This window comes from Actinoplanes awajinensis subsp. mycoplanecinus (assembly GCF_001509495.1).
Classification (GTDB): Bacteria; Actinomycetota; Actinomycetes; order Mycobacteriales; family Micromonosporaceae; genus Actinoplanes; species Actinoplanes palleronii.
Genome location: NZ_LLZH01000178.1, coordinates 1 through 113,676 on the forward strand (window position 1 = coordinate 1; position 113,676 = coordinate 113,676).

Annotated in this window: 108 protein-coding genes, 1 tRNA gene and 2 riboswitches (1 of these 111 only partly in view); of the genes, 65 read left to right on the forward strand and 44 right to left on the reverse strand. The window is 70.6% G+C overall.

What is annotated here, in order from left to right; all coding sequences use genetic code 11:
* Positions 1-2,352, reverse strand: a 2,352-nt coding sequence (locus tag ADL15_RS19870; RefSeq protein ID WP_067693448.1) for a DEAD/DEAH box helicase, incomplete at its 3' end; no start/stop codon positions are given.
* A 139-nt stretch (positions 2,353-2,491) separates the two neighbouring features.
* On the opposite strand from ADL15_RS19870, the gene ADL15_RS19875 reads away from it, so the two are divergent.
* The 6 genes from ADL15_RS19875 (at position 2,492) to topA (ending at position 10,571) form a co-directional block, all read left to right on the forward strand.
* Positions 2,492-2,848, forward strand: a complete 357-nt coding sequence (locus ADL15_RS19875) for an STAS domain-containing protein (protein ID WP_067693084.1) — start codon at positions 2,492-2,494, stop codon at positions 2,846-2,848.
* Positions 2,845-3,285, forward strand: a complete 441-nt coding sequence (locus ADL15_RS19880) for an ATP-binding protein (RefSeq protein WP_067693086.1) — start codon at positions 2,845-2,847, stop codon at positions 3,283-3,285. Before ADL15_RS19875 ends, ADL15_RS19880 begins: the two co-directional genes overlap by 4 nt.
* 401 nt (positions 3,286-3,686) lie before the next feature.
* Entirely contained in the window at positions 3,687-6,116 is a 2,430-nt protein-coding gene (locus tag ADL15_RS19885) for a sodium-translocating pyrophosphatase (protein ID WP_067693088.1), read from the forward strand.
* Positions 6,117-6,243: 127 nt separating this feature from the next.
* Complete coding sequence (locus ADL15_RS19890; protein ID WP_083971480.1) at positions 6,244-6,774, forward strand: hypothetical protein; 531 nt, start codon at positions 6,244-6,246, stop codon at positions 6,772-6,774.
* Entirely contained in the window at positions 6,771-7,523 is a 753-nt protein-coding gene (locus tag ADL15_RS19895) for a hypothetical protein (RefSeq protein ID WP_157441474.1), read from the forward strand. Before ADL15_RS19890 ends, ADL15_RS19895 begins: the two co-directional genes overlap by 4 nt.
* Before the next feature lie 201 nt (positions 7,524-7,724).
* Positions 7,725-10,571, forward strand: a complete 2,847-nt coding sequence (gene topA, locus ADL15_RS19900) for a type I DNA topoisomerase (protein ID WP_067693094.1) — start codon at positions 7,725-7,727, stop codon at positions 10,569-10,571.
* Here topA and ADL15_RS19905 read toward each other — a convergent pair whose 3' ends face one another.
* Positions 10,572-11,867 carry a D-arabinono-1,4-lactone oxidase gene (locus ADL15_RS19905; protein ID WP_067693097.1) on the reverse strand — a complete coding sequence of 432 codons (1,296 nt, stop codon included), beginning with the start codon at positions 11,865-11,867 and terminating at the stop codon, positions 10,572-10,574. It abuts the gene before it with no gap.
* 165 nt (positions 11,868-12,032) lie between these two features.
* Between ADL15_RS19905 and ADL15_RS19910 the strand changes: the two genes are divergently transcribed.
* Complete coding sequence (locus ADL15_RS19910) at positions 12,033-12,662, forward strand: TetR family transcriptional regulator (protein ID WP_067693100.1); 630 nt, start codon at positions 12,033-12,035, stop codon at positions 12,660-12,662.
* A 25-nt stretch (positions 12,663-12,687) separates the two neighbouring features.
* Here ADL15_RS19910 and ADL15_RS19915 read toward each other — a convergent pair whose 3' ends face one another.
* Positions 12,688-13,893 carry an amino acid deaminase/aldolase gene (locus tag ADL15_RS19915; protein ID WP_067693102.1) on the reverse strand — a complete coding sequence of 402 codons (1,206 nt, stop codon included), beginning with the start codon at positions 13,891-13,893 and terminating at the stop codon, positions 12,688-12,690.
* Between the two features lie 197 nt (positions 13,894-14,090).
* Between ADL15_RS19915 and tmk the strand changes: the two genes are divergently transcribed.
* Positions 14,091-16,112: a dTMP kinase gene (tmk, locus tag ADL15_RS19920; protein WP_232344225.1), complete on the forward strand. Its 2,022-nt coding sequence runs from the start codon at positions 14,091-14,093 to the stop codon at positions 16,110-16,112.
* On the opposite strand, the gene ADL15_RS19925 is transcribed toward tmk, so the two are convergent.
* The gene (locus tag ADL15_RS19925) at positions 16,102-17,346 is read right to left on the reverse strand and encodes an SGNH/GDSL hydrolase family protein (RefSeq protein WP_067693105.1); all 1,245 of its coding nucleotides are present in this window, start codon (positions 17,344-17,346) and stop codon (positions 16,102-16,104) included. The genes tmk and ADL15_RS19925 overlap by 11 nt on opposite strands.
* A gap of 196 nt (positions 17,347-17,542) precedes the next feature.
* On the opposite strand from ADL15_RS19925, the gene ADL15_RS19930 reads away from it, so the two are divergent.
* Complete coding sequence (locus ADL15_RS19930; RefSeq protein WP_067693108.1) at positions 17,543-18,592, forward strand: endo-1,4-beta-xylanase; 1,050 nt, start codon at positions 17,543-17,545, stop codon at positions 18,590-18,592.
* 60 nt (positions 18,593-18,652) lie between these two features.
* On the opposite strand, the gene ADL15_RS19935 is transcribed toward ADL15_RS19930, so the two are convergent.
* Positions 18,653-19,852: a DNA polymerase III subunit delta' gene (locus ADL15_RS19935; RefSeq protein WP_067693111.1), complete on the reverse strand. Its 1,200-nt coding sequence runs from the start codon at positions 19,850-19,852 to the stop codon at positions 18,653-18,655.
* 201 nt (positions 19,853-20,053) lie between these two features.
* On the opposite strand from ADL15_RS19935, the gene ADL15_RS19940 reads away from it, so the two are divergent.
* From ADL15_RS19940 to ADL15_RS19955, 4 genes are read left to right on the forward strand one after another with little or no spacing between them, the layout of a single operon-like run.
* Positions 20,054-20,380 carry a YbaB/EbfC family nucleoid-associated protein gene (locus ADL15_RS19940; protein ID WP_067693115.1) on the forward strand — a complete coding sequence of 109 codons (327 nt, stop codon included), beginning with the start codon at positions 20,054-20,056 and terminating at the stop codon, positions 20,378-20,380.
* A gap of 41 nt (positions 20,381-20,421) precedes the next feature.
* Complete coding sequence (locus ADL15_RS19945) at positions 20,422-20,715, forward strand: type VII secretion target (protein ID WP_067693118.1); 294 nt, start codon at positions 20,422-20,424, stop codon at positions 20,713-20,715.
* On the forward strand, positions 20,715-21,326 hold the full coding sequence (locus ADL15_RS19950) for a hypothetical protein (RefSeq protein WP_067693121.1): 612 nt from the start codon (positions 20,715-20,717) through the stop codon (positions 21,324-21,326). Before ADL15_RS19945 ends, ADL15_RS19950 begins: the two co-directional genes overlap by 1 nt.
* A gap of 57 nt (positions 21,327-21,383) precedes the next feature.
* Positions 21,384-21,911 carry a pyridoxamine 5'-phosphate oxidase family protein gene (locus ADL15_RS19955; RefSeq protein ID WP_067693125.1) on the forward strand — a complete coding sequence of 176 codons (528 nt, stop codon included), beginning with the start codon at positions 21,384-21,386 and terminating at the stop codon, positions 21,909-21,911.
* Positions 21,912-22,197: 286 nt separating this feature from the next.
* On the opposite strand, the gene ADL15_RS19960 is transcribed toward ADL15_RS19955, so the two are convergent.
* Complete coding sequence (locus ADL15_RS19960; RefSeq protein ID WP_067693128.1) at positions 22,198-23,634, reverse strand: hypothetical protein; 1,437 nt, start codon at positions 23,632-23,634, stop codon at positions 22,198-22,200.
* Positions 23,635-23,791: 157 nt separating this feature from the next.
* On the opposite strand from ADL15_RS19960, the gene ADL15_RS19965 reads away from it, so the two are divergent.
* Positions 23,792-24,634 carry a PSP1 domain-containing protein gene (locus ADL15_RS19965; protein WP_067693130.1) on the forward strand — a complete coding sequence of 281 codons (843 nt, stop codon included), beginning with the start codon at positions 23,792-23,794 and terminating at the stop codon, positions 24,632-24,634.
* Positions 24,635-24,766: 132 nt separating this feature from the next.
* On the opposite strand, the gene ADL15_RS19970 is transcribed toward ADL15_RS19965, so the two are convergent.
* The gene (locus ADL15_RS19970; RefSeq protein ID WP_067693456.1) at positions 24,767-26,512 is read right to left on the reverse strand and encodes a metallophosphoesterase; all 1,746 of its coding nucleotides are present in this window, start codon (positions 26,510-26,512) and stop codon (positions 24,767-24,769) included.
* Between the two features lie 116 nt (positions 26,513-26,628).
* Here ADL15_RS19970 and ADL15_RS19975 point away from each other — a divergent pair.
* Positions 26,629-26,705 (forward strand) — tRNA-Thr (locus ADL15_RS19975).
* 173 nt (positions 26,706-26,878) lie between these two features.
* Complete coding sequence (locus tag ADL15_RS19980; protein WP_067693133.1) at positions 26,879-28,018, forward strand: geranylgeranyl reductase family protein; 1,140 nt, start codon at positions 26,879-26,881, stop codon at positions 28,016-28,018.
* 32 nt (positions 28,019-28,050) lie between these two features.
* On the opposite strand, the gene ADL15_RS19985 is transcribed toward ADL15_RS19980, so the two are convergent.
* The 5 genes from ADL15_RS19985 to ADL15_RS20005 form a co-directional block, all read right to left on the reverse strand.
* A complete protein-coding gene (locus tag ADL15_RS19985) occupies positions 28,051-28,569 on the reverse strand; it encodes a DUF6226 family protein (protein ID WP_232344226.1) in 519 nt (172 codons plus the stop codon).
* 56 nt (positions 28,570-28,625) lie between these two features.
* Positions 28,626-28,826 (reverse strand): DUF397 domain-containing protein, encoded by a 201-nt coding sequence (locus ADL15_RS19990; RefSeq protein ID WP_067693139.1) that lies wholly within the window; start codon positions 28,824-28,826, stop codon positions 28,626-28,628.
* A 210-nt stretch (positions 28,827-29,036) separates the two neighbouring features.
* Entirely contained in the window at positions 29,037-29,231 is a 195-nt protein-coding gene (locus tag ADL15_RS19995; protein ID WP_067693143.1) for a DUF397 domain-containing protein, read from the reverse strand.
* A 59-nt stretch (positions 29,232-29,290) separates the two neighbouring features.
* Positions 29,291-30,157, reverse strand: a complete 867-nt coding sequence (locus tag ADL15_RS20000; RefSeq protein ID WP_232344227.1) for a helix-turn-helix domain-containing protein — start codon at positions 30,155-30,157, stop codon at positions 29,291-29,293.
* 231 nt (positions 30,158-30,388) lie between these two features.
* On the reverse strand, positions 30,389-30,835 hold the full coding sequence (locus tag ADL15_RS20005) for a DUF6232 family protein (RefSeq protein ID WP_067693149.1): 447 nt from the start codon (positions 30,833-30,835) through the stop codon (positions 30,389-30,391).
* Positions 30,836-31,234: 399 nt separating this feature from the next.
* Here ADL15_RS20005 and ADL15_RS20010 point away from each other — a divergent pair, with 399 nt between their 5' ends.
* The gene (locus tag ADL15_RS20010) at positions 31,235-31,717 is read left to right on the forward strand and encodes a DUF2231 domain-containing protein (protein WP_067693152.1); all 483 of its coding nucleotides are present in this window, start codon (positions 31,235-31,237) and stop codon (positions 31,715-31,717) included.
* Positions 31,718-31,744: 27 nt separating this feature from the next.
* Here the strand turns inward: ADL15_RS20010 and ADL15_RS20015 are convergent, their stop codons facing one another.
* Together ADL15_RS20015 and ADL15_RS20020 are read right to left on the reverse strand one after the other, a co-directional pair.
* On the reverse strand, positions 31,745-32,629 hold the full coding sequence (locus ADL15_RS20015; RefSeq protein ID WP_067693155.1) for a helix-turn-helix domain-containing protein: 885 nt from the start codon (positions 32,627-32,629) through the stop codon (positions 31,745-31,747).
* 292 nt (positions 32,630-32,921) lie between these two features.
* Positions 32,922-33,818, reverse strand: coding sequence for a LysR family transcriptional regulator (locus tag ADL15_RS20020; RefSeq protein ID WP_067693158.1), 897 nt, complete (start codon positions 33,816-33,818; stop codon positions 32,922-32,924).
* A 102-nt stretch (positions 33,819-33,920) separates the two neighbouring features.
* Here ADL15_RS20020 and ADL15_RS20025 point away from each other — a divergent pair, with 102 nt between their 5' ends.
* Positions 33,921-34,814 (forward strand): NAD(P)H-binding protein, encoded by an 894-nt coding sequence (locus tag ADL15_RS20025; protein WP_067693161.1) that lies wholly within the window; start codon positions 33,921-33,923, stop codon positions 34,812-34,814.
* Positions 34,815-34,821: 7 nt separating this feature from the next.
* Here ADL15_RS20025 and ligD (ADL15_RS20030) read toward each other — a convergent pair whose 3' ends face one another.
* Both ligD (ADL15_RS20030) and ligD (ADL15_RS20035) read right to left on the reverse strand, forming a co-directional pair.
* Positions 34,822-35,727, reverse strand: coding sequence for a non-homologous end-joining DNA ligase (gene ligD / locus ADL15_RS20030; RefSeq protein WP_067693458.1), 906 nt, complete (start codon positions 35,725-35,727; stop codon positions 34,822-34,824).
* Positions 35,720-36,658: a non-homologous end-joining DNA ligase gene (gene ligD / locus ADL15_RS20035; RefSeq protein ID WP_067693164.1), complete on the reverse strand. Its 939-nt coding sequence runs from the start codon at positions 36,656-36,658 to the stop codon at positions 35,720-35,722. Before ligD (ADL15_RS20035) ends, ligD (ADL15_RS20030) begins: the two co-directional genes overlap by 8 nt.
* 93 nt (positions 36,659-36,751) lie before the next feature.
* Between ligD (ADL15_RS20035) and ku the strand changes: the two genes are divergently transcribed.
* Genes ku through ADL15_RS20050 form a run of 3 tightly spaced genes read left to right on the forward strand, consistent with a single transcriptional unit; the run spans position 36,752 to position 39,508 of the window.
* Positions 36,752-37,648 (forward strand): non-homologous end joining protein Ku, encoded by an 897-nt coding sequence (ku, locus tag ADL15_RS20040; protein WP_067693461.1) that lies wholly within the window; start codon positions 36,752-36,754, stop codon positions 37,646-37,648.
* Between the two features lie 14 nt (positions 37,649-37,662).
* Positions 37,663-38,151, forward strand: coding sequence for an NUDIX domain-containing protein (locus ADL15_RS20045; protein WP_067693167.1), 489 nt, complete (start codon positions 37,663-37,665; stop codon positions 38,149-38,151).
* A 58-nt stretch (positions 38,152-38,209) separates the two neighbouring features.
* On the forward strand, positions 38,210-39,508 hold the full coding sequence (locus tag ADL15_RS20050; RefSeq protein WP_067693170.1) for an MFS transporter: 1,299 nt from the start codon (positions 38,210-38,212) through the stop codon (positions 39,506-39,508).
* A 1,241-nt stretch (positions 39,509-40,749) separates the two neighbouring features.
* Here the strand turns inward: ADL15_RS20050 and ADL15_RS20055 are convergent.
* Positions 40,750-41,217 carry a YcxB family protein gene (locus ADL15_RS20055; RefSeq protein ID WP_067693172.1) on the reverse strand — a complete coding sequence of 156 codons (468 nt, stop codon included), beginning with the start codon at positions 41,215-41,217 and terminating at the stop codon, positions 40,750-40,752.
* 62 nt (positions 41,218-41,279) lie between these two features.
* Between ADL15_RS20055 and ADL15_RS20060 the strand changes: the two genes are divergently transcribed.
* Complete coding sequence (locus tag ADL15_RS20060) at positions 41,280-41,624, forward strand: PadR family transcriptional regulator (RefSeq protein ID WP_067693175.1); 345 nt, start codon at positions 41,280-41,282, stop codon at positions 41,622-41,624.
* Positions 41,621-42,094 (forward strand): HAAS signaling domain-containing protein, encoded by a 474-nt coding sequence (locus ADL15_RS20065; RefSeq protein WP_067693177.1) that lies wholly within the window; start codon positions 41,621-41,623, stop codon positions 42,092-42,094. The genes ADL15_RS20060 and ADL15_RS20065 overlap by 4 nt, the downstream gene beginning before the upstream one ends.
* Here ADL15_RS20065 and ADL15_RS20070 read toward each other — a convergent pair.
* Both ADL15_RS20070 and ADL15_RS20075 read right to left on the reverse strand, forming a co-directional pair.
* Complete coding sequence (locus ADL15_RS20070; RefSeq protein ID WP_067693464.1) at positions 42,091-43,752, reverse strand: DNA repair helicase XPB; 1,662 nt, start codon at positions 43,750-43,752, stop codon at positions 42,091-42,093. The two genes, ADL15_RS20065 and ADL15_RS20070, sit on opposite strands and share 4 nt — an antisense overlap.
* Positions 43,753-43,900: 148 nt before the next feature.
* Positions 43,901-46,288, reverse strand: a complete 2,388-nt coding sequence (locus tag ADL15_RS20075) for a helicase-associated domain-containing protein (protein ID WP_067693178.1) — start codon at positions 46,286-46,288, stop codon at positions 43,901-43,903.
* Positions 46,289-46,366: 78 nt separating this feature from the next.
* Here ADL15_RS20075 and ADL15_RS53070 point away from each other — a divergent pair, with 78 nt between their 5' ends.
* Genes ADL15_RS53070 through ADL15_RS20085 form a run of 3 tightly spaced genes read left to right on the forward strand, consistent with a single transcriptional unit; the run spans position 46,367 to position 47,602 of the window.
* Positions 46,367-46,534 carry a hypothetical protein gene (locus tag ADL15_RS53070; protein WP_198170902.1) on the forward strand — a complete coding sequence of 56 codons (168 nt, stop codon included), beginning with the start codon at positions 46,367-46,369 and terminating at the stop codon, positions 46,532-46,534.
* A complete protein-coding gene (locus ADL15_RS20080; protein WP_067693182.1) occupies positions 46,531-47,157 on the forward strand; it encodes an HAD family hydrolase in 627 nt (208 codons plus the stop codon). Before ADL15_RS53070 ends, ADL15_RS20080 begins: the two co-directional genes overlap by 4 nt.
* Positions 47,158-47,203: 46 nt before the next feature.
* Positions 47,204-47,602, forward strand: a complete 399-nt coding sequence (locus ADL15_RS20085) for a cold-shock protein (RefSeq protein ID WP_067693185.1) — start codon at positions 47,204-47,206, stop codon at positions 47,600-47,602.
* Here ADL15_RS20085 and ADL15_RS20090 read toward each other — a convergent pair.
* Entirely contained in the window at positions 47,599-48,414 is an 816-nt protein-coding gene (locus tag ADL15_RS20090; RefSeq protein WP_067693467.1) for a 1,4-dihydroxy-6-naphthoate synthase, read from the reverse strand. The two genes, ADL15_RS20085 and ADL15_RS20090, sit on opposite strands and share 4 nt — an antisense overlap.
* Before the next feature lie 172 nt (positions 48,415-48,586).
* Between ADL15_RS20090 and ADL15_RS20095 the strand changes: the two genes are divergently transcribed.
* From ADL15_RS20095 to ADL15_RS20105, 3 genes are read left to right on the forward strand one after another with little or no spacing between them, the layout of a single operon-like run.
* Positions 48,587-50,614: an amidohydrolase family protein gene (locus ADL15_RS20095; RefSeq protein WP_067693189.1), complete on the forward strand. Its 2,028-nt coding sequence runs from the start codon at positions 48,587-48,589 to the stop codon at positions 50,612-50,614.
* Positions 50,611-51,816 (forward strand): MFS transporter, encoded by a 1,206-nt coding sequence (locus ADL15_RS20100; protein ID WP_232344230.1) that lies wholly within the window; start codon positions 50,611-50,613, stop codon positions 51,814-51,816. Before ADL15_RS20095 ends, ADL15_RS20100 begins: the two co-directional genes overlap by 4 nt.
* A gap of 11 nt (positions 51,817-51,827) precedes the next feature.
* Positions 51,828-53,177, forward strand: coding sequence for a GH1 family beta-glucosidase (locus ADL15_RS20105; RefSeq protein WP_394326941.1), 1,350 nt, complete (start codon positions 51,828-51,830; stop codon positions 53,175-53,177).
* On the opposite strand, the gene ADL15_RS20110 is transcribed toward ADL15_RS20105, so the two are convergent.
* The 4 genes from ADL15_RS20110 to ADL15_RS20125 all read right to left on the reverse strand — a co-directional run bounded on the left by ADL15_RS20110 (position 53,152) and on the right by ADL15_RS20125 (position 57,774).
* A complete protein-coding gene (locus tag ADL15_RS20110; RefSeq protein ID WP_067693195.1) occupies positions 53,152-53,754 on the reverse strand; it encodes a TetR/AcrR family transcriptional regulator in 603 nt (200 codons plus the stop codon). The genes ADL15_RS20105 and ADL15_RS20110 overlap by 26 nt on opposite strands.
* Before the next feature lie 257 nt (positions 53,755-54,011).
* Positions 54,012-55,166 (reverse strand): MFS transporter, encoded by a 1,155-nt coding sequence (locus ADL15_RS20115; RefSeq protein WP_232344231.1) that lies wholly within the window; start codon positions 55,164-55,166, stop codon positions 54,012-54,014.
* Positions 55,167-55,315: 149 nt separating this feature from the next.
* Entirely contained in the window at positions 55,316-55,945 is a 630-nt protein-coding gene (locus tag ADL15_RS20120) for a futalosine hydrolase (RefSeq protein WP_083971483.1), read from the reverse strand.
* Entirely contained in the window at positions 55,942-57,774 is a 1,833-nt protein-coding gene (locus tag ADL15_RS20125) for an MFS transporter (protein ID WP_067693200.1), read from the reverse strand. The genes ADL15_RS20120 and ADL15_RS20125 overlap by 4 nt, the downstream gene beginning before the upstream one ends.
* A gap of 85 nt (positions 57,775-57,859) precedes the next feature.
* On the opposite strand from ADL15_RS20125, the gene ADL15_RS20130 reads away from it, so the two are divergent.
* Positions 57,860-58,699 (forward strand): DUF3027 domain-containing protein, encoded by an 840-nt coding sequence (locus ADL15_RS20130; protein ID WP_067693475.1) that lies wholly within the window; start codon positions 57,860-57,862, stop codon positions 58,697-58,699.
* Here ADL15_RS20130 and ADL15_RS20135 read toward each other — a convergent pair.
* Entirely contained in the window at positions 58,696-58,908 is a 213-nt protein-coding gene (locus ADL15_RS20135; RefSeq protein ID WP_067693478.1) for a DUF2530 domain-containing protein, read from the reverse strand. The two genes, ADL15_RS20130 and ADL15_RS20135, sit on opposite strands and share 4 nt — an antisense overlap.
* Positions 58,909-59,141: 233 nt before the next feature.
* On the opposite strand from ADL15_RS20135, the gene ADL15_RS20140 reads away from it, so the two are divergent.
* From ADL15_RS20140 to ADL15_RS55440, 4 genes are all read left to right on the forward strand, one after another.
* On the forward strand, positions 59,142-60,566 hold the full coding sequence (locus tag ADL15_RS20140) for an NCS2 family permease (protein ID WP_067693203.1): 1,425 nt from the start codon (positions 59,142-59,144) through the stop codon (positions 60,564-60,566).
* A 101-nt stretch (positions 60,567-60,667) separates the two neighbouring features.
* Positions 60,668-61,114 carry a MarR family winged helix-turn-helix transcriptional regulator gene (locus ADL15_RS20145; protein WP_373872989.1) on the forward strand — a complete coding sequence of 149 codons (447 nt, stop codon included), beginning with the start codon at positions 60,668-60,670 and terminating at the stop codon, positions 61,112-61,114.
* A gap of 69 nt (positions 61,115-61,183) precedes the next feature.
* Positions 61,184-62,599, forward strand: a complete 1,416-nt coding sequence (locus ADL15_RS20150; protein WP_083971485.1) for an MFS transporter — start codon at positions 61,184-61,186, stop codon at positions 62,597-62,599.
* Between the two features lie 168 nt (positions 62,600-62,767).
* Positions 62,768-63,313, forward strand: coding sequence for a hypothetical protein (locus ADL15_RS55440; protein WP_394326944.1), 546 nt, complete (start codon positions 62,768-62,770; stop codon positions 63,311-63,313).
* Between the two features lie 202 nt (positions 63,314-63,515).
* Here ADL15_RS55440 and ADL15_RS57095 read toward each other — a convergent pair whose 3' ends face one another.
* The 4 genes from ADL15_RS57095 to ADL15_RS20175 form a co-directional block, all read right to left on the reverse strand.
* Positions 63,516-63,890: a 2'-5' RNA ligase family protein gene (locus ADL15_RS57095; protein WP_067693209.1), complete on the reverse strand. Its 375-nt coding sequence runs from the start codon at positions 63,888-63,890 to the stop codon at positions 63,516-63,518.
* 212 nt (positions 63,891-64,102) lie between these two features.
* On the reverse strand, positions 64,103-65,179 hold the full coding sequence (gene sepH, locus ADL15_RS20165) for a septation protein SepH (protein WP_067693212.1): 1,077 nt from the start codon (positions 65,177-65,179) through the stop codon (positions 64,103-64,105).
* Positions 65,180-65,437: 258 nt separating this feature from the next.
* Entirely contained in the window at positions 65,438-66,559 is a 1,122-nt protein-coding gene (serC, locus tag ADL15_RS20170) for a phosphoserine transaminase (RefSeq protein WP_394326942.1), read from the reverse strand.
* Positions 66,560-66,561: 2 nt separating this feature from the next.
* The gene (locus ADL15_RS20175; protein ID WP_067693218.1) at positions 66,562-67,668 is read right to left on the reverse strand and encodes a citrate synthase 2; all 1,107 of its coding nucleotides are present in this window, start codon (positions 67,666-67,668) and stop codon (positions 66,562-66,564) included.
* Positions 67,669-67,833: 165 nt separating this feature from the next.
* On the opposite strand from ADL15_RS20175, the gene pdxH reads away from it, so the two are divergent.
* The 6 genes from pdxH to ADL15_RS20205 are packed head-to-tail and all read left to right on the forward strand — an operon-like array spanning position 67,834 to position 72,477.
* Complete coding sequence (pdxH, locus tag ADL15_RS20180) at positions 67,834-68,502, forward strand: pyridoxamine 5'-phosphate oxidase (protein WP_394326943.1); 669 nt, start codon at positions 67,834-67,836, stop codon at positions 68,500-68,502.
* A gap of 29 nt (positions 68,503-68,531) precedes the next feature.
* Positions 68,532-69,782, forward strand: a complete 1,251-nt coding sequence (locus ADL15_RS20185) for an MFS transporter (protein ID WP_373872992.1) — start codon at positions 68,532-68,534, stop codon at positions 69,780-69,782.
* 10 nt (positions 69,783-69,792) lie between these two features.
* Entirely contained in the window at positions 69,793-70,710 is a 918-nt protein-coding gene (locus ADL15_RS20190; protein ID WP_067693227.1) for an aldose 1-epimerase family protein, read from the forward strand.
* Entirely contained in the window at positions 70,710-71,327 is a 618-nt protein-coding gene (locus tag ADL15_RS20195; RefSeq protein WP_067693481.1) for a nitroreductase family protein, read from the forward strand. Before ADL15_RS20190 ends, ADL15_RS20195 begins: the two co-directional genes overlap by 1 nt.
* 56 nt (positions 71,328-71,383) lie before the next feature.
* A complete protein-coding gene (locus ADL15_RS20200) occupies positions 71,384-71,674 on the forward strand; it encodes a type II toxin-antitoxin system VapB family antitoxin (RefSeq protein ID WP_067693230.1) in 291 nt (96 codons plus the stop codon).
* A 59-nt stretch (positions 71,675-71,733) separates the two neighbouring features.
* The gene (locus tag ADL15_RS20205; RefSeq protein WP_067693233.1) at positions 71,734-72,477 is read left to right on the forward strand and encodes a DUF4230 domain-containing protein; all 744 of its coding nucleotides are present in this window, start codon (positions 71,734-71,736) and stop codon (positions 72,475-72,477) included.
* Positions 72,478-72,586: 109 nt separating this feature from the next.
* Here the strand turns inward: ADL15_RS20205 and ADL15_RS20210 are convergent, their stop codons facing one another.
* Entirely contained in the window at positions 72,587-72,790 is a 204-nt protein-coding gene (locus ADL15_RS20210; RefSeq protein ID WP_157441475.1) for a PspC domain-containing protein, read from the reverse strand.
* Between the two features lie 184 nt (positions 72,791-72,974).
* Between ADL15_RS20210 and ADL15_RS20215 the strand changes: the two genes are divergently transcribed.
* The 5 genes from ADL15_RS20215 (at position 72,975) to ADL15_RS20235 (ending at position 80,201) form a co-directional block, all read left to right on the forward strand.
* Positions 72,975-74,816 carry a DUF5941 domain-containing protein gene (locus ADL15_RS20215; RefSeq protein ID WP_067693239.1) on the forward strand — a complete coding sequence of 614 codons (1,842 nt, stop codon included), beginning with the start codon at positions 72,975-72,977 and terminating at the stop codon, positions 74,814-74,816.
* A 268-nt stretch (positions 74,817-75,084) separates the two neighbouring features.
* Complete coding sequence (locus ADL15_RS20220) at positions 75,085-76,377, forward strand: ABC transporter ATP-binding protein (RefSeq protein ID WP_067693242.1); 1,293 nt, start codon at positions 75,085-75,087, stop codon at positions 76,375-76,377.
* A gap of 85 nt (positions 76,378-76,462) precedes the next feature.
* Positions 76,463-76,948: an ATP-binding protein gene (locus ADL15_RS20225; RefSeq protein WP_067693245.1), complete on the forward strand. Its 486-nt coding sequence runs from the start codon at positions 76,463-76,465 to the stop codon at positions 76,946-76,948.
* A 103-nt stretch (positions 76,949-77,051) separates the two neighbouring features.
* Positions 77,052-77,792 carry a beta-phosphoglucomutase family hydrolase gene (locus ADL15_RS20230; RefSeq protein WP_067693248.1) on the forward strand — a complete coding sequence of 247 codons (741 nt, stop codon included), beginning with the start codon at positions 77,052-77,054 and terminating at the stop codon, positions 77,790-77,792.
* 42 nt (positions 77,793-77,834) lie between these two features.
* On the forward strand, positions 77,835-80,201 hold the full coding sequence (locus ADL15_RS20235; RefSeq protein WP_067693251.1) for a glycoside hydrolase family 65 protein: 2,367 nt from the start codon (positions 77,835-77,837) through the stop codon (positions 80,199-80,201).
* A gap of 73 nt (positions 80,202-80,274) precedes the next feature.
* On the opposite strand, the gene ADL15_RS20240 is transcribed toward ADL15_RS20235, so the two are convergent.
* Entirely contained in the window at positions 80,275-81,309 is a 1,035-nt protein-coding gene (locus tag ADL15_RS20240) for a coiled-coil domain-containing protein (RefSeq protein ID WP_067693254.1), read from the reverse strand.
* Positions 81,310-81,314: 5 nt separating this feature from the next.
* Positions 81,315-81,446: riboswitch (cyclic di-AMP (ydaO/yuaA leader) on the reverse strand.
* Between the two features lie 208 nt (positions 81,447-81,654).
* Positions 81,655-81,792: riboswitch (cyclic di-AMP (ydaO/yuaA leader) on the forward strand.
* Positions 81,793-81,797: 5 nt separating this feature from the next.
* Between ADL15_RS20240 and ADL15_RS20245 the strand changes: the two genes are divergently transcribed.
* Positions 81,798-82,826 carry a coiled-coil domain-containing protein gene (locus tag ADL15_RS20245; protein ID WP_067693257.1) on the forward strand — a complete coding sequence of 343 codons (1,029 nt, stop codon included), beginning with the start codon at positions 81,798-81,800 and terminating at the stop codon, positions 82,824-82,826.
* Positions 82,827-82,883: 57 nt separating this feature from the next.
* Here ADL15_RS20245 and ADL15_RS20250 read toward each other — a convergent pair whose 3' ends face one another.
* Both ADL15_RS20250 and ADL15_RS20255 read right to left on the reverse strand, forming a co-directional pair.
* Complete coding sequence (locus tag ADL15_RS20250) at positions 82,884-83,693, reverse strand: ABC transporter ATP-binding protein (RefSeq protein WP_067693261.1); 810 nt, start codon at positions 83,691-83,693, stop codon at positions 82,884-82,886.
* The gene (locus ADL15_RS20255) at positions 83,650-84,546 is read right to left on the reverse strand and encodes an ABC transporter permease (protein ID WP_067693264.1); all 897 of its coding nucleotides are present in this window, start codon (positions 84,544-84,546) and stop codon (positions 83,650-83,652) included. The genes ADL15_RS20250 and ADL15_RS20255 overlap by 44 nt, the downstream gene beginning before the upstream one ends.
* A 187-nt stretch (positions 84,547-84,733) precedes the next feature.
* On the opposite strand from ADL15_RS20255, the gene ADL15_RS20260 reads away from it, so the two are divergent.
* The 5 genes from ADL15_RS20260 (at position 84,734) to ADL15_RS20280 (ending at position 88,196) form a co-directional block, all read left to right on the forward strand.
* Positions 84,734-85,339 carry a TetR/AcrR family transcriptional regulator gene (locus ADL15_RS20260; protein WP_232344233.1) on the forward strand — a complete coding sequence of 202 codons (606 nt, stop codon included), beginning with the start codon at positions 84,734-84,736 and terminating at the stop codon, positions 85,337-85,339.
* A gap of 155 nt (positions 85,340-85,494) precedes the next feature.
* Entirely contained in the window at positions 85,495-85,860 is a 366-nt protein-coding gene (locus tag ADL15_RS20265; protein WP_067693271.1) for an Atu4866 domain-containing protein, read from the forward strand.
* A gap of 37 nt (positions 85,861-85,897) precedes the next feature.
* A complete protein-coding gene (gene pnuC / locus ADL15_RS20270) occupies positions 85,898-86,530 on the forward strand; it encodes a nicotinamide riboside transporter PnuC (RefSeq protein WP_067693274.1) in 633 nt (210 codons plus the stop codon).
* Positions 86,527-87,621 carry an AAA family ATPase gene (locus tag ADL15_RS20275; protein ID WP_067693276.1) on the forward strand — a complete coding sequence of 365 codons (1,095 nt, stop codon included), beginning with the start codon at positions 86,527-86,529 and terminating at the stop codon, positions 87,619-87,621. The genes pnuC and ADL15_RS20275 overlap by 4 nt, the downstream gene beginning before the upstream one ends.
* A 26-nt stretch (positions 87,622-87,647) precedes the next feature.
* Entirely contained in the window at positions 87,648-88,196 is a 549-nt protein-coding gene (locus tag ADL15_RS20280; protein WP_067693279.1) for a hypothetical protein, read from the forward strand.
* On the opposite strand, the gene ADL15_RS20285 is transcribed toward ADL15_RS20280, so the two are convergent.
* A complete protein-coding gene (locus ADL15_RS20285; protein ID WP_198170904.1) occupies positions 88,184-89,857 on the reverse strand; it encodes an MFS transporter in 1,674 nt (557 codons plus the stop codon). The two genes, ADL15_RS20280 and ADL15_RS20285, sit on opposite strands and share 13 nt — an antisense overlap.
* Before the next feature lie 52 nt (positions 89,858-89,909).
* Here ADL15_RS20285 and ADL15_RS20290 point away from each other — a divergent pair, with 52 nt between their 5' ends.
* Positions 89,910-90,617, forward strand: a complete 708-nt coding sequence (locus ADL15_RS20290; RefSeq protein WP_067693285.1) for a TetR/AcrR family transcriptional regulator — start codon at positions 89,910-89,912, stop codon at positions 90,615-90,617.
* 75 nt (positions 90,618-90,692) lie between these two features.
* Here ADL15_RS20290 and ADL15_RS20295 read toward each other — a convergent pair whose 3' ends face one another.
* The gene (locus ADL15_RS20295) at positions 90,693-91,094 is read right to left on the reverse strand and encodes a rhodanese-like domain-containing protein (protein WP_083971496.1); all 402 of its coding nucleotides are present in this window, start codon (positions 91,092-91,094) and stop codon (positions 90,693-90,695) included.
* Positions 91,091-91,561: a cysteine dioxygenase gene (locus tag ADL15_RS20300; RefSeq protein WP_067693290.1), complete on the reverse strand. Its 471-nt coding sequence runs from the start codon at positions 91,559-91,561 to the stop codon at positions 91,091-91,093. The genes ADL15_RS20295 and ADL15_RS20300 overlap by 4 nt, the downstream gene beginning before the upstream one ends.
* A gap of 368 nt (positions 91,562-91,929) precedes the next feature.
* Between ADL15_RS20300 and ADL15_RS20305 the strand changes: the two genes are divergently transcribed.
* The 4 genes from ADL15_RS20305 to ADL15_RS20320 all read left to right on the forward strand — a co-directional run bounded on the left by ADL15_RS20305 (position 91,930) and on the right by ADL15_RS20320 (position 95,519).
* Positions 91,930-93,021, forward strand: a complete 1,092-nt coding sequence (locus ADL15_RS20305) for a neprosin family prolyl endopeptidase (protein ID WP_232344234.1) — start codon at positions 91,930-91,932, stop codon at positions 93,019-93,021.
* 147 nt (positions 93,022-93,168) lie between these two features.
* Positions 93,169-93,690: a sigma-70 family RNA polymerase sigma factor gene (locus tag ADL15_RS20310; protein WP_067693297.1), complete on the forward strand. Its 522-nt coding sequence runs from the start codon at positions 93,169-93,171 to the stop codon at positions 93,688-93,690.
* Positions 93,691-93,735: 45 nt separating this feature from the next.
* On the forward strand, positions 93,736-94,458 hold the full coding sequence (locus ADL15_RS20315; RefSeq protein WP_067693300.1) for a zf-HC2 domain-containing protein: 723 nt from the start codon (positions 93,736-93,738) through the stop codon (positions 94,456-94,458).
* A 14-nt stretch (positions 94,459-94,472) separates the two neighbouring features.
* Positions 94,473-95,519, forward strand: coding sequence for a S66 peptidase family protein (locus ADL15_RS20320; protein ID WP_067693302.1), 1,047 nt, complete (start codon positions 94,473-94,475; stop codon positions 95,517-95,519).
* On the opposite strand, the gene ADL15_RS20325 is transcribed toward ADL15_RS20320, so the two are convergent.
* Both ADL15_RS20325 and ADL15_RS20330 read right to left on the reverse strand, forming a co-directional pair.
* Entirely contained in the window at positions 95,476-96,954 is a 1,479-nt protein-coding gene (locus ADL15_RS20325) for a DHA2 family efflux MFS transporter permease subunit (RefSeq protein ID WP_067693305.1), read from the reverse strand. The two genes, ADL15_RS20320 and ADL15_RS20325, sit on opposite strands and share 44 nt — an antisense overlap.
* Before the next feature lie 37 nt (positions 96,955-96,991).
* Entirely contained in the window at positions 96,992-97,480 is a 489-nt protein-coding gene (locus ADL15_RS20330; protein WP_067693309.1) for a response regulator transcription factor, read from the reverse strand.
* An 86-nt stretch (positions 97,481-97,566) separates the two neighbouring features.
* Here ADL15_RS20330 and ADL15_RS20335 point away from each other — a divergent pair, with 86 nt between their 5' ends.
* The gene (locus ADL15_RS20335; protein ID WP_067693312.1) at positions 97,567-98,070 is read left to right on the forward strand and encodes a GNAT family N-acetyltransferase; all 504 of its coding nucleotides are present in this window, start codon (positions 97,567-97,569) and stop codon (positions 98,068-98,070) included.
* A 19-nt stretch (positions 98,071-98,089) separates the two neighbouring features.
* Positions 98,090-99,109, forward strand: a complete 1,020-nt coding sequence (locus ADL15_RS20340; protein WP_067693314.1) for an NADPH:quinone reductase — start codon at positions 98,090-98,092, stop codon at positions 99,107-99,109.
* Here the strand turns inward: ADL15_RS20340 and ADL15_RS20345 are convergent.
* The 6 genes from ADL15_RS20345 to pseB all read right to left on the reverse strand — a co-directional run bounded on the left by ADL15_RS20345 (position 99,084) and on the right by pseB (position 105,380).
* The gene (locus tag ADL15_RS20345; protein ID WP_067693317.1) at positions 99,084-100,097 is read right to left on the reverse strand and encodes a PseG/SpsG family protein; all 1,014 of its coding nucleotides are present in this window, start codon (positions 100,095-100,097) and stop codon (positions 99,084-99,086) included. The two genes, ADL15_RS20340 and ADL15_RS20345, sit on opposite strands and share 26 nt — an antisense overlap.
* An 85-nt stretch (positions 100,098-100,182) precedes the next feature.
* The gene (locus ADL15_RS20350) at positions 100,183-100,908 is read right to left on the reverse strand and encodes a cytidylyltransferase domain-containing protein (RefSeq protein ID WP_083971487.1); all 726 of its coding nucleotides are present in this window, start codon (positions 100,906-100,908) and stop codon (positions 100,183-100,185) included.
* A complete protein-coding gene (locus ADL15_RS20355) occupies positions 100,905-102,431 on the reverse strand; it encodes a hypothetical protein (RefSeq protein ID WP_067693320.1) in 1,527 nt (508 codons plus the stop codon). Before ADL15_RS20355 ends, ADL15_RS20350 begins: the two co-directional genes overlap by 4 nt.
* On the reverse strand, positions 102,428-103,267 hold the full coding sequence (locus tag ADL15_RS20360; protein ID WP_067693323.1) for a hypothetical protein: 840 nt from the start codon (positions 103,265-103,267) through the stop codon (positions 102,428-102,430). The genes ADL15_RS20355 and ADL15_RS20360 overlap by 4 nt, the downstream gene beginning before the upstream one ends.
* Before the next feature lie 3 nt (positions 103,268-103,270).
* Entirely contained in the window at positions 103,271-104,395 is a 1,125-nt protein-coding gene (locus ADL15_RS20365) for a DegT/DnrJ/EryC1/StrS family aminotransferase (protein ID WP_067693327.1), read from the reverse strand.
* Positions 104,396-104,399: 4 nt separating this feature from the next.
* Entirely contained in the window at positions 104,400-105,380 is a 981-nt protein-coding gene (gene pseB, locus ADL15_RS20370) for a UDP-N-acetylglucosamine 4,6-dehydratase (inverting) (protein WP_067693330.1), read from the reverse strand.
* 190 nt (positions 105,381-105,570) lie between these two features.
* Here pseB and ADL15_RS20375 point away from each other — a divergent pair, with 190 nt between their 5' ends.
* The 7 genes from ADL15_RS20375 to ADL15_RS20405 all read left to right on the forward strand — a co-directional run.
* Positions 105,571-105,813, forward strand: coding sequence for an acyl carrier protein (locus tag ADL15_RS20375; RefSeq protein ID WP_067693333.1), 243 nt, complete (start codon positions 105,571-105,573; stop codon positions 105,811-105,813).
* A complete protein-coding gene (locus tag ADL15_RS20380; RefSeq protein ID WP_067693336.1) occupies positions 105,810-106,541 on the forward strand; it encodes an SDR family NAD(P)-dependent oxidoreductase in 732 nt (243 codons plus the stop codon). Before ADL15_RS20375 ends, ADL15_RS20380 begins: the two co-directional genes overlap by 4 nt.
* Positions 106,538-107,761, forward strand: a complete 1,224-nt coding sequence (locus ADL15_RS20385; protein ID WP_067693339.1) for an AMP-binding protein — start codon at positions 106,538-106,540, stop codon at positions 107,759-107,761. The genes ADL15_RS20380 and ADL15_RS20385 overlap by 4 nt, the downstream gene beginning before the upstream one ends.
* On the forward strand, positions 107,758-108,795 hold the full coding sequence (locus ADL15_RS20390) for a LuxE/PaaK family acyltransferase (RefSeq protein WP_067693342.1): 1,038 nt from the start codon (positions 107,758-107,760) through the stop codon (positions 108,793-108,795). Before ADL15_RS20385 ends, ADL15_RS20390 begins: the two co-directional genes overlap by 4 nt.
* A gap of 82 nt (positions 108,796-108,877) precedes the next feature.
* Entirely contained in the window at positions 108,878-110,065 is a 1,188-nt protein-coding gene (locus ADL15_RS20395; protein ID WP_067693345.1) for an acyl-CoA reductase, read from the forward strand.
* 9 nt (positions 110,066-110,074) lie between these two features.
* Entirely contained in the window at positions 110,075-112,360 is a 2,286-nt protein-coding gene (locus tag ADL15_RS20400; RefSeq protein ID WP_157441476.1) for a hypothetical protein, read from the forward strand.
* A 71-nt stretch (positions 112,361-112,431) separates the two neighbouring features.
* Positions 112,432-113,676, forward strand: partial view of a sensor histidine kinase gene (locus ADL15_RS20405; protein WP_067693359.1) — the 5' portion only. The gene runs 66 nt beyond the window's last position; the window shows 1,245 of its 1,311 coding nt (coding positions 1-1,245); its start codon is at positions 112,432-112,434; the stop codon falls past the right edge of the window.

A 113,676-nucleotide genomic window follows, 5' to 3' on the forward strand; every position in this document is an offset into this window, starting at 1 on the left:
GGGCTCGGTGGTGGGTGGGAGGGCGGCCAGGACGGTGTTGAGGACCTGGACGGCGCCGGGTTTGTCCAGGGGGTTGTTGCCGTTGCCGCACTTCGGGGACTGGACGCAGGACGGGCAGCCGGTCTCGCAGCCGCACGATGCGATCGCTGAGCGGGTCGCTTGCAGCCACTCGGCCGCGGTCGCGTAGGCCCGTTCGGCGAAGCCGGCGCCGCCGGGGTGGCCGTCGTAGACGAAGACCGTCGGGGCCTCGGTGTCCGGGTGGTTGGCCGTGGACAGGCCGCCGATGTCCCAGCGGTCGCACGTCGCGATCAGCGGGAGCAGGCCGATCCCGGCGTGTTCGGCGGCGTGCAGGGCGCCCGGCACGTCGGCCCACTCCACCCCGGCGGCCGCCAGGGCCTGCGGGGACACCGTGAACCAGACCGCGACGGTACGCAGTTCCCGCACCGGCAGGTCCAGCGGCTTCGTGTCGATCACCTCGCCGCTGCCCAGGCGTCGCCGCTGGTACGACACCACCTGGTTGGTCACGTCCACCTCGCCGAGGAACAGGCCGACCGGGCCGGCGTCCACGGACGAGCGCACCGACACCACCGACAGCTCCGTGACATCCCGTGCCTGGGTGGTCCAGTCCGGCTCCTCCTGGTGCACCAGCGCGATGGCGTCGTCCAGGTCCAGCTCGTCCACCAGGTACGTGACGCCCTGGTGCAGGTGGACCGCGCCCTCGTGCAGCATGGCGTGCGACGACCCCTGGTCGACCGTGCCGAGCAGCCGCCCGGTCGCCGCCTCCACCACCGAGACCGGAGCCCCGCCGGTGCCGCGCAGGTCCACGTCGGGCCGGCCGCGATGGGTCCAGTACCAGCCGGACGGCCGATGCCGCAGCACACCCTGCTCGACGAGTGTCCGGATCGCCTCCAGGGCCGGAGCGCCACCGAACAGTGCGAGATCATTCTCGGTCAGCGGGGCTTCGGAAGCGGCGCAGCAGAGTTGCGGGCCGAGAACGTACGGGTTGGCCGGGTCCAGCACGGTCGCCTCCACCGGCCGGCCGAACAGCGCCTCCGGGTGGTGCACCAGGTACGTGTCCAGCGGGTCGTCCCGGGCGATCAGCACCGCGAGGGCCTCCCCGCCGGCCCGTCCCGCCCGCCCGGCCTGCTGCCACAGCGACGCGCGGGTGCCCGGCCAGCCGCAGATCAGTACGGCGTCCAGCCCGGCCAGGTCGACGCCGAGCTCGAGCGCATTCGTCGAGGCCAGCCCGAGCAACTCGCCGGAGAGCAGCGCCCGTTCGATCCGGCGCCGGTCCTCGCGCAGGTAACCACCCCGGTACGCGGCGACCCGGTCGCCCAGCCCGGGCACCGCCTCGTCCAGGGAGCGCCGGGCGATCGTGGCGACCACCTCGGCGCCCCGCCGGGAGCGGATGAAGGCGAGCGTCCGGGTGCCGGCCACCACGGCGTCGGTGAGCAGATCCGCGGTCTCCCGCAACGCCGACCGCCGGATCAGCGGCTCTTCCCCAACGGGGGCGTCGAGGTCGGACGGGGAGGACGGCGGGAGCAGGGGCGGCTCCCAGAGCGCGAACGTCACCGGCCCACGCGGCGACGCGTCGTCGGTCACCGCGCTCACCGGCACCCCGGTCAGCCGGGACGCGCTGCCGGCCGGGTCACCGGAGGTCGCCGAGGCCAGGATGAACGTCGGTGAGCTGCCGTACCGGGCCGCTGTCCGTCGCAGCCGGCGCAGCACGTGCGCGACGTGCGAGCCGAAGACGCCGCGGTACGCGTGGCATTCGTCGATCACGACGTACGAAAGGCGGCGGAAGAAGACCGCCCACCTGGCGTGCCCGGGCAGCAGACTGTGGTGCAGCATGTCCGGGTTGGTGAGGACGAACCGGGCGTGCTGGCGGACCCATTCCCGCTCCTCGCGCGGGGTGTCGCCGTCCAGGGTGGCCGGGCGGACGCCGTCCAGGCCGAGCCGGGTCAGGCCGCGCAGCTGGTCGGCGGCGAGCGCCTTGGTCGGCGAGAGGTACAGCACGGTGGCCTTCGGATCGCCGGCCAGCGTGGTGAGCGCCGGGAGCTGGTAGGCCAGCGACTTGCCGGAGGCGGTCCCGGTGGCCAGCACGACGTGCGTACCCTGCCACGCGAGGGTGGCGGCGTCGGCCTGGTGGTCCCACGGTGCGGTGATTCCCTGTCGCACGAAGGCGTCACGCACTCCGGCGTCGGCCCACGACGGCCAGGCCGACACCCGGCCGGCGCGGGCGGTGACGTGTTCGATGTGGGTGATCGGCGACTGGGCCGCGGCACCGCTTCGGGCACGTAAGCGATGGAGCAGCTCAGCGGGGCCGGAAGCGGTGGCAGTCACGCCATGCACTCTGACACCGCAAAGGCGTCCCGCCCAAACAGCGGATGCGGTATGCGCCCGGCCCCAAAAGGGTAGGACGGTGGGTGCCACGCGTCGCCCGATGCCGGTCGGTGGTTAGATTCGCGGGGGAGATCAGGGAGGAGGACCGATGGAGCTGTCGCTGGCGACTCGTACCGTCGCTGAGCACACGGTGCTCGAAGTCGGTGGCGAGGTTGACGTTTACACCGCTCCTCGGCTGCGTGAGCGGTTGATCGAGCTGGTCGACGCCGGGGCTCGTGACGTGGTGGTCGATCTGGAGCGGGTCGAGTTCCTCGATTCCACCGGGCTCGGCGTGCTTGTCGGCGCGCTGAAACGACTACGCACCGCACAGGGCACGTTCGGCCTGGTGTGCGCGAAGGAACCACTTCTCAAAATTTTCCGGATCACCGCGCTGGATCAGGTGTTCCCGATTTTCCCCACGGTCGAGGCCGCCACCGAACGCACCGGCAGCGGTCCAGCTTCGTGATGGCGACTGTTCGGTTGTCCTTCTCCCCGGCTCCGGTGCACGTGCGCACCGCCCGGCTGGTCGGTGTCGCGGTGGCCCGGCGGGCCGGGGTCGACGAAGGCCTGCTGGACGAGGTGCGCCTGGCGATCGGTGAGGCCTGCACGCGTGCGGTGGCACTGCACCGCCAGTACGGCCTGGCCGACCTGGTCACGGTGGAGATGTCCGATTCGGGGTCGTACACCGTCCGGGTCATCGACCATGCTCCGATCGAGGCCAGCATCGGTCTCACCAAGCTGCCGCCGGACGAGCTGGCCGCCGAGTCGCTGACCGAGGACGCGCTCACCACCGGGGTGGGCTTCGCGCTGCTGGCCGGGTTCGTCGACGATCTGCAGGTGCGACCGGTCGAGGACGGGCCGGGCACCGAGGTCCGGATGGTCTGGCCGGTCACCCGACGCTGATCGTGCTCTGATCGTACGAAATAGATCTTTAAGGCCGCCCCCGAGGGCGGCCTTTTCGTTTCGGCGTGTGCGGCCCGAAGATCTCTGTTCCTGGCCCTATCCTCAATTCGGGCATTTCGCCCAATATCCGGAACCGGGTGCTGTCAACGCCCTGGCCAGGGAAAAGATCAACCCGCGCCGATATGTCCCGCCCGCCGGTCTAACACAGCGGTAAACATCATCGCGACACGGCCGGGTCGCCATGTGACGATCGCCACGCCAGACCTATACAGTACGCGAGTTGTCAGCTACTGCTGGTCCCGCGTCCGCGGGTCTGGTTGGTCGTCCCCGGCTCCCCGGGGAACGCGCCCACAGGTCACGTCCACCTGTCGGGTGCGGTCGGTGCGTGTAGGAGGACATTGATGTCCGGGACCTCGATAGACCTCGCCGCCGAGGGTGGCGGAGTGTCCCTGAGCGGATCCAACGTCACATTCGTCATCGTCGCGCTGGTGTTCGCCCTGATCGCTCTGGGCTTCGCCGCGATGTTCGTCCAGTCGGTGCTGCGCGCCGGCCGGGGTACCGCGAAGATGCAGGAGATCGCCGGCGCCGTGCAGGAAGGCGCGTCGGCATACCTGTTCCGGCAGTTCAAGACGCTCGCCGTGTTCGTGGTGATCGCGGTCGTGTTGCTGTTCCTGTTGCCGGTGCACGACACCGACAACGAGACCTGGGTGAAGATCGGGCGCTCGCTCTTCTTCGTCGTGGGCGCGGTGTTCAGCTCGTTCATCGGCGGTGCCGGGATGGCGCTGGCCACCCGGGCCAACCTGCGGGTCGCCGCGGCGGCCAGTGAGGCCGGCGGCCGGGAGACCGCGATGGGGATCGCGTTCCGCACCGGTGGTGTGGTCGGCTTCCTCACCGTGGGCCTGGGCCTGTTCGGCGGGGCGCTGGTGGTGCTGATCTTCTCCAGCGACGCGCCGACCGTGCTGGAAGGCTTCGGCTTCGGCGCCGCCCTGCTCGCGATGTTCATGCGGGTCGGTGGCGGCATCTTCACCAAGGCCGCGGACGTCGGCGCCGACCTGGTCGGCAAGGTGGAGAAGGGCATTCCCGAGGACGACCCGCGCAACGCCGCGACCATCGCCGACAACGTGGGCGACAACGTCGGCGACTGCGCCGGCATGGCCGCGGACCTGTTCGAGTCGTACGCGGTGACTCTGGTCGCCGCCCTGATCCTGGGCCAGGCCGCGTTCGGCCAGGACGGCCTGATCTTCCCGCTGATCGTGTCCACGGTCGGTGTGGTGATCGCGATCCTGGGTGTCTTCATCACCCGGCTGCGTCCGTCCGACCGCAACGGTCTGACCGCGATCAACCGGGCGTTCTACATCTCCGCGGCGGTCTCGGCGGTCGCGGTCGCCGTGGTCAGTTTCCTCTACCTGCCGAGCAGCTTCGCCGGGTTCAACGACGCCGGCATCGCGCCGGAGATCGTGGACAGCGGCCGCAACCCGCAGTGGGTGGCGATCGGCGCTGTCGTGATCGGCATCGTGCTGGCCGCCGCCATCCAGGCGCTGACCGGCTACTTCACCGAGACCACCCGGCGTCCGGTGCAGGACATCGGCAAGTCGTCGGCGACCGGCGCGGCCACCGTGGTGCTGGCCGGCATCAGTGTCGGCCTGGAGTCCGCGGTCTACTCGGCGCTGCTGATCGGCGCCGGCGTGTACGGCGCGTTCCTGCTCGGCGGCACCTCGATCACCCTGTCGCTGTTCGCGGTGGCGCTGGCCGGAACCGGTCTGCTCACCACGGTCGGCGTGATCGTGGCGATGGACACCTTCGGTCCCATCTCGGACAACGCGCAGGGCATCGCCGAGATGTCCGGTGACGTCGACGAGAAGGGCGCGCAGATCCTGACCGAGCTGGACGCCGTCGGCAACACCACCAAGGCGATCACCAAGGGCATCGCGATCGCCACCGCGGTGCTCGCCGCGACGGCGCTGTTCGGGTCGTACACGAACACCCTGGCCAGCTCGCTGGCCGAGGCCGGGATCGCCGGTGACCAGGTGCAGAACCAGATTCTGAACCTGCTCAACATCTCCAACCCGCGCAACCTGGTCGGCCTGCTGATCGGCGCCGCGGTGGTGTTCCTGTTCTCCGGTCTGGCGATCAACGCGGTGTCCCGTTCGGCGGGCGCGGTGGTCATGGAGGTCCGGCGGCAGTTCCGCGAGTTCCCCGGGATCATGGATTACACCCAGCGTCCCGAGTACGGCCGCGTCGTCGACATCTGCACCCGGGACGCGCAGCGTGAGCTGCTCACGCCGGGCCTGCTGGCGATCATGGCGCCGATCGCGGTCGGTTTCGGCCTGGGCGCGGGCGCGCTGGCCGCGTACCTGGCCGGTGCGATCGGCACCGGCACGCTGATGGCGGTCTTCCTGGCCAACTCCGGTGGAGCCTGGGACAACGCCAAGAAGCTCGTCGAGGACGGCGCGTACGGCGGCAAGGGTTCCGAGGCGCACGCCGCCACGGTCATCGGCGACACCGTCGGCGACCCATTCAAGGACACCGCGGGCCCGGCCATCAACCCGCTGCTCAAGGTGATGAACCTGGTCTCGCTGCTGATCGCCCCGGCCGTGGTGGCCTGGAGCATCGGCAACGAGGAGAACACCGCGCTGCGGGTGAGCATCGCGCTGGTGGCGTTCGCGATCGTCACTGCCGCGGTGATCTGGAGCAAGCGCAAGCCGATCTCCATGGGCGAGGACGCGGACACGGCGGTCGCCGCCGGTGCCGCGGACACCGCCAAGGCGGCGCAGGAAGCACAGCACGACGACGCCGCCGCCCAGTCCCGGATCAAGGACAACGTGGGCTGAGCGAGGTCTGTCCACAGGCGGGCACCCGGCGATTGCCGGGTGCCCGTCGGCGTTGCCGGTATCGAGGGAGAGAACTGCCCCCCATCGAGGCGTGTGGAGTGTCCTGCCGAGGCCGTACGCTGCTCCCATGCGCGCGGTCCGAACGATCTCTCTCGCTCTCGCCCTCGTGCTCGCAGCACCGCTCGCGGCCTGTTCCGCGGAGCATGGCGCGGATGCCTGGGCCGCCTCGGTGTGCACCGCGCTGGCGCCGTGGCGCAGCGAGATCAACACGTTGACCACCCGCACCCAGCAGCAGATGACCATGCGCACCACGCCCGGCCAGGCGAAGGAGAACCTGGCCCGGCTCTTCGACGGTGCCCGCGCCGCGAGCGAGACGGCCCGGGCCGGTGTGGAACGCGCCGGAGTGCCGGACGTCGACGGCGGCAAGGCCATCGCGGCGGCGTTCGTCGGCTCGCTGACCGGCATGCGCGACGCGTACGGCACCGCACACGACGGCATCGAGTCCCTGGCCACCACGCCGACCAGCACCTTCTACACCGAGGTCGACAAGGTCGTGACCCGGCTCAACACCGAGTACGAGAAGAGCGGCCTGGACACCTCGAAACTCGACTCGGTCGAGCTGAAGGAGGCCTTCGAGTCGCTGCCCGAGTGTCAATGACCGAGACCGGCTGGCCGCTGATCCCGCGGGAGGTGCTGCCCCCGCCGATCCCGGTGGAGCGGCGCACACCGCACCGGGACACGCCCGGCCGTTCCGGTGGCCGGCAGCTGTCGATGTTCGGCGCGGAGACCACCGAGCCGTCGCCCGCCGATCTCGCCGGTCTGCTGGCCGGGCCGGGTGTGCTCGGCCGGATGGGCGGCACGGCCCGGGTGTCGGTGGTGGTGGACGACGCGTGGCGGGTGCACGTCCTGGTGGCCGAGCTGGTGGCCCGGGGCCTGGCGGCGACGTGGGCGCCCGTTGTCGACACACCCGTCATCGAGGCACCCGTCGCACAGCCCGTCGTGACATCTCAAGATCAAGACCCGGAAGAGATCCTGGACACGCCCGAGCCGTCACCGCCGCCGCGATTCGAAGTGCGTACCGCGTACTCCCGGAGGTTGAACGCACTGGCGCGCGCCTGGCCGGACGCCGCGGCCCAGCTTTTCCTCTCCGGCCCGCGGCTGCGGCTCTGGGTGGCCGCCGCGGGCAGCCCCCGCCCGGGAGGCTTCCGGCTCGGCCTCGACCCGGCCAAGGACCCGCTCGCGGTGGACGCCACGCTGGTAAGAGCAGGTCTCGCCGGACGGGTGTCGGATGACGGACGGTCATATCTGATCGCCGGCCGGCGCCGGGTGGCGCGCCTCGCCGAGCTGGTCGGTGAGTGCCCCGAGGCCGCCCCGGCAGAACTTTGGCCAGGCAGCGCGACTGCGTGATCTTCCGGGATTGTGTCCGACATAACACCGTCGTCCCGGTGTACGGTGTCGCGGTCGGACGCATGCGGTGGCCGGACCGTTACCATCCGACTGCGGGTTCCCCGGGAATGAGGGCTCCTCCGGCGCGTTACGTTGAACATCTGTGCCTCGCCGGGCGGGCCGACGGGGAGCGCCGAGGATCTCGAAACTACTGGGAGTGCCGTGCCGAGTGAAGCCAGGACGATCCGTCTGGTCATCGTCGAGTCTCCGTCGAAGGCCAAGACGATCGCCGGTTATCTGGGGCCCGACTATCTGGTCGAGGCCTCCGTCGGCCATATCCGAGACTTGCCGAAGAACGCCGATGAGGTGCCGGCCAAGTACAAGGGCGAATCGTGGGCCCGCCTCGGCGTCGACGTCGACAACGGGTTCCACGCGCTCTACGTGGTCGCGGATAACCGCAAGCAGCAGGTGGCCAAACTGCAGAAACTGGCCAAAGAGGTGGACGAGATCTTCCTCGCCACCGATGAGGACCGCGAGGGCGAGGCCATCGCGTGGCACCTGATCGAGACGATCAAACCCAAGGTGCCGGTCAAACGGATGGTCTTCCACGAGATCACCAAGCCGGCCATCCAGGCCGCGGTCGCGAACCCGCGTGACATCGACCGTTCGCTGGTCGACGCGCAGGAGGCGCGCCGGATCCTGGACCGGCTGTACGGCTACGAGGTCAGCCCGGTCCTGTGGAAGAAGGTCATGCGTGGCCTCTCCGCCGGCCGCGTGCAGTCCGTCGCCACCCGGATCGTGGTCGAGCGCGAACGCCAGCGGATGGCGTTCCGTACCGCGGAGTACTGGGACATCCAGGCCCAGCTCGCGGTGCAGGGCCCGGTCGAGGGCGCACGTGCCTTCCAGGCCACGCTGATCGCGCTGGACGGCGACCGGATCGCCACCGGCAAGGACTTCGAGCCGACCACCGGTCAGCTCAAGCCGGGCGCCTCGGTGGTGCAGCTGGACGGCGACGGTGCCCGTGGGCTGGCCGCCCGTCTCGAGGACCGGCCGTTCACGGTCACCCGGGTCGAGGAGAAGCCGTACCGGCGCAAGCCGTACGCGCCGTTCATCACCTCGACGCTGCAGCAGGAAGCGTCCCGCAAGCTGCGGTCCTCCTCGAAGCAGACGATGCGTACCGCGCAGAGCCTGTACGAGAAGGGCTACATCACCTACATGCGTACGGACTCGGTGAACCTCTCCGAGACCGCCATCGCCGCGGCCCGCCGGCAGATCGCCGAGCTGTACGGTGCGAACAGCGTGCCGCCGCAGCCGCGCCGCTACACCACCAAGGCGAAGAACGCCCAGGAGGCGCACGAGGCGATCCGGCCCGCCGGTGACAACTTCCGCACGCCGGGCGAGATCGCCAAGGAGCTGAGCTCCGAGGAGTTCAAGCTCTACGAGCTGATCTGGCGCCGGACGGTCGCGTCGCAGATGACCGACGCGGTCGGCAACTCGGTGAGTGTCCGGATCCGGGCGATCTCGACGGCGAACGAGGAGGCCGACTTCGGTGCCTCCGGCAAGACGATCACCGACCCGGGCTTCCTCCGGGCGTACGTGGAGTCCTCCGACGACGCGGATGCCGAGGCCGAGGACGCCGAGCGTCGCCTGCCGAACCTGGTGAAGGACCAGCCGCTGACCGCCGACGAGCTGGCCGCGGTGGGTCACCACACCTCGCCGCCGGCCCGCTACACGGAGGCCTCGCTGGTCAAGGCGCTGGAGGAGCTGGGCATCGGCCGGCCGTCCACGTACTCGTCGATCATGCAGACCATCCAGGACCGCGGGTACGTCGAGAAGCGCGGCCAGGCGATGATCCCGTCGTTCCTGGCGTTCGCGGTGATCGGCCTGCTCGAGGGGCACTACCCGCGGCTGGTGGACTACAACTTCACCGCCGCGATGGAGGGCCAGCTCGACGACATCGCCTCCGGCGACCACACCCAGCTGGACTTCCTCACCGCCTTCTACTTCGGCACGCAGACCGGTGGCGTGGACGACGAGATCGCCCGGGCCGGTGGCCTGAAGAAGATGGTCACCGAGAATCTCAGCGCGATCGACGCCCGCGAGGTCAACTCGATCCCGCTCTTCACCGACGAGGAGAACCGCAAGGTCCTCGTCCGGGTCGGCAAGTTCGGGCCGTACCTGCAGCGCAAGGTGCCGCTGAACAGGCCGCTGGAGGAGGGCGAGGAGGAGCCGCCGGAGGACCGCGCGTCGATCCCCGAGGGTGTCGCCCCCGACGAGCTGACGCCGGAGAAGGTGGCCGAGCTCTTCCTGGCCGGCAACGGCGACCGTGCGCTCGGCGACGACCCGGGCACCGGCGAGCCGGTGACGGTCAAGTCCGGCCGCTACGGGGCGTATGTGCAGAGCGGCGAGCGCAGCTCGTCCCTGTTCAGCTTCCAGACGCCGCAGGAGCTCACGCTCGAGGAGGCGCTGCGGCTGCTGTCGCTGCCCCGGGTGGTCGGCAAGGACCCCGACGGCAACGAGATCATCGCGCGCAACGGGCGGTACGGGCCGTTCATCCAGCGGCTGAAGGACTCCCGCTCGCTGGAGAACGAGGAGCGGCTGTTCACCGTCACCCTGGACGAGGCGCTGGCCATGCTGGCCGAGCCGAAGCTCCGGGGCGCGCGGGGAGCGGCCAAGCCGCCGCTGCGTGAGCTGGGTGTCGACCCGGCGACCGAGAAGCCGATGGTGATCAAGGACGGCCGCTTCGGGCCGTACGTGACCGACGGCGAGACCAACGCGACGCTGCGACGCGGTCAGACGCCCGAGGAGATCACGGTCCAAGAGGCGATCGAGATGCTCGCCGAGAAGCGTGCCAAGGGACCGGTGAAGAAGACCGCCCGCAAGGCCGCGCCGAAGAAGGCGCCGGCCAAGGCCGCCACCGGCACCACGGCAGCGAAGAAGACCGCCGCCAAGAAGACAACGGCCGCCAAGAAGGCCACCCCGGCCAAGAAGGCGACGCCCGCTAAGAAGGCGACGCCGGCCAAGAAGACGACGACCGCGGCCCAGAAGGCCGCAGCCGCCGCAGAGTAACTAGCCCAAGACCCGGTCCAGGTAGTCATTCGTGAAGACCCGGGCCGGGTCCAGGCGGTTGCGCACCGCCACGAAGTCGTCGAATTTCGGGTACGCGGGGCGCAGGTCATCGGCCGTCCGATAGTGCAGCTTGCCCCAGTGCGGCCGGCCACCGAGCGGCTCGCAGAGTGCCTCCAGGGCCTTGAAGTACGGCTCGTACGGGCTGCCGAGGAACTGGTGCACCGCGATGTAGGCGGACTCCCGGCCGTACCCGTGTGACAGCCAGACGTCGTCCGGGCCGGTGAACCGCACCTCGACCGGGAAGAGCACCTTGAACGGCAGCGCCTCGATCAGCCGGGGCAGCGCGTCGATCACCTCGGGCAGGGCCTCGCGCGGGATCTCGTACTCCATCTCGGTGAAGCGGACCCGGCGGGAGCTGCAGAAGACGTGGTCGGAGCGGCCGGTGTAACTGCGCGCGGTGAGCGCCCGGGCGGCCATGGCGCTCATCCGCGGCACCGTTGCCGGCCACTTCTGCCCGATTTTGCAGAGACCCTCAAAAGCGGTGTTCGACAGAAACTCGTCGTCGAGCCAGCTGCGGAACTTCGGCAGCGGCCGGTCGTGCACGGTCACCCGATTGTTGATCTTCAGCTGGGCCCGGTCGGTGTACGGGTACCAGTAGAACTCCACGTGGTCGTTCGCCGGGATCCAGTCCACGAGGCCGGCCAGCACGTCGGCGAGCGGCATCGGCCTCTCGTCGGCGAGCAGGTTGAACGCCGGCACGCAGCGCAGGGTCACCTCGACCAGGACACCGAGCGCGCCCAGCCCGGCCCGGGCGGCGGGGAACTCCGGTGACTCCAGGTCGTACCGTCGGATCTTGCCGTCCGCGGTGACCATGGTGACCGCTTCCACGCAGGACGCCAGCGTGCCGTGCTTGATCCCGGTGCCGTGCGTGGCGGTGGAGATCGCACCGGCCACCGTCTGCAGGTCGATGTCGCCGAGGTTGGGCATGGCCAGGCCGTGCTGGGCCAGCACGGCGTTCAGAGTGGACAGCGGCATGCCGGCTTGCACGGTGACCAGGGGTCCGTCCACCGCGATCAGCTGATTCAGACGGTGCAGCAGCATCCGCTGGTCGTCGGCGACCGCGATGGCCGTGAACGAGTGCCCGCTCCCGACCGTCTTGATCCGTCGTCCGGCGTCGGCGGAGGCGGTGACCATGGCCGCCACCTCGTCGATGCTGCCAGGGCTGAGCACCTCCGCGACGGACTCCTGGTTGGTTCCCCAGTTGGTCCAGCGACGGGAGTTAACGGGTGTAGTCATTCCGGCTTTTGTCCTCCGTCCGAGGGGACACCACTACTTGGCGTCCCGTCGATGTGCCTCGCTCGTTGATCCGAGTAACGTTCGATTTATCACTGAGCTTTATTCGCGACTCACCTTGGTTCATCGCCGCGAATAGATCTCACTGCTGAGAGGGAGTGGCGACGCGTGTCGACACCAACCGTCAGCACCGGACCGCTGCGGCGGGTTCCGGTGCAGGGCAGAAGCGTTGCCCGGGTACAACGCATGCTCGACGCCTGCGCCGATCTGGTGGACCAGGTCGGCTACGAGGGCTTGACCACGACCCTTCTGGCCGAGCGGGCCGAGGTGGCCATCGGCTCGGTCTACCAGTTCTTCCCGGACAAGCGGGCCATCGTGCAAGCGCTGGCCCTGCGGAACATGGACGCCTACCTGCAGAGCCTCTCCGACCGTTTCGCGGCGGAGACGTTCACCCACTGGTGGGACGCGGTGGATGCGGCCATAGACGGTTACATTCACATGCACCGCAGCGTGCCGGGCTTCCGGACGCTGCACTTCGGCGACGTCGTCGACCTGCACCTGCTCGACGCGGAGCGGGACAACAACGCGGTCATCGCGGAACGCCTCGCCGAGCTGCTGATGGAGCAGTTCCAGCTGATGGACCGGGCGCGGATGCGCTTCGCCCTGCAGATCTCGGTGGAAGCCGCCGACGCGCTGATCAAGCTGGCGTTCCGGCGCGACCCGGCCGGCGACGAGGCGGTGCTCACCGAGTCGAAGGCGCTGATCCGGGAGTACCTCCACCGGCACGTCTCGGTGTAAGAACCGGCGCAAACCCCGCCCGGGGTCAGCCGAGAAACGCATGACCTTCTCCCCGGTACGTCGGGGCCGGCGTCAGCGTGTCCCCGTCGATCAGCTGCAGCTCGTTGACGTGTTCACACAGCTCGCCGGCCTTGGCGTGCCGGAACCACACCCGGTCACCCGGGCGCAGCTGCTCGGCGGCCTCGCCCAGCAGGGGCGTCTGCACCTCGCCCGGCCCCTCGTCAGCCTTGAACGAGAGACCCTCGGGCAGGTACGGCATCGGCAGCCGGGACGCCTCGGCCGGTCCGGACGCGATCCAGCCGCCACCCAGCACGGTCGCGATCCTCGGGGCGGGGCGGCGGACCACGGAGAGCGCGAAGAACGCCGCCGGGGTGGGCCGCCAGTTGCGGTACGAGTCGAACAGGGTCGGGCCGTACAGCCCGGAGCCGGCGGTGACCTCGGTGACCGACGGGTCGGCGCTGGTGGCGGCGATGCTGCCGGTACCGCCGCCGTTCACGTACTCCAGGTCGGCGTGCTCCCGGACCGCTTGGACCGCGGCGGCGCGCCGGCCGAGCAGTTCGGGGAGGGCACGGCTCTGCATCAGCCGGATGGCGCGCCCGCGCAGCGTCCGTCCCGGCGGGGCGTCACCCACGCCGGCGATGTGCGCCTCGTACGACATCATCCCGACCAGTGTGAACCCCGGCCGGGCGGCGATCCGGCGGGCCAGCGCGCCGGCCTGTACGGCGGAGTGCACCGGTGAGCGCCGGACGCCGACGTGCAGTGGCCCGGCCGGCTTCCAGGACGCGTCCAGGTCCAGGCAGAGCCGGACGACCGGGCGCTTGCCGGGCGGGGTCACCTGGTCGGCCAGATCGAGCTGCGAGGGGTGGTCCACCATGATCGAGATCGCGGCGGCCAGTTTCTCGTCGCCGGCCAGCTCGCGCAGCGCCGCCCGGTTCGCCGTCGGGTACGCCACCAGCACGTCGTCGGTCACTCCCGCGCGGACCAGCCAGATCGCCTCGGGCAGCGTGTACGCCATCACGCCGTGCCAGCCGGGCCGTGCCAGCACCCGTTCCAGCAGCGCCCGGCAGCGCACCGACTTGCTCGCCACCCGGATCGGTTTGCCGGCCGCCCGAGCGGTCAGCCGGTCCGCGTTGTCGTCGAACGCGGCCAGGTCGACCACGGCGAGCGGAGTCTCCAGATGGTCGGTGGTCTTCTCGAGTCGCCGGCGGAGGGCATAACGATCGGTGAGCACACGCGCACGCTATCCCGATCCGCAGCAACACGAAAGACATTCATCTCTACTCCACTCGTTGGTGCGTACCCCCGATGACCAGGGGTGGCCGGATACAGTGCTCCGAGCAGTGACCACGGGGAGGTAGCGCCATCAACACGGAAAGCCGCGAGGAGACCGCGCCGGTCGAGCTATCGGGTGCGGCCGCGCTGCGCTCCGTGCTCCGCATCCGTCCGTTCCGCCGGCTCTGGCTGGTGCTCGGCGCAGCCTCGTTCGGGGACTGGATCGGCCTGCTCGCCACCAGCCTGTTCACCGCCGCGCAGTTCTCCAAGCCGGCGGCGCAGGGCCTGGCGTTCAGCGCCACCATCGCGGTCCGCCTGCTGCCTGCGCTGTTCCTCGGCCCGATCGCCGGCGTGCTGGCCGACCGGTTCGACCGGCGCTGGACCATGGTGATCACCGACCTGCTGCGGTTCGTGATCTACGGGTCGATCCCGATCGTGCCACTGCTCGGCGCGTCGCCCGGCGTCATCGCCACCTGGGCCACCATCGCCACCCTGCTCGGCGAGACGGTCACCCTGATCTGGATCCCGGCCAAGGAGGCCGCGGTCCCCAACCTCATCCCGAAGGCCCGGATCGAGGTCTCCAACCAGCTCACCCTGGTCACCACGTACGGGATCACGCCGATCCTGGCCGCGCTCACCCTCTCCGCGCTGACCGCCGGGGTGCAGAACTCCGGCGCCTCGCTGCCGGCCTGGGCGCAGCCGGTGCAGCTGGCCCTCTACATGAACGCGCTGTCCCGGCTGGCCACCGCGCTCGTCGTCTTCTTCGGCATCCGGGAGATCGGCGGCAAGAGCGCGGAACGCCAGCAGGCCGCCGCGCAGAGCATGTCCCGGCAGTTCCTGGACGGCTGGAAGTACATCGGGCGTACCCCGCTGGTCCGGGGCCTGGTGCTGGGCATCTTCGGCGCGTTCGCGGCCGGCGGCGTGGTGATCGGCTCGGCCAAGACGTACGCGGTCTCGCTCGGCGCCGGTGAAGCGGCCTTCTCGCTGCTCTTCGGCGTGATCTTCCTGGGTCTGGCGCTCGGCATCGGGCTCGGCCCGATGATCGTCAAGGATCTCTCCCGGCGGCGCTGGTTCGGCATGAACATCGTGCTGGCCAGCGGCTCGGTGATGTTCCTCGGTCTGGCCTTCCACCTGTCCATGGCGCTGCTCGGCGCGCTGCTGGTGGGCGCCGGTGCGGGCATGGCGTTCCTGGCCGGCACCACGCTGCTCTACGGCGAGGTCGACGACGCGGTTCGCGGCCGGGTCTTCGCCGTGGTCCAGATCGGCGTCCGGATGGTCCTGCTGCTCGCGATCACCCTGGCCGGCCTGCTGGTCGGCCTGGGCAGCTCGCGCCGGGTCGACCTGGGCGCGTTCAGCTTCGACGTCTCGTTCACCCGGGTGCTGCTGCTGGTGGCCGGCGCGATCGGGATCTGGGTCGGCATCGGCGCGTTCCGCCAGATGGACGACAAGAAGGGCGTGCCGGTCCTGGCCGACCTGTGGGGTTCGGTCCGTGGCCGGCCGCTCGCCCCGCCGGAGGAGTTCGCCCGGGCCGGGGTGTTCGTGGTCTTCGAGGGCGGCGAGGGCGCCGGCAAGTCCACCCAGGTGAACCGGCTGGCCGAGACGCTGCGCGAGGAGGGCCGGGAGGTGGTGGTCACCCGCGAGCCGGGCGCCACCGACATCGGCTCCCGGATCCGCGGGCTGGTGCTCGACAAGGAGCACGGCGCCGGGCCGTCGCCGCGCGCCGAGGCCCTTCTGTACGCCGCGGACCGGGCACACCACGTCGCCACCGTGGTCCGTCCGGCGCTCGGCCGGGGCGAGGTGGTGATCAGTGACCGGTACGTCGACTCGTCGCTGGCGTACCAGGGCGCCGGTCGTACCCTGCCGGTCCAGGAGATCTCCTGGCTCTCCGCGTGGGCGACCGGCGGCCTGAAACCCGACCTGGTGGTCCTGCTCGACGTGGACCCGACCGTGGGCCTCACCCGGGTCAGCTCCCGGGGCGAGGGCACCGACCGGCTGGAGAGCGAGTCCAAGGCCTTCCACGACCGGGTCCGGTACGCGTTCCTGGACCTGGCCGCCGCCGACCCCAAGCGCTATCTGGTGCTGGACGCGGCCCGCCCGCCCGAGGAGCTGGCCGCGGCGGTGGCGTCCCGGCTGGCCGACTTGCTCGGCCCGGTCCCGGTGACCGCTCCTACTGCCTGAACAGTCGCAGCGGCACCGCGGCGGCCATCCGAGCCATCCCGGCATCGTTGGGGTGCAGGTGGTCGCCGCTGTCGTACGCCGGGTTCAGCCGCAACGGATCGGCCGGATCCCGGACCGCCTCGTCGAAGTCGATCACCGCGTCGTACTCGCCGGAACGGCGGATCCACCGATTCAGCGCGGAGCGTTTGCGCTCGTTCTCCGGGCTGTAGAAGCCGAGCGTGTCGTCCTTGAACGGCAGCACCGTCGCTCCGTACGCCCGCAGCCCGGCCTGGTGCGCCCGCGCGATCAGCTGCCGGTGCCCCCCGATCAGGTCGTCGGCCGAGACCACCTCGTCCGGCGGCGCCGACGTGCCCGGATGTCCGAGATCGTTCACCCCGAGCAGCACCACCAGGTACGCCGCGCCGGGCTGGGCGACCACGTCCCGGTCGAAGCGGCGCAGCGCGCTCTGCCCGAAGTACGCCGCGTACGCCACCGCCGGGCTGCCGGCCGGCGGGTTCGGGTCGTGCAGCAGCCGGTTGCCGGAGACGCCGACGTTGGCCACCCCGCGGCGGTAGGACAGCCGGGCGGCCAGCAGGTCGGGCCAGCGGTGGTTGGCGTTCGCGACGGTGTTCGCGCCGTTCGTGATCGAGTCGCCGAGGGTGACGATCGCGCTGCTTGTCGCGTGCACACTCACCCCGGACAGGAACAGGTACTGCTGGATCGTGCTGGTCGGCGTCACGTGCCGGGCGCCTGTCACGTTGCCCGCGGCGATCACGTTGTCCTGGAACGCGAACGCGGCGAGCGTGGTGACCGGGGTGCGCGCCGGCAGGTAGACGCTGATCACCAGGTCGGCGCCGCCGGTGACCGGCAGGTCGACCGGGTCGCTGACGATCGGCGCGCCGGACGGGACGGTGACCGCGCCCTGCCCGCCGAAGGTGACCCGCCGATCGGTGCCGGGCCTGGTGTCGTTGCCGGCCGCACGGATCGCCACACGTACCTCGCCGATCCGCAGTGGCGTCTCGCCGAACTCGTTGGTGAGCCGGATCCGCAGCTGGTTGCCGCCGAGGCTGAGGTGGACGACCTGCCGCAAGGTCTGGTCGGCGAGGACCAGGGGTGGTGCCGGCGGGACGGTGGTCGGCACCGCGGCCCAGCTGGCGGTCCAGGCCGCCGTCGCCGCGGCCGCCGGGCTCGGCGGGAGGGCGCCGGTCGCTGCGGCAGCTCCGGTCAGGGCAAGTAGCTGGCGTCTCGTGGGCATGTCACCCTCCGGAAGTTTCGGAAATCTCCGGGACAGATCTCCGTAACGTAGAGCTGCTCATCGATGTCGTCAAGGGGCGGGTATCGGCTGCTGCGCCATCTTCACGGTCCGATAGTGATCGATGGACATGGTTGACGCGGGTGGGCAGTGTGCATAACGTTTCGGCTTGTCCTCGTAACTTTCGGAGGCACTTCTGATGAGACTTGGTCGCATCGCCGCGTTTCTCGCGGTCAGCCTGGCCGTGGCCGGTTCCGCGCCGGCCGACGCGCATCCGCGGTCGGATGACGGGTCGCTGCGGGCCGCGGCGCGAGGCACTGGCGTACGGATCGGCACGGCCGTCGACATGTCGGCCCTGGCCGCCGACGCGCCGTACCGGGAAGCGGTGGCCCGCGAGTTCGACACGGTCACCCCGGAGAACGTGATGAAGTGGGAGGCCGTCGAGCCTCAGCCCGGCGTCTACGACTGGGCCGCCGCCGACCAGCTCGTCGACTTCGCCCGCAAGAACGGGCAGCTCGTCCGCGGGCACACCCTGGTCTGGCACAGTCAGAACCCGGCCTGGCTGACCGAATCCGCCTACACCCCGGCACAGCTGCGCACCCTGCTGCGCAAGCACATCCTCGACGAGGTCGGCCACTTCAAGGGCCGGATCTGGGCCTGGGACGTGGCGAACGAGGTCTTCAACGACGACGGCACGCCGCGGGACACCATCTGGCTGCGAGCGCTCGGGCCGGGCTACATCGCCGACGCGTTCCGCTGGGCGCACCAGGCCGACCCCAAGGCGCTGCTGTTCCTGAACGACTACAACAACGAGGGCGTGAACCCGAAGAGCGACGCGTACTTCGCCCTGACCAGGCAACTGCTCGCGCAGGGCGTCCCGGTGCAGGGCTACGGCATCCAGGGCCACCTGGCGCTCCAGTACGACTTCCCGGACAGCGTGCTGGACAACGTGCGACGCTTCGACAAGCTCGGGGTGCGTACCGCGTTCACCGAGGTCGACGTGCGGATGCTGCTGCCGGCGGACACCGCGAAGGTGCGGGCGCAGGCCGAGGGATTCGGCTTGCTGCTGCGGGCGTGCCTGCTGGTGAAGCACTGTGTGTCGTACACGGTGTGGGGATTCACGGACAAGTACTCGTGGGTGCCCGGGGTCTTCGACGGGGAGGGGTCGGCGACGCCGTTCGACGAGAACCTGCGGCCCAAGCCCGCCTACGCCACGTTGCGGGACACGTTGCTGCTGGCCCGGCGCTGATCCGCGGCGGACGATGAGGACCAGGCTGCGCCGGCACCGTCCGTCGGCGCAGCCTCCTCGTCAGCCCTTCCAGAGGTTCAGCATCATCGTCTCCACCGCGATCTCCGGCTTGACGTTCAGGTTGATCGACTCGCGGCAGGCGAGCACCGCCTCCAGCCGCCGCAGCGTGCTCTCCGGCGACCACTTCCGCGACGCCGCCTCGGACTGCGGAGCGACGTCGCCGTGCACCACCGCCACCGGCGCGCGCAACGCGGTGACCAGCACGTCCCGGTAGAACCCGGCCAGGTCGACCAGCTGCCGGTCGAGCACGTCCCGCTGGGTCCGGGTAGACCGGGACTTCTGCCGGCGCTCCAGGTCCTTGATCTGGCCGGCCGCGCCGCGCATCGCGCCGGTCGCGCCCCGCCCGGTGCCGCCCGCGCCCAGCGCCTGCTCCAGCGCCGACCGCTCGGACGCGTCCGAATCCACCACGCTCGTCGCCGCCTCCGACTTGGCCGCCGCGACCATGCCCGCGGCCACGTCGAAGCAGGCGCCCACGCCGGTCAGCCTTTTCGGCACGGCCAGCACCGCATCGCGGCGGGACCGGGCCTCCGGGTCGGCGGCCAGCAGCCGGGCCCGGGTGATGTCACCCTGCGCCGCGGCGGCGGCCCAGGCCGCGGTGTCGGCGGCCATGCCGTCCCGGGCGATCAGCGCCGCGGCGACCGCGTCGGCGGGCGGCTGGCGCAACGCCACCACCCGGCACCGCGAGCGGATCGTCACCGAGATGTCGTCCGGGTGAGTGGATGGGGTGCAGAGCAGGAACACCGTGCGGGGCGGCGGCTCCTCGATCGCTTTGAGCAGGGCGTTGCCGGCCGCCTCGGTGAGCCGGTCGGCATCCTCGATCACCACGACCTGCCAGCGTCCGCCGCTGGGCGCGGTCGCCGCCCGCAACACCAGGGCGCGCATCTCACCGACCCCGATCGACAACCCTTCCGGTACGACGAAGCGCACGTCGGCGTGCGTCCTGCCGAGCACGGTGCGGCAGCCGTGACACTCGCCGCACCCCTGCCCCTCGCGCTGGCACTCCAGCGCGGCGGCGAACGCCCGCGCGGCCAGCGACCGCCCCGATCCGGGTGGACCCGTGAAGATCCACGCGTGGGTCATCGCCGCGCCGCCGGCGGTGTCGCCGACCACCACTCGCGCGGCGGCGGCGGCAGCCCGGCGCAGCGTCTCCACCGGCTCGTCCTGGCCGACCAGGTCAGAGAACACATCATGCGGACTCACCCGACGATGGTATTGCCAAGCCCCGACAAATCCCGGACCGGTTGACCCGTACCGGTGGCGCGACTTCCTGGAGTGACGGATGAGTAACTCTGCGTCGCGGCTTGGAAGTTATCCACAGAGGACTCCGGGGATGCCGGGGGAGCGGTAGATTCTGATGTCGGAACGCGACGGCGACATGACACGTGGTGAGGAGCCGGGTGCATGGCTCGGGAGATCGACGAGGCGTGGATCGATGAGGCGATCGGTCGTTATCGGCGCGTCGAGGGCCTGCGTGCCGAGTTCGACACGGCGGTCGCGGCGCACCAGGTCACGGTGCACTCACCCGACCAGTCGATCGAGGTGGTGGTCACCGCGTCGGGCGAGATCGTCGACGTGCGGGTGCACGGCGGCCTGCGCCAGCGGGATGCCGTCGAGTTCTCCCGCGAGCTGAAGGCCGTGGTCACCAGCGCGGGGGAGGCGGCTCGCTGGGCGCGGGAGAAGTTGCACGCCGAGGTGTTCGGCTCGCTCCACTCCCTGGACGACCCATGATCTGCCGGAGCTTTTCGACATACCCCCGGAGGGGCGCTGACATGGACCGGCTCGCCGACCGCATCGACCAGGCCGCCGCCGCACTGACCACGATGGACCGGCGCGTGCCGGAGCTTCTGCCGGTCGCCGGCGCGTTCGGCGCGGATGACGCCGGGCGCCCCGGCCGGATCGGGCAGCGGTTGCACGAGAGCTGGTCCGCGGTGCTGCGGGCCCGGTCCGCCGAGGCGGCCGGACTGGCCGGGCGGTTGTCCGAAATGGCCCACTCGGTGCGGGCCAGCTCCCAGGACTATGCCGAGACCGACGCGGCGGCGCAGCGCCGCCTGCGGGGGCTCTGATGGACCAGCTCGATCGCCTGCTGACCGTCGCCGAGCCGCTGCTCAGCCGGGTCGACCAGGTGCTCTCGGCGGCCGGCGCCCCGGAAGGGCACCAGGTCTGGCCCGAGTTGCGCCGGGTCCGGCTGCTCCCGGGCGACGCGGCCCGGTCGGTCGGTGCCCTGCGCCCGGCCGTGGTCGCCGAGGCGGTGCCCGAGCTGCGCGCCCACGCTCGGGCCTGCGCCGACACGGCTGACGCGCTGCCGCTGGCCACGTCCTGGACCGGCGACGCCGCCGACGCCTACGAGGCGCTCCGCCGCCGCACCGCCGAGCAGCTCAACGCCGGCCCGAACAGCCTCTCCCGTCGGATGACCGCCACCGCCGACCTGGCAGACACCCTCACCGACTGGATGACCCACTCCCGCAACGCCCTGGCCAGTGCCTTGGCCGAGGCCCTGACCTCCGCCGAGTCCCTGATCCTGACCACCCCTGGCGCGACCTTTCCCGGCGTGCCGGAGACCCGCGCCGCCGCCGACATCGCCGCGCTGCTCCTGCGCACCATCGCCGACCGCTACGACCTGGCCGAAGACCTCCTCGCCGAGATCGGCCCCCTGAGGTCCCCCCAGCCGGTCTGACCCCGCCCCCGCGCCGACCCGCCTCGCCCCACGGCGGATGGTCGATATCGTTTGGCGATGCCGTTGACGAACCCCTGGCTGGCCGACCCGACACCCACCCGGAAACTGCCGCCGGACCGGCTCGAGGAACGCATCCGCAACCTGCTGTCCAGCCAGAACATGTGTGTCCTGGCCACCACCGGCCCGGACGGCCCGCTGGCCACGCCGGTGCGGTTCTACGCCCTGGGCCTCGCGGTGATGTTCACGGCCTCGCCCCGCTCGCCGAAGATCCGCAACCTGATCGCCGACCCGCGCGTCTCGGTCGGCATCTTCGCGCCCCTGGTCGGCCTGGCCAGCAGCCGGGGCGCCCAACTCTTCGGCCGTGCCCGCCTGCTCGGCCCGGAGGACCCGGAGCAGATCCGCTATTGGGAAGCGTTCCGCTGGGAGAACGAACACGCCGAACGCGGCCGCCCCCTCACCGAGCCACCCGCCGAAACCCTGATCGTCATCGACCCCGACCGGATCGTCTACACCGAACACTGGCTCCGCCGCGACGGCTTCGCCCCACGCCAGACCTGGCACCCCACCCCAGCTCCCCACGCATGACGCCGCCGCCGCTCGTGTGGGGACTTTCGGTGCGCTCCGCGCCGCAACTCCCCACGCACGGCGGTTCGGCGGTTTGTGTGGGGACTTCAGGTGCGCTCCGCACCGCAACTCCCCACGCAAGATGGTGCTGCCGCTTGTGTGGGGACTTTCGGTGCGGAGCGCGCCCTAACTCCCCACGCAAGATGGTGCTGCCGCTTGTGTGGGGACTTTCGGTGCGCTGCGCGCCCAAACTCCCCGCGCAACCGCGCAACCGCGCAACCGCGCAACCGCGCGACCGCGCGACCGCTCAGGACTCCGGGCGACGTCGACGTGCCCCCAGCACGAACGCGCACACCCCGCCCACCAACAACCCCGCCCCGGTGATGAACAGCGGAGCAACCCGCGGCCCGGTGACCGGCAGAGTGTCCGCCGGCGTATCGGTGGCCACCGACTTGCGACCCGGCTCCGGCGCCACCGCGGCGGCCTCCAGCATCCCGATCCCCAGGTCCGCGACCACTGCGGACGGTTCGTACCCGGCCTCACCCCGGCCCGCCGCGGAAACCCGCAGCACGGACACCTTGATCGCGGTCGCCCGCGCGGCCAGCGCCCGTCCCTTCGACGCCTGCCGCACATCACCGAGCGAGATCCGCACGATCGCCTTCCCTCCCGGCACGCTCTCCAGCGGCATCACCGCACCCGGCCCGGAAGAAGCCGACTTGGACGGCACCGGCAACCCGGGAATCGAGGGAACCGGTGACGACTCGGGCGGCAGCACCGGCACCGTCCCGGACTCCGTGATCGGCCCCAGATCACTGATCGTCACATCGACCTGGTCACTGGGCGTGTCGAGCTTCGTACCGGAAATCCCCGGCCCGGACACCTCGACCACCGCAGGCTGATAGCGGACCTGGCCACCGTCGGCGGCGGACATCGAGACCCGCAGGGTCGGCGCGCGCAGGATCCGGATCCGGACCTTGCCGCCGGCGAGGTCGATCCGGCCGGTGTTCACGGTCGCCGACGCGACCGACCGGATGTGGCCGTCCCGCCGGTTCAGCGCCGTGCTGCTCCGGCTCGAGGCCTTCTCCGGTACGCGGACCAGCTCCCCGTTCGCGCCGGTCAGCGTGATCCGGCCGAGCTCGGTCGTGGAGCGGGAGATGTCCTCACCGGATGCGCCGCAGCCCACCGTGGCGTCCCAGCGGGCCTGCGCGGACATCGTCCCGGAGTCCACCTGGATCGGCCCGAACCGCTTGACCCCGGTGTGCTGCTCGGTCGGCTTGCGCGACGGCGGCGCCTGCTGCAGCACCTGTTCGGCCGCCGGAGCCCCGGGCACCCGCCCGTTCAGGATCAGCCCGGCCGCCGCCGACTTCACCGGCGCATCCGCGATCATGACGCTCCGTGAGTCACCGAGCCCGACACCGCTGATCAATTGCTGGGTGTCACTGTCCGAAACGACCGTACCCCCGGCCGCACCCCCGGCCTCACCCCCGGCAGGGGAGGAAGAAGGCGTCACCGTCGGCCGCTCCCCGCTGTCCCGCTTCGTGATCCCGGCACCGTGCTCCCGCTTCACCACCCCGCGAAGATCCAGCCGTTCGATCCGCAGCAACTCCGCCTCGGACTGCGCCGCATACCGCTGAGTGCCCGCACAGGGGGCCGGCGCCCCCGCGAATGCCGGGCCGGGCACGCCCAGCACCCCCGCGAACCCGATCGCGGCGACACTGGCGGCCAGCGATGTAGCGCTCGTCATGTGGCAGGTCCTTTCGACGTGGGCCGCCGGGGCGGTGTCTACGGGACTGGCCAACGAGGGTCGATGAGGCCGGATGCGCGGCGTCTATGCGACAACCCTCGCGGGTAGTTCAAATCCGGCATTTGGTGCAGCTTGTCCGGGGTCGTAGGGTTACCGCATGGGCATGCTGTGCGCGGTCAGCTTCAACCGATACGGCCGCCTCTACTACCTCGATCCGGGTGAGTTCACGCCCTCGGTCGGCGACCGCGTGCTGGTCCCCACCGACGACGGCCCCGAGGTGGCGGAGTGCGTCTGGGCACCCCAGTGGGTCAGCGAGGAAACCGACGGTTTCCCCAAGGTCATCGGCCTGGCCGTTGACGACGATCTGCGCCGCGACGAGCTGCTCCGCAAACGCAAGGCCGAGGCCAAGGTCGCCGCCAAAAAGCTGATCAAGGCGCACGAGCTGCCGATGAAAGTGGTCGCCGTCGATCACGTCCTCGATCAGGGCAGCGCCAACGGCCCCCGCACCACGATCTACTTCACCGCGCCGCACCGGGTCGACTTCCGCTCGCTGGTCCGCGATCTCGGCGCCACCCTGCACTGCCGGGTCGAGCTGCGCCAGCTCTCGGCCCGCGACTCGGCCCGCGTCCAGGGCGGCATCGGCTCGTGCGGCCGCGACCTGTGCTGCGCCACCTTCCTGACCGATTTTGAGCCGGTCACCATCCGGATGGCGAAGGACCAGGACCTCCCGCTCAACCCCCTGCGGATCTCCGGCGCCTGCGGCCGCCTGATGTGCTGCCTGAAATACGAACACCCGCTCTACCAGGCATTCCAGGCAACCGCCCCGGCCATCGGCACCCGCGTGACCACCCCCGAGGGCGGCGACGGCCGCGTCGTCGCGCACAGCGTCCCGAAAGACTCGGTTGTGGTCCGCCTCGACTCGGACGGCTCCCGTTGCTCCTGCTCCCGGGCCTCGGTCTGCGCCCCGCGCCAGGCACACGACGCCGAATACAACCCCTAAAACCTATTTTGTACGACCTGGGCACAGCCCCCGCCGAGCACACCCCACGCCGTGACCGGTCCTGACCGACTCAGGGCCGCCGGGGTGTGCTCCCGGGGCCGACCCGGGCTCGCTCCGCTTCGCCCGCGATCGTCACGGTCGTGAAGTCCCCGGCCCGGCGACCGCGATCGGTGGCTCGATCCGGTGCACGGCCAGCGGCTGCTCCGGGCGCAGCCACGGCGTGTGCACCTCGCCCTCCGGGTCGGCGGCCCACTGGTGGCAGACCTGGTCGACGCCGAGCGGGTGGATGGTCAACGTCCCGTCCGCGGCGATGTGCATCCGCAGGAAGCTCTTCGCGTCCTCGATGCCCTGGCCCGCGTACAGCTCGTTGAGGTTGACGTCGAACGTCGACGCGACGAGCAGGTACAGCGCGACCAGCTGGGTCGACAGGATGGCGATCGCCGGCCCGTAGAGGATGGCCGCCACCACGAACGGCCCCGGCCACGCCCACTCCTGGAACGGCAGCCGCAACCACACCCAGGTGCCCCCGGCGGCCAGCGCGATCTGCGCCAGCCCGTGCGAGACCCCCAGGATCCAGTGCCGCGCGTGTTTCGCCGAGGACGCGCCCGGCGGTTTCGCGAACAGCACCGTCCCGGCCAGGATCAGCACGAGCATCAGCAGCAGCGGGATGCTGAACAGCCGCTGGATGCTGCCACCCTGCCGGGCCGCGCCGGCCATCGGCAGCATGGTCAGCGTGTGGATGATGCCGAGCATGGTGGCGAACCCGGCGTTGCGCCGCTGGATCCGGTGGAACACGCCCCAGCCCAGTTTCCGCGACGTCGACGGGTCCGGGAAACGGGACACCAGCTCGTACTCCCGGCTGCGGGAGCGGCTGCGGGTCATCGTCTCCCGGGGCGGCACAACCAGTTTCGGTGGCAGCTTGTGCGTGCCCAGCAGGTACGCCCCGCCGCCACCGCAGGTGATCAGCTCCCGGTCCTCGCCGGTGTAGCGCGCGTAGTGGTGCAGGTCGCCGGAGACCAGCACCCGCACCTGCGCCCGGGTCGGCGCCACGATGGTGCGGATGAAGTAGTCGACAGCGTCGTACGCCTCGGGGTTGTCCTTCGCCTTCACCCACGTCGGCGACGGCGCCATCAGGATGATCCGGTCGTCCGGCCCGACCTCCCGGGCGGCTTTCTCGAAATAGAGCAGCTGCGGGTCGTCGATATATGCCCCGAACTGCTCGTCGACCGCGAACAGCCACCAGTTGCCGGGCAGTTTCACCGCGAAATACGACCGGCGCTGCTCGGTGCGCCACCCGCCGATGTGACCGTCCTTGCGGCGGGCGAACAGGCGCAGGAACGCGGTCAGACCGTCGTACCAATCGTGGTTTCCCGGCAGGGCGAACAGCGTGGGTCGTGGCTCACCGGGCGGCGCCTCCGGCAACGCCGCGCGGTACGGCCCCTTCATCCGGCTCTCGTAGCCGTCGCCGCTGGCCAGCGGATAGACCTGGTCACCGCCCATCAGCAGCAGCCGGCCCCGCGGCAGCGCCGCGCCGTCCACGGTCAGCTGCGGCTGGGCCAGCAGCCAGGCGATCGAATACGTCGCGTCGAACCCGTCACCGAGGTCGGCGACGTAGTCCAGCCACAGCTCGCCGTCGGCGGTCGCGGAATGATCGAAGAAGTCCGCGTCCAGAGCGTTCTGCAGCTCGCGCTTGTCGAGGTACGCCCCGAACAGGATGGCCAGCAGCGCCCGCAGCCCGGTGCTCAGCAGCAGCAGCGGGGCCAGCCACCCGATCGGCTTCTTCGGCGTGAACCCCAGCTCCTGCGGATCCAGCCCGGCCGGCCGGGCCGGCACGGTGTGCTCCGCCTCGGCAGACCCGCCCGAGACAACGACAGGCATCGACTGATCGTCCGTCACGTGAGGCACATTAGTCCCGCCGTACGACATCGGCCCGCCGAGCGCTCCCGGCCCTCTCGCAAAAGAGATCCCCCGATGTCGTACACTTGGCAACTGTTGCCGCCTTAGCTCAGTCGGCTAGAGCGACGCACTCGTAATGCGTAGGTCGACGGTTCGATTCCGTCAGGCGGCTCCACCGGAAAGCCCAGGTCAACGACCTGGGCTTTCCCTTTTCCCCGGATCGAATGCCCGAGCACTGCCAGCCGCGTCCGGCGAGCACCGCTGGTGGGCGTTCGCCGAGAGTGCGGCCACGTTCCGTGGAACCGTGCGCAGGTCGTACAAAAAAGAAATTCTGCCTAGACTCGGGGCGTGCACGGGGAACCGGAGTGGGACGTCGCGGTGATCGGGGCGGGGCCCGCCGGGCTGGCGGCCGCGCATGCCGCCGCGTCGCACGGGGCGCGGGTGGTGGTGCTGGAGCGGGCCGAGCATCCGCGGTACAAGACGTGTGGTGGTGGCCTGCTGGGCAGCTCGCTGCGGCTCAGCGCGGAGCGCCTCACGGTTCCGGCGCGGGACGTCGTCAGCAGCATCACCTTCACCCTCGACGGGCGCCGCGAGTTCACCCGGACGTCGGCGGGGAAGCCGCTGGTCACGCTGGTCCGGCGGGACGAGTTCGACCTCGCCTGGTGCGAGGCCGCCGAGAAGGCCGGCGCGACGGTACGCCAGAACACCCAGGTCCGCGCGCTCGAGCAGGACGAGCACGGGGTCACCGTGACGCTCGCCGACGGGTCGACGGTCACCGCCCGGGTGGTGATCGGCGCCGACGGCTCGGCCGGGATCACCAGCCGGCACGTCGGTGTCGTCGCCGAGCAGCAGGATCTCGGCCTGGAGGTGGAGCTCGCGGCCACCCCGGCCGACCAGGAGCGCTGGCGGGGCCGGGTGCTGCTCGACTGGGGCCCGTTCCCCGGTTCGTACGGCTGGCTCTTCCCGAAAGAGGACGAGCTCACGGTCGGCGTCATCATGGCCAAGGGCCAGGGCACGGAAACCAAGCGCTACCTGCGGGATCTCGTCGAGCGGCTGGGGCTCGCCGACCGCGCCGTGCTCCGCGACTCCGGGCACCTGACCCGCTGCCGCACCGACGCGTCACCGCTGCGCAACGGCCGGGTGCTTGTCGTCGGTGACGCGGCCGGCCTGCTCGAACCGTGGACCCGCGAGGGCATCAGCTACGCGCTCCGCTCCGGCACGTGGGCGGGCCGGATCGCCGCGGAAAATCAAGACCTTTCCGGGTACGACCAGATCGTCGCCGAGCAGCTCCAACCCGAAATGGTCGCCGGTCGACGGCTGCTCGGAGTCTTCGCCCGGCACCCGTCGGTGGTGCACACCGCGATGTCCAGCGCGCTCGGCTGGCGCGCGTTCAGCGGCTTCTGCCGCGGTGACTTCTCGATGGCGGGGGCGCTCGGCCGTCCCGCGGTCCGCACCGCGCTGCGTCTGCTGGGCAGCCGGCCGGTGTGACGCCGACCGGCCGCCGATCCGTAGGGACTGGGTCAGGTGCGAACCTGCCATGGCGCCCACTGCACCGGCGCGGCGAACCCGCCTCGCCGGGCGTCCCGGGCGCCGGCCGTGGAGAGCGGCCCTTCCCGGTCGGCTTTCACTCCGGTGCCGATCAGCCTGGTCTCGTACCAGGATCCGCTCAAGCCACGACGGACCCGCTCCCACAGGCCGCCCTCGGTCAGCGCGGCGGTGTGGTCACGCAGCTGCTCGGAGAGCAGCTTGGGGTCCTCGTCACAGGAGTCGCACCCACATTCCGGCAGGGTTTCCCTCCACCACCGGCCGAAGTGCAGGTGCAGGCCGGGGTCGGTGAAGTAGATCGCCATTGGCGCCGCTGACGGGATCCGTGGGATGAGCCGGACGGTACGGACGAGCGCGTCGCCGTGCCCGCGCGCTTCCTTCGTCTCCCGGCGCTCCACTTGATAGCGCTCGGTGAGCTCGTCCAGCACGTGGTCGGCCGCTTCGTGCAGCGTGGTGAAGCGGTCCGGGTCGGTGGCGTGCAGGTAGCCGTCCACCACTGCAGTATGCCGCGCTCGGCCCGCGGCAACTAGCTGCTCCGGTGGGTTCGGTTTCACGCCCGGCCGAACTCGTCGGCCTTGACTCCGGCGACGAACGCCTCCCATTCCTCCCGCGTGAAGGTCAGGTGGGCCGCATCGACATTCTTGGAGTCCCGGATCAGGAACAGCTCACCGACTCTCGCGACCTCGACGCATGAGCCAGTGGCACACCGTTTACTCCGTCGCCAGCGCGCTTCCCCGGTTGTTTTGATCATTTCTGTACACCTCCGTGGTAGTTCGAATTCCACGGTAAGCGACGAATACCGGCCTGGAAGCACGGTGACATGAGTGAAAACACAAAGACGCCGCTTATCTCACAAATGCGAGTTATGCGGCGCTCGTTGCAGATGAAATATGTATTTTGCGAGTATTTGTGGACGGCTCGCACCGCTGGGAACGGGCCGTCCACACGGCTTCATAAGCCTTCAGAAACGGAACTCGCCCGCGTTCACGCCCTCGACGAAGGCTTCCCATTCGGCCTTGGTGAAGGCCAGGGCAGCGGCTTCGGGGTTCTTTGAATCGCGGATCAAGTAATTTTCGTCGACTTTCGCAACCTCGACGCAGGTCGACGTGCCACAGCGGCTGCTCTTCCGCCATGCGGGCGCGTTCATGTTCTCCATCTTGGTGACTCTCCACTGTTCATTGCCGGGCCCAGCGCTGGACCCGCCCTTGGGTGTATTCATGAATGCGCCCTGGTCGAGCTGTAGCCGAACTCCAGGGCCGTGATCTGCTGCCGGATGAAAGCGATCGTGTCGTCCTCGTCGGCAGCGTCATGCCAGACCTTGTCGAAGCGGGCGCGATGTTTCGCGGTCGCCTCGCGGTCTTCGATCATCTCGTCACCGAGCCCGGTTTCCCGGTAGAGCACCTCGCCCTCGTGAAAAGCGAGGAGATCAAAACTGGCATTGTTGGTGACCGCCGCGTCGAGCCGGAACGGGACCATCCGCATCCGGATGGCGCCGTTGGTGGCGAGACCGGCCAGCTCGCCGAGTTGCTCGGCGAAGACCTCCGGACCGCCGATGGTGCGGCGCAGCACCGACTCGTCGACCATCACCAGGATCTCCACCTGTCCGGAGGCGGCCCGGGAGAGCAGTGCGTCGCGGCGCAGCTTGCGAGCCTGGATGCGCCGGCTGGTCTGGCGCGCGCTGAGCTCGTCCTCGAACCGGGTCATCAGGGCGGTGGCGTACCGGGGCGTCTGCAGGTGCCCGGGCACGTAGTAGATGGAGTACGAACGGATCGCGGTGGCCTCGTTCTCGTACTCCACGAGCTTGCGGGTCGCCTCGGTGAGGTTCTCCCGGAAGTCCGGGCTGTGATACCAGGCCTCACGCTGCCGGGTCCGGGCGATCCGGGTGTCCGCGATCATGGTGGTGACCAGCGGGCGGTCCCGGATGCCGAGCAGGCCCAGCAGGGGACGCAGGTCGTTCGGCGAGATGGACACGTCGCCGTTCTCGATGCGGATGACCTTGCTGAGTGACCACTCCATCTCGTCGGCGACCTGGAGCTGGGTCAGATCGGCCCGCTCCCGAGCTTCGCGGAGTGCGAGACGCACGCGCCGGCGCGCGACAGTGGGTGAGTCACCCTCAGCCATGGGACCTTCATCGTTGAAGTGATCTATCGAGTCATGGTGGAGCCTAGTCAGTTTGCTACCTCGCTGACTGACACTTGGCAGTCAGCGAGGTCGCGGACATCCTACTTACTGTCCTATCAGAACGAGACGTGTGGGGCGGGGTTTTGGTTCGAATCCGCGCTGTCACCCGTTAGGAAATGCGGTCCGGGCTGGTCAGGCCGCGGCCAGTCCATAACCCCACGGAGTGCGCCGTCCGTCCTCCATGGCCCGGCGCAACGCGCGACCGACCTGGTTGAAGACTCGAACGTCACTCGACGAATAGAGCACCACCGCGACGCCGTGGTACTGGGCGTGCAGCTCCCAGCGGCGTGGCTGACGCCAGAAGAACGCGATGAGCGGTCCGGAGATCGCGAGGAAGCCGAACACGTACAGCGTCGGATCGGCCAGCAGGGTCCAGGCGGCGGCCACGGCCAGCAGCGCGCCGCCGGCGAGGTGCGGAGCGTACGGCCGGGTCCGCGCCGGGGACTGGACGAGCCCGACGTGGCGCAGATCAGCAATGGCGAAGCTCAATGACTCCGGCGAGGTGTGCCAGGTGAACAGGGCTTCGGTGACCTCAGCGTCCGACCCACGGTAGTAAGTGCGGTTGCCTCGTGTGCTCATGGCGCACTCCTTCACGCGTTACCTTGCGAGGGGAGAGGGCCGGGGCCACCATTGGCTCAAGAGACTTTCCCCGCCTCGCTTCGTGCACTGGAACAGTCGCGATGGGAAAGAGCAGGTAGGGCGGTAGAGGCAGACAACGGCACCCGTTTGCCGCCGGGTGCCGTTGTTTGTCTCTCCTACTAGTTCCGCCCTTTTGCTCTACGCTTAGTGAAGCACGCCACCTATCGCTTCGCCACTGGGCAATCTGCCATGTTGCAGATTACGGAGAATGATCGTGACGGACCGGGGGTGTGTCGCGGGGCACCCAGGGTGGCGTTTCATCGCCTGAGGTCCCGGGTAGCCCAACCGAGGATGCCGCGACGAACCTGTATTTATGCAGGTAGAGGAGGGCGAAGCCGGATGGAGAGTCGACTGAGGATCGCGGGACAGGCGGTACAACCCGTACTGGTGATGTTCCCGCTGGGCCTCTTCGCGATGGCCGTTTTGTTCGATGTTGCCGATTTGCTGGGGGGACCTAGCATCTTGGGGGCTCTGGCGTACTGGAACGTCGTCGCCGGGCTGGTGGCCGGGGTGCCGGTGATGCTGGCGGGTGCGGTCGACGTGATGCTGATCCGCGAGACGGAGGCCCGCCGGCTGGGCGCGCTCCGTACTCTGATCAACCTCGGGGTGCTGGTCGCCTTCGCGGTGATCCTGATGGTCCGGATCCGGGCGCAGGACCGGGTCGCCAGCGGTGGCCTGCTCCTGATCGAGGTGCTCGCGCTCGGGCTGGCCGGTTTCGGCGCCTGGTTCGCCGGCGAACTGGCGAACGGCCGCGCCCCGGCCTTCGCCCGCGCCGCGACCGGAGCCCGCACCTTCAAGGCGTCCGGAGCCCGCAACTTCTAGACGCCGCGGGTTCGGGAAAGGCGGCTGCTAGCGGCCGTCCTCCAGGATGGCGATCTGGCTGTTGATGAAGGCGATCGTGTTGGCCTCGTCGGCCGCCTCGTGCCAGACCTTGTCGAAGCGCGCGCGGTGCTTCGCGGTCGAGTCCTTGTCCTCGATCATCTCGTCGCCCAGGCCGGTCTCCCGGTAGAGCACCTCGCCCTCGCCGAGAGTGAGCAGGTCGAAGCTGGCGTTGTTGGTGACCGGCGCGTCCAGCGAGAACGGCACCATCCGGATCGTCATGGTGTCGCTCTTGACCAGGCGGCGCAGCTCGCGCAGCTGCTCGGCGAAGACCGCGGGGCCGCCGATGGTCCGGCGCAGCACCGACTCGTCGACCATCACCATGATCCGCATCTGCGCGGTCGAGGCACGGGCCAGCAGCGCGTCGCGGCGCAGCTTGCGGGCCTCGATCCGGCGTTCCCGCTGGCTCTCGGAGAGCTCGTCCTCGAAGCGGGTCATCAGCGCCGCCGCGTAGGCCGGGGTCTGCAGCGGGCCGGGAACGTAATACACCGAGTACGACCGCATCTGGGCGGCCTCGTTCTCGTACTCGATCAGTTTGCGGGTGGCGTCGGTGAGGTTTTCCCGGAACTCCGGAAGCTGGTACCAGACCTGGCGTTGCCGGGTCCGGGCGATCCGGGCGTCCGCGATCATCGCGGTGATGACCGTGCGGTCCTTGATGCCGAGATAGGTCAGCAGCGGCCGCAAGTCGTTCGGCGAGATCGACACGTCGCCGTTCTCGATCCGGATGACCTTGCTGAGCGACCATTCCATCTCGTCGGCGACCTGAAGCTGCGTGAGGTCGGACCGCTCACGCGCTTCGCGCAGGGCGAGCCGCACGCGGCGGCGTGCGACGGTGGGCGAGTCACCCTCAGGCATGGGTCCTTCATCGTCTGGCGGTCGGTGGCCTCGGCGAGCTGATGCCCGGGAGGCCAGGGTCATCACTAATTACTGTCCTATCAGAACAGCTGCCGCAAGCGCTCAGTAGTCACTACCGCACCACAGGTGCGGGGTCATCACAAGGAAACGGCACCCGGTTGCCGCCGGGTGCCGAACTGCTCCCCACTGCGCATCCGCCCGCGCAGCTCTGGAAATCCAGTCAAGCACGCTATCCGGCTGTTCGCCACCAGACAGAGTGCCATGCTGCAGGTTGCATCACGGCTTTTCGCCGTCAGACGGCCGAGGTGACCGAATTCTGGCTGGTCAGGGGCGGAAAAATCGTGGCAGCCACGGTGCCGCAGACCCGGACGAAAGCGGCCACCGCCGGTGAGTGGCTCTGCTGCGGCCACGCCACCATCAGGGTGGTCGGGGCGAGGTCGCGGACCGGGCGGTAGGCGATCGTCGGCCGCTGGTGCCGGTCGGCCACCGAGACCGGGGTGAACAGGACCATGCTGCCCAGCTCGATCAGGTTGAAGATCTGGGCCAGGTCGAGCTGCCGGGCCGGTGGCAGGAAGTTGCGGGTCTCCCGGTCGGCCGGATCGCCGTTCGGCAGGGTGCGCCCGGCCAGGTCGGCCAGGCAGAGCTCGGTCCGGGCCGCGAGCGGGTCACTCGCCGACAGGGCGGCCATCCGTGGCTCGGTCATCAGTGCCTCGAAGTCCAGCCCACGCTCGTCGAACGGGGTGGGCAACAGCGCCACGTCGGCCCGGCCGGCCCGCAGCGCGGTCACCTGTTCGCCGCGGCCGCCGAGCAGCACCTCGACCGGCAGAGCGGCCGGGTCCCGCCGGTATTCGTCGAGGATCCGGGGCAGCAGGCCGGCATCGAAGTCGGCCTTGAGGGCCACCCGCAGGGCCGGCTCGGTCCGTCCGGCGTTGCGGGCCCGCTGGGTGGCCGCCTCGACCGCGTCGAGCGCTGTCCGGGCGTCGCGCAGCAGGCCGGCGCCGGCCGGGGTGAGCGCGACCTGCCGGGTGGTGCGCTCCAGCAGCTGCACGCCGAGGTGCCGTTCCAGCTCGCGGATCGCCCGGGAGAGTGGGGGCTGGGCCATCCCGAGGCGGACGGCCGCCCGCCCGAAGTGCAGTTCCTCGGCGACCGCGACGAAGTACCGGAGCTGGCGGACCTCCACGTCACTCATACCACCACGGTATCAATCGCGTCGGGATCGGTCCTTCACGCTGTGTCGGGGTGGCGGTTGACTGGGGAGCAAGAAAGCCCGTACCGGAAAATTGGGGTTAAAATGATCGTGGTTACCGCTCCCACCAGTCAGATCGGCTCGCAGCTGCTCGGCCACCTGCTCGCCGCGGACGCCGACGTACGCGTGATCGCCCGCGATCCCGATCGGCTGAAACCCGAGATCAGGGACCGGGTCGACGTGGTCCGCGGCTCGCACGGCGACGCGGACGTGGTGAACGCGGCGTTCGACGGCGCCGAGTCGGTGTTCTGGCTGGCCCCGCCGGACGACCGGGCCGACGACCTGCGCGCGGTCTACCTGGAGTTCCTGGAGCCGGCCCGGGTGGCGTTCGGCAAGCGGGGCGTGGCCCGGGTGGTCGGCGTCTCGGCGCTCGGCCGGGGCACCCCGATGGCCGCGAACGCCGGGCACGTCACGCTCTCGCTGGCGATGGACGACCGGATCGCGGAGAGCGGCGTGGCCTACCGCGCGCTGACCATGCCGTCCTTCATGGACAACCTGCTCGGTCAGGCCGGAGCGCTGCGGCAGGGGATGTTCTTCTCGCCGATCCCCGGCGACCTCCGGGTTCCGACCTGCGCGACCGCGGACATCGCCGCGGTGGCGGCCCGGGAACTGCTCGACGACAGCTGGGCCGGCGCCGGGTTCGCCGAGGTGCCGGTGCTCGGGCCGGAAGACCTGTCCAACAATGATCAGGCACGGATCCTGTCCGAGGTGCTGGGCCGGGAGATCCGGTTCCAGCACGTGCCGATCGACGCGTTCCGGGCCAACATGATCGCCAACGCCGGGATGTCCGAGGCGGTCGCGCAGGGCATGGCCGAGATGATGGCGGCCAAGGCCGCCGGGATGGACAACGCGCAGCCCCGGACGGCGGCGAACACCACGCCGACCACGTTCGCCGCCTGGTGCGAGGAAACCCTGGTCCCGACCCTCTGGCTCGGGTGAGGCGCGGCTAGGTCGGCACTTCGGGGCCGGGGTGGAGCAGGGCGGCGAGCAGGTCGCCGTGCTGCTCCGCGCGGTCCAGGACCTCGGCGGCGGTGAACTGGCGGGCCTGCGCGTCGCCGGTGGCCATCGCTTCGGTTTCCGGCCAGGTCAGCGGGGTCGAGGCGGTCGGGGTGGCGCCGGCGCGCAACGAGTACGGCGTGACGGTGGTCTTCGCCGCGGTGTTCTGACTCCAGTCGATGAAGATCTTGCCGGGGCGCAGCTGCTTGGCCATCTTCGCGGTGATCGAGCCGGGCACCATCGCGGCCAGCTCCTCGGCCACCCGCTTGGCATAACCGGTCACGACGGCGGCGTCCTGGGCGCCGGAGATCGGGCAGCACAGCTGCATACCCTTCTTGCCGGACGTCTTCGGGTACGCCGAGATCCCGTCCGCGGCCAGCCGATCGCGCATCAGCACGGCCACCGCGCAGCACTCGGTGAGCCCGGCCGGCGAGCCCGGGTCCAGGTCGACGACGAGCAGGTCCGGGTCCGCCCCGATCCGCCACTGCGGGGTGTGCAGCTCGATCGCCGCCAGGTTGGCCAGCCAGACCAGGGTGGGCAGGCCGTCGACGACCACGAACTCGATGGTCTCCCGGCTCTTCGTGGAACCGGGCACCGGCAGGGTCTCCAGGCGTACCCAGGACGGAGTGCCGCCGGGTTTGTTCTTCTCGAAGAAGTGCGCGCCCTCGACACCGTTCGGGAACCGGATCCGGGTCGCCGCCCGGTCCCGCAGGTGCGGCAGCATCACCGGGGCGATCCGGGTGTAGTAGTCGATCACCTCGCCCTTGGTGAAGCCGGCCGCCGGGTACATCACCTTGTCCAGGTTCGACAGGGAGAGCTCGCAGCCGTCCAGGGTGACCAGGACTCGATCAGGCATCGTCGGCACACTCCGCCGCCGGCTTGTCGTCACGCAGCCGCAGGAAGCGTGGGAATCGCAGCCGTCGATCCGGGGTCTGGTTGCCATAACGGATCTCGGCGACGAGCTCCGGTCGTACCCAATGGGCTCCTTTGGCATCCTCGCGTGGCACCGCACCGGGAGCGAACGGCGAATCTCCGGACGCGAGCGGCGCCAGCCGCGAGAGCAGGTTCTTCTCGGCCACCGCGCCGATCCCGCCGCCCACCCGGCCGCGGAACGCCAGGCCCTCGTCGGTCGGTACGCCGATCAGCAGGCCGCCCAGCTTGCGGACGCCGGGACGCCAGCCGCCGATCACGAAGTCGCCGGTCCGGTCGAACTTGACCTTGACCCAGTCGGGGGAGCGCAGACCGGGCAGGTAGACCGAGTCGGAACGCTTGGCCATCACACCCTCGAGGTGGTTCTCCCGGGCGGCGGACTCGGTGGCCGCGCCGTCGCCGAACGAGGGCGGCACCATCCAGCGGGGGCCGGCCAGGCCCAGCTCCTCCAGGCGCTCCCGGCGGGCCAGGTAGGGCAGGCCGGTGTAGTCCATGCCGTCCAGGTAGAGCAGGTCGAAGATCAGGTAGGTGGCCGGTACCGTGGCGGCCAGCCGATCGGCCCGGACCCGGTCGCGGACGTGCATGCGCTCGGCCAGGGCGGTGAACGACGGCCGGCCGGCCGCGTCGAAGCAGACCATCTCGCCGTCGAGAAGGGTGCCCTCCGGAAGGTGCAGGTCGGCGATCTCCGGGTATGCCGCGGTGACCACCGCTCCGGAACGGGCGAACAGCTGCGGCGCTCCGCCGCTGAACAGCGCGAGGACCCGGACGCCGTCCCACTTGAACTCGTAGCTCCAGTCGGCGCCCACCGGAAGCCGGCCCGCGGTCGCGAGCATCGGGGACAGCGGCGATCCGGGCACCCGATCACCATAGGCAAAAGCATTCACCTTACGCAGGGGTCTCAGTAATGCCATCCTGATCAGGTGCCGTGACAGCTTGATATGGAGACGATCATGAGAGCGATCTGGAAAGGTGCGGTCTCGTTCGGTCTGGTGTCGATCGCCGTCAAGCTCTACTCGGCGACCGAGGAGAAGGACATCCGCTTCCACCAGGTCCATCGCACCGACGGGGGACGGATCAAGTACCAGCGCACCTGCTCCGTCGACGGTGCGGTGGTCACCTACGACGACATCGCCAAGGGCTACGACATCGGTGGCGGCGAAATGGTGATCTTGACGGATGACGACTTCGCCGAACTTCCGTTGAGCACGTCCCGAGCCATTGACGTCCTGGAATTCGTCCCGGCCGAGCAGATCGACCCGATCCTGTTCGCCAAGGCGTATTACCTGGAGCCGGAGGGGCAGGCGGCGAAGCCGTACATCCTGCTGCGCGACGCGCTGCGGGACGCCGACCGGGTGGCCGTCGTGAAGATCGCGATCCGGCAGCGGGAGCAGCTCGCCACCCTGCGGGTCCGCGACGACGTGCTGGTGCTGAACACCATGCTCTGGCCGGACGAGGTGCGTACCCCGGAGTTCGGCTTCCTCGACGACGACATCGAGACCCGGCCGGCCGAGCTGGCGATGGCCAGCTCCCTGATCGACTCGATGGCCGCTGACTTCCAGCCGGACGACTTCACCGACAACTACCGGTCGGCGCTGCAGGAGGTCATCGACGCCAAGGTCGAGGGGCGCGAGGTGGTCCAGCCCGAGGAGGCCGAGGACGCGGCGCCGGCGGCGATCGACCTGATGGCGGCGCTGAAGGCGTCGGTGGAGCGGGCGAAGCAAGCTCGTGCTTCATCAGAGAAGGCCGAGCCTGCTAAAAAACCCGCCAAGAAGACCGCTCCCGCCAAAAAAGCCGCCGCACCGCGGAAATCCACGACGACGGGGAAGGCCGCCAAGAAGTCCGCGTAAGTAGGCTCAGACCCGTGGCATTGACGTGGGCAGAGTCTTACCTGGGCAAGGTGCGCGCGAGCATCGGCGACACCGACACGATCTTCTTCGTCGGCGCGCGGACCGTGCTCTTCGACGAGCAGGGCCGGCTGCTGCTGATCCAGCGCTCGGACAACCTCCGCTGGGCCATCCCGGCCGGCGCGATGGAACTCGGCGAGAGCATGGAGCAGTGCGCGGTCCGGGAGCTGTGGGAGGAGACCGGGCTGAAGGCGACCTCGCTCACGCCGTACGCGTTCTACACGGCGTACACGTACACGAACGACTACGGGCACACGTACCAGCAGGTGCTGATGACGTTCCTGGTGCACAGCTGGGAGGGTGAGCTGCTCCGGGAGACCGAGGAGAGCGTGGACGCCGGGTTCTTCGCGCTCGACGAGCTGCCCGGCGGGAAGTCGTTTGTGCTCGACGAGGCGCTGGCCGACCTGGCGGCCTTCAAGGAGACCGGTCAGCTGGTCATGAAGTAACGAGACGTGGCTTATATCGCGGTGCGGGAGTGGGTTTTCCCGGGCAGGATGGCCCCTCGTGACCGACCGCAAACGCCGCTTGAGCGTGGATCTGACCCCGTTACGCACCTCCCGGGACTTCCGGCTCGTCTTCTTCAGCGGCGCGGTGACCAGTTTCGGGTCGTTCATCAGCTACGTCACCATCCCGTACCAGGTGGCGAAGCTGACGAACGACCCGCTGATGGTCGGTCTGATCGGCGTCTGTGAACTCGCCCCGATCTTGATCATGGCGTTCGTCGGCGGTGCGCTCGCCGACTACCTGGACCGGCGGCTGCTGGTCCGGGGCAGTGAGGCCGCGCTCGCGGTGATCTGCGGCATCCTGCTGATCAACTCGCTCTCCGACGAGCCGCACCTGTGGTTGCTCTACGTCTGCGCGTTCCTGACCGCCGCGGTCGCCGGACTGCAACGACCGGCCATGGGCGCGATGGTGCCCCGGCTGGTGAAGACCGAGCAGCTGCCGGCCGCGATGGCCCTGCAGTCGCTGAGCATGCAGTTCGCCCAGCTGATCGGCCCGTCGCTGGCCGGCCTGCTGATCGCCTCGCTCGACCTGCACTGGGTCTACCTGTTCGACCTGCTCACGTTCGCGGTCTCGCTGGTCCTGCTGACCATGGTGCGGGCCGTGCCGCCGCCCCCGGCCGCCGATCGCCCGTCGCTGAACAGCGTGGTCACCGGGCTGAAGTACGCCAAGTCCCGGCCCGAGCTGCTCGGCACGTACCTGGTCGACATCAACGCGATGTTCTTCGGCATGCCGTCCGCGCTCTACCCGTTCCTGGCCGAGCGGCTCGGCGGCCCGCAGGTGCTCGGTCTGCTCTACGCCGCGCCGGCGGTCGGTTCGCTGCTGGCCACCGTCGGTTCCGGCTGGACCCAGCGCGTGCACCGGCACGGCCTCATGGTGATCATCGCAGCGGCGTTCTGGGGCGTCGGCATCGTCGGCGTCGGCCTCTCGAACTGGCTCTGGCTCACCCTGTTCTGCCTGGCCTTCGCGGGCGCCGCCGACATGGTCTCCGGCCTCTTCCGCATGATCATTTGGAACCAGACGATCCCCGATCACCTGCGCGGCCGGCTGGGCGGCATCGAGATGTTGTCGTACACCACCGGCCCGCTGCTGGGCCAGCTCCGCTCCGGCATGATGGCCCGCACCTCACTCGGCGTGGGCGGTTCGATCTGGGTCGGCGGCGTGCTCTGCGTCGCCGGCAGCCTCGCCCTGGCCGCGGCCCTGCCCAAGTTCGTCCGCTACAACGGCGAACACGGCGTAGCCCTCAAACAGGCCGCCGACGAGGAATGGGCTGCTACCGCTGCGGCCCGCACGGCCATCTGATTTTCCTTCGGTACGACTACGGAGCGCCCGTCCGCAGGCTACGAGCCGAGTCCCGTGGTGGTCTCGCGCGACGCCGCTGCCCCTCCAGGCCACAGCGCGCCTCCCGGCCGCGGCTGGCGCTGAGGGCTGCCTCCGGCCGCGTGAAACAACCCCCAGCACCAGCCGGAGTTGCGCGCGGTTCGCCGGCGCCCCGGTGATGTGGGCCGGATGACCACTGCGGGCGCTCGCCGGGCTCGCCGGGCTCGCCGGGCTCGCTTGGCGAGCGCCGGCGGTTGTTATGGCGGCCTGATTACCGCGACGGCTGCTCGCCGGGCTCGCGCGGCAGGCGCCGGTGGTTGCTACCGGGCCTGATAGGGCGGTGACGGCCAGCTGGACTGGCTCGGCTGGTGCTGGAGGCCGGTATAGCGGACCTGAAAGGGCCGTGACGGCCTTGATAGGGCGGTGACGGCCAGCTGGACTGGCTCGGCTGGTGCTGGAGGCCGGTATAGCGGACCTGAAAGGGCCGTGACGGCCAGCCGGACTCGCTCGGCTGGTGCTGGCGGCCGTTAAAGAGTGCCCAAAAGGGCCTTGAGGACCAGCCCGGCTGGTTCGGCTGGTGCTGGTGGTCCTTAAAGCGGGTTCAATAGGGCCGTCAGGACCAGCCCGGCCGCGACGTGCGCGGCGTCCCCTCGGACCGCGGATATCGCGTGGCCCGCCGTGCGCCCGCTCCGCACTCGGCCAGCCTGAATCGGACCACTTACCGGGACGGCCGGCCACCTGCCGGGACGGCATCGCCCGCCCGCGGGCCGCGACCGGCGCAACGGTTGTGACCGCAGACTGCGCCGCCTGGCAAGCCTCCCCAGCCACTGGCCACCGCAAGCGGCCGGCGGTCCGGCTGCCGTAACCGGCCGGCGGTCCGGCTGCCGTAACCGGCCGGCGGTCCGGCTGCCGTAACCGGCCGGCGGTCCGGCTGCCGTAAGTAACCGGCCGGCGGTCCGGCTGCCGCAAGTGGCCGGCGGTCCGGCTGCCGCAAGTGGCCGGCGGTCCGGCTGCCGCGGCGGGATCGCGCTCACGATCGCGGGCGTGACTGATGGCTTTGGCTGGTCTCCAGGGGTGTCTCCGCCCTGCGGAGGCACCCCTGGAGCCAGCCGGGAGCCTGGGGCGCGCTGCGGTCGGGAGCGGCGCGGACGTGGCGCGAGGCCATCACGGGACGCGGCTCGTAGCCTGCGGACGGGACCCGTCCATTCGTACTGGAAAGGGGTCTAGGCGGTCTTGACGCCGGCGGTGATGGAGTCGACGGCGGCCTGGTCGGCGGGGGTGAAGGCGGCGCGGGGGATGGCGATGGTGGCGGCGCCGTGGCGGAGGAGCCACATGTCCGGGCGGGTGCGTACCCAGGTGAGGCCGGTCCAGGTGACCTGGAAGGTGCTGCTCGCTGAGCGGATCTCGGCGGCGGTGTCGGTGATCGTGTAGCGGAACGGGTGGGCGAACATCCGGCGCTGGGTGAACCAGCTGACCAGCGCGACGATGTCGGGGGCCGCGGTGGCGAAGAGGCCGCAGAAGAGGATTGCCAGGATCTGGCCGTCGACGCCGCGGAGGATCAGGCCGAGCAGACCGCCCAGGGCGACCACCGGGCCGGCCATGCGCATGATCCGGCCGTTGCGGCCGTAGGTCTCGACGACCATCCGCCGCAGGGCGCTATATGTGTACTGAAACTCCCCGTTGACCTGCACGGCCGCAGTATCGCACGTATCGATTTCCGCTCTACCTTGCGCCGCCAGGTACTCTGTAGCGCATGGCAGAGGGAGCGCAGCTGGCCTCCGGGCTCCGGCGCGGCACATTGGAGTTCTGTGTGCTGGCGATGGTCGAGTTCGAGGATCGGTACGGCACCGAGATCGTTCGGCGGCTCGCCGAGGAGCAGACGCTCGCGGCGACCGAGGGCACCATCTATCCGTTGCTGTCCCGGCTGCGCCGTGGTGGCCTGCTGGACAGCAAGTGGGCGGAGTCGCCGAGCGGCCCGCCCCGGCGCTACTACAGCCTCACCCCGACCGGGCGGTCGTCGCTCGCGTATTTCCGCACCGAGTGGGTGTCGTTCCGTCAGACCGTCGACCGTCTCGTGGGAACCGGTGAGATCGCATGAAACCTGACCAGACCGACGTGGTCACTGAGTACCTGCGCGAGGTGGAGCTGCGGCTGAGCGGCCTGCCACTGTTGCAGCGCCGCGAGCTGCTGGCCGATCTGGCCGCGCACATCGAGAGCGAGCGCGCCGACCGGAACGCGATCAGCGAGGGCGCGCTGATCGAGATCCTGGAGCGGCTGGGGAGCCCGGAGGTGGTGGCGGCCGCGGCCTATGAGGAGGCGGGCGTGTTCAGCGCGCCCTCGGGCGGCGCCTTCGGCGGCGCGCCCGTGGGGCCGCCGCCGGTTGCGCCGCCGCCGCCTTTCATCCGGCCGGCCCCGGCGCCGCCGCGACGGAACCTCTGGATCTTCACGGTGCTCGCGGTCGTCGGTGTCGTGGTGGTGCTGTGTCTCGGCATGGCCCTGACCATGAGCCGCGACGCCAGCCCGGCGGAGCAGGCTCCGCCGGAGCCGGTGCCGGCCGCGAGTTTCTAGTCGACCTGCGGCAGCGGCGGGCCGAGCACGTCGTCCGCGTCCACGATCTTGTACGCGTACCCCTGCTCGGCCAGGAACCGCTGCCGGTGCGCGGCGTACTCGGTGTCGATGGTGTCGCGGGAGACCACGGTGTAGAAGTGCGCCTGCCGCCCGTCGCCCTTGGGCCGCAGCACCCGGCCGAGCCGCTGCGCCTCCTCCTGGCGGGACCCGAACGTGCCGGAGACCTGGATCGCCACCGCCGCCTCGGGCAGGTCGATGGAGAAGTTGCCGACCTTGGACAGCACCAGGGTCCGCAGCTCACCCGCGCGGAACGCGTCGAAGAGCCGCTCGCGCTCCTTGTTCGTGGTGGAGCCCTGCACTATCGGGGCGTCGAGGTATTCACCCAGCTCGTGCAGCTGGTCGAGGAAGCCGCCGATCACCAGGATCTGCTCCTCGGGGTGCTTCTCGAGCAGGGCCTTGACCACCGGGAGCTTGGTACGCGCGGTGGCCGCCGTCCGGTAGCGCTCCTCGGCCTCGGTCACCGCGTACGACATCCGCTCCGCGTCGGTGAGCGTGACCCGGACCTCGACACACTCGGCCGGGGCGATCCAGCCCTGCGCCTCGATGTCCTTCCACGGGGCGTCGTACCGTTTCGGGCCGATCAGCGAGAAGACGTCGCCCTCCCGCCCGTCCTCCCGGACCAGCGTCGCGGTCAGCCCGAGCCGGCGGCGGGCCTGCAGGTCGGCGGTGAAGCGGAAGATCGGCGCGGGCAGCAGGTGCACCTCGTCGTAGATGACCAGGCCCCAGTCCCGGGCACCGAACAGATCCAGGTGGGTGAAGGCGCCGCCGCGCCGCGACGTCAGCACCTGGTACGTCGCGATGGTGACCGGCCGGATCTCCTTGCGCTCGCCGCTGTACTCGCCGATCTCGTCCTCGGTCAGGTTCGTCCGGGCGATCAGCTCACGCTTCCACTGCCGGCCGGCGACGGTGTTCGTCACCAGGATCAGCGTGGTGGCCTTCGCGGTGGCCATGGCGGCCGCGCCGACCAGGGTCTTGCCGGCGCCACAGGGCAGCACCACGACGCCGGAGCCGCCGGCCCAGAAGCCGTCGACGGCCTCCTGCTGGTACGACCGCAGCGTCCAGCCGTCCTCGGCCAGCGAGATCTCGTGGGACTCGCCGTCCACATACCCGGCCAGGTCCTCGGCCGGCCAGCCCAACTTGAGCAGCGCCTGCTTGAGCCGCCCGCGCTCGGAGCCGTGCACCGCGATGGTCTCGTCGTCGAGGCGCGCGCCGAGCATCCCGGCCAGCTTCTTCGACTTCGACACCTCGAGCAGCACGATCTTGTCGAGGCCGCGCAGGACCAGCCCGTGCACCGGGTCGTTGACCAGCTGGAGCCGGCCGTAGCGGTCCATGGTCTCGGCGACGTCGACGAGCAGCGCGTGCGGCACCGGGTACCGGGAGTACTTGATCAGGGAATCGACCACGCTCTCCGCGTCGTGCCCGGCGGCTCGCGAGTTCCACAGCCCGAGCGGGGTCAGCCGATAGGTGTGCACGTGCTCCGGCGAGCGCTCCAGCTCGGCGAACGGTGCGATGGCCATCCGGCACGCCTGCGCGTCCGGGTGGTCGACTTCCAGAAGCAGGGTCTTGTCCGACTGCACGATCAGTGGTCCGTTGGTCACCCGTTTGCCCTTCATCGAGCTGTCCGTGGCCGCAAAGCCAACCATTCAGTTTGCCACGGAATTCAGGTGCAACATTTCCGGTCACCTGAGCGTGTAGTTATCTGCCGGGTCGTGACGCAACGGGGGCGTACACGGCCCGGCAATACCACTACTCCTCGGTCACCGCGGCGGTGATCCGGTGCAGGGCGAACGTGTGCAGGCTCTCGCCGCGCTCGTCCTCGGCCCGCAGGTACCCCGCGCTCAGCGACACCGGCCGGACCAGCCGGGACAGCGTCGCACCGTGCGAGTCGACGTACCCCACCCAGACCTTGACCCGGTCCCGGACCGCCTGCTGCAGCACCGCCATCGCCTGGCTGTGCTGCTGCACCGCGGTCAGGCCGGGCACCGCCTGACCCTGCGCGGCCCGCACGGTGATCGGCGCGCGCCGGGCCGCCCGGGTCGCGATGTCGCCGCGGCGCAGCTGTTCGACCACGCCGGCCAGGCGCGGGCCGAGCAGCGTCGGCGGCCCGGACGGCTCGACGATCCGCGGGGTGCGGGTCGGCGCGCGCCGGGTCTTCGGCCGGGTCAGCACCGCGGTGCCGCCGGCGTCCTCGGCGACCGGCGCGAAGCCGGACTCGCGCAGCGCACCCAGCAGCCGGGCCACCGGTCGCGGGCTGACCAGCACGGTCGGCGCGATCCGCCGCAGGTCAAGAACGTTCAGCCGCTTGTCGGCGAGCACCTCGGCGAGCAGCGCCTCGTCGTCGCTGCGCAGGTAGGAGCCGGCCGAGCCGCTGCGGAGCCCGCCGTGTTTGCGGGCCGCGTCGTCGATCAGGTATTCCAGCGTCTGCGGCACCGGGGTGCGCGACCGGCGGCGGAAGACCGAGTGCAGGTCAGCGGCGGTGTAGCCGACGTCGAGCGCGCGCCGCACGCTGGCCGGGGTGACCCGGAAGACGCTGGCGCCGCCGGCCGACTCCGGTTCGGCGATCGCGTCCAGCTCGGCGGCCAGCTCCGGCTCCGGCGGGCCGGGCACCACCACGGTCAGGTCCGCCTGCACCAGGATGTGGTCGACCGGTGCGGGCAGCAGGTGGTCCAGGGCGCGGACGGCGTCCGCGGAGGCATCCTCCGGATGCAGACCCAGCGGATCACTTTCGGTCGGCTCGTGGTCACTGAGCATCAATTTTCCGTACGACGTGAGCGCGCCCAGCCCGGTGATCCCGAGCTGTGCCGCCCCCGCGTACCCGTCCCGGTGTCCCACCTCGCGGCCGCGCGCCCGCCGTGGCGTCTGCCAGGCGAGCAGGGCCAGCAGGTCGTCGACGGCCGGAGTGGCGCCCGGCTCCAGTGCGAGCAGCGCGTCGAGCGCCTCCCGCCTGGCCTGCGGTGCGCCGGCCCGTTCGGCGTCCGGGGCGAGCGCGTTGATCGGCCGGTCCCGTTCGTCGCGCTTGCCGACCAGGCCGGGCTGCCGGGTCATGGTCAGCCAGGCGCGGGCCAGCACGGTCCAGCGGTACGCCGTACCGGCCGCCCGCCACATGTCGTATGCCACGGTGGGCAGGAAGATGTCCTGCACCGCGCCGGGCGCCTTGCTGACCGAGGTCTCCGACTCGCCGAGCAGCCCGGCCGCGTACGCCACCTCGACCAGCAGCGCCGCACCGGACTCGTCCACCCCGGCCGCCTTGGCCAGCCGCTTCAGGTCGCGTACGCCGAGCCCGCCGGTCTTCAGCAGCGCGGCCGGTTCGGTCGCCAGCGCCTCGAGCACCGCCTCGGTGGCCCGGACCGCCTCCATGGTCTGCCCGGCGCCGGCCGAGTCCACCGCTTTCGGGTCGCGCATCGGCGCGGCCGGCAGCGGCGGGTCCGGACGCAGCACCCCGAGCGGCCCGGTGTCGCGCCGCAGCAGCAGTCCCACCTCGCGGGGCAGCTCGACCAGGTCGCCGTCGGGCCGTGGCGCCCGCCCGGCCTCCGAGATCGGCACCAGGATGTGCTGGTCGACCAGCCAGCGGATGGGTTCGGCCTTGGTCTCCCGGCCGAGCGCGCCGACCGGCGGCCCGGCGGCCAGCCGGTCCAGCACGGCGCGGGCGCCCGGCGGCGCGGCCAGCACGGTGCGGCGCAGCTTGGCCCGGTCGGCGACCAGGGCGGCGGTGTGCGGGTCCAGGTAGTCGGCGGGCCGGCCGAGCCCGGCCGGGTACGCCGACGTCACCTCGTCGACCGCGCCGACCACCTGCAGGGCCTCGGGCGGCCCGTGCAGCAGGAAGCGCGTCCGGAGGCGGTCGATCGCCGCTCGGACGTCGTCCGCCGGCACCCCGGAGGCCAGCTCCAGGATGGCGTCCGCCGAGGTCAGGGCGGTGTCGGCGGCCCGGGTGACCCGGGCGGCGTCGAGGATGGTCAGGGTGAACTCGTCCAGCCCGTCCAGGCAGCGGGCGACCGACCCGCGCGACTGTGCGCGCACGGCCAGTGCCGAGATGTCGGCGGGGACCGGAACGACGAGGTCAGGGCGCAGTTGTAGGAGTGCGCCCAGCGCCTCGTCGGGCAGCGACCGGAGTTGATCCGCAAATGTGGTGGCCATCGTCTTCAACGCTAACGTTCATGGGACGATGGTGACGGGTCCGGGCGTGGCCGGACCTCGATCAGAGGAGGACCGAACGTGGCGTCCAAGGCCAAGAAGCTCCAGAACCCGGCTGAGAAGGGGCACCTTCAGGTCGCCGAGCTGGTCTCCGACCGCGCCGCCGCCCCGTCGCCGTTCGGTGACGACCAGGCCTTCCCGCTGCCGATCGACCGCCTCAAGCACCTCCCGCAGCCGTCCGCGCATTGATTCCGGCGGTCGGTTTCGACCTGGACATGACATTGCTCGACTCCCGGCCGGGCATCCGGGCGGCGTACCGGGCACTCACCGCGCGGACCGGTGTCTTCGTCGACGCCGAGCTGGCGGTCAGCCGGCTCGGCCCGCCGCTGCGGACCGAGCTGCGCGAGTGGTTCCCGGCCGAGGACGTCGAGGAAGCGGTCACCACCTATCGCGCGCTCTACGCCGAGCTGGCGATCACACCGTCGGTGCCGATGCCGGGTGCCGTCGAGGCGCTCGACGCGGTGCGGGCGGCCGGTCTGCGGGTGGTCGTGGTGACCTCGAAGCTGGGCCGGCTGGCCCAGTTGCACCTCGATCACCTCGGCATGCGCGCCGACGAGCTGGCCGGCGACCTGTTCGCCGAGGGCAAGGCGACCGCGCTGGTGGAGCACGGTGTGCGGTGGTATGTCGGCGATCACCAGGCGGACATGGTCGCGGCCCGGACCGCCGGCGTGCCGGGCATCGGCGTGGTCACCGGGCCGTGCTCGGCCGACGAGCTGCGGGCCGCCGGAGCTTCGCACGTGTTGTCCGATCTGACCCGCTTCCCCGCCCTCCTGGATGAGATTGCAGTTGGGTCCGAGCCGTCCGCTGGATAGGCTCCCCGTGAGCAGTTGTGTCCATTGAGTGAAGTTGAGGTCAGCGGTGCCCACGGGTCGAGTGAAGTGGTACGACGCGGCGAAGGGATTCGGATTCGTCACCAGCGATGAGGGCGGTGACGTGTTCCTGCCCAAGGGTGCGCTACCGGCAGGGGTCACCGAGCTGAAAACCGGTCAGAAGATCGAGTTCGGCGTGGTGGACAGCCGTAAGGGCGCGCAGGCGCTCGGTGTGAAGCTCCTCGACGCCCCGCCGTCGCTGGCGCTCCGGGATGCCGAGGCTCGCCGCCGCCCGGCCGAGGAGACGGCCAGCATGATCGAGGACATGATCAAGGTGCTGGAGACCTCCGTGCAGCCGGTGCTGCAGCGCGGTCGGTATCCGGACAAGAAGAACTCGCTGAAGATCGCGCAGCTGTTGCACGCGATCGCCACCGAGTTCGAGAGCTAGCTGATCAGGGACGGCACCGCAGGCGTCAGGCCCGCCGCCGCCGCACGCCCGAGCAGGGCGTCGGCGGCGGCGAGTCCGTCTTTGCCCAGCTCCAGGGTGAACTCGTTGACGTAGAGCTCGATGTGCTGCTTGACCACGGCGGGTTCCATCTCCTGCGCGTTGGCGAGGATGAACTCCTGGCTGGCGGCCGTGTCGAGCCAGCCCTTGCGCAGCGACTCGCGGATCCACTCGGTGGCCTGCGCCGGGTCGACGGTGCCCTTCCGGGCCAGGATCGCGCCGAGCGGGATCGGCAGGCCGGTGTCGGCCTCCCACCACTCGCCGAGGTCGGCCAGGGCGGTCAGGCCGTAGCGCTGGTAGGTGAACCGGGCCTCGTGGATGACCAGGCCCGCGTCGTACGTCCCGTCGGCGACCCCGGGCATGATCTGGTGGAACGGGACCACCTCGATCTTCGCCGGTGGCTTCCCCTCCGACCAGAGGCGCATCAGCAGGTACGCCGTGGTCCGGTCACCGGGCACCGCCACGGTGGCGCCGGTCAGGTCGGCGCGCGGCTCACGGGTCAGCACCAGCGGGCCGCAGCCCCGGCCGAGCGCGCCGCCACAGTGCAGCAGCTCGTACTTGTCGAGCAGCCACGGCAGCGCCGCGTAACTCACCTTGACCAGGTCGAACTCGCCGCGCTCGGCGGCCGTGTTGGTCACGTCGACGTCGGCGAAGGTCAGGTCGATCTCGGGTGCCCCGTCGACCAGGCCGTGGATCAGCGCGTGGAATACGAACGTGTCGTTCGGGCATGGGGAGACCGCGAGAGAGAGCGCCACGGGGTCCACGCTAGTCCCGCGTGGCCCATGACGCTCGGCAGCCGTCTTGTCCAGTGCGCCACACCCACGTTTACCGCCCATAAAAATATTCACATTCACCTCTGGCTTAAACGGCATGTGAATTTCTACACTCCGCCTTGCAGGATCAACTGATCTACCAAGGGGGTGTCCCGTGGCTCGCAAGCTGCTCGCGGGCGTCCTGGTGCTGGGCCTCGTCGGTGGGCTGTCCGCGCCCGCCGAAGCCGCGGCTACCTGGACGCCCGCAAATGACCTGGAGGGCTCGTGCGTCACCCTCCAGGTGTTCAACGGAACCGCATCGCTCGGCTACGTCTTCAAGGACTCGGTCGGCTACGGCTTCACCGGCACCGCCACCAAGGCTGAGCCGTTCCGCTTCGAGGCCACCCAGCTCGGCCGCTACCAGCTGCGTGACCACACCGGCGCGCCGCCGTACCAGAGCACGGTCGGCTGGGTCTGGGCCGGCGACAAGTACGGCGACCGGGCGGACTGGACGGTCAGCTCCTCCGAGGGCAAGTACAAGCTGGTCAGCACGGCCACCGGCCAGCAGATGGGCTCCTACCTCGGCGGGCTCGGCGCAGGCAGCGGGACCGTGGCGTTCGCACCGGCCACCGGCTGCGCGGCGATCCCGGACATCACCACCGGGGTGAGCGGCACGCCGAACCCGGCGGTCGACTCCAGCGGCAAGCTGGTCGGCTGGATCGACGCGCACGCGCACATCACCGCGGCGGAGGCGTTCGGCGGTTCGCTGCACTGCGGTGACGCGTACGCCGCCGGCGGCGCGCCGGTCGCCCTGGCCGGCTGTGCCTCGCACGCCACCCTGGGCTGGGGCGCGCTGCTCGAGGCGATCATCGCGGGCACCGACCCGATCAACTCGTCCGAGCAGGGCTGGCCGAGCTTCACCGACTGGCCGCAGAACGACACGATGCTGCACGAGGCGTCGTACTTCCGCAGCCTGGAACGGGCCTGGCAGTCCGGCCAACGGGTGCTCAACGTGCTGCTGGTGGCGAACCGGGTGATCTGCGGGCTGACCCTGGAGCACACCTCCTGCGACGAGATGGACCAGATCCGGGCGCAGTCGACGTACCTGCGGAAGATGCAGGACTACATCGACGCCCGCAGCGGCGGACCAGGCAAGGGCTGGTTCCGGCTGGCCACCACGCCGGCCGAGGTCCGGGCGATCGCGGCACAGGGCAAGCTCGCCGTCACCATCGGCGTGGAGAACTCGGAGATCTTCGGCTGCCGCGAGGTCAACGACGTGCCGCAGTGCACCACCGCGCAGATCGACGCCGGGCTCAACGAGCTGCAGGCCATGGGGGTCAGCGGGTTCTACCCGGTGCACAAGTTCGACAACGCGTTCGGCGGCACCCGCTTCGACGAGGGCGTCACCGGCGCCGCGGTGAACGTCGGCAACCTGATCTCGACCGGTCACTGGTGGCAGGCGACCAGCTGCACCGGACCGTCCGACAACGAGCAGCCGATCGTCAGCGACGACCTCGCGAAGCTGCTCGCGCTCGGCGTCGACCTGCCGGCCGGCGCGATCCTGCCGGTCTACCCGAGCGGCAAGATCTGCAACGTCCGCGGGCTCACCGCGCTCGGCAAGTACCTGGTCCAGAAGATGATGGACCGCGGCATGGTCATCCACATCGACCACATGAGCGTGAAGACCGCGACCGCGGTGCTCGACCTGGCCGAGCAGGCCGGGTACGCCGGGGTCACCTCGGTGCACACCTGGGCCGACCGGACCCTGGTGAACCGGGTTCTCGGGCTCGGCGGGTTCGTCGCCTCCTACGCGTTCGCGGCCACCGACGACGGCACCGGCACGCCGACGTTCCTCGACGAGTGGCGCGCCAACAAGGCTCTCGCCAACGGCACGAAGATCACCGGGTACGGGATCGGCTCGGACGTGAACGGGCTGGGCCCGCAGGCCGCGCCCCGCCTGACCGCCGGCGCCAGCCCGCTCACCTACCCGTTCACCGCCACGAACGGCACCAAGGTCGCCAAGCAGGTCTGGGGCACCCGCACCTTCGACCTGAACACCGACGGCGTCGCCCAGTACGGCCTGTACGCCGACTGGATCACCGACCTGACCAACCAGGCCGGCTCGGACAAGGCGCTGCTCACCAAGCAGTTGATGAGCGGGGCCGAGGCGTACGTGACGATGTGGGAAAAGGCCCGCTCGTGACGGAAGTCGTCACCGAAACGCCGGTGCGTACGCGATGGATGGTCGCGTACGCACTGGCGATGATCGGGGTCGCGGCCGGCTGGTTCGGCCCGATCCAGATCCTGCTGCCCGAGCATGCCGCCCGGCTGGCCGGCGAGGGTGGCAAGGAGTCGCTGCTCGCACTGGTCACCGCGGTCGGTGCGGGCGCCTCCCTGATCGCCAACCCGCTCTGGGGGGTGCTCTCCGACCGGATGGGCGCCCGGCGCCGGCCGATCTTCGTGGCCGGCACCGTGGTCGGGGTGGCCGGCCTGCTGGTCCTCTCGGCCGCCGACTCGCGGGCGCTGATGATGACCGGCTGGGTGCTGGTCCAGGTCGGGCTGAACGGCCCGCTCGCCGCGCTGGCCGCGATGATCGGCGACCGGGTGCCGGAACGGCAGCGCGGCACGGTCGGCGCGCTGTTCGGCGTCGCCCAGATCGTCGGCGTGGTGCTCGGCACCGCCCTGGCCGTCGCGGTCGGCCAGGGCGCGCCCGGCTACATCGCGGTGGCCGTGGCGGTGCCCGCGCTCGGCGCCGCCCTGCTCCTGCTGCGCGACGGGCACGACGGGCGCGGGGTCGCGCGGGTCGCGGCCGGGCCGACGAACTGGTCGGTGCTGCTGCGCCCGGGCGCCCAGTTCGCCTGGGCCTGGGTGATCCGGTTCCTGCTCAACCTGGTCAACGCGCTGGTGCTGGTCTATCTCTTCTACTACCTGTCGGACCGGGTCGGTGTGACCGACGCGGCGACCTGGGTGCTGATCCTGACCGTGGTGAACGTGCTGTTCGCCGGGCTGTTCGGGTTCGCCGGCGGGGTGCTGTCGGACCGCTGGCAGCGCCGCAAGGTGTTCGTCGTGGCAGCCGGGGTGATCCTGGCCGCCGGGACCACGCTGATGGCCCTGTTCCCAGTCGTCGCCGTGGTGATCGTCGCGTCGGTGCTGGTCGGCGCGGGGTGGGGGGCGTACGTGGCGGTCGACATGGCGGTGATCACGCACGTCCTGCCGGATGCCGAGACCCGGGCCACCATGCTCGGCGTCGCCAACATCGCCGGCACCCTGCCGCAGCTGCTCGCCCCGGTGGTCGCCGCGCCGATCGTCACCCGGCTCGGCGGCTATCCCGCGCTCTACCTGCTCACCGCGGGTTTTGCTGTGCTGGCCCTGCTGTGCCTGCCCCGCCTGAAAGCGTTGTCGTGAAAGGACCTTCCTTGATCCAGTTTCCCCCCGGTTTCCGGTTCGGCATGGCGACCTCGGCGTACCAGATCGAGGGCGCGGCCGACGTCGGCGGCAAGGGCCCGAGCATCTGGGACACGTTCACGGCCCGCCCCGGCACGGTCCGGCACGGCGAGGACGGCCGGACCGCGATCGATCACTACCACCGGTACGCCGAGGACGTCGGCCACATCGCCGAGGCCGGTGTGCAGGACTACCGCTTCTCGATCTCCTGGACCCGCGCGCTGGCCGACCCGGACTTCTACGACCGGCTGGTGGACGAGCTGCTCACCGCCGGGGTCCGGCCGGTTCCCACGCTCTACCACTGGGATCTGCCGCAGGAGCTGGAGGATCGGGGCGGCTGGCTGAACCGGGACACCGCGCACCGGCTCGCCGACTACGCCAGTGCCGTGGCGCTGCGGCTCGGTGACCGGGTCCGTGACTGGATCACGATGAACGAGATGAACGTGCACACCCTGTACGGGTACGCGCTCACCGATCACGCGCCGGCCCGGGGGCTCGGCCTGGCCGCCCTGCCCGCGGCCCACCACCAGCTGCTCGCGCACGGGCTGGCCGTCCAGGTGCTGCGTACGCATGGTGCCGGCGCGATCGGCATCGCCAACCAGCACTTCCCGGTCTCCGCGGCCGGCGACGACCCGGCCGACCAGTTCGCCGCCGAGATGTTCCGCAACCTGACCAACTGGACGTTCTCCGACCCGATCCTGCTCGGCGACTACCCGGACGAGATGATCCGCGCCGGCATCGGCACGTCCGGCGCACAACTCGACCGCGACCTGGAACTGATCGGCGCCCGGCTGGACTTCTACGGCGTCAACTTCTACGAGCCGACCGCGGTCGAGGCGCCCCGCGAGGGCAAGGACTACGCCGGGGTGCTGGAGGTCGACATCCCGGAGGGGCTGCCGTTCTCGCCGGTGCCGGTGAAGAGCGACGAACGCACCGACTTCGGGTGGGCGATCGTGCCCGGCGCGCTCACCGAGATCCTGGTCGCGCTGCGCGACAGGTACCCGGCGCTGCCGCCGGTGATCGTCACCGAGAACGGCGCGTCCTTCCACGACGCGCCGCCCGGGCCGGACGGGCGGGTGCACGACCCGCGCCGGATCGCGTATCTGGACGCGCACCTGCGGGCGGTCAAGGCGGCCATCGACGCCGGCGTGCGGGTGGACGGTTTCTACGTCTGGTCGGCGTTCGACAACTTCGAGTGGGCCGCCGGTTATGACGAACGGTTCGGCCTGGTCCACGTGGACCAGGAAACCCTTTCCCGTACGCGGAAGGACTCCTGGTACTGGTACCGCGACCTGATCAGCGGGTGTGGCGCAACTGACTGACGAAGTTGTCGGCGAGGCGGGTCAGGCGTTCGGCCCGGCCCTCCTCGGCCCAGCCGTCCACCAGGCTGAGCAGCGAACTGCCCTCGACCAGGATGATGAAGTCGTCGATCACCGCTTCGTCGGTCACCCCGACCCGCAGCTCGTCCAGCTCACGGGCCTCGCGCAGGCAGGTGCGCAGGTGCACGCGGATCGCCCGGTGCGACGCGCGGCGGGACTCGGCCAGCAGCGGATGCGACAGGGCCGCACCGGCGAAGGCCACGTTGACGTGCGCGTCCGCGGCCCGCTCCTCGTCGATCGGCAGCACCGCGTCCAGGGCGGCGCGGAGGGCGGCTAATCCGGATCGGTCACCGCCGATCCGGAAGGCCCGCTCCACGATCTGCTCGTAGACCGCCTGCTGCGCCGCGACCAGGATGTCGTCCTTGCCGCCGAGGAAGTGCGCGAGAACGCTGAGCGAGCAGCCGGCCTCGTCGGCGATCGCCCGGGTGGTGGTGCCCTCGACGCCGCGCGCCCGCACCACCCGCCAGGTGGCCGCGAGGAGCTGCGCCTTCCGCACCTCGTGGTCCACCAGCCTAGGCACCAGCCCAGCTTATCCAGCGAGTGTTTCCCCTTCGGCCCCCACACCTCCGCGACACCGTGCCACTCGAGGCCCGGCCGCGACTCCCGACTTTGGCTGGCTCTCAGGGGTGCCTCCGCGCCGCGGAGGCACCCCTGAGAGCCAGCCGGGACCCTGAGTCGCGCTGCGGTCGGGAGTGGCCACGGGCTCGCGTCCGCCTCACGGGCGGGACTCGGCTTGTAGCCTGCGGACGTGCGCTCCCTATTCGTACCCAATAGGGGTTATGAGACCGGAGCGACCGTGAGGTGGCGCAGGCGGCGGGCCAGCGGGAGGGTGAGGATCACGCCGAGCACCGGGATGAGGAAGGCGATCCGCAGGCTGATCGGTTCGGAGAGCGCGCCGAGCAGGACCGCGCCGAGCAGTGCGCCGCCGTAGTTGAACAGGTTCACCCGGGCGATCACCTCGTCGCTGCTCTCCGCGGCGGCCTCGCCGGCCGCGCTGAACGCCAGCGGGACCAGGACGCCGACACCGATGCCGGCGATCGCGAAACCGACGACCGCGGCGGGCACCGACGGCAGCAACACCACCAGGGCGCAGCCGGCGCCGGAGACGGCGAGCGAGCCGACCGCCATCGCCACCCGACCCGCGCGCGGCACCATGTGGTCCGCGAACAGGCGGCTGACCAGCACCATCGCCTGGTAGGCGGCGTAGCCGAGCGGGACCACCGAGGCCTTCGCGGCGAGCGAGTCCTTCAGGTAGACCGAGCTCCAGGTGCTCACCGCGGAGTCCACCAGGAACGCCGTGAAGATCAACATTCCGCAGACCCAGACCACCCGGCGCACCGCGCGGCCGCCGGCCTCGTGAACCACACTGGAGCGTTCGGTACGCGCCGGCTCGAAGCCCCGCCAGCCGGCCAGCCCGACCAGCACGGAGAACCCGGCCGCCGCGCCGACCGCGATCGTCGCCCCGCTGCCCCGGCCCAGCGACCAGGACATCAGCAGCGCCGCCACGATCGCGGCGGCCGTGTACGCGGCGAACAGCCGGCTCATCACGCTGCGACCCAGCCGGGCCTGCACCAGCACGCCCTGCATGCTGAGCGAGGCGTCCACCGTGCCCAGACCGATCCCGTAACACAGCAGGATCACCACGAAGAGCGCGTTCGGCGTGCCGACGGTCGTCCCGGCGAGACCGGCGCCGACCAGGAACAGGCCGCCGGCCAGGGCGTACCGGCTGCCCCAGCGGGCCGCCACCTTCTCGGCAATCACCGAGCCGCCGGCCGCGACCACGCAGACGAGCAGCAGGATTGCGGACACGAACGCGTCGTCGATGCCCTGTCGCTCCTTGAACGCGGGCAGTGCGGTGACCACCGCGGCATACCCGAGCCCCTGGGCCGCATAGCCGGCACCGATCAATCGGGCCCGAGCCCCGGCGCTCATGTCGCTCATCCTGCTGCCTCGCTCACGGTCCAGCGACGAAAGTCACATTCTTCAGCGCAGCATGCCGGGCCCGATCATCAACAGCAACAACTTCCTTGTAAAAGAATTCACGTTCTTGCCATGCGGTCTTCCAGGAAGGTGTAAAGCGGTCAGGGCAGCTGCGCCAGGGCCGGTGCGGCGGCGCGCAGGGCGGCGAACGCGTCGGCCAGACGCCACGCGGCCCGGTTCCGGGGACCGATCGGGTTGGAGATCGACCGCAGCTCGGCGAACGGGACACCGGCACCGGCCGCGGCGGTGGCGACGCCGTGACCCTCCATGGCCTCGGCGACGGCCTGCGGGAAGCGGGCCGCCAGCCGGGCGGCGGTCTCGGCGGTGCCGGTGACCGTGCTGAGCGTGAGAACGTCGCCGGTGACCGCGTGCGGCAGCGCGGCCTGCAGTGCCTTGAACAGGGCCGGATCGGTCTCCAGGGTGCTGCTGCCGAAGCCGAGCTCCTCGATCGGGAGGAACCCGCCGGGTGACTCGGCGCCCAGGTCGGCGGCGACGGTGCGGGTGGCGAGCACCGTGCCGCCGACGTCGGCGCGGCCGGGGAAACCGCCGGCGATGCCGACGCTGAGCACGGCGCGGTAGTCACTCCGGGCGAGCAGGCGGGCGGTTCCGGCGGCGGCCGCGGCCGGGCCGACGCCTACGGCTTCGACCACTGCCGCATCGGCCAGGACCGCGCGGAGGGCTTCGGCTTCGGCGTCGACCGCGGTGACGACCAGGATTGGGTACGGGGTCACGAGTCCTCGCCGGTGTGTGCGCTCTGGTCAGCTGACGAGGGCCGGTAGACGTGGAAGCCCGGCGGAGCGGGCGGGGTCGCCTTCTCCACCGGGGACTCGGTCTTCGCCACCGGGGCCGGGACCGGCTCGGTCTTCTCCGCGGCGGGCTGCTCGGCGGCGGCGGGCTTGGGCTTGCGCCGGCCCGGCCACCAGCCACGGCTCGTGCGGGGCTTCTCCACCAGCGTCGTGTCGGCCTTGCCGGGGCGGGACTCCCGGGGCACTGGGTCGAAGTCGCGGGTGCCCGGCGGCGGGGCGTCGGCGGGACGGCGTGGGGTCGGCGGCTGGTGCCCGGCCCGGTGCGGCACCGTCGGGGCCTCCGGCCAGGGGTCGGTCGGCGCGGGGACGGCCAGGTCGGTGCTCGTCGTCGTACCGGAAACGGCGCGGTCGGAAGCATCAGCGGCCTTGACGTCGCCCTCGATGTCTCCCGTGCCTTCCGGCCGGCCCGCGAGGCGCTCGTTGTGCAGGCGGGCGGCCATCCAGGCGGCCCGCGCGGCGGCCAGCACCGCGAGGACCGCGGCCAGGGCCACACCGAGGCGGCCGGTCAGCGGGATCAGGCCGATGCCGCCGCCGGTCACCCAGGCCAGCATCAGGACCGTCTCGGAGTGGGCGAACGCGGTGGCCCGCAGCCGCTCCGGGACGCGTTCCTGGATGCTGGCGTCGACGGCCAGCTTCGCGATGCCGCTGAACGTGGCGGTGAGCAGCGCCAGCAGGGTGATCGTGGCCAGGTTGTAGAAGACCGTGGCCAGGATCGCCATCGCGGCGGTCACGATCAGGCCGCTGGACTGCAGCGCCAGCGGGCGGCGGATGCGCAGACCGGTGCCGGCCGCGGTGGACAGGAACGTGCCCAGGGCCAGCGCGCCGCCGACCAGGCCGACCGCGGCGCCCTTGGTGAGCTCATAACCGAGCACCGTGGTGCTCAGGTCACCGGCCATGATCGCGAAGGTCAGGTAGAGCAGCAGGAAGCCGTAGAGCAGGCGCAGGCCGGCGCTGCCGATCAGGGTGGCCAGCACCAGCCGGCCGGAGAGCGGACGGTCCGAGCCGCGGCCCAGGCCGAGCACGGTGCGCCAGGCGCGCGGCATGGTCTCGGGCGGATCGGAGTCGGCGCGGGGCGGCAGACGCAGCGCCACCACCATGCCGACCAGGAAGATCAGCGTGGCCACCCGCAGCGGCCACTGTGGCCCGAACGTGAAGGCCAGCAGGCCGATCGGGGCGACCAGGGCGCCGGCGAACGTGCCGTAGACGCTGGCCCGGGCGCCCACCTGGGACAGGCCGACCCCGTCCGGGAGCAGGCGGGGAACGGCGGCGGAACGGGCCACGCCGTAGGCCCGGGACAGGGCGAGGATGCCGAAGGCGGCCGGATAGAGCGCCCAGGTGTGCAGGTTGTCGGAGAGCACGTAGGCCAGGAACGCCCGGCCCAGCATGGTCACGGCCAGCGCATAGCGCCGGCCGTGCCGGAAGTGGTCGAGCAGCGGGCCGATCACCGGAGCCAGCAGTGCGAACGGGATCATGGTGATCAGCAGGTAGAGGCCCACCTTGCTGCGCGCCTCGCCGAGCGGGACGCTGAAGATGGTGCCGGCCAGGCCGATCGCGATGAGCGCGTCGCCGGCACAGGACACCGCGTGCAGGTCGAAGAGTCGGATCATGCCGATCTCGTTGGCGGCGCCGCGGGCCCGGGCGGTGCCGACCCGGCGGGTCGCCCACGCTCCGGCGCCGAGGGATCCACGCACCACCAGGCGCACGGCTTTGACGCCGGTGCCGACGGTGCGTCCGATTGTGGGAAGCAGCGGCATGGGAACCATCCTGACTGATCCGGTCGACTCGCGTCCCCCTCTGTGCACAGGTATCTGGGGAGTCGTTGCGGTGGCACCGGGTGGCATAGGCAACAATGGGTGGGTGACCTCCAGGACCGCTGTGCGCGCCGCCCGACTCGACCAGGTCTGTGCCGATGCCGTCGGGGTGGCCCGGGGTGCGATCACCGATGTGGACCCCACTGATGTCGGCGATCACTTGGAAGCGGTGGCCGAGGGCGACCGCCTGGTGACGCACTTCTTCGAGTCGCACCTGGCCGGCTATCGAGGCTGGCGCTGGGCGGTCACCGTGACCCGGGTGCCGCGCAGCCGGCACGTCACCATCTGCGAGACCGTGCTGCTGCCCGGCCCCGACGCGCTGCTCGCCCCCGGCTGGGTGCCGTGGAACGAGCGCGTGCAGCCGGGTGACCTCGGCGTCGGTGACCTGATGCCGACCGCGCCGGACGACGACCGGCTCGCCCCGGGCTACGTGCTCAGCGACGACGCCGCGGTCGAGGCGGGCTCCTGGGAGCTGGGCCTGGGCCGGTCCCGGGTGATGTCGAAGGAGGGCCGGATGGAAACGGCCCAGCGGTGGTATGACGGCGACTCCGGCCCGGAAGCGCCGATCTCGACCGCCGCCCCGCGCAACGCCCGCTGCGGCACCTGCGGTTTCTACCTGCCGCTGGCCGGTTCGCTGCAGCAGGTCTTCGGCGTCTGCGGCAATCTGTACGCGCCGGACGACGGCCGCGCGGTGAGCGCCGACCACGGCTGCGGAGCGCACTCCGAGGCGCTGCTGGCCACCGCCGAGCACCCGGTCGACGAGCTGCCGACGGTCTACGACGACAGCGAGGTCGAGACGGTCGCGGTCAGCCGCGGCCACGGCTCGGTCGAGTCAGGCGAGCCCGCCGAGGACTACGGCCACAGCTAGGAGCTCTCCTCGACACGGAACGCCGGGTGCGACAGCGCCCGGCGTCGTTTCCGGTGCCGGTCGTGGACGATCATCGTGCTCAGGCCGGGTGCGCCCAGGACGAGCCCGGTCAGGCTGGTGTGCAGCCACGCCGTCGGCGCGTCGGCCAGCCAGCAGACGAGCGAGGCGATGGCGAACGCCACGATGCCGGCGATCGCGAACGGAACCATCGGCGGGTCGAGCGGCTCGGGGCGCGGCTTGGTGCCGGTCACGACGCTCAGACCGGCCAGCGGATCGTCAGCCCGGGTCGCGGGAGACAGGTCACTCACTCCGACAGGGTACGACCATTACGGAACGTCTCGGCGCAGGACGTGAGAGTTGTAACACCACTCCGCTTTTGCCGAGGTCAACTCGGGTCTGGCAGCATGCGCGGGTCCTCAGTGTGCCACCCGAAAGGGCAAGCATGTCCCCGACGAACGGTTTCGACCGCTTCTTCCAGATTACCGAGCGCGGCTCAACGCTGAGCCGTGAGATCCGTGGCGGCTTCGTCACGTTCTTCACGATGGCCTACATCGTGGTGCTCAACCCTCTGATCCTGGCCGGGGGTGCCGACCAGAAGGGCGCCCACCTGCCGCTGGCCGCCCTCGCGGCGGGTACCGCGCTGGTCGCCGGCGTGATGACCATCCTGATGGGCGTGGTGGCGCGGTTCCCGCTCGCGCTGGCCGCCGGGCTGGGGGTGAACGCGCTCGTCGCGTACGAGATCGCACCCCAGATGACCTGGGCCGACGCCATGGGCCTGGTGGTGATCGAGGGTGTGCTGATCGGCATCCTGGTGCTGACCGGCCTGCGCACCGCGGTCTTCCGGGCGGTGCCGACCCAGCTCAAGACCGCGATCGGGGTGGGCATCGGCCTGTTCCTGATGATCATCGGGCTGGTCGACTCGGGCTTCGTGCACCGGGTGCCGGACGCCTCCAACACCACCGTCCCGGTCGAGCTGGGCCTCGGCGGCAAGCTGCTCACCTGGCCCACCCTGGTCTTCGCGATCGGCCTGCTCTTCACGCTGGTGCTCTTCGTCCGCAAGATCAAGGGCGCGATCCTGATCGGCATCCTGGGCACCACGGTGCTGGCCATCGTGGTGGAGGCGATCACCGGCGTCGGTTCGGTCGTCACCAACCCGCACGGCTGGTCGCTGAACGTCCCGCGGATGCCGGAGAAGGTCGTCGACACCCCGGACCTCTCGCTGCTCGGCCACTTCAACGTGCTCGGCTCCTGGCAGCACGCCGGCTGGCTGGTCGCGCTGATGTTCGTCTTCACGCTGCTGGTGGCGGACTTCTTCGACACCATGGGCACGATGGTCGCGGTGGGCCAGGAGGGTGAGCTGCTCGACGACGAGGGCATGCCGCCGAGGACCCGGGAGATCCTGCTCGTCGACTCGATCGCGGCGGCGGCCGGTGGCGCGGCAAGCGTCTCCAGCAACACCTCGTTCGTGGAGAGCGCCTCGGGGGTCGGTGAGGGCGCCCGTACCGGGGTGGCGAACCTGGTCACCGGCGGGCTGTTCCTGCTGGCCATGTTCTTCGCGCCGCTGGTGCAGGTGGTGCCGTTCGAGGCCGCGTCGACCGCGCTGGTGGTGGTCGGCTTCCTGATGATGACGGCGGTCCGGCAGATCGACTGGTCGGACTGGACCCTCGCGGTGCCGGCCTTCCTGACGATCACGTTGATGCCGTTCACGTACTCGATCTCCAACGGGATCGGGGCCGGGATCATCTCCTACGTCGTGCTGAAGGCGAGCACCGGCAAGGCCCGGGAGATCCACCCCATTCTGTACGGCGTGGCCGCCCTGTTCGTCCTGTACTTCGCCCGCGGTCCGTTGGAGACTTGGGTGCTCTGAGGTTTTCTGTCGTCACCGGGCGCGCGCCTGCGGGCCCGGTGACGGCTGTCATAGGTGTCTACACATGTCGTTAGCCATGCTCATTAGCTAGGCTAAGTATCGTGACGGAGCGGGTGATGACGACGGAGCGCACAGCAGACCTGCTGGCCAAAACGCTGCGGGATGCGATCATCCGGTTCAGCCGGCGAGTCCGGCAGGCCCGCCCGGTCGGTGACCTGACGTTCAGTCAGCTTTCCGCGTTGACCAGCCTTCAGCTGGCCGGTGCGCTGACTCCGCGTGAGCTCGCCGACATGGAACGGGTGCAGCCCCCGACGATGACCAAGATCGTCGGGAAGCTGGAGGAGCGCGGGCTCGTGGCACGGACACCGCATCCCACCGACGGGCGCCAGGTCATCCTGGCCGCCACCGACGAGGGCCGGGCGGTCTACGCGTTGCACGAGCGGGCCCGCAACGAGTGGCTGGCCGTGGAACTGGACCGGCTCACCCCCGAGGAACGGGAGACCCTGGCGCGCGCCGCGGAGATCATGCAGCGCGTCGCCCGCGGCTGATCTTCGCCGGTCGTTCCGCTTCGTCACACGACGATGACGCGTACGACCGAGGCGAGGGGGCACAACCGCATGCGGGCAGTGCTGCACACGACATTCCGATCCCTGCAAGTCCGGAACTATCGTCTCTTCGCCGGTGGCCAGCTGATCAAGCTGATCGGCGTCTGGATGATGTTCACGGCCCAGGACTGGCTGGTCCTGGAGCTCTCGAACAACTCGCCGGCCGCACTCGGCCTGGTCACCGCCCTGCAGTTCGTCCCGGTGATGCTGCTGACCCTCTACAGCGGGCGGCTGGCCGACCGGTACGACAAGCGCAAGCTCCTGATCGTCGCGAACACCGTCTTCGCCGTCACCGCGGTCGCCTTCGCGATCATCGTGTCCGCCGGCATCGTCCAGCTCTGGCACGTCTACCTGTTCGCGGTGCTTCTCGGCGTCGCCAACTCGGTGGAGACCCCGGTCCGGCAGGCGTTCGTCTCCGAGCTGGTGGAGCTCCCGCTGCTGCCGAACGCGCTGGCCCTCTCCGCGGCCACCTTCAACACGGCCCGGATCGGTGGCCCGGCGCTGGCCGGTGTGCTGCTGTCCCTGCTGTCCACCCGGGGCGTGTTCCTGATCGCCACCGCACTGGCCATCGCGCCGGTCTTCACCTACCTGCGGATGAACACCACCGAGCTGCACGGGCTGGAGCGCGCCTCTCGCGGTGACGCCCGGGTGCTGGACGGCCTGAAATACGTCGGCAAGCGCACCGACCTGCTGCTCCCGATCGCCCTGATGGCCGTGGTCGGCATGATCGGCTTCAACTTCCCGGTCACCCTGGCCGCCCTCGCGAAGATCAACTTTCACGCCGGGGCGTCGTCGTTCGGCCTGCTCACCACGGCTCTGGCGGTCGGCGCGCTCGGTGGTGCCCTGGCCGGCAGCGCGCGGCGGGCCCGGCCCGGTGCGTACCGGGTGATCGGCGCCGCGCTGCTCTTCGGAGTGTTCGAGTTCGCGGTCGGCTTCGCGCCGAACTTCGTGGTCGCCATGGTGCTGCTCGTGCCGACCGGGTTCTTCTCGATCTACCTGGCCCAGGCGGCGAACCACCGGGTGCAGATGGGAGTGGCCGCGGAGTACCGCGGCCGGGTGATGTCGCTCTACGTGCTGGTGTTCCTCGGTTCCACGCCGATCGGCGCCACGCTGGCCGGGTGGTGGGGTGAGCAGTACGGGGTGCCGTCGAGCATCTGGATGGGCGGGCTGATCTCATTCCTGGCGTCGGTGGCCGCTCTGGTCTGGCAGTTGCGGGCCAGCGGGGATCGGCTGGCGTTCGATCTCCACCCGCGGCCTCGGGTGCATCTGGTGGAGGCGGCGCCCGCTTCTGGCCCGGCCGCTTCTGGCCCGGCGGCTACTGAGTCGGCCGCCTCTGAGCCGGCTGCTTGTGGACCGGCTGCTTCTGAGCCCGCCGTGGTTCGGATTCACGTGAAACCGCTTCCTGGCAAGCCGGTCGCCCGGGTCTGAGGGTGTCACCCCTTCGTGGTCGACCTTGTTGGGTGATTTGTCGGATATATTGACCGGACAGGGTGCCCGATGTCGGTAAGGAACCTGGCATTTAGGTAGTTGGCAGATCCAGTCCGCCGAACGGGTGTTCCGACTCTGGCGATCCGGGTTTAGCGTCGAATCGTGGCGATGGCGCAACTGGTCGTGATTTCGGCGGCGTGGGTAACGCTGCTCGGCCTGTCGTGTGCCCGCATCGTGCGGCGGCGCTCCACTCCACACCGGCCCGCCGCCCCATCGACCTCGGGCCGCCGCCCCCGGCGCCACGCCAGGTTCCGCCGGGTGCCCGCGCCGGGCCGTCAGCCCCGCAAGGGCTCGGCCCCGGCGCCCTGGGCCCGCCGTCCCAGCCCGCAGAACCGGGATCTCCGCCGGTTCGACCGCGACATGCAGGGGGTTGACGTGACCGTCCGGATGGACGAGCTGCCACCGGTTCCCATCGAACAGCTCGCTTACGACCTGCGCCGCCTCGATCACCAGCGCCGCAACGGCCCGATGCGCTACTCGGAAAAGTGCCTGGCCGCGGTGATGCGCGCCTACGACATCCGGCTGCAGCTGGCCTGCCGCTGCCTCGGCGTGCCCGAACACCTCCAGCCCCTGACCGGCGTCGACCGCGAAATCGAACGCCTCCGGGTCGAGGATCGCCTGGAAGCTGCGGGTCTGGCCCTCCGCGGCCTTTAGCCCCATTTGGTACGAATAGCGATTCCCGTCCGCAGGCTACAAGCCACGTCCCGTGACAGTCTCGCGCGCGGCCGCGCGCCCTCAGGCCCGGCCGCGCCTCCCGCGCCACGCCGCTCACCACGCGACACCCGCACCCGCGCAGCGGTCTGGGGTGCGGTGGGTGTCGCGTGGGTGCGGGGGTGAGAGCTGTGTGATGCCCGGGCTAGGGGAGGGGCCAGGTGTGGCGGGGGTGGTATTCGCCGTGGGTGCTTTCTACCAGGGTGAAGTCGGTGACCGGCCAGTCCGGGCCGACGTAGTCGGCGAGGGTCGGGAGCAGGTCGGTCGCCGCGCGGTAGGTGACGGTCAGGTGCGGCTGGAACGGGCGTGGGTCGATGGGGAGGCCGGCGTCGGTCAGCGCGACCCGGATCGACTCCCGCAGCGTCCGGAGCGCCTGGAGGTCGCCGCCCAGCCCGGCCCAGCCGACTGATCCGAAACGGCCGCCGCCGGTGAGCCGGAGTCGGAAGGACGGCGGCCGGGGAACGGCCTCGAGCACGACCTCGGGCGGGCGCGGAGCCTCGCCGGCGGGCCGGGGCGGCACCTCATCGCCAGATGGGGGCGGCGTCGAGCCAGTGGATGAGGGCGGCGTCGAGCCAGTGGGTGGGGGCGGCGTCGTGCTGGTGGGGAGGGTGCCGAGGAAGGCGAGGGTGATGTGCCACGTGGTGGGGCGGGTGAGGAGGGTGCTGGGTGGGAGGTGGTGGAGCAGATCCTCGCGGGCCGCTTCCGGGGGGAAGACGGCGACGAAGAATCGGCTCAGGAGGATTCCCGGGCGGCCGGGCCGCCGCCGAAGAGGACGTCGTCCCAGCTCGGGAGGCGCTTGCGCGGCTTCGTCTCGTCGCCCTCGGTGCCGCTGGACTGGGCGGTCTGTCCGACCGTGCGGCGCGGGCGCAGCACGGCCAGGGACGGCACCGCCGGGATCTCCTTGGGCAGGTCGGACTCGTCGTCGAAGGCCGAGCCGGAACCGCCGCCGAGCAGCGCCGCGGCGCCACCGGCGACCGGGCGGCGGGTAGCCGGGGAGACCGGTTCGAGGCCGCGGCCGGAGGAGCTCTCCAACGGCCGGTCCAGCGAGGCGAGCAGCGCGTCGCGGCCGGCCCGGATCGGGTCGCGGGTAGGGCGGGCCTGGTCACGGTTGGGGCGACTGGGCGCGTCCATCGCGGGCAGGCCGTGGCCGCCGCGGGTCGGCTCGGCGCTGCGGACCGGACCGGGCAGGCCGTGACCGCCACGCTCGGGGGCCGGCTCCTGGCCGAGGATCTGGGTGGGGCGCTCGGCGCAGAGATACTGAGCCATGTCGTCGTGCGGGGCCACCACCTGGCGACCCTTGTCCATGTCCCAGATGGCCTGGGCGGTGGCCTTGCCGGACGGCCAGGTGGCGACGATCCGCCAGGTGCCGTCCTCTTTGCGGAACGCGTCCCAGGAGATCTTCTCGGTGTCGATCCCGTGCTGCGCCAGGCGGCTGTCGACCACCTCGGACAGCGGCTGACCAGAATCGGACGTCTTCAGCCGGGTGCGGCGCGCGTGCTGGGCCAGCATGGCCCGCTCCTGCAGCACCGGACCGGCATAGCGGAGGACCCGGTCGACCGGGACACCGGCGATGCGGGCGACGTCCTCGGCGGACTCGCCGCACCGGATGCGCGCCTGGATGTCCCGAGGGGACAGGGTGGCCATGTCCGGAGCGATCACCGCGACAGCAGTGCCCGGCGTCGCGGGGCTGTCGGTGAGCACTCCGGCGACCCGGTCGTCGAGAGGGAGTGCCAGCAAGCGGCCCACCTCGTCGGCGAGCACGAGAGCCTGCCCGTCTTCCGAGATGGCGACGAAGCGTACCGGCCGCATGCGTTGCCTCCGTCCCGTCGCGTTGGCCTGTCTTCCCGAGAGTCAGTCACCCGGGCGCGTTTCGGAACACGGTACGCGCCTCGGTCACCCGATGGGGGTAAGCCACGCCGTCAAATGAGCTGACCAGCGTAGATGATCTTCAACTTCGCACTCTCGATGGAGACCCTTCCATTCGTACGGACTATGCCTCGCCGAGGACAATGAGCCAAGTCACCGCGTCGGGAGAAACATTGCCCGTACGAATGATGATCGGAAACCTCAGAGCCGCTCGACGACGTAATCCACGCACGCGGTCAGGGCGGCCACATCGGTCGGATCGACGGTCGGGTAGAGCGCGACCCGCAGCTGATTACGGCCCAGCTTCCGGTACGGCTCGGTGTCCACGATGTCGTTGGCGCGCAGCACCTTGGCGATCACCGCGGCGTCCACCCCGTCGGCGAAGTCGATGGTGGCCACCGCGGCCGAGCGCAGCGCCGGATCGGTGATGAACGGCTCGGCGAACGACGAGCGCTCGGCCCAGCCGTAGATCGCGGCGGCGCTCTCCGCGCTGCGCTTGACCGCCCAGGACAGCCCGCCCTGCGCGTTCATCCAGTCCAGTTGCTCGGCAGCGAGGAAGACCGTGGCGAGCGCCGGCGTGTTGTACGTCTGCTCCAGGCGGGACTGTTCAATAGCGGTCACCAGATCGAGGAACTGCGGGATGTACCGCTTGCTCGCCTTGATCTCGAAGGCCCGCTCGATCGCGGCCGGCGACATCAGGGCCAGCCAGATCCCGCCGTCCGAGCCCAGCGCCTTCTGCGGGGCCAAGTAGTACACGTCGGTCTCGCGCAGGTCGACGTCCAGGCTGCCGCCGCCGGAGGTGGCGTCGGTGAGCAGCAGGGCGCCCGGGTCGGCGCCGGCCACCCGGCGGACCGGGACCATCACCCCGGTGGAGGTCTCGTTCTGGACGGTCGCGTACACGTCGACGCCGGCCTCGGCGGTCAGATAGGCCGCCTGGCCACCCGGCGCCTTGTGCACGGTCGGCGTGGCCAGGAACGGCGCGTCCGTCACGGCCTGGACGAACTTCGCGCCGAACTCGCCGAACTCGGCGAACTGAGCCCGGTCCCGGACCAGGCCGAACGTCGCGACCTCCCAGAACGCGCTGGTGCCGCCGTTGGCCAGGACCACCTCGTAGCCGTCCGGCATCGAGAAGAACTCGGCGAGGCCGCGGCGCAACCGCCCGACCTGCTCCTTCACCGTCTTCTGCCGATGGGACGTGCCCATGAACGTGCGGGAGACGGCGGAGAGAGCCTCGACACCTTCCGGCCGGACCTTGCTCGGCCCGGAGCCGAACCGTCCGTCGACAGGTTTGATCTCGTCAGGAATCCGGATGTCAGCAGCCACGGTCACACATTATGCGTGAGCTGAGACCAGCCTTCGACCTCCGAGGGCTTGCGGGGCGCCGGCCCCAGGTAGCGCAGGTTGGGCCGCAGGATCCGGCCGAGCCGCTTCTGCTCCAGGATGTGCGCGCTCCACCCGGCCACCCGGGCGCAGGTGAACATCGAGGTGAACATGTGCGCGGGCACCTCGGCGAAGTCGAGCACCACGGCCGACCAGAACTCCACGTTCGTCCACAGCTGGTGGCCGGGTTTGCGCTCGTGCAGCTCGGCCAGTGCGGCGACCTCCAGGGCGGCGGCCACCTCGTACCGGGGGGCGCCCAGGTCCTTCGCGATCCGGCGCAGCACCCGGGCCCGGGGGTCCTCGGCCTGGTAGACCCGGTGGCCGAAGCCCATCAGGCGCTCGCCGCGGTCGAGGACGTCGGTCACGTACCCCTGCGCGTCGCCGCGGCGCTCGACCGCCTCCAGCATGTGCAGCACCCGGGTGGGTGCGCCACCGTGCAGCGGGCCGGAGAGGGCGCCGATCCCGGACGAGATGCAGGCGGCCGCGTCGGCGCCGGTGGAGGCGACGATCCGGGTGGTGAAGGTGGAGGCGTTCAGGCCGTGCTCGGCCGCCGAGATGAAGTACGCGTCGACCGCCTTGACGTGCCGCGGGTCCGGCTCACCACGCCAGCGGCGCATGAACCGTTCCACGATGGTCTCGGCCTTGTCGATGTCCTTCTGCGGGACGGCCGGCAGGCCCAGCCCGCGGGCCGCCTGGGCGACGAACGAGAGCGCCGTCACCGAGACCCGGGCCAGGTCCTTGCGGGCCTGCTCGTCGGTGATGTCGAGCAGCTGGTCGAGCCCCCAGTACGGCGCGAGCATGGCGACCGCGGACTGCACGTCGACCCGGATGTCCCCGGAGTGCACCGGGACCGGGAACGGCTCGGCGGGTGGCAACCCCGGCCCGAACCTGCCGTCGACGAGCAGGCCCCAGACGTTGCCGAAGGAGACCTGGCCGATCAGATCCTCGATGTCGACGCCGCGGTAACGCAGCGCGCCACCGTCCCGGTCGGGCTCGGCGATCTCGGTCTCGAACGCGGTGACGCCCTCGAGTCCCGGCTTGAAGTCGGACACGGCACTCCCTGGAGAACGTGAGCTGCGGTGAGTGATTCATCTTGCCCGCCGGGTAACCGCACGGTCGACCCGTGGCGATTGTGCTCTCGGTGACACCCATCCTGGTTCAACTGACACTCGGCGGTCGCGGACTTACGGTCGTTGCAGCCGAAAGGAAGTCCCCCGATGCCCCCCGAACCGCCGTCCCCCGAACCGCCGTCCCCCGCGGGGATGCGCCGCGACTACACCGAGCACGGACCGTTGCTGGAGGGCTCGCTGGCCGCCGACTGGCCGGCTCAGTTCGCCGTCTGGTTCGCCGAGGCGACCGCGGCCGGGCTGCCCGAGCCGAACGCGATGATCGTGTCGACCGCCGACGCGGACGGCCGCCCCTCGGCGCGGACCGTGCTGCTCAAGGGGTACGACGCGACCGGTTTCGTGTTCTTCACGAACTATGCGTCGCGCAAGGGCTCCGAGGCGGCGCAGAATCCGTACGCAAGCCTGGTTTTTCCCTGGTTTTCGATCCAACGCCAGGTGATCGTGGCCGGAGCCGTCGAGCGGGTCTCCCGCGCCGAGACCGAGGAGTATTTCGCGTCTCGTCCGCGCGGCTCGCAGCTCGGTGCGTGGGCCAGCCCGCAGTCGCGGGTGCTGCCCGGCCGGGACGCCGTGGACGCCGGCCTGGCCGAGGCGGTGGCGAGGTTCGGTGACGGTCCGGTGCCGGCCCCGCCGCACTGGGGTGGGCTGCGGGTGGTGCCGGTCACTGTCGAGTTCTGGCAGGGGCGGACCAACCGGCTGCACGATCGGCTGCGGTACCGCCTCGACGGCGACTCCTGGGTCGTCGAGCGGCTCGCCCCGTGACCGTCACGGGGGAGAAGAAGCGTTCTTGGATGATCGACACCACGCCGCTGCGGGTGGTGACGTTCCGCCGGATGTGGATCGGCAACGGCGCGTCGTACTTCGGCTTCCAGTTCACCTCGGTGGCGGTGCCGGTGCAGATGTTCGCCATCACCCGCTCGCCGTTCTGGGTCGGCCTGCTCGGGCTGGCCGGCCTGGTCCCGCTGCTGATCTTCGGGCTGTGGGGCGGCGCGGTCGCCGACGTGGTCGACCGGCGGCGGCTGCTGCTGTTCAGTTCCGCGCTGACCTGGGTGGTCACGCTCGGGCTGCTGGCACAGGCGGCTCTCGGCGTACGAAGTCCGCATTTGCTCCTGGCGCTCACCGCGGTGCAGGCGGTCGGCTTCGCGATCAGCTCACCGGCCCGCCAGTCGATCATTCCGCGGATCGTGCCGACCGGCATGGTCCCGGCCGCGAACACGCTGAACTACACCACGACCACGGCGGGCGGGGTGCTCGGACCGCTGGCCGCCGGTCTGATCATGGGGATCTGGTCGACCGGTACCGGCGTGACGGTGGCCTACGCGGTCGACGCGCTGCTGTTCACGGTCACCTACTGGGCGACCTGGCGGCTGCCGGCGATCCCGCCGATCGAACCGGACGACTCGGGTGAGAAGCCGACGGCCGGCCTGCACGGCATCGTGGTCGGGTTGAAGTTCCTGGTCACCCAGCCGGTGCTGCTGCTCTCCTTCGGCGTCGACCTGATCGCCATGGTGTTCGCGATGCCCCGGGCGCTGTTCCCGGCGGTGGCCGAGGAGCGGTTCGGCGGTGGCGCCGCGGTCGGCTGGCTGTTCAGCGCGATCGCGATCGGCTCGGTGCTCGGCGGGCTCACCTCCGGCTGGATCGGCCGGGTCCGCCGGCAGGGCGTCGCGCTGGTCGCCGCGGTGGTCGCCTGGGGCCTGGCGATCGGCCTGTCCGGTCTGGCCCATCAGCTCTGGCTGATGATCCTGCTGCTCGCGGTGGCCGGCGCGGCCGACCTGGTGAGCGCGGTCTACCGGCAGTCGATCATGCAGACGTTCGCGCCGGACCGGCTGCGCGGCCGGTTGCAGGGCGTGTTCACCGTGGTGGTGGCCGGCGGACCCCGACTGGGTGATCTGCGCGCCGGCGGCACCGCGAACGTGACCGGGGTCGGCGCCTCCTGGGTGGGCGGCGGCTTCGTGGCGGCCGGTCTGGCCCTGGTGCTGGCCGCGGCGTTCCCGGCACTGATCCGATACCGGCCCGCTCAGCAGCCGGAGGAGAAGCACTAGTGTCCCTGGTATGACAGAGACAGCCGCGAAATCCGGGGTTCAGTGGTCGATCGAGGCCGACGGCCGCCGTGCCGTACTGGCCGAGGTCGGTGGCACGCTGCGCAGTTTCTCGTCCGGCGGGGTGGAGCTGCTCGACGGCTTCGGCACCGACGAGATCTCCCCGGGTTCCGCCGGCCAGATCCTCGCGCCGTGGCCGAACCGGATCCGCGACGGGCAGTACACCTTCGAGGAGAAGACGTACCAGCTCGCGCTGACCGAGCCGGCCCGGCACAACGCCATCCACGGCCTGGTCAACTGGTCGCGCTGGCGGGCCACCGAGCACACCGCGTCGGCGGTCACCCTGGAGTACGAGCTGCCGGCCCAGGTCGGCTACCCGTGGGGGCTGATCCTGCGGACCCGCTGGTCGGTCTCCGCGGAGGGGCTGCGCAGCGTGCAGGAGGTGGTGAACCTCAGCGACCAGAACGCGCCGTGGGGCTATTCGGTGCACCCGTACCTGCGGCTGAACGGGGTGACGGTGGACAACACCGTGCTCCAGGTGCCGGCCGGGACCCGGGTGGTGGCCGACTCCCGGCTGCTGCCGATCGGCGCCGTCAAGATCGCCGGCAGTGAGTACGACTTCGCCGAGCCCCGCCGGATCGGCGACATGGTCCTGGACACCACGTTCGGCGACATCGACTTCGGCCCGGACGGGATCACCGAGGTCGTCCTCGCCGACCCGGACTCGGACGCGAAGATCACCGTCTGGGCCGACGACAAGTTCAAGTACTGGCAGGTCTTCACGGGCGACACGCTGCACGGCGAGCGGCATCGCCGGTCGGTCGCGGTCGAGCCGATGACCTGCCCGCCGGACTCGTTCCGGTCCGGCCGGGATCTGATCACGCTGGCTCCGGGCGAGACCTGGACCACCGCGTGGGGGATCCGCGCCTGATGGAGTTCGACGAGGTGGTCCGCCGGCGCCGGATGGTCCGCGGGTACGACCCGGATCGCCCGGTCCCGCCGGAGCTGATCGACAAGATCGTCCGGCACGGGCTGCGCGCCCCGTCGGCGGGCTTCTCGCAGGGCTGGAGCTTCCTGGTCCTGACCGAGCTCGCCGACCGTGACCTGTTCTGGTCCAGCACCGCGTACGGTGCCGGCGACCCCGGTGGCTGGCTGGACCGGATGCGTACGGCCCCGCTGATCGTCGTGGCGCTGTCCAACAAGTCGGTCTACCTGGACCGGTACGCCGAGACGGACAAGGGCTGGACGGACAGGGCCGAGGCGCACTGGCCGGTGCCGTACTGGGACATCGACACCGGCTTCGCCGCGCTGCTGATGCACCTGACCGCGGTGAACGAGGAACTCGGCTCGTGCTTCTTCGGCGTGCCCGCCGACCGGGTGGTGGAGTTCAAGACGGCTTTCGGGGTACCTGACGAGTTCAACCCGGTCGGCGCGCTCACCATCGGCTATCGGGGAGACGACAAGAGGTCTCCGTCACTCAAGCGCGGTCACCGCCCAGTGGACGACGTGGTGCATCATGGCCGGTGGGCTTCGGCCGCCGAGGCCTGACCGGTATCGCGGCTAGGCTGACAGACAAGACGTTTCGCAGGGGAGGGGCAGCCGCCGTGATCTTCAAAGCGGTCCGGGACGGAGCCCCGTACCCCGATCACCAGACCACGCTCAAAGAGTGGGCCGAGATTCCGCCACGGCCGATCCGGCTCGCCGAGCTGATCACCACGAAGCGCGAGCTGGCGCTGGACAAACTGCTCGCCGAGGACTCGACGTTCTACGGCGACCTGTTCCCGCACGTGGTCGAGTTCCGGGGTGCGCTCTATCTGGAGGACGGCCTGCACCGTGCGCTGCGGGCCGCGCTCCAGCAGCGCAATCAGATCCACGCCAGGGTGTTGGTGCTCTAGGCGAGACCGGCCACCTCCTCCGGTCGCGGATTGTCGTACCCACTCCGTACCGTTAGGACATGGCCAACTCACCGGAAGTCGAAGAGCCGACGGCGGAGTACTCGGCCGTGCCCGATGTCGCCGAGCCGGAGTCCCCGGCCGTCCCGCCGGAGCACAAGCCGAGCTTCTTCGCCCGGCTGCTGATCTTCATCGGCTTCGTCTTCGCACTGATCGTCGCGTCCTGCTTCGGGCTGCGCGCGCTGAACGTGCTGCCCTCCTTCGACAACCCGTTCTCCAGCCAGACCGTCGACCGCAGTCAGCCGGTGCTGCTGCAGTCGATGCGCGATCTGCACCGTTATGTCGCGGCGGACGGCACCTTCCAGGTGATCGTCGACCTGCAGCAGAACAAGGAGAACATCCCCGACTTCCTGGTCAACCGGCGGATTCTGTTCGTCGGGTCGGGCACGGTCGAGACCTACGTCGACTTCAGCGCGCTCGCCGGTGACGCGCTCAAGGTCGACGAGGAGAAGAAGACCGTCACCCTGACCCTCCCGCCGCCGCAGCAGTCGATGGCCGCGCTGGACATGGCGAAGAGCTACGTGGTCGAAGAGGACCGCGGGCTGCTGACCAGCATCGGCGACGCGTTCCGCAGCGACACCGACAAGCAGCAGCGGGTCTATCAGGCCGCCCAGGAAAAGATCACCGAGGCGGCCAAGTCGAGCGGGCTCGACCAGCGCGCCCAGCAGAACACCCAGATGATGCTGGAGAGCCTGTTCACCCGGCTGGGCTACACCTCGGTGACGGTCACGTTCACCACCCCGTGAGACGGGCGACGCCGCCGCCCCGGGGGTGGGGGCGGCGGCGTCAGGGGTCCCGGCCGGGTTTGCCAGCCCGGCTTGCACCCGGCCGGGAGTCAGCGGTCGCGCAGGCCGATCACTCGTTGGGCATCAGTGCCCAGAGGATCAGGTAGGCGATGAACTGCGGGCCGGGGAGCAGGCAGGACAGCAGGAACAGCAGGCGGACCGTCCCGGACGACAGCCCGGAGCGGCGAGCCAGCCCGGCACAGACGCCGGCGATCCAGCGGTCGTTGCGGGGACGGGTGAGGCTGCGAGTCTTGAAGGGGGTGGTCACTGTCATCCACTCCTTAGCGGTGGCCGGAGCACTCTGCCCCGACCACTTCGACGTTAGGTACGGACTTCCGGTCGTCCCTCATCCCGCAGGTGGAGACGGAGGACCCAGCTCCCGTAAGGGGTACCCGTACCCGAATGTCGCTCGCTGTTAACCTTTAGCCGTCTTGCGGGGTTCAGCTACGGAGGCAACTGTGACGCTGGCCCTTCTCCTTGCCAGCGTTGGACCTGCCGGCACCGGGCTCACCGACGACCTCACCGCCGCGCTGCGCTCCGCCGGCGCCGCCGAGGTCGACCGGGTCGAGGCCGACGACGATCTGCCGGCCCGCCTGCGCGACGCCGCCCGCCGCGCCCGGGCCGCGAACCAGCCGCTGCTGATCTGCGCCGACAACCTGGTCACCCACCACAGCCTGCTGTGGATGCTGGCCACCGACCCGGCCGGCCGCAGCGCCGTGCTGCTCGCGCCGGACCCCGACGGCGGCCTGCGCGAGGACCGGGGCCGCGCGGTCCCGGCCGAGCCGGGCGCCGGCACGGTCCGCTTCCTGGGCGCGATGTGCCTGGCGCCGGCCGACCTCCCGCTGCTGGAGAAGGTCGCCGACCGCGCCGATCTGCTGCCCGCCCTGCTCGAGGCGGGCCTGGTGCCGGTCGCCATCCGGGTCCGGCTGCTGCACGCCGAGCAGGTGGGCACCGACGCCGACCTGGCCGCCGCCCGGCGGCGGCTCGCCGAGGTCGACGAGGACAAGGCCCGCCTGCGACTCGCGGTCAAGGAGCAGGACGACTTCTTCACGACGTACGCGGTGAGCACCTGGTCCCCGCTGGTCACCCGGGCCTCGGCGCGTCTGGGCCTGAGCCCGACCGGGGTGACCGCGCTGTCGGTGCTCTTCGCGGTCGCCGCGGCGCTGGCCTTCTGGCAGGCGTCCCGGCCCGCGATGATCGTCGGCGGGGTGCTGCTCTACCTGGGCTTCGTGCTGGACTGCGTGGACGGGCAGCTGGCCCGGTACACCCGGCGGTTCGACGCGTTCGGCGGCTGGCTGGACACCATGGCCGACCGGGCGAAGGAGTACGCGGTCTACGCCGGTCTGGCGGCCGGTGCGGACCGGATCGGGCTGCCGTACGCGTGGCCGCTGGCGGTGACCGCGATCGCCCTGCAGACCGCCCGGCACATGACCGACACCTGGTACGGCGCGCTGCACGACGAGGCCACCGCCCGGCCCCGCCCGCACCAGGCCACCGGCGGGGTCGGCGCCCGGCTCAGCGCGGCCTCCAACGCGGCGCAGAGCCAGCGCGGCTCGTTGATCTACTGGGCGAAGCGGATCGTGGTCTTCCCGATCGGCGAGCGCTGGGCGCTGATCGCGGTGCTCGCCGCGGCCACGAACGGCCGGATCGTGCTCGGCGCGGTGGTCGGGTTCGGGGTGCTGGCGTTCCTCTACACGCTCTCGCTGCGGTCGCTGCGCGCGCTGTCGATGCGGGTGAGCGTGCTGGACACGGTCGACACCGGCCGGCACCGCGACGACGGGTGGCTGGCACGTACCGTGCTGGGGCGGGCTCGGCTGGATCATCCGCTGGTGGTGGGTGGGGTGCTCACCGCGTACGCGATCGTCGGTGTCTTCGCGGGCGAACCGCTGCGGACCGGCTTGCTGGCCGGCGGGATTCCGGCGGCCCTGGCCGCGGGGATGGTCGCCCGGGCCCGGCATGACCGCCCGCTGGACTGGCTGGTGCCGGCCGCGCTGCGAGCCGCCGAGTACGTGTTCGTGGTGCTCGCCGGCCTGGTCGGCGGGGTGCCGTGGCCGCTGGTGTTCCTGCTGCTGTTCGTTCTGGCGCTGCGGCACTACGACCTGACCGCGCGGATGGAGAAGGGCGCGCCGGGCACCCTGGCCGGTGCGGCGGTGCTGGGCTGGGAGGGCCGGATGGTCCTGCTGGCCGCCGCGACCCTGGCCGGGTTCGGGATCGGTGGTTTCGTGGTGCTGGTGGCGGGTGTCGGCGGCGCCTTCTCGATCACCGCGGTGCGCGACTGGCGGGCGTCGCGCCCGAGTTGAGCCCGCGGTCCGTCAGGCGGCTCAGACCTTAGTGACCGTTTGGGATCACCCGGTTGACTGTCGGTCAGCACCGATGAACCAAATGTCGTTTCTTGCTGTGACCGTGCACACAAGTTGCTCCGGAGTTCTGATCTCCGTAATCGATTGATCACTATCCGCGAATGGCCGGTTCGGCCGATGGTAAAGCATCGACACCCCTCGCAAAGTCATTATCCGATCGCCGACCGTCGTGGGTTCGGGATCGAACAATCGATGGGGGAGGTTGGCGGTGTCCACCGTCGCGCTCAAGGACGTCACCAAGATTTGGCCAGATGGCACGCTTGCCGTGGACCGGGTGTCACTCGATGTTCGAGATGGCGAGTTCATGGTGCTTCTCGGCCCGTCGGGCTGTGGGAAGTCGACCGTGCTCCGGATGATCGCCGGCCTGGAGGACCCCACCGAGGGGGACATCCTGCTGAACGGCGAGCCGGTGCTCGACGTACCCCCGCGCGACCGCAGCATCGCCATGGTGTTTCAGGACTTTGCGCTCTATCCGCACATGACCGTCGCTGACAACATCGGCTTCCCGCTGAAATTGTCCGGTGTCGAGCCGGGTTCGCGGCAGGATCGGGTCGGCACGGTGGCCGGTGCCCTGGGCATCGGCGAGGTGCTCGGCCGGCGACCCAGCCAGCTCTCCGGCGGCCAGCGGCAGCGGGTCGCGATGGGCCGGGCGATGGTCCGCCGTCCCGGGATCTTCCTGATGGACGAGCCGCTCTCCAACCTGGACAGCGGCCTGCGCGCCGAGCTGCGCGCGGAGATCACCAGCATGACCCGCGAGCTCGGTGTCACCACCATGTACGTGACGCACGACCAGGCCGAGGCGCTGACCATGGCCGACCGCGTGGCGATCATGCGGCGCGGCGTGCTGCAGGACCTGGGCACGCCGACCGAGGTCTACCGCCGCCCGGCCACGCTCTACGTCGCCGCCTTCCTCGGCTCGCCGCGGATGAACCTGCTGGAGGCGCAGGTCTACGTCCACCTGGACCGGTACGTCGCGCTCAACTTCGGCGAGCAGACCCTCTACCTGGCCTGGGCCGACCCGCGCTCGCGGGCGGTGGCGCGCTACCACGGCGAGCGGATCGTGGTCGGGGTCCGCGCCGAGGCGCTCACGCCGGTCACCCCGGACACCCCGGGCGCGGTGCTGCACGGCCGGATCCGTTACCTGGAGCACCACGGCCACGAGTCGCTGGCCTACCTGGACATCGGCGCGACCGCGATCGTGGTGGACGAGGTCGGTGGCCCGGCCGCCGAGCAACCCGCCGGTGGCACGCTGAAGCGGCTGGGCGGGGCGCTGCAGCGGCTCACCCGGTCGAACTCGGTGTCCGCGCAGGAGGAGCGGGGCGGCCCGGTCAGCCTGCTCAACGACCCGGGGCGGCACCACCGTAAGGCGGCCGAGCTGTCGGTGCGCCTGGCGCCGTACCCGGCGGTGACTTCCGGGCACCCGCTCACCGTGGCGGTTCAGATGGACGCACTGCACTTCTTCGACGAGCGGGGGGACCGGATCGATGTCGGCTGGCGCTGAACAGAACTCGGCAGGACGCCACTTCCGGGCGGGATCGTGGATGCCTCCTGCCACCAAGCGGCCACAGCGCGTAGGCTGCACGACGGTGGAGGACAGGATCGGCCAGACGATGCGTTCGGCTCCCGGTGTGGAGCCGAAGGTCGATGCCGCCCCCGCACCGTCCGGATCACCGGTTCTGTTGGACCGGAATTTCGGGGATGCCGACATCACCGTGCTGCGGCACGAGGTGTCCCGGCTGCTCTCCCCGATCAGCGTGCTCCGCGACCGGCTCTCCGGTTTCGTGCTCGCCGTCAACGAGGTGATCACGAATGTGGTGCTGCACGCCGGCGGGAACGGCCGGATCGTGCTGCGGATCGAGTCCGGTGCGGTGTGGTGTGTGGTCACCGACTCCGGCCCGGGCATCCCGGACGACCTGCCGGACAGTGACCTCCTCCCCGGTACGGAGGAGATCGGTGGCCGCGGCCTGTGGCTGGCGCACCAGCTGTGCGACGAGGTGACCACCGCGACCGGACCGATCGGCACCTCTATCGGACTCCGGATAGATCTGGTTCCGGTGTCCGGCCAGCGCTGAAACAGCAGCTGAAACGGCAGGTGGACCGGGCCGTGAAACGCGGGCGAAACGTGAAGCCGCCCTTCGCCTCTCGTCCTCCGCCGGGTGCGACTACATTGGGCGCGTGCTCGGACTTCCTTCCCAGGTAACCGCTTGCCTTTTCGATCTTGACGGCGTGCTGACGGACACCGCCCTTGTGCACAGTGCCGCGTGGAAACAAACGTTCGACTCGTTCTTGGAAACGCGGGCCGAGCGGCAAGGTCAAGAGTTTGTGCCGTTCGACTCCAAGGTCGACTACCACCGATACGTCGACGGCCGGCAGCGTGCCGACGGGGTCCGGACCTTCCTCGCCTCCCGTGGCATCACCCTGCCCGAGGGCACCCCCGACGACGCTCCCGACGCGGAGACCGTCAACGGGGTCGGCAATCGCAAGAACCTCCTCGTGCTCCAGAAGATCAAGGAGGGCGCGGTTCAGGTCTACCCCGGATCGGTGGAGTACCTGAAGGCGGCCAAGGCCGCCGGACTGCGCCGCGCGGTCGTCTCGGCGAGCGCGAACTGCAAGGACGTCCTGGAGGCGGCCGGCATCGCCGACCTCCTGGAGGTCCGGGTGGACGGGGTCGTCGCCCGCGAGCTGGGTCTGCCCGGCAAGCCCGCGCCGGACACGTTCCTGTACGGGGCAAAACTGCTCGGTCTCGACCCGGCCGCCTGCGCCGTGTACGAGGACGCCCAGGCCGGTGTGGCCGCGGGCCGGGCCGGTGGCTTCGGCATCGTGATCGGTGTGGACCGGGTCGGTCAGGCCGACGCGCTGCGCGAGAACGGCGCCGACGTCGTGGTCACCGACCTCGCCGAGCTGCTCGACAACTAGCTTCAGACCCACCTAAGACATTCAGTCCCGAGAGGCACGACCGTGATCCGTGAACGGGCCTACCCCGTCGACCCCTGGCACATCCGGGAGACCCGGCTAGACCTGGACCTGATGGCCCAGTCAGAGTCGGTGTTCGCGCTCTCGAACGGCCATATCGGGATACGCGGGAACCTGGACGAGGGCGAGCCGCACGGCCTGCCCGGCACGTACCTGAACTCCTTCTACGAGCTGCGGCCGCTGCCGCACGCCGAGGGGGGATACGGGTTCCCCGAGTCCGGCCAGACCATGGTCAACGTCAGCAACGCCAAGCTGATGCGCCTGCTGGTCGACGACGAGCCGTTCGACGTGCGGTACGGCGAGCTCCGCTCGCACGAGCGCTGCCTCGACATGCGGGCCGGCACCCTGGAGCGGGTGGTGGAGTGGGTCTCCCCGTCCGGCCAGGGTGTGCGGGTGCGCACCGTGCGCCTGGTCTCCTTCACCCAGCGCGCGATCGTCGCGTTCCTCTACGAGGTCGAGCCGCTGGACGGCGCGGCCCGGCTGATCCTGCAGTCCGAGCTGGTCGCCAACGAGCAGCTCCCGCCGACCAGCAAGGACCCGCGGGTCGCCGCGGTGCTCGACCACCCGCTGCAGGCCGAGGAGATGCTCGAGCAGCGCTCCGGCGGTCTGCTGGTGCACCGCACCAAGGCCAGTGACCTGCGGATGGCCGCGGCCATGGAGCACCTGGTCGAGACGCCGGGCCGGCACGCGATCACCACCGAGGGGCACGCCGACTGGCTGCGCACCACGGTGGCCTGCCGGCTGGAGCCGGGGCAGAAGCTGCGGGTGGTCAAGCTCGCCGCGTACGGATGGTCGAGCATGCGCTCGCTGCCCGCCCTCCGCGACCAGGTCGGAGCGGCCCTGGCCAGCGCCCGCCTGGACGGCTGGGACGGTCTGGTCCAGCAGCAGCAGGAATACCTCGACGCGTTCTGGGACCACTCCGACGTGCGCGTCGAGGGCGACCCGGAGGTGCAGCAGGCGGTCCGCTTCGGGCTGTTCCACACGCTGCAGGCCGGCGCCCGGGCGGAGAAGCGCCCGATCGGCTCCAAGGGCCTGACCGGCCCTGGCTACGACGGTCACACGTTCTGGGACGCGGAGACGTTCGTGCTGCCCGCGCTCACCTACACCCAGCCCTCGGCGGCGGCGGACGTGCTGCGCTGGCGGCACTCGACCCTGGACCTGGCCCGGGAGCGGGCGCAGACGCTCGGCCTGCAGGGCGCCGCGTTCCCGTGGCGGACCATCCGTGGCCAGGAGTGCTCCGGGTACTGGCCGGCCGGCACCGCGGGCTTCCACATCGCCGCGGACATCGCCGACGCGGTCCGGCGCTACGTGCAGGCCACCGGTGACTACGACTTCGAGCGTGAGGTCGGCCTGGAACTGCTGGTGGAGACGGCCCGGCTGTGGCGCTCGCTGGGGCACCACGACCGGCACGGGCGGTTCCACATCGACGGCGTCACCGGTCCGGACGAGTACACCGCGATCGTGAACGACAACATCTACACCAACCTGATGGCGCAGCAGAACCTGATGACCGCGGTGGACGCCTGCAAGCGGCACCCGGACCTGGCGCGGCGTTTCGGGGTCGACGACGAGGAAGCGGCCTCCTGGCGGGACGCGGCGGCGTCCGTGCACATCCCGTACGACAAGGAGCTCGGGGTGCACCAGCAGTGCGAGGGCTTCACCCGGCTGGAGGAGTGGGACTTCGAGAACACTCCGCCGGAGGGTTACCCGTTGCTGCTGAACTACCCGTACTTCGACCTGTACCGCAAGCAGGTGGTGAAGCAGGCCGACCTGGTGATGGCGATGTACATCCGGGGTGACGCGTTCACGCCGGAGGAGAAGGTGCGCAACTTCGCGTACTACGACGCGCGCACCGTCCGGGACTCCTCGCTGTCCGCCTGCATCCAGGCGGTGATGGCGGCCGAGACCGGCCACCTGGAGCTGGCGCACGACTATCTGGGCGAGGCCGCCCTGATGGACCTGCACGACCTGCACCAGAACGCCCGGGACGGCGTGCACGTGGCGTCCCTGGCCGGGTCGTGGATCGCGCTGGTCGCCGGGCTGGGCGGGATGCGGGACTTCAACGGTCAGCTGGCGTTCGCGCCGCGGCTGCCGAGCCGGATCAACAACCTGGACTTCTCGCTGCTCTGGCACGGGCTGCGGCTGCGGGTCAACGTCACCGCCGACGAGGTCACCTACTCGCTGCGCAACGGTGGCGGCTCGGCCCGGCTCACGCTGATGCACCACGGCAAGGAGATCGAGGTGACCCAGGTCCGTCCGGTGACCATGGCGATCCCGACGGCGGTCCCGGCCGGTCCGGCGCCGACCCAGCCGGCCGGTCGCGCTCCGGTGCGGCGCGCCACGACGCACTGATTTTTTAGCGTACGAAACAGAGAACGGCCCCCGACCCGGAAAGGGTGGGGGGCCGTTCTCGTTGCCCGCGTGGCTACAGCAGGGACACGTGCACGTGGTCGGTGTGATCACTCGGCCCGTGGTAGGCGTGCCAGTTGCCGGTCGCCGGGAACCAGATCTGCTTGTACCAGATCACGTAGTAGATGCCGAGCCGGTCGGCGTTGCGCACCAGGAACGCGGTGAGGTCGTTGCCGTACCGCATCATCTTGTCGTTGTGCGCCGCCGAGAACCCGGTCTTCTGCAGTGACCAGTCGCAGGCCCGGCCCTTGGGATGCTCGAACGGGCCGCCGTCGCGGTGGCAGCCGACGAACAGATTGAAGCCGGCCTTCTTCGTCTCTTTGAGGAGATGCAGAGTCCGCTTGGTGATGCACCCGTTGGTCGTCGGGTCGATCTGGTTGCAGGACTCCGCGGAGAAACCGCCGCTGGAGTTGCGCGGTGCCGGCGAGGCGATCGGGGATTTCGCGTCGACGAAACCCTCGGTGATGGTCTTGTTGATGCCGGTGCCGCCGCCGAGCAGCTCGAGCTGCCCCTCGGCCGAGTCGTGCAGTTTCGTCTGCACCGAGAGCTGCTGCTCTTCGGTCTTGACCTCGGCGTCCAGGCGGGTCTTGTCCGACGTGATCTGCTCGAGCAGGGAGTTCAGCTCGTGCAGCTTCGCGTCGTGCAGCTTGTTGATCTCCTCCAGGGTGACCGCCTTGTCCAGGAAGTCGGACGAGGAGTCGGCGCGGAGCAGGAAGCTCAGTGAGCTCAGATTGCCGATCTGGTACTGCTGGCGGGCGATCTGGTTGACCTCCGGGGTCAGCGCGTCGCGGCGCGCCTCGGCGGTCTTGATCTGGGCGGCCAGCGCCTTCTGATTCTTCTTCGAGGCCGCGACCGCGGCCTTGGCGTTCACGAACCGCCGGTTGGTGGTCTCGATCTGATCGGAGAGGTCGTCGCTCGCCTGGCCTTCGTCGGGGGTCGACGAACTGCCGCCGGGAGCGGCGTGTGCCGGCATGACCGGTGCGACGAACATCGCGGTGGCCACGAGCGGCGCCAGGGCAAGCATCAGCCACCGGCGGGGACGTGCGGTCATCAACAATCCTTCCTAGTCACCGCCGACCGAGTTAGCTGACGGGTTCGGGACGGAAGCTATCCCTACCGCATAGAGCGGATTCACCCCAACTACCTGGTTCCCCGGTTCGTCTGACGACGATTGGGCGGCGGCCTGCCGGCAACTCGGGGGCGGTGCCGTCCTGGCAGGACCGGCGGCCAGTTTACCTGAGATATCGCGTGGTATCAGGATCGGGAAAAGCAATAAAAGGGTTACCAATCAACGACTTTCTGTAATCGCATCACGACAGGTGACCACGCCGTCGCATTCGGTACCGGAACTGTTGAATCGTCGATCGAGTGGGTATGGTCGGTCCCGGTTCCCGCGTGGGGACCGCCGCCTAATCGCACACGCAGCGAGCCGGGGATCCACGTTTCTTCCGGGGTGAATCCGCACAATTGCGGTAGGGATTTCCTTCGTCCCGAACCCGTCAGCTAACCCGACCGGCGGCCGACGGAAGGAAATAGCCAGTGCAGCATGTGACTGCGCGGCGACGATGGGTGGCCGTGTTCGCGCTGCTGGTCGCCGCTTGCGGGATCACCGGCGCCGCCTCGCCGGCGGCCGCGGCCCCCCGCCCGCTCGCCGCGCCCGGTGAGTCCGGTGACGACGGGGAGGGTGGCTCGAAGTCCCTGCTCGACAAACTCGAAGACGCCTCCAAGGGTTACGTCACGGCGAAGGCCAAGCTGAAGGCGTCCAAGGCGCAGCAGACCAAACTCTCCGCCGATCTGAAGAAGCTGGACGCGGCCCTCGGCCCGCAGCAGGCCGCGCTGAACCAGTACGCCCAGCAGGCGTACTCGATGGGCCGCCTGGGCCCGCTGAGCGCGCTGCTCACCGCGGACTCGTCGGCCGGCTTCCTGGACCGGGCGCAGCTGCTGAGCACGGTCGGCGCCCGGCAGAACCTGGCCATCGAGGACCTGCGGAACACCCGGGACGGCCAGCAGAAGGCCAAGACCTCGATCGACGCCGCGATCATCGATCAGCAGCGCCAGGTCAACGTGATGGCCAAGCGCAAGGTCCAGGCCGAGCAGGCGCTCAAGGAGGCCAACCAGGGCGCCGCCACCGACGACTCCGGTGGTGGCAGCAGTTCCGACGCGGACAAGCCCTCCGGCAATCTGGACGGCAGCTGCGTACCGGACCCGACCACCTCCGGCTGCATCTCGCCGCGGCTGCTGTTCGCGATGAAGCAGGCGCAGAAGGCGGGCTTCACCCGCTACGTGGCCTGCTTCCGGGAGCAGAACAGCGGGGAGCACCCGAAGGGCCGGGCGTGTGACTTCGCCTCCGACAAGAACGGTTTCGGCGGGGTGGCCACCGGGGCCAGCAAGACGTACGGCACGAACCTGGCGAACTACTTCATCCACAACTCCGACACACTCGGTGTGCTCTATGTCATCTGGTTCAAACGGATCTGGTTGCCGAGCAGTGGGTGGAAGTCGTACAGCGGGGCCGGCGGGACACCGTCGACGGACCACACGAACCACGTACACCTGTCAGTGACCTGACCTGAAACGCCGAGAAGCCCGGAGCCGACGGCTCCGGGCTTCTTCGTATCCGCGGTCCTACTTGCGCATATACGCTTCGTATTCCTTCATCACGTCGTCGGTCGGGCCGTCCGCGCGGATCAGGCCGGACTCCAGCCAGATCGAGCGCTCGCAGGTGTCCCGGATCGACTGCTCGCTGTGGCTGACCAGGAAGACCGTGCCCGCATTGGCGCGCAGCTCGCGGACCCGCTCCTCACTGCGGCGGCGGAACTTCGCGTCGCCGGTGGCCAGTGCCTCGTCGATCAGCAGCACGTCGTGCTGCTTCGCCGCCGAGATCGAGAAGCGCAGCCGGGCCGCCATGCCGGACGAGTAGGTCCGCATCGGCAGCGAGGAGAAGTCGCCGCGCTCGTTGATCCCGGAGAAGTCGATGATGCCCTGCTTCTTCGACTTCACCTCGGTCGGTGACATGCCCATGGCCAGGCAGCCCAGCTCGACGTTGCGCTCGCCGGGCAGGTCGTTCATCAGGGCCGCGTTCACGCCCAGCAGCGACGGCTGACCGGCCGCGAAGATCGCACCACGGGCCACCGGCAACAGGCCGGCCACCGCGCGGAGCAGTGTCGACTTGCCCGATCCGTTGCTGCCGATCAGGCCGATCGCCTCACCCTTGTACGCCACGAAGGTGACGCCCTTGACCGCGTGCACCTCGCGGACGTTCGCGGTCTTGGTGCGGGTGACGATCTTCTTGAAGCTGGAGAGCGGACTGCTCTGCTGGTTGCCGGCCGAGCCGTAGATCTTGTAGATCACGTGGGCGTCGTCGGCGATGACGGTGGGGACGCGCTCGGTGTCAGCCACGGCCGTAACCCTTCTCTCCGCGCCAGAAGTAGACATAGCCGGAGACACCCACGACCAGCGACCAGATGACCGCCTCGATCCAGAGCAGCGTCGGGGAACCGGCCAGCGTGACGTTCTCCAGCAGCGAGTGCCGGAACAGCTCGATGAAGACCAGCAGCGGGTTGGACTCGACGATGGCGAGCTTCCAGCCGTCCAGCTTCTCGGTGAAGCGGGTGACCGGGTAGAGCACCGCCGAGCCGTACATCCAGAACCGCATGATGAACGGGATCAGCTGCTTGACGTCGCGCATCTTCGAGCCCAGCCGGGCAGCGGCCAGCGACAGCCCGGTATTGAAGATCATCTGAAGCAGCATCACCGGGATGATCAGCAGCCACTTCGGAGTGATCGGCTCGCCGGTGAACAGCACGATGACCAGCAGGACGCCGATCGCGGTGACGAAGTTGCGGATCTCCACGAGGGCCACCGAGAGTGGCAGGCTGGCCCGGGGGAAGTGCAGCGCCCGGATCATGCCCAGGTTGCTGGTGATCCCGTTGATGCCGTTCTGCACCACCGATTGGGTGAACTGGAAGACGAACACCCCGATGCAGAGGTACGCGATGAAGTTGGTGACGCTGCCCTTGGTGCCGATCACCACACCGAAGATGACGTAGTACACCAGCGCGTTGATGGCCGGTGTCAGCACCGTCCAGAGCGCACCCAGGTTCGTGTTGCCCAGCGAGGAGGAGGTCTTCGCCTTGGCATGCGCACCGATGAAGTGCCGGTATGCCCACAGCTTGCGCGTGTACTCCAGTAGGCCGAGCCGTCGCCCGGAAGAGCTCAGGCCGTGCCGTCGGGCGAGTTCCCGCAGGGGAACGCCGGTAGCGGCATCGGCAACCGCCGTCTCTGGCATGGAGTGGTGCTCCGATCTCGTCGGCCGGTACGAGGCGGCGGACTCCGGTGACTTGCCATCAGACACGGTGCCAGCATGCCAGGTGCCCGCCGACGTCGATGAAACGGGTTCGTATCGACGCTGCCGGGAACGGTAGCCGACCAAACGGCGGAACGCAACCGTTACGTCGTAGCGTTATAGTGACCAGGTGGCGACAGTCAAACGCGCACCTGCCGGAGCGGCGGTGCTCCGCAACGACATCACTGTGGCGATCCGTAACGCGGTCATGAGCGAGCTGGCAGAGGTCGGTTACGGCCGTCTGTCGATCGAGGCCGTGGCCCGGCGTGCCGGAGTCGGCAAGACCGCTATCTACCGGCGTTGGAGCAACAAGCTGGAGATGGTACTGGAGATCATCACGGAAGTCGCCGGGCGCAAGGTGCCACTTCCGGACACCGGCAGCTTCGCCGGCGACCTCGACCTACTCATGATGATCGTCAGCAAGGCCCTGCAGCATCGGGTCGCGTCGCAGATCATCCCGGACCTGATGGCCGAAGCGGCTCGCAACCCGCAGATCGCCGAGACCCTGCAGAAGGTGCTGCGCACCCACCAGCAGGCGGTCGGGGAGAAGCTGGTCGGCCAGGCGATCGCCCGTGGCGAGCTGCCCGAGAACACCGACCCGGACGTCGCGGTGGACCTGATCCTGGGCCCGCTGTACTGGCGGCTGGCCGTGGCCCGGCAGCCGATCGGCGACGACTACCTGGAGAAGCTCTCGGCCGCGGTCCTCGGCTCCTTGCGGGGTGACGCCAAGAAGTGAGGGGGTGCGGGAGTGACACCCGAAGCGGTGACGCGACCGGCACCCGAACACGCACCCGGTCGCACCCGATCGCAACTCAGACTTTTCTGCAGGGTGGCCGGGTCCGGGCCGAATCGAGGGGCTGTCCCCGACACGACCCCCCGGAGCCGGCCCACATGCAGACCTCGAGCATCCCGCACGTCGACACCACCGTCCTGGACGCCACCGCGCTGCTGGCGATCGCGATGGGCCGGACGCCCGACACCGGACTGGGCCAGGTCCTGAAGCGGCCCCAGGTGGTGACCGGCGCGGCGGTGGTCGGCGCCTGGCGCAGCCCGGACGGCACCGTCCAGCTGCAGTTGCGCACCGACGGGACGTACGCCGGCGAGGTGGCCGGCCGGCGCAAGCGCCCCAGCGGCACCTACCGCCTGGACGGCGACTCGCTGCTGCTCCACGACGACACCTCCGGCCTGCGTACCCCGGTGACCGTCCTGCACCAGGGCGAGCTGGAGATGGCCGGGCACCGCCTGCACCCGGCCTGACGTTCCCACAGCGCCCGCGGCCGGTAATGCTGTCACCGTGATCGATTGGTTGAACGGCATCGCGCTGACCGCCTTCGGCGTCGGCACCACCTGGGCCGAAGTACTCGGCTTCGTCACCGGACTGCTCACCGTCGGGCTGCTGGTCCGGCAGCACATCCTGAACTGGCCGCTCGGCATCCTCAACGTCCTGCTGCTGATGCTGGTGTTCGGCACCGCGGGCCTCTACGCCGACATGGGCCTGCAGGTGATCTACGTGCTCCTCGGCCTGTACGGCTGGTGGGCCTGGCTCTACGGCGGCGCGGACCGCACCCGGCTGGTGGTACGCACCACCACCCGCGCCGAGTGGCTCGCCCTGGCCGTGGCCGGCGTGGTGATCACCGGCGGACTGTGGCTGTTCCTGGACCGGCTCACCGGTTCCACGGTGCCGCTCGCCGACGCGCTCACCACCGCGCTCTCCCTGCTCGCGACGTACGGCCAGACCCGCAAACTGGTGGAGAACTGGTGGCTGTGGATCGCCGCCGATGTGATCTACATCCCGCTGTACGCCTACAAGGACCTCTGGCTGACCGCGATTCTCTACCTCGCCTTCCTCGTCCTCTGCGTGCTCGGCCTGCGGTCCTGGCAGGCGGCCCGGCGGGCACAGTCCGTGGCAGTGGCGGTGGCCGGGTGAGGTACCGGCACGGCCTGGTCGTCGGCAAGTTCTACCCGCCGCACGCCGGGCACCACGCCCTGATCGAGACGGCCGCGGCCGCGTGCGAGCGGCTGACCGTGGTGGTCGCGCCGTCGTCGAAGGAGAGCGTCCCGCTGCCGCTGCGGCTGGAGTGGCTGCGCGAGGCGCACCCGGACGTCCGGTTCGTCGGGGTGCACGACGACCACCCGATCGACTACGCCGACCCGGCGGTCTGGGAACTGCACATGGCCGTGTTCCGGGACGCGGCCGGCCCGGAACCGGTCGACGCGGTGTTCTCCTCCGAGGCGTACGGGGCGGAGCTGGCCCGACGCTTCGGCGCCCAGCCGGTGCTCGTCGACCCCGGCCGGGAGCGGGTCCCGATCTCCGGCACCGCGATCCGGGCCGACCCGGTCGCGCACTGGCACCACCTCGGCCCCGGCGCGCGTGGCTGGCTGGCCCGCCGGGTGATCGTGGTCGGCGCCGAGTCGACCGGCACCACCACCATGGCCCGCGCCCTGGCCCGGCACTACCGGACCCGGGGCGGGGTGTGGGCGGCGACCGGGTGGGTGCCGGAGTTCGGCCGGGAACTGACCGAGCGCAAGCTCGCCGACCTGCGGCGCGGCCGGCCCGACGCCACGGTCTTCGAGGTGACCTGGGACCGGGACGACTTCGTCACGGTCGCGGTCGAGCAGTCGGCGGCCGAGGACGCGGCGGCCCGGGCCGGCTCGCCGGTGGTGTTCGGCGACACCGACGTGTTCGCCACCACGATCTGGGAGGAGCGCTACCTGGGCAGCGCCTCGGCCAAGGTGCGCGAGCTGGTCCGGGACCCCGACCTGTACCTGCTGACCGAGGACGCCGGGGTGCCGTTCGAGGACGACGGGCTGCGCGACGGGGAGCACCTGCGGCGGTGGATGACCGAGCGGTTCCGTACCGAGCTGGCCGCCCGTGCGGTGCCGTGGGTCGCGCTGTCCGGCGGGTACCGGGAGCGCCTGACGACCGCGATCGCCGCGGTGGACCGGCTGCTGATCGCCGGGTGGCGGCTGGCCGACCCGCTTGTGCCTCAGCCGCCGGGGAATCCGGCCGAACGGTAGGGGTGGACCGATCGGGGGGAAACGGGATGCGGCGCATCGGGACCGTGCTGACGGCGGTGGCGTGCGCGCTGGTGTCCGGTGGGTGCTCGGGCGGCGGGCAGACCACGGCCGCCGCCTCACCCAGCCCCGGTAGCACCTGGTCGCTGCTGCTCTCCGGCAGCGCGACACCCAGCCCGACGCCGTCCCGGGCGAGCTTCAGCCCGACACCGGCCGCTGTCGCGTCGCTGCCGTCACCGATTCCCAGCTGTACCAGGATCTGGCCGAGGACCGATCCGGTGCTGATCCCGATCGTGGTGACCGCCGTCGCCGGCGGTTTCCGGGTGGAGTGGCCCCGGCAGTACGACTCGAATTACCGGGTCACCGCCGTACCCCAGAAGTTGGTCAGCGGTGCCCAGCCGGAGCCGGCCTGGAAGGACGTTCCGGCCGGCACCGGCTGCACGATCAGCACCACGCTCACCGGGCTGATCGCCGGCGAGCCCTACATCGTCTGGCTGGACGCGCCGAACACCGGCTCCGAGATCGACGGCACCCGGCACCTCTACAGCGGGCGCTCCCGGGTCGTCTATCCGGCGTGAGCGTCTTCCGGCTTGCCCTGGCGGGGCAGCAGGAAGGAGAGCCCGAACGCGGCGATCAGCAGCAGCAGGGCCACTCCGGCCGTACGAACGGTGGTGTCTTCGAAGCCCGCGCGGACCTGTTCCGCGGCAAAGGCCGCAACCGACGGATCGGCGGCGGAACCGCCGTCCCGGCAACTCGGCGGTACGACGTCCGGGTTCGTCTCGGCGACCCGGTCGGTCAGGCAGTCCCGGAGCCCGGCGACGATCGCCGGCTGCGCGTCGGAGGGCACCCCGGCCGTGGCCAGCGTGCTCCGCAGCGCACCCGCCGCGTCGTCCACGTGCTGCCCGACCTGGCCGGGCAGCAGCGCGAAGAAGATCGTGCCGAGCACCGCGATGCCGAACGCGCCGCCCAGCTGCTGCACCGAGGTGATCGCACCGGACGCCGAGCCGCTCTCCTCGTCGTCCACGCCGGCCAGCACGATGCCGAAGAACGGCGCCATCGCCAGGCCCATCCCGATGCCGAGCAGCAGCAGCGCCGGGATCATGTGCCACGGGGTGATGTCCGCGCCGGCCAGGTGCACGGTGCCGGCCAGGACCACGGTCCCGGCCAGCATCACCACCGTGCCGAGCTGCAGCAGCTTGCGGCCCAGCTTCTCGGCGAGTCCGGCGCCGGCCACGATGAAGCCGGCCACCATGCCGAGCGCCTGCGGCAGCGTGGTCAGGCCCGCCTTGAGCGGTGAGTAACCCAGCCCGATCTGCAGGTAGAACGTGAAGACCAGGCCGGTGCCGATCAGCGAGGCGAAGAACATCAGGCCGAGCGCCAGGCCGCCGGTGAACGCCCGCTTGCGGAACAGGCTCGGGGTGACCAGCGGGTCGAGGCCGCGCTTGTCCCGGCCGGCCTCGTAGACCGCGAACAGTCCGAAGGAGATCACGCCGACCGCGAGCATCACGAACGTCCAGACCGGCCAGCCCAGCTCGCGGCCCTGCACCAGCGGGAAGAGCAGCAGGAACGCGCCGCCCGCGGCGAACAGCACGCCGAGCCAGTCGAGCCGGGGCGCCCGGTCGAGGCGGGACTCGGGCAGGTACTTGATCGCGCCGAGCACCGCGAAGACGCCGAGCGGCAGGTTGATGAAGAAGATCATCCGCCAGCCGGCGCCGAAGTAGTCCGCGTCGACCAGCCAGCCGGCCAGGATCGGGCCGCCCACCGAGGAGAGGCCCATCACCGGGCCGAACGCGCCGAACGCCTTGGCTCGCTCCGCCGGGCCGAACATCTCGCGCAGCATGCCCAGGCCCTGCGGCAGCATCAGCGCGCCGAACAGGCCCTGCACCGCCCGCGCGCCGACCAGGAAACCGGCCGACGGTGCCAGCGCGCAGGCCAGCGACGCGGCGGTGAAGCCGGCCGCGCCGATCAGGAACATCCGGCGGCGGCCGTAGATGTCGCCGAGCCGCCCGCCGGTGAGCAGGCCGATGGCCATGGACAGGGTGTACGCCGCGCCCAGCCACTGGATCAGGCTGTACGACCCGCCGAGCTCTTCCCGGATGACCGGCCCGGCGATCGTGGTGACCAGCGCGTCGAGCAGGTCCATCACCTCGACGGCGAGGATCACGAAGAGCGCGACCCACCGATAGCGATACGGCGCGGTCTCCGGCGCCGTCTCTGTTTGAACACTGTTCGTTGTCACGAACACTGTTCTAGTAGCGAACACCGTTCAGTGTCAACTAGATTAGTCGTTGATGAAGAACTCCCCCTGGCAACCGCTGCCCGACCGGAAGTCGACCCGGGTGCAGCTGGACCGCGAGCAGATCATCGACGTCGCGCTACGGATCTCGGATCAGGAGGGCGTCGACGCGGTGAGCATGCGGCGGGTCGCCGCGGAGTTCGGCACCGGGCCGTCCAGCCTCTACGCGCACGTGTCCAACAAGGACGAGTTGCTGCGCCTGATGTTCGACCGGGTCTGCGGCGAGATCCAGTTGCCGCCGCGCGAGCCGGCCCGATGGCAGCAGCAGATCAAGGAGCTGATGCTGGGCACGCATCGGATGCTGCTGACCCACAACGATCTGGGCCGGGTGGCGCTGGCGACGGTGCCGAACGGGCCGAACGCACTGCGCGCCTCGGAGTGGATGCTCGGCCTGATGGTCGAGGGCGGGCTGCCGGCGCACCTGGGCGCCTGGGCGCTCGACCGGATCTTCCTCTACGTGACCGTCGACGCCTACGAGACGTCCATCTGGCGGGCGCAGCTGCGCCACCTCGGCCTGCCCAAGCACGAGTCGGAGAAGCAGGTCAAGGGCGAGATGGCAGCCTTCCTCGCGGAGCTGCCGGCCGACCGCTTCCCGTACCTGAGCCGCAACTCGGCCGCGATGACCTCGGGAACCTCCCAGGAGCGCTTCGAGTTCGGTCTCGACCTGCTGATCGACGGCCTGCAGCGGCACGTCACCGGTTGAGACGGGTCCGGCTGGTTCTCGGGGGTGCGTCAGGTCGCCTGACGCACCCCCGAGAACCAGCCGGGAGTCGGACCGTCAGGCGTTTCGGGTGGGCAGCCCGGCTTCGCGCCAGGCCTTGAAGCCGCCGGCCAGGTCGGTGGCCCGGTGCAGGCCGAGCTCCTGCAGCGCGGCCGCGGCCAGGCTGCTGGTGTACCCCTCCTGGCAGGTGATGATCACCGGGAGGTCGTAGCGGTCGGCGAACGGCAGCCGGGCGTCGCTGCGCGGGTCGAGGCGCCACTCCAGCACGTTGCGCTCGATGATCAGCGCGCCGGGGATCTCGCCGTGCTCGGCGCGCTGGGCCGCCGGGCGGATGTCGATGAGTACGGCGCCGTCGCGGACCGCGGCGTCGGTCTCGGCCGGGCCGAGCCGGTCCAGGCGGGCGCGTGCCTCGTCCAGGATCTCGGCGATGCTCTTCGCGCCGCGGGGTGCCGTGGTCACCACTGGGCGCCGGCCCGCTCGGTGGTGAGCGTCTGGAGACCGGCCGGGCCGAGGCGGTACTTGGTCATGCTGGTCAGCGCCGGTCCGTAGACGTGCACGCTGATCGCCGGGTCGGGACCGCGGTTGACGATGCGGTGCAGGTGGTGGCTGCCGAACCGGCGGCCGGCGCCCTCGCTCAGGTCGCGGGAGGTGACCCGGGGCGACTCGGCCGGGCCGCTGACGGTGTCCTCGGTGAGCGTGCCGCTGAAGATGTGGAACCCGCCGGCCGAGCCGCCGTGGTCGTGCAGCTCGGTCTGCTGGCCGGGCAGCCAGGTGAGCAGCCAGACCTCGTGGTCGTCGGCGACGTGCAGCCGGTGGTACCACCTGTCGACCGGGTCGAACCGGGGCGGAACCACCCAACCCTCCGGCGCATTGGCGAATTGCCGGGCGATGGCGAGATGGTCGAGTTGCAGCGCGGTGGTGGTCATTCGGTTCCTCCGGTTCAGCTATACATACCCTATCGGTGAGATAGGTTTTATCACAGAACGGGGCGGGGCGGGGCCACTTCTCAGAACCGGCTCGTCCCCCGAAAGAGGCTTCACCGCGTTTGCCTCTTTCGTGGCGGGGTGCGAAAAACTGCGATCCGCAATGGTGCGACCACGCTCCGTCGACCAAAGTGGGCATTCCGTCACCGGAATGGTGTTCTGGGTCAGCCGTTCCGGCAGAGTTGCTGGTCAGGCCGTCCCTAGGCAATTGAGATGGCTATATGGTCAGTGGCGCCGCCGAGAGCCGGTTGCCGGAGGAAGACGCCCAGCTGGGCGCCCTCCGATGCCCCCCGATGAACGAGGACGGACACGTGTTGAAGTCACGCCGCGGTCTGCTCGCCGCCGGCCTCTCCGTTGCGGTGATCGGCGCTATCGGAGTCGCCTCCACCCTGAACGCGGGTGCTGAGCAGATTCCCGACGGACCTGCCGCTGCGACCGCGCCGGCTGAAGTCGCCGAAGCCCCCGCCGCTGCCGATCCCGCTTTGAAACCGCCGACCATCCTCCCCTGGGGGGAGGAGCCGCAGCTCGTCAAACGAGGCCGGGACGGCGCCACCAGCCGCGCGCTCAAGGCCGCCGGGCTCAGCGCCGCGGCGCCAGGCGAGACCGACGTGAGCGAGGCCGATGAGTACGCGCCCAAGGGCCGCAGCTCGAAGTCCCGCTCCTTGCGGACAACCAGGACCACAGTGGTGCCGCCGAAGCCGCTCCAGCTCGACCCGCCGCCGACCGCGACCGCCTCGCCGTCCAGTTCGGGCTCGACCGTCCACTTCCTTTACAACGTCGGCTGGCAGGCCGCGGTCTCCGACGGGGCGTACGCGAACCTGACGATCAACAGACCGGTGCTGGCCCAGGCGGACTACCACACCCTGGCCGAGCTGGCGGTGCAGTCCGCGGACGGCACCCAGATCGTCGAGGTCGGGTGGAACGTGGACCGCGTGGTCAACGGCGACGACGACCCGCACCTGTTCGTCTACCACTGGGTCAACGGCCAGACCAGCTGCTACAACGGCTGTGGCTACGTGCAGTACAGCAACACCATCACGCCGGGCGACACGCTGACCGTCGACATCCAGAAGAAGTTCGGCATCCAGTTCTACGGCGGCGCCTGGTGGATCGCCTACGACACCGAGTGGGTCGGCTACTTCCCGGCCAACCTCTGGACCGTCGACTTCGCCAAGACCGGCATGGTCCAGATCTTCGGCGAGGTGGCCGCGTCCTCCGCCCAGCCGTGCACCCAGATGGGCAACGGTCTGGCCGGCTTGGAGACCACGGCGGCCCGGATCGGCAGCGTGGCCTACATCAACGGCCCGACCCCTGACGTGGCGGTGCGCAGCACCAGCAACCTCTATCAGGTGTCCAGGCAGAGCGCCCGGACGTTCCGCTACGGCGGGGCCGGCGCCTGCTGATCTCCCGTACCTCGCAAGGTTGATGCCCGGTCCCCCAAAGGGGCCGGGCATCGACGTTTTCCGGTTTCCTGCCCCCACCGTGAACCGGATCGCGTGTGACGATGTACATCCGGGTGGCCGGGCGGAACCCGAGGGGAGCTGGCGCCGATGAAGCGACGGGTGAGCCCCGACGAGCAACTGATGACCGCGCTCTACACGGAGCACTACGCAGTGCTCATCAATTTTGTCTCGCGATACGTCTCCGATCGGCACAAAGCCGAGGACATGGTCCAGGAGACGCTGTTACGGGCGTGGAAGCACATCGACCGGCTCGACCCGGAACCCGGGCGGACCAGGTCGTACCTGCTCACCATCGCGCGCAACGTGGTGACCAACGCGTGGCGGGCGGAACAGCGCCGGCCCAAGTTGGTTTCTGACGAGACAGCGGTCAACTCCGTGCCGTCGGCAGACAATGTAGATCAAATGGTGGAGGGCTGGCTGGTCGCGGAAGCGCTGGAACGGCTCTCCCCGGAGCATCGGGCGGTGATTCAGGCCATGTATTACGAGGGGCAGAGCGTGGCCGACGCGGCGCGGAAACTGTCGGTGCCGGAGGGCACGGTCAAGTCCCGCGCTTACTACGCGGTACGTGCGCTCCGCACCGTCTTCGAGGAGATGGGGATGCTGCGATGAGCGGGCACAGCCCCATCCGCGACATCGGTCGGGCGGGGGTGCGGCATGAGTGACCTCGACGAGCACGACAGCCTGCACCGGCTGCTCGGCGGCTACCTGCTCGGTGGCCTGGACGAGACGGACACCGACCGGCTCGACGCGCACCTGCACGACTGCGCCGACTGCCGGGCCGAGCTGGATCGGCTGGCACCGGTGCCGGAGATGCTGCAACACCTGCCGGATGCCCGGCACACCGGTGGTGGCCTGCCACCGCTCACCGTCGCGCCGACCGCGCGACCCACCTCGCAGAACGTCGAGAACCTGCTCAGCCGGATGCGGGCGGAGAAGACCCGGGAGACCCGGGTGTCGCGGACCCGATGGCTGGTCGCCGCGTCGGTGGCGGTGATCGCGGCCGGCGCGATCGGCTACGGCATCGTCTCCACCAGTCAGGGGACACCGAACCCGCCGACGGCACAGCAGAGCACCCAGCTGATCACCGCGGACTTCCAGGCCGCGGCCGGCAGCGGGATGGGCGGCCAGGCGGTGCTCACCCCGAAGGCCTGGGGTGTGGAGATCGGGCTGAACATGACGAAGATGGAGGGCAAGGCGCCCTTCTTCTGCATGGTCAAACGCAACGACGGCACCATGGAACAGGCCGCGGCCTGGGGCGAGACGGCCGAGCACAACGCGAAGGTGAGCGGCGCCAGCTCGATCAAGGCGACCGACGTGCAATCCATCGTGATCACGGACAGCGGCGGAAAAGTACTGGGCACCGCGACCGTTGCCTGAGCAGAATCGGGGGCATGTCGATCTCCCTTCGGATGCCCCCGAAACTGCGTACCGGTGACCGCGTTGCCGTACTCTCTCCGGCCTTCGCCGCTCCCGCACTGTTCCCGGAGCGGCACGAGCAGGCGCTGCGCCGGGTGCGCGAGGTGCTCGGGCTGGAGCCGGTGGAGTTCCCGACCACTCGGCAACTCGGTGCGTCCGCGGCCGATCGTGCCGCCGACCTGACCGCGGCGTGGGCCGACCCGTCGATCCGCGCGGTGTTCGCCACCATCGGCGGCTACGACCAGATCACCGTGCTGCCGCACCTCGACCCCGCGGTGTTCCGCGCCGACCCGAAGCCGTTCTTCGGGTTCTCGGACAACACCAGCCTGCTCAACTGGCTCTGGTGTCACGGCCTCGCCGGCTTCCACGGCGGGTCGACGATGATGCACGTGGCGCGCGGAGCCGGGATCCAGCCGGTGCACCTGGCCTCGCTGCGCGCCGCGCTCTTCGACGGCGGGGACCTGGCGATCGAGCCGGTCGCCGAGTTCAGCGAGGAGGAGCTGGACTGGGCCGGCGAGGGCTCGCTGACCGACGTGCCGGCACCGGTGCCCAGCCCCGGCTGGACGTGGCACCGGCCGGACCGGGTGGTGACCGGTCCGACCTGGGGCGGTTGCCTGGAGGTCGTGCACTCGCAGCTGGCGGCGGACCGGTGGATCCGGCCGGTCGACGAGTACGCCGGGAGCGTGCTGCTGCTGGAGACGTCCGAGGAGATGCCGGCGGCCGGGAAGGTCTTCCGGATCCTGCGCGACTTCGGGGAGCGCGGGCTGCTGCGCCAGTTCCCGGCGGTGCTGGTCGCCACCGCGAAGGCCACCGTCTTCACCGATCCGCGCCCGGTCGCCGAGCGGCAGCGGTACCGCGACGAGCAGCGGGAGGCGGTGCTGCGGGCGTTCGCCGACTACCACCCCGAGGCGATGATCGTTTTCGGGGTGGACTTCGGGCACACCGATCCGCAGTGGGTGCTTCCCTACGGCGGGCAGGTCACCGTGGACGGGCCGGCTCGGACGGTGACGGCGCACTTCTAGCCGGTGTGCAGGCCGGGTCGCAGAACGAGTGGTTCGGGGTCGGCTTGGTGAGGCGGGCCGGGATGGTCAGATACGCGGTCACCGAGCCGGCCACCATCAGCCCGGCGCAGATCAGCATGGCGTGCTGGTACACCGGGTGGAGCTGGGCGGATTCGGTCAGGGACCCCGAGCCGAGCCCGGCCAGCAGCGGCAGTACCGCGACCGAGAGCAGGCCGGCCGCCCGGGCCACCGCGTTGTTGACGCCGGAGGCGATGCCGGCCCGGGAGTCCTCCAGGGCGCCCAGCGCGGTGGCGGTCAGCGGGGCGACCAGCAGGGCCAGGCCCAGGCCGAAGAGCACGACGGCGGGCAGCACCCGGGTGAGATAGGGCGCGTTCGGGCCGATCGTGGACATCAGCGCCAGGGCTGCGGCGCAGAGCAGTGGGCCGGCGGTCATCGGGATGCGCGGGCCGATCCGCTGGCCGAGCGCGCCGCCCCGGGCCGAGAGCAACAGCATGATCACCGTGATCGGGAGCATGGACAGGCCCGCGGCCAGCACCGGATAGCCCGCCACCACCTGCAGGTTCACCACGACCAGGAAGAACACACCGCCGTTGGCGGCGTAGACCAGGAAGGTCACCAGGTTGGCGCCGGTGAAGGCGCGGTTGCGGAAGATCGACGGCGGGACCATCGGGTACGGCGAGCGGCGTTCGACGATCACGAACGCGGTCAGCCCGAGCACGCCGACGACCAGCGGGATCAGGACCACCGGGTGGCTCGCGCCGTGTGCCGGCCAGGCGGTGAATCCGTAGGTCAGGCCGCCCAGCCCGGCCGCGCCGGTGACCAGCCCGAGCACGTCGAAGCGCCGGGCCGCCGCGGGGTCGCGGGACTCCGGCACGTGCCGTGCGGCGACCCAGAGGACAAGCGCCGCGACCGGCACGTTGATCAGGAAGAGGAACCTCCAGCTGCCGAACTCCAGCAGCCAGCCGCCGAGGAACGGCCCGAGCGCGCCGCCGATGCCGCCCAGCCCGGACCACGCGCCGATCGCCCGGGCCCGGTCGCCGGGCGCGAACGAGGCCTCGAGGATGGCGAGTGCACCCGGGGTGAGCAACGCGCCGCCGATGCCCTGCAGGACCCGTGCCGCGACGAGCATCTCGACGTTCGGGGCCAGGCCGCAGAGCAGGGACGCGACGGCGAACCAGGCGACGCCCGCCATGAACACCCGCTTGCGGCCGAACCGGTCGCCGAGCGAGCCGCCGACCAGGATCAGCGAGGCGAGCGAGAGCGCGTAACCGTTGATCGTCCATTGCAGACCGGCCGCCGAGGCGTCCAGGTCGCGGCCGAGCTCGGGCAGCGCGAGGTTGACCACGGTGGCGTCGATGAAGGCCAGGCTGGACCCGAGCACGGTAGCCAGCAAGACCCAGCGTCCAGCGGCAGTGCCGTACCGAACCGGTTCCATGCGGTGACCCTACGCCGGGGGCGGGCCGGCGCGGGTGTCACGCGATGTGCCGCACGGTGATCTCTTGGCGGCGGGTGACCGGGGTGGGCTGCGGCAGCGAGTGCCGGGCGGCGGCCAGGGCGGCCCGGGACGCGGCGGCCGAGCGGATCGCCCCGGCGGCCGACCGGTGCAGCAGGTCGCCGAGCCGGGTCATCAGCTCGTCCCGGGCGAACGGTTTGGCCAGGTAGTCGTCCGCTCCGGCGTGCAGGGCGGCGGTCATCCGGTCGTGGTGCACGTCCGCGCTGATCACCATGATCGGCAGCGTTTCCAGGGTCGGGTCGCTGCGGATCCGGCGGCACAGGTCGAGACCGGTGTCACCCGGCATCCGGATGTCCAGCAGCGCGGCGTCGATACCGCCTTTGGCCAGCACGTCCAGGGCGCCGGGGGCGTCGGGGGCGGTCACCACGGCGTACCCTCGCCGGCTCAGGGCGATGGCGAGCAGGTCGCGGTGGTCGGCCTCGTCGTCGGCGATCAGGACTGTGAACACGTGGACCTCCAGGACGGCGACAACGTGCCTATCCCTGTTCGGCAACTCGGTAGCACCCCTGAGGGCCTAGTGGGTTGAATCGTCGGATGATCAGAGCAGCGCGGGAAGCGGACATTCCGGAATTGCGGCGGATCGAGGTCGAAGCTGGACGGATGTTCGCGGCGGTGGGGATGGACGCGGTCGCCCGCGATGAACCGTTTCCCGCGGCTGAGCTGCTCGAATACCAGCGGGACGGGCGCGCCTGGGTGGTGGTGGACGCGGCGGACCGGCCGGTGGCGTACGCGATAGCACTGTGGGTCGACGGCCTCGCGCATCTCGAACAGGTCTCCGTGCACCCGGACCACGCCGGCCGAAGGCTCGGCGCGAGTCTCGTCGAGCAGGTCGCCGCGTGGGCCCGGGAGAACGGCTCGCCGACGCTCTCCCTGACCACGTTCACCGAGGTGCCGTGGAACGGTCCGTACTACCGGAAACTCGGCTTCCACCCGGTGTCCGACAGTGATCTGTCACCGGGTCTGCGGGCGATCCGCGCCGAGGAAGCCGCACACGGTCTCGACGAGTGGCCACGCCTGGTCATGCGCCGAGTGCTGTGAGCAAGCCTAAGGTGGTGGAATGCGTTCTGCCGTCTTTCACGAGCCCGGTCCCGCCTCCGACGTCCTGGAATTCGCCGAGCGCGGGCTGCCGCTCGCCGGCGCCGGGGAGGTGCGGGTCCGGATCGTGCTGTCGGCGGTGAACCCGACCGATACCGGCACTCGAGCCGGTCGCGGCGTGCCGGACGGGGTGGGCCCACCCCGGGTGCCGAACCAGGACGGCGCGGGCGTGGTCGACGCGCTCGGTGAGGGCGTCACCGATTTTGAGGCGGGCGACCGGGTCTGGGTGTGGGACGCCGGTTACGGCCGCGCGGACGGCACCGCCCAGGAATACGTGGTGCTCCCCCGCCGCCAGGTGGTCCGGATGTACGACAACGTCCCGTTCGAGGTCGGCGCGGACCTGGGCATCCCGGCGCTGACCGCGCACCGGTGCCTGACCCTGGCCGGCGGCGGCCCGGCCCGGCTGGCGCCCGGCGCGCTGACCGGCCGGACGGTGCTCGTCGCGGGTGGCGCGGGCGCGGTCGGCAACGCCGCGATCCAGCTGGCCAAGTGGGCCGGCGCGACCGTGCTGACCACGGTGAGCAGCAAGGCCAAGGCGGCGCTGGCGGCCGCGGCCGGCGCGGACGCGGTGATCAATTACCGCGAGGAGGACGTGGCCGCCCGGATCCGCGAGCTGAGCCCGACCGGGCCGCACCTGATCGTCGAGGTCAACACCGAGAACATCGGCCTGGACCTGGAGGTGATCGCGCCGGGTGGCCACATCGCGATCTACGTGGGCGGCAAGCTCAGCGTGCCGAGCTTCCCGGCGATGCTGAAGAACGCCACCCTGGCGTTCGTGCTGACCTACACGACCACGCCGGCCGAGAAGGACGACGCGGTGGCCGCGGTCGCCGAGGCGGTGAACGCGGGCGCGTTCCGGGTCGGCGAGGAGCACGGCCTGCCGATCATCCGGTTCCCGTTCGACCAGGTCGCCGAGGCGCACGAGGCGGTCGAGAAGAACGTCGTGGGCAAGGTCGTCATCGACGTGTCGTCGCTGCGCTGAGCAGCGCGCCGGCCACCCGTTCCACTCCGCGGCCGTCCACCGCGGACCAGCCGGCGGCGGCCAGCGCGGTGCGTCGCGCCGGGTCGGTGAGCAGGTCGCGCAGCAGGCCGGCGGCGTTGTCGTCGAAGGCGCCGAGCCGGCCCAGCCCGGCGGCGTACCCGCGGGCGATGGCCCGGTCGTACCCGAGGATCTGGTTGTCGACCACCCAGACCAGCGCGGCGGCCCGGCCCAGGCAGAGCAACTCCCAGGTCGAGGTGCCGCTGGCGCTGACCACCAGGTCGGCGCCGGCCAGCAGCTTGGGCAGGTGGTCGGTGGGCGCGATGATCTCGAACCGCTGTCCGGGGCCGGGTTCGACCGCGAGCAGTTCGGCGCGCAATCCGTCGTCGGCCGCCACGACCGTGGCGTCGAAGGACACGCCGGCGTCCGCGAGCAGCCGCGCGACCTGCGGCGCGGCACGATAGGCGTCGGTTCCACCGAAAAAAGCGACAACCTTGGGGGTACGCAGGGTCTGATGCACCGGCGCCGTCACCGGCCGCAGCTGGCGCACCGCCGAGCGCAGCAGCGCGTAGTCCAGCCCGGTCAGCCGCAGCCCGGCGTCGACCGTCAGCGCGGTGTCCAGGTTCTGGTCCACGTAGATGTCGGCGCTCTGCCCGCGCGTTTCACCGTCCACGATGGCCAGCACCGGGACGCCGGCCGCGCGGACCGCGACGGTGTGCTGCGGCGGCAGCACGTAGGAGTCCACCACCAGCGCGTCAAGGCCCAGCCGGCGCACCGCGGCGACCAGCCCGACCTCGTCGAACGGCGCCGGGTGCCAGGGCAGCCCGCGCTGCTCCAGCTGCGCCTCGGCCCAGGTCACGCCGCCCAGGTCGCTGAGAAAGTGCACGTCGGCGCCGCGCGCGGTGAGCTCCTCGGCCAGCGCGACGCACCGGACGAGATGCCCGACGCCGGTCCGCGCCCCGGCATCACACCGAATCCCGATAACTGTCACGCTGAGCCTGCTGCGGCATGCTCTTCTGGCCCTCGCCTGCGGCGTTTGTCGGCCGGTCGCGGTGGCTGCCGCTCGGTGCAGTCGATCATGCCTGAGACAGCTCCTTCTGGTTCACGTGTGAATTCAACTCCACCAGCTCCGGGTGCTCGGCGAGCCAGTCGGCGATGCCCTCGACGCTGATCGGGATGTCGCCGAAGCGGTCGACGATCGCCTCGATGAGCTTCCAATCGTCCTCGGTGTCCAGGGTCAGCCGCAGGTGCGACCGGTCCGGCAGCACGGTCACCCCGATCAGGTCGAACTCGTCCGGGTTCGAGTAGATGTACGACGTCACGTGCGTCCGGTGGTGCTCGGTGGCCCGCTCGTCGATGGCCCGCAGCGTCGCGGCCCGGACCACCTCGACGTCCAGCCCGCGCGGCAGCGTCCGGGTGATCGACGTGGTCAGGTAGTCCACGCCGGACGCCTCGAAGATCCGCGCCACCCGTCGGACCAGCGCGGGGTCGAGCAGCGGGCAGTCCGCGGTGAACCGCAGCACGGTGTCCGCGTCCCGCCCTTCCAGCACGCCGAGGAACCGGGTCAGCACGTCGTCCACCGGCCCGCGGTAACAGGCCACCCCGATCCGGGCGCACTCCGCCTCGACCGCGTCGTCGGCGGCCTCGGTGGTGGTCGCCACGACCAGGTCGTCGAGGACACCGCTGGCCCGGGCGGCGCGGACCACCCGGTGCAGCACGGAGCGGTCGCCGAGCCGGCGCAGAACCTTGCCGGGGAGCCGGGTGGAGCCCATCCGGGCCTGAATGATGCCGAGGGTGGTCACGGTGCGTCCTCAGTTCCGTTGCGAAGTCGTTTGCGGGCCTTACGTGCCAGGGCCAGGCCGACCTTGGCGGCGCGGTAGCCGAGGCCACCGCTGAACGCGGCGATCTGCATCCGGGCGCGGCCCAGGTCGGCGTCCCGCTTGGCGAGTTCGTGCTCGAAGAACCCGCTGCGGGCCTCGGCGTCGTCGAGTCGCCGGCGCAGCGCCCGGAGCTGTTCCTCGTGTTCGCGCAGGCCGTCCGCCGTGGGTTCGGCCGCGTCCGGACCGGCCGGTTCCGGCACCTCGTCCCGGCCGGCCGCGCCGGCCAGCACCGCGGTCAGCCGGGTCACCTCGGTGACCGCCTGCCACGGGTGGGTGTAACCGCCGGTGGCCAGGATCCGGGCGAACCGGGTCAGCGCGTCCGGGCAGTCCGGTGCGCCCGGGTCGAGCAGCGCGAACCGGTCCCCGTCCACCAGCACGTTGCCGGCCGCGGCCGACGGCAGCGCGACCATCCAGCCGGTGAGCAGCCGGCGCAGTTCCGGAAGTTCGTGCCGCAGCGCCGCGGTGAGCAGCAGCTCCTCCAGCAGCCGGCCGGGTGGCAGCGGCTGGTCGGGCGGTGCGGGCCGGTCGTCCAGGACCCGGACGGTGCGCCGCAGCCAGGCCCCGTCCGGCGTGCTGACCAGCTCGGCCACCGCCCGCTCGCCGGCGTGCAGCACTGCGGGCAGGGTGACCGATCCGGTGCCGGCCGGTGCGCGGTGGGCGACGGCCAGCCAGGCGGGTGCCAGCTCGGCGCCGAGGCCGCGACGCACTGCCGCACCGGCGAGCCGGCGCGGGTCGCTGAGGACCCGATCGCTGGCGTACGCGCCGGCCACCGCACCGGCGGCCAGGGCACCGAGTGCGTCCACCGGTCCGTACCGAAGGGTTTCCGGGGTGACCAGCAGGGTCGGGCGGCCCGGCAGCGGCCAGGCGGCCGCGAGTCCGGCGACCGGCAGGCCTTCGGCGCCCAGCGCGGCGGCCAGCCGGTCCGGTCGTCCCGGCGCGTCGCCGAACTCGCCGAGCGGACGCCAGGCGTCGCCGGTCCGGGCCGCGGTGGGTGTGCCCGGGTCGACCAGCCGGTGCACGCCCAGCTCGTTCTCCACGGTGAGCAGCAGCGTGCCGCCCGGCCGCAGGACACGTTTGAGGGCGCGGACCGCGTCCAGCCAGTCGAGCTGCGGTCCCTCCGGCGAGCAGAGCCGGGTGGTGCCGTCCAGGGCGAGGACCGCGTCGTACCGGTCGGTGTCGGTGATTTTGGGCAGCGTGCCGCAGAGGATCCGGACGCCGGTGACGGCGCGGTGCTCCTGGGCCAGGGCGTCCGGATGTGATCGGAGCAGGCAGGTCACCTCGCGGCCGGGTGCCAGGGCGGCGACCAGCTCCGGGTCGTGCGGGCCGGCCAGCAGGATCCGGCTGCCGGTCGGCACCCGGCTGGCCAGATGCCGCAGCAGCGGGCCGCCGGCCGGGGGGAGTTCCTCGGCGTACTCGGGCATCTCGCCACCGATGAGCTGGATCATGCCGCCTCCCGGGCGGTGCTCGCGGCCCGGTGGGCCGCGGTCCAGCCGAGCAGCGCGCGCAGCTCGGCCGGCGAGGCCAGGTAGCCGTCGCCGAGTTCGGCCATCGCGGTGGCCCGGGCGGTCGCCGGATCCGGCGCGACGCCCTGGAGTTCCGGCCATTCGCGGCGGACCCGTTCGGCGGTCGCCAGGTCCTCCGAGGCCAGCCGCATCGGGTCGCCGTAGACGGCCGGCTCGCAGCCGGCGGCCGCGCCGTACATCACCGCGCTGCTCAGCCGGTTGGAGGCCACCCGGCGGTGACTGCGCAGCTCAGCGAGCTGGTTGTGCAGGAACCGGGGGTCGGTCTGCATCCGCATGTAACCCCGGTAGCCGTGGCAGATCACCCGGCCGGCCTGCTCGTAGAACGCCCGCACCCGGTCGTCCCGGTACTCCTGCCAGTACAGGCAGAAGGTGATCGGGCCGGCCTCGGTGGCGACGATCTCGTCGACCAGCCGCTGGTGGTCACCGGAGACGTGCTGACCCTCCCAGCCGTGGAACGGGTACCAGATGGTGCCGTCCCGCTTCGTGCTCTCGGCCGGGATGGACCGCATCAGGTAGAGGAACGGCGAGCCGATCACTGTCGCCAGTGGACGGCCCATCGACCAGGCGCGCCGCCGGGTCCGCTCGGACCAGACGAAGATCGGCAGGCCGGGCGCGTACGGCGTGCCGCCGCCCAGCCCGTCAGCCACGTTCCAGCCGTGCTGCAGATATCCGTCGATCCGGGGCGGATCCGCCGGGTCGAGCCCGCAGTACTCGGCCAGAACGTGGGCGTGGCCGTAGAAATGGTTCCCGTGGTGCACGGGTCAGCTCCCGAGGATGCCGCGCAGGGTCTCGATGACGCGATCCTGGTCGGCGTCGCTGAGGTCGACGAAGAGCGGAAGGGAGATCTCCTCGGCGTAGAAGGACTCGGCGACCGGGCACATGCCACGGCGGTACCCGAGCTCGGAGAACACCGGATGCCAGTAGACCGGGATGTAGTTGACCTGCACGCCGATCCCGGCCGCCTGCATCCGCTCGAACACCTCGCGGCGCCGGCCGTCCAGGATCCGGACCGGGTAGAGGTGCCGCATCGGGTCGACGTCGTCCGGGGTGACCGGCAGTCTCAGCCCGGGAACGCCGGCGAGCAGCTCGTCGTAACGGGCCGTGAGCTGCTGCCGCCGGGCCTTGAACGCGGCCAGCCGGCGCAGTTGGGCGCTGCCCAGCGCGCAGAGCACGTCCGGCAGGCGGTAGTTCAGCCCGAACTCGTGCACCTCGTAGAACCAGCGGCCCTCGTCCGGCCGGCGCAGCAGCTCCGGCTTCTTCACCATGCCGACGGTGCGGAAGGTGCGGACCCGGTCCAGCAGCTCCGGGCGGATCGAGGCGACCGCGCCGCCCTCGGCGGTGGTCAGGTTCTTGGTCGGGAAGAACGAGAACGTGGTCAGGTCCGCGATCGAACCGACCGGCCGGCCCCGGTAGACCGACCCGATGGCGTGCGCCGCGTCCGCGACCAGCACCGCGCCGGTCATGTCGGCGAGCTTGCGCAGCCGGTCGTAGTCGGCCGGCACGCCGGCGTAGTCCACCGCGGCGATCGCCCTGGTCCGCGCGGTGAGCGCGGCCTCGGCGGCGGCCGGGTCGAGATTCGCGGTGTCCTCGTCGACGTCCGCGAACACCACTGTCGCGCCGAGCATCGCGGCGCCGGACGCGGTGGCCACGAACGTCATCGGCGTGGTGACCACCTCGTCGCCCGGGCCGACCCCGGCCGCGGCGTACGCGGCGTGCAGCGCGGTGGTCCCGTTGGTGACCGTCACGCAGGGCGCGCCGGCCACCCGTTCCAGGTCCGCCTCGAACTCGGCGACCCGGGGGCCGGTGGTCAGCCAGTCGCTGCTCAGCGCGGCGACCACCGCGTCCACGTCGGACTGCTCGATGGACTGACGTCCGTAGGGCAGCATCAGGTCACTTCTCCGAGACGAGATCACGCATCTCGTCGACCGACAGCCACAGGTCGTTGTTGTCGGAGCGGTAGTTGAAGCCGTCGGCGACCTGCTCGCCGCCCTCGGGGGACTCGTAACCCCAGCTGGCCGCGACCGGCTGGACCACGTAGCGGTCCTTGAAGCGCAGCGTGCGGCGGCTGTCGTCGGCGGCGATCATCTCCTCGTGCAGCTTCTCGCCCGGGCGCATGCCGATCTCGTGGGTCGGCGAGCCCGGCGCGACCGCCTCGACCAGGTCGAGGATGCGCATGCTCGGGATCCGCGGCACGTACAGCTCGCCGCCGCGCATCACGTCGAACGAGCTGACCACGAACTCGACGGCCTGGTCCAGGGTGATCCAGAAGCGGGTCATCCGCTTGTCGGTGATCGGCAGGCTCTGGTTCTCGGCCGCCAGCTTGCGGAAGAACGGCACCACCGAGCCGCGGCTGCCCATCACGTTGCCGTAGCGGACCACGGCCAGCCGGGTGGGGTGGGTGGCGGCGTAGTGGTTGCCGGCGATCACGATCTTGTCGGCGGCGAGCTTGGTCGCGCCGTACAGGTTGATCGGGCTGGACGCCTTGTCGGTGGAGAGCGCGACGACCTTCTTGACCTCGGCCTGGATCGCCGCGTCGATCACGTTCTGGGTGCCGTTGATGTTCGTCGCGACGAACTCCGACGGGTTGTACTCGGCGGTGTCGACCTGCTTGAGGGCGGCGGCGTGCACCACGTGGTCGATGCCGTGCATGGCCCGGTCCAGGCGGGCGCGATCCCGGATGTCGCCGAGGAAGAACCGCAGTCGCGGGTCGGCCCCGAACATCTGCCGGACCTCGTACTGCTTCAGCTCGTCCCGGGAGAACACCACGATGCGGGCCGGGTCGAGATGGGTGAGGGCGTACTTGAGGAACGCCTTGCCGAACGATCCGGTGGCACCGGTGACAAGGATCGAGGATCCGCTGATTTCAGACACGTGTTTTCTCCGAGGTACGGGGGCGGTGAGCCGCTACGGGGCGGAAGCATAACCACGTGTCCAGGCAATTCCGCGAGTCGTGCACAACAGCCAATGGCAATTCATTTTCAGTTCAACCGGCATTGGTCGAAGCGACTGCGCGCCTACGGGAAGGTGGACTCCTCCACCCACCACCCCTGGGAGTAACACCGTGACTGAGCTGCACAGACTGCGCGACGCGTTCCGAACCGCGCTGGACCTTCCGGCGGACGCGCCCGTGGATGACCTGCGCTACCAGGACAATGAGAAGTGGGACTCCCTGGCGCACATGTCCCTTGTCGCGACGATCGAAGATGAATTCTCGGTAATGATCGATACGGACGACGTCATCAATATGTCCAGCTTTACCGAGGCCGTGCGAATCCTTGGTAAATACGGAGTGGACGTCAAGTGAGCGTCGCCCTGATCACCGGGGCGTCGCGCGGAATCGGCCGGGCTGCCGCACACCGCCTCGCCGAGCAGGGGTACGACCTGATCCTGCACGGGCACGGCGCTGCCGGAGTCGCCGAGACCGCCGAGTCCCTGGCCGGCAAGTACGGCGTGACCGTCGTCGCCGGCTCCGGTGACATCGCCGACCCGCAGACCAGCAAGGCGCTGGTCCGGCTCGCGTTCGAGAACTTCAAACGGCTGGACGCGCTGGTCGTCAACGCCGGCACGCACGCGGCCGGGATGCTCGGCATGACCGGCGACGACGTGATCGCGCGGCTGTTCGCGGTGAACGCGGCCGGTGCGGCGTACACCCTGCAGAACGCGGTGCGGCTGCTTGCGCGCGGGGAGAACCCGGCCGTGGTGCTGACCGCCTCGGTCACCGGCACGCAGGGCGCCGCCGGTCAGGCCGTCTACGCCGCGTCGAAAGCCGCGGTGGAGGGGCTGACCCGGTCGGCCGCCAAGGAACTCGGCCCGCGCGGGATCCGGGTCAACGCAGTCGCGCCCGGCTTCATCGCCACCGACATGCTGGACAGCCTGGACGAGGCCGGTCGCGCCGCCCGGATCGCGGACACCGCGCTGGGCCGGCTCGGCACCGCCGAGGACGTGGCCGACGTGATCACCTTCTTGCTCTCCACCCAGGCGCGGTTCGTGACCGGCCAGATCGTCGGGGTCGACGGAGGACTGACGCTGTGAACCTGCTCCACCCGGACGCCCGCGTGATCGACGCCGGGACCGGCGAGGAACTCACCGCCGAGCTGATCGACGCGGCCGCGGGCGAGCTGGCCGGTGAACGGCTGCTCTTCCTGCCGATGTCGTCCACTGTCGGATCGGTGGCGCGGTACCTCGCGGCGCTGCGGCTGGACGTACCGGTCGTGCTGCTCGACCCGGACGCCGACCACACCGAGCTGATCGCGCGCTACACCACCGACGAGGTGCACCCGGATCTCGCGCTGCTGCTGACCACCAGCGGGTCGACCGGCAGCCCCAAGCTGGTCCGGTTGTCCCGGGCGGCCGTGCTGGCCAACGCCGAGCAGGTGGCCGAGAGCCTCGGCGTGACCGGCGACGACGTGGCGATCACCACGCTGCCGCTGTTCTATTCGTACGGCATGTCGGTGCTGCACTCGCACCTGCTGCGCGGGGCGACGGTGGTGCTCGAGCGGACCGGGATCATGCAGCGGGACTTCTGGGCGGCGGTGAACGAGCACCGGGTCACCTCGATGGCGTTTGTGCCGTACCAGTTCGAGATGCTGCGGCGACTGCGCTTCGACCCGACGAAATACCCCTCTTTGCGTACGATCACGCAAGCCGGCGGCCGGTTGCGGACCGACCTCGTCGCCGAATTCGCGGCCCGGTTGGACGCCGCAGGCGGCCGGATGTTCGTGATGTACGGACAGACCGAGGCCGCGCCCCGGATGGCCACCCTGCCACCGGAACAGATCACCGCGAAGCTCGGTTCGGTCGGCCTGCCGATGCCCGGCGCCACCTTCACCATCGAGGACGACGAGGTCGTCTACCGCGGCCCGAACGTGATGATGGGTTACGCCGAGACCGCCGCTGACCTGGTCAAGGGCGACGATCAGGGCGGCGTGCTGCGCACCGGTGACCTGGGCCGGCTCGACGAGGACGGGTTCCTGTTCCTCACCGGGCGGCTCAAGCGGATGGGCAAGGTGTTCGGCGTCCGGATCAACCTGGACGACGTGGAGCGCGAGTTCCCGGTGACCGCGGTGGCCGGCGACGACAAGCTGCACGTCTTCGCCGAGGGGATCGGTGCGGACGAGGCCCGCGCACTGCGTACGAAGATCGCCGAGTGGCTGGGCAGTCACTTCACCGGGATCGACGTGCGCGTCATCGAGGCGCTGCCGCTGCTGCCCAACGGCAAGACCGACTATCGCGCCCTGGAGGCGTCGCTGTGAGTGTCTTCACCCTCGCTCAGAAGGACAAGGAAGCCGCGCTGGTGCCGCAGCTCGCCGCTCTGACCGAGTTCCATCGCGCGCACTGCGAGCCCTACGACCGGATCCTCAGCGCTTCCGGCTTCACCGCCGCTTCGGAGATCTCCGACTTGCCGTGGTTGCCGGTCCGGCTCTTCAAGACGCTGGAGCTCAAGAGCATCCCGGACGACGAGGTCTTCAAGATCCTGACGTCCAGCGGCACCACCGGCGACGTCAGCAAGATCTACCTGGACAAGGCGGCCGCGGCCGAACAGCAGCGCCGTCTGGCCGCCACCGTGCAGACCGTGCTCGGCCCGAAACGGCTGCCGATGCTGCTCGTCGACACGAAGGCGATGCTCAAGGACCGCCGCTCGTTCAGCGCCCGGGGCGCCGGCGTGCTCGGCATGTCGACGTTCGGCCGCGATCACGTCTGGGCGCTCGACCTGGACGGTCAGGTCGACCTGCAGGCGATCCGGGACTTCCTGACCAAGCACGGCGACGCGCCGTTCCTGATCTTCGGGTTCACCTTCCTGGTCTGGCTGCACCTCTACGAGGTGGCCCGGGACCACGGACTCGACCTGAGCAACGGCATCCTGATCCACTCCGGTGGCTGGAAGAAGCTCGTCGACCAGGCGGTCTCCCCGGACGAGTTCCGCAAGCGGCTGGCCGGGGTCGGGCTGACCCGGATCCACAACTACTACGGCATGGTCGAGCAGATCGGCACGATCTTCCTGGAGGGCCCGGATGGCGGCGCGCTGTACTGCCCGGACTTCGCGGACGTGGTGGTCCGTGACCCGGAGACGTGGGCGGAGCTCCCGCCCGGGAAACCGGGTCTCCTCGAGGTGGTGAGCACGCTGCCCACCTCGTACCCGGGGCACGTGCTGCTCACCGAGGATCTCGGCGTGGTGCACGGCATCGACGACGGCGCGTGGCCGGGCAAGCGTTTCTCGGTGCTGGGGCGGCTGCCCCGGGCCGAGGCGCGCGGCTGCTCGGACACCTATAAAGAGGCTGCGGCATGACCGCCTGCACCGAGCGGCACAACCCGGCGCCGAACAGCGGCCTCGCAGGCGAGGGCCAGAAGGGCATGCCCCAGTGAACTCAGTGACCATGCAGTTCCGGTTCGGGGTCGAGGGTGACCTGACCGCGCCGTCCGAGGATCGGCTGGCCGTCGGCGACGAGCGGGTCCTCGACTTCCTCGCGAAGCTGGCCCGCAAGCTGCTCACCCCGGCGCTCGCCCGGCGGCACCCGGAGCTGGGCTCGCTCGGCTTCTTCCTGCGCCCGGCCGAGCTGCGCCGGGCGGTGGCGAAGATGGAACGCGACGACGCGCTGGTCTTCCCGCGCGGCAACGTCTTCCACCTGCCACCGGCCAACGTGGACACCATCTTCGTCTACTCCTGGGCGCTCTCCGCGCTGGCCGGCAACCACAACGTGGTCCGGATCTCCAGCCGGGCGGCCGGCGCGGCCGAGGCGATCTTCGAGGCGCTGAACGAGGTGGACGCCGACCCGGTGATCGCCCGTACCCAGCGGATGGTCACCTACGGCCGGGACGACGCGATCACCGGCGCGCTCAGCCGCTGGTGCGACCTGCGGGTGATCTGGGGTGGCGACGCCGCGGTCGACGCGATCCGCAAGCACCCGCTGCGGCCGTCCGGCCGGGACCTGACCTTCCCGGACCGGACGTCCTGGGCGGTGCTCTCGATGCCCGGCTGGCGGGCCGCCGACCCGGCCGCTCGCAAGGCCGCCGTGGTCGGGTTCGCCAACGACGCGTACTGGTTCGACCAGGCCGCCTGCTCCTCGCCGCGGACCGTGTTCCTGATCGGTGACGGCGACCCCGCGGACGTCCGGACGGAGTTCCTCGACCTGCTGCTGACCGTCGTCGACCAGCGCGGCTGGACGGTGGACGCGGCGATGGCGGTGGAGAAGCGGGTCAACGCGTACGGGCTGGCGGCGACCGGCGCGGCGACCGCCGTGGAGTTCCCGGACAACCGGATCACCGCGCTCACCCTGACCGGAAGCGATCAGGTGCCACGGCGGTGGATCGGCGCCGGCGCCTTCCCGTTCGCCCAGGTCGGCTCGCTGACCGAGCTGGTGCCGGCGATGACCCGGCAGGACCAGACGGTGAGCCACTTCGGGTTCACCCCGGCCGAGCTGCGCGCGTTCGCGATCGCGCTGGGCGGCCGCGGGGTGGACCGGATCGTGCCGTTCGGCTCGGCGCTGACCTTCGGCGCCGTCTGGGACGGGTACGACCTGCCCGCCGAGTTCACCCGCCTGACCACTGTGACGACCTGACCAAGGGACATGACGACTACAACGGGGGAAAAGCAGGAAGTCGAGGTCGCGGCGCCGCCGGTGCGCCGCGACCTTCGTGTGCCGTGGTCACTGCTGCCGTGGGTGTTCCCGGTGCTGGCCGCGCTCTACGCGCTGCACGCCAGCGGCACGCCGGACCGGGAGATCGTGCTTTACGGCGCGTACTTCCTGCTGGTCGTGGTGCTGCCGGGGACGCTGGTGTTCCGGGCGCTGTTCGGCAGCCGCGGCAACTGGCCGGAGGATCTCGGACTGGGCGCGGCCACCGGGCTGGTGGTGACGCTGGCCGGCTGGGCGCTGGGCGCCGCGCTGAACCTGCAGGACTACCTGATCGCCTGGCCGCTGCTGGTCGTGCTGCCGTTCGCGGTGGTGCCCCGGCTGTGGCGGCACTGGCGGTGCGGGCCGGGGGAGCGGCTGCCGCTGCGCTGGTCGTGGGCGATGGCGGCGGTGCTGGTGGGTGTCGCCGGATGGGCCGCGACGGCCTTCCAGACCCCGCTGCCGCCGGTCACCCTGGAGTACTACCCGGACCTGTACTACCACCTGGCACTGGTGCACGAGATGATGCGCTCGATGCCGTTCCAGGTGCCCCAGCTGGCCGGGGACCCGCTGCGCTACCACTACCTCTCGGACGCCGACATCGCCACCGCGAGCATGGTCACCGGCATCGCGCCGACCACGGTGCTGCTGCGGCTCTGGCTGATTCCGATCGTCTCGGTCGCGGTCTTCGTGTTCGCCGTGCTGGCCCGGAACCTGACCGGCCGCTGGTGGGCCGGACCGCTGGCCGCCGCGGGCGCGTTCCTCGGCCAGGCGATGTCGCTGGGCTCGGCGGTGCCGACCTTCTTCGCCACCGCGCCGGTCACCGTGAACAGCCCCTCGCAGACCTTCGCGATGCCGCTCATCGGCCTGTTCGCGGTGCTCGCGACGGACCGGCTGCGCGGGCGAGGGCTCGGCTGGGGCTGGGCGTTCCTGCCGCTGCTCGCGGTGGCCTGCGCGGGCGCCAAGTCCAGCGTGCTGCCGCCGCTCGCGGCCGGGCTGGCGCTCAGCGGGTTCGTCACCCTCTGCCGCCGGAAACTGCCCTGGGCGGCGGCCGGTCTGCTGGCCGCGGCCGGGTTCGGGATGGCGGTCGGGCTCAAACTCTTCGCCGGCGGTGGTGCCGGAGTGCTGGAACCGCAGGCGCTCAGCGTGCTGGGCTGGCTCGAGCCGTACCGGGACACGCTCGGGGTGGCCGACGGGGTGGTCCGCAACGGGTGGGTGCCGCTCGGGGTGGGGAACGCCGACGTGGCCGGCCGGTGGTTCGTCGCGTGGGTGGTGCTCTGGGCGTTGCTGCTCCAGGCTCCGCGGCTGTTCGGGCTGGTCCGGCCGCGCGGTGCGACCCGTACCGACCCGGCGTTCCCGCTGATCGCGGGGATCGTGCTGGCCGGCACGGGTGCGGCGTGGGTGATGTGGCACCCGTCGGCGAGCAACCTCTACTTCTTCGCGGCGGCCCAGCCGTTCGGGGCCGCGCTGATCGTCTGGGCGCTGGCCGACCGGGTACGCGGCTGGCGGGTGCCGGTGGCCGGGCTGGTCGCCGGTGCGCTCTGCGAGCTGCTGCTGCCGTCGGTGAGCGCGCCGGTGCGGGAAACGGTCGGTAACTGGGCTTGGACGCTGGGCGTACCGATGATGCGTGCCGCAGCGGTGACCGCCACAGCGATCTTGCTGGTCGTCCTGATCTGGCGCCGGCGCGGTGCGCGAGCCGTGCCGGCCGCCCTGCTCGCGGCGATGATCGGCGCCTCGTTGGCCGGCGGCATCGGCTGGACCGTCGAGACCGTCGCCGACCCGCCGGTCAAGCCGCCGAACCCGCGGGTGGTGGTGCGCGCGGCCGAGATGTCCGCGGCGTTCTGGCTGGACGAGCACGCCGGCCGGGACGACGTGGTGGCGACGAACGTGCACTGCATGCCGATGCGGGTCAGGGTCTGCAACGCCCGCGCGTTCTGGGTGGCCGGGCTGGGCGGGCGGCGCACCCTCGTGGAGAGCTGGGCGTACAGCGACAAGACGGTGGCGGACAACGGGAAGAACGGGCTCAAGTACTTCTACCAACCGGCACCGGAACCCGGCGTCTACCAGCTCAACCAGCGGGTCTTCACGCAAGCCGACCCGGCCGACCTGAGCCGGCTGCGCGACGAATACGGGGTGCGCTGGCTCTTCGCCGACACCCGGGCCGGTGTGGTCTCCCCGGCGCTGCCGGCCGTCGCGGACTTGCGCTATTCCCAGGGCCCGGTGACCGTGTACGAGTTGAGGTAGGGCTAGCCCTACCGTCGAGATGGTGGCCCGCAGGGTCGAACGGAGGGGCTCCGGTGTCTAGCGTCGAAGACATGACAACGACGTACGCCGGAGTCCCGGCCACCAGCACCCCCGCCCCGGCCCGGCGCCTGCTGCGTCAGCTCGGCATCGACACCCAGTATGTGCTGCTCGGCTTCCCGCTCGGGCTGATCACGCTGGTCCTCTGCGTCACCGGGTTCGCGACCGGCGTCGGCACCGCGATCGTCTGGATCGGCCTTCCGCTGCTGGCCGGCTCGCTGGCCATGTCCCGCGGCTTCGCCCACGTGGAGCGGGTGCGGATCGGCCCGGTGCTGCGCCGGAAGATCCCACATCCGCATTACCGCTCGGCCCGCTCCACCAGCTGGGTCGGCAAGATGTTCGCACCGCTCGCCGACGGACAGTCCTGGCTCGACCTGGTGCACGGCGTCTTCCGCTTCATCCCGAGCACGATCTCGTTCAGCTTCGTCCTGGTCTGGTGGGCGGTGGCCGTGGCCGGCCTCACCACCCCGTTCTACGACTGGGCGATCCCGCACCCGCCGGAAAACGTGGAGCTCCCCGAGCTGCTCGGCCTCGGTGATGCCACGATCACCCGGCTGGTGCTGAACGTGGCCATCGGCCTGTTCTTCGCGATCACCCTGTTCCCGGTGGTCCGTGGCGCCGCGTTGCTCGAGGCGCAGTTCGCCCGGGGCCTGCTCAGCGGCGTCGACGAGCTGCGCCAGCAGGTCGCCACCGCGAACGCCGCCCGCGACGTCGCCCAGGAGCAGAAGGCGGCCGCCGTCTCGGCCGAGGCGACCGCGCTGCGCAAACTGGAACGCGACATCCACGACGGCCCGCAGCAGCGGCTGGTCCGCCTCGCCATGGACCTGGGCCGGGCCGAGCAGCAGTTCAGCACCGACCCGGAAGCGGCCCGGGCCACCGTCGCCGAGGCGATCAGCCAGACCCGGGAAACCCTCGACGAGCTGCGCGCCCTGTCCCGCGGCATCGCCCCGCCGATCCTGGTCGACCGCGGGCTGCAGGCGGCGCTGACCGCACTGGCCGGCCGCTGCACCGTCCCGGTCGACCTGGACACCCCGGTGATCGGCCGGCTGGACGCGGCCGTCGAGTCCACGGCATATTTCGTGGTCGCCGAGGCCCTGACCAACGTGGCCAAGCACAGCAACGCCAGTGAGGTGCAGGTCAGCGTGGAGCGCAACGCCGTCGGCCTGCTGGTCACCGTGTCCGACGACGGGGTGGGCGGCGCGAGCCTGGCCAAGGGCCACGGGCTGGCCGGGCTGGACGACCGGGTCCGGGCCGCGGGC

Bases quoted from the DNA above. Each gene is read 5' to 3' on its own strand.
- ADL15_RS19875 (WP_067693084.1), top strand. From the start codon at position 2,492: ATGGAGCTGTCGCTGGCGACTCGTACCGTCGCTGAGCACACGGTGCTC.
- ADL15_RS19885 (WP_067693088.1), top strand. From the start codon at position 3,687: ATGTCCGGGACCTCGATAGACCTCGCCGCCGAGGGTGGCGGAGTGTCC.
- ADL15_RS19890 (WP_083971480.1), top strand. From the start codon at position 6,244: ATGCGCGCGGTCCGAACGATCTCTCTCGCTCTCGCCCTCGTGCTCGCA.
- ADL15_RS19895 (WP_157441474.1), top strand. From the start codon at position 6,771: ATGACCGAGACCGGCTGGCCGCTGATCCCGCGGGAGGTGCTGCCCCCG.
- ADL15_RS19905 (WP_067693097.1), bottom strand. From the start codon at position 11,867: ATGACTACACCCGTTAACTCCCGTCGCTGGACCAACTGGGGAACCAAC.
- ADL15_RS19925 (WP_067693105.1), bottom strand. From the start codon at position 17,346: ATGCCCACGAGACGCCAGCTACTTGCCCTGACCGGAGCTGCCGCAGCG.
- ADL15_RS19930 (WP_067693108.1), top strand. From the start codon at position 17,543: ATGAGACTTGGTCGCATCGCCGCGTTTCTCGCGGTCAGCCTGGCCGTG.
- ADL15_RS19940 (WP_067693115.1), top strand. From the start codon at position 20,054: ATGGCTCGGGAGATCGACGAGGCGTGGATCGATGAGGCGATCGGTCGT.
- ADL15_RS19945 (WP_067693118.1), top strand. From the start codon at position 20,422: ATGGACCGGCTCGCCGACCGCATCGACCAGGCCGCCGCCGCACTGACC.
- ADL15_RS19950 (WP_067693121.1), top strand. From the start codon at position 20,715: ATGGACCAGCTCGATCGCCTGCTGACCGTCGCCGAGCCGCTGCTCAGC.
- ADL15_RS19955 (WP_067693125.1), top strand. From the start codon at position 21,384: ATGCCGTTGACGAACCCCTGGCTGGCCGACCCGACACCCACCCGGAAA.
- ADL15_RS19960 (WP_067693128.1), bottom strand. From the start codon at position 23,634: ATGACGAGCGCTACATCGCTGGCCGCCAGTGTCGCCGCGATCGGGTTC.
- ADL15_RS19965 (WP_067693130.1), top strand. From the start codon at position 23,792: ATGGGCATGCTGTGCGCGGTCAGCTTCAACCGATACGGCCGCCTCTAC.
- ADL15_RS19970 (WP_067693456.1), bottom strand. From the start codon at position 26,512: ATGCCTGTCGTTGTCTCGGGCGGGTCTGCCGAGGCGGAGCACACCGTG.
- ADL15_RS19990 (WP_067693139.1), bottom strand. From the start codon at position 28,826: ATGATCAAAACAACCGGGGAAGCGCGCTGGCGACGGAGTAAACGGTGT.
- ADL15_RS19995 (WP_067693143.1), bottom strand. From the start codon at position 29,231: ATGGAGAACATGAACGCGCCCGCATGGCGGAAGAGCAGCCGCTGTGGC.
- ADL15_RS20005 (WP_067693149.1), bottom strand. From the start codon at position 30,835: ATGAGCACACGAGGCAACCGCACTTACTACCGTGGGTCGGACGCTGAG.
- ADL15_RS20010 (WP_067693152.1), top strand. From the start codon at position 31,235: ATGGAGAGTCGACTGAGGATCGCGGGACAGGCGGTACAACCCGTACTG.
- ADL15_RS20015 (WP_067693155.1), bottom strand. From the start codon at position 32,629: ATGCCTGAGGGTGACTCGCCCACCGTCGCACGCCGCCGCGTGCGGCTC.
- ADL15_RS20020 (WP_067693158.1), bottom strand. From the start codon at position 33,818: ATGAGTGACGTGGAGGTCCGCCAGCTCCGGTACTTCGTCGCGGTCGCC.
- ADL15_RS20025 (WP_067693161.1), top strand. From the start codon at position 33,921: ATGATCGTGGTTACCGCTCCCACCAGTCAGATCGGCTCGCAGCTGCTC.
- ligD (WP_067693458.1), bottom strand. From the start codon at position 35,727: ATGCCTGATCGAGTCCTGGTCACCCTGGACGGCTGCGAGCTCTCCCTG.
- ku (WP_067693461.1), top strand. From the start codon at position 36,752: ATGAGAGCGATCTGGAAAGGTGCGGTCTCGTTCGGTCTGGTGTCGATC.
- ADL15_RS20060 (WP_067693175.1), top strand. From the start codon at position 41,280: ATGGCAGAGGGAGCGCAGCTGGCCTCCGGGCTCCGGCGCGGCACATTG.
- ADL15_RS20065 (WP_067693177.1), top strand. From the start codon at position 41,621: ATGAAACCTGACCAGACCGACGTGGTCACTGAGTACCTGCGCGAGGTG.
- ADL15_RS20075 (WP_067693178.1), bottom strand. From the start codon at position 46,288: ATGGCCACCACATTTGCGGATCAACTCCGGTCGCTGCCCGACGAGGCG.
- ADL15_RS20115 (WP_232344231.1), bottom strand. From the start codon at position 55,166: ATGAGCGCCGGGGCTCGGGCCCGATTGATCGGTGCCGGCTATGCGGCC.
- ADL15_RS20125 (WP_067693200.1), bottom strand. From the start codon at position 57,774: ATGCCGCTGCTTCCCACAATCGGACGCACCGTCGGCACCGGCGTCAAA.
- ADL15_RS20135 (WP_067693478.1), bottom strand. From the start codon at position 58,908: ATGGTTCCGTTCGCGATCGCCGGCATCGTGGCGTTCGCCATCGCCTCG.
- ADL15_RS20140 (WP_067693203.1), top strand. From the start codon at position 59,142: ATGTCCCCGACGAACGGTTTCGACCGCTTCTTCCAGATTACCGAGCGC.
- ADL15_RS20150 (WP_083971485.1), top strand. From the start codon at position 61,184: ATGCGGGCAGTGCTGCACACGACATTCCGATCCCTGCAAGTCCGGAAC.
- ADL15_RS55440 (WP_394326944.1), top strand. From the start codon at position 62,768: ATGGCGCAACTGGTCGTGATTTCGGCGGCGTGGGTAACGCTGCTCGGC.
- sepH (WP_067693212.1), bottom strand. From the start codon at position 65,179: ATGCGGCCGGTACGCTTCGTCGCCATCTCGGAAGACGGGCAGGCTCTC.
- pdxH (WP_394326943.1), top strand. From the start codon at position 67,834: ATGCCCCCCGAACCGCCGTCCCCCGAACCGCCGTCCCCCGCGGGGATG.
- ADL15_RS20185 (WP_373872992.1), top strand. From the start codon at position 68,532: ATGATCGACACCACGCCGCTGCGGGTGGTGACGTTCCGCCGGATGTGG.
- ADL15_RS20190 (WP_067693227.1), top strand. From the start codon at position 69,793: ATGACAGAGACAGCCGCGAAATCCGGGGTTCAGTGGTCGATCGAGGCC.
- ADL15_RS20195 (WP_067693481.1), top strand. From the start codon at position 70,710: ATGGAGTTCGACGAGGTGGTCCGCCGGCGCCGGATGGTCCGCGGGTAC.
- ADL15_RS20205 (WP_067693233.1), top strand. From the start codon at position 71,734: ATGGCCAACTCACCGGAAGTCGAAGAGCCGACGGCGGAGTACTCGGCC.
- ADL15_RS20210 (WP_157441475.1), bottom strand. From the start codon at position 72,790: ATGACAGTGACCACCCCCTTCAAGACTCGCAGCCTCACCCGTCCCCGC.
- ADL15_RS20240 (WP_067693254.1), bottom strand. From the start codon at position 81,309: ATGACCGCACGTCCCCGCCGGTGGCTGATGCTTGCCCTGGCGCCGCTC.
- ADL15_RS20250 (WP_067693261.1), bottom strand. From the start codon at position 83,693: ATGTCTACTTCTGGCGCGGAGAGAAGGGTTACGGCCGTGGCTGACACC.
- ADL15_RS20255 (WP_067693264.1), bottom strand. From the start codon at position 84,546: ATGCCAGAGACGGCGGTTGCCGATGCCGCTACCGGCGTTCCCCTGCGG.
- ADL15_RS20265 (WP_067693271.1), top strand. From the start codon at position 85,495: ATGCAGACCTCGAGCATCCCGCACGTCGACACCACCGTCCTGGACGCC.
- ADL15_RS20280 (WP_067693279.1), top strand. From the start codon at position 87,648: ATGCGGCGCATCGGGACCGTGCTGACGGCGGTGGCGTGCGCGCTGGTG.
- ADL15_RS20290 (WP_067693285.1), top strand. From the start codon at position 89,910: ATGAAGAACTCCCCCTGGCAACCGCTGCCCGACCGGAAGTCGACCCGG.
- ADL15_RS20300 (WP_067693290.1), bottom strand. From the start codon at position 91,561: ATGACCACCACCGCGCTGCAACTCGACCATCTCGCCATCGCCCGGCAA.
- ADL15_RS20310 (WP_067693297.1), top strand. From the start codon at position 93,169: ATGAAGCGACGGGTGAGCCCCGACGAGCAACTGATGACCGCGCTCTAC.
- ADL15_RS20315 (WP_067693300.1), top strand. From the start codon at position 93,736: ATGAGTGACCTCGACGAGCACGACAGCCTGCACCGGCTGCTCGGCGGC.
- ADL15_RS20320 (WP_067693302.1), top strand. From the start codon at position 94,473: ATGTCGATCTCCCTTCGGATGCCCCCGAAACTGCGTACCGGTGACCGC.
- ADL15_RS20325 (WP_067693305.1), bottom strand. From the start codon at position 96,954: ATGGAACCGGTTCGGTACGGCACTGCCGCTGGACGCTGGGTCTTGCTG.
- ADL15_RS20335 (WP_067693312.1), top strand. From the start codon at position 97,567: ATGATCAGAGCAGCGCGGGAAGCGGACATTCCGGAATTGCGGCGGATC.
- ADL15_RS20340 (WP_067693314.1), top strand. From the start codon at position 98,090: ATGCGTTCTGCCGTCTTTCACGAGCCCGGTCCCGCCTCCGACGTCCTG.
- ADL15_RS20355 (WP_067693320.1), bottom strand. From the start codon at position 102,431: ATGATCCAGCTCATCGGTGGCGAGATGCCCGAGTACGCCGAGGAACTC.
- ADL15_RS20365 (WP_067693327.1), bottom strand. From the start codon at position 104,395: ATGCTGCCCTACGGACGTCAGTCCATCGAGCAGTCCGACGTGGACGCG.
- ADL15_RS20400 (WP_157441476.1), top strand. From the start codon at position 110,075: ATGACGACTACAACGGGGGAAAAGCAGGAAGTCGAGGTCGCGGCGCCG.